Genomic DNA, 112,466 nt, shown 5'->3' on the forward strand with positions numbered 1-112,466 from the left:
GATCCGCGACCTGGATGCCGGTTTCCGCCGGATGGCCGCCGCCCTGTGAGCGGCGCGAGCAAGGAGAAAGCTGCCATGACCGACATCCCGTCGATCGATGCCGCCCCCTATGACGAGGTGCTGGCCGCCATCCGCTTCAACGACGACGGGCTGGTGCCCGCCATCGCCCAGGCCGACGGCACCGGCGAGATCCTGATGATGGCCTGGATGAACCGGGACTCGGTGATCGAGACCCTGACCACCGGCCGTGTCTGCTATTGGTCGCGCTCGCGCGGCGGGCTATGGCGCAAGGGGGAAACCTCCGGCCAGATGCAGCGGCTGAAGGATTTCCGCGTCGACTGCGACGGCGACACCCTGCTGCTGGTGGTGGAGCAGGACGGCGTCGCCTGCCACACCGGCCGGCGCAGCTGTTTCTACCGCGCCTGGCGCGACGGCCGGCTGGAGACGATCCAGGAGGTGCAGACCGATCCGGCCATCCTCTACGGCGGCCACGGCCATGGCCACAGCCACGGCTGAGGAGTTGGCTGAGAATGCCGCCTTGGGGGTAAAGCCGTGTGGATCGATTCGCGCCCGGCCTGCAACGGTTCGTTGATCCATGTCAAGGCGGCACCCCGGCCAAAGGGGATAAACACTCTCTTGTCTCTAACCCTCCCTGTATACGACTGCGCCGGGCGTTCCCATGAACGCCCGGTTATTTTTTGCCTCCTTGCGCAATGACCCGTTCGGACCTGCCCGATCGCGTCGACCTCTTTCGAGCGATCCGCTTCGACACAGCCCGGCCGCGGCGGCATAAGGCCCCATCCGGCCCGGCATGCCTTTCAGCCAGCTGGCTTATGTCTTTTCGCCAGCATCAACCTGTCCCGTCGGGAGAGGAAACGGAGCGCCGATCACAAGAAGATCCCACTTTTCATCACAAACAATTCGAAAACAGAAATATACAATTTCGTATCTTTGATAAAGATACGAACATCTGTGTCATTTCGTCAAAATCCCTTTGTATTGCTCCTTTATCGCTTTTCGATCTGAGCGGCCCCATGGTTAACATCTGATTAATCGTTAACAGTGCGTTAACGAAATTGATGGAGAGACGCCATGCGCCAGTTCTGGGGGACTTCCAACAACGACACCATGACCGGCAGCGCCTATGATGACCGGTTGGACGGTCTCGATGGTGAAGACCGCATCGATGGCGCCGGTGGCAACGACCTGCTCTATGGAGAGCGGGGAAACGACTCGCTGATCGGCGGTCTCGGCAACGACCAGCTGCACGGCGGCGATGGCAATGACTGGCTGGGCGACCCCTATGGCGGGAACGAGGCCGGCAACGACAAGATGTGGGGCGATGCCGGCAACGACCAGCTGTTCGGCGGCACCGGCAATGACTGGTTGAACGGGGGCACCGGCGACGACATCCTCAAGGGCATGCGCGGCGACGACACCATGATCGGCGGCACCGGCAACGACCTGCTGTATGACAGCTATCGCGACGGCGGCGCCGACCTGTTCCAGCCGGGCACCGGCAACGACACCATGGTCAGCTACACCGACGGGTTTGTCGACCGCTTCCTGATGGAACAGGCGCCCGGCGGCTTCGGCCTCGATACGATCAACTATTTCGAAAAGGGGATCGACCAGATCGAGTTCCACGGTTATGCCGCCTCGCAACTGTCCATGACCACCAACGGCTCGGCGACGATTTTCGCCTTCACCGACGGTTCGACCCTGACAGTCGACCAGATCGGCCTGAGCGCGGGTCACGACTACATCTTCAGCTGACCTCTCCGGAAGAGGTCCCGCGCGGGCGATGGGATCACCCCCTCGGCGCGTGGGACCTTTGGCCAGGCGCGCGCTGTTGCCATCGCGGACACAAGTGCGCCGTCAGCGAAAGGCAAAGAACCGATGGACCACCGCCGCCGCCCCACCCTGCGATTCCTCCTCCCCCTTCTGCCGGCGCTGGCGCTCGGTGCCTGTGCCGGCTCCGACATGGACGGCATGCCATCGGCGGAGGTGGCGACCCAGCCCCCCATCGAACTGGTCGGATTGACCGTGCAGACACCAGACGGCAGGCGAATCCTCGGCAACGTCACCGATCTGGTGCTGGGACCGTCGAACCGGGTGGAGCAGGCGATCGTCACCGTCGGCGCCCCGCGTTTTCCGACCGAGCACAAGGTGACGGTAGCCAGCGAGAAGCTGCGCTACGCCCACGACCGCCAGGCCGTCATCCTGACCGGCATGACAGCGGAGGAGTTCGCAGCCCTGCCGCCGACCGGCGGCAGCGACCGCATGATGTCGCTCGGCGCCGGCACGGCCCTGCCCGTCGTCGGCGCCCCGACCGACTGGTCCGGCGCCACCCGGTCACGCTGACAATCCCCGTCAGGGAAATGCGCCCATGAAAAAGGGGGGGCCGGTCGAGCCGGCCCCCCCTTTCCGCTTCGACGGCCCGACGCCGTCACTTGCCCTGAAGCTGCTTCATGATGTCGTCGCCCGGATTCGACTCCGGCTGCGCCGGACCGCCGAAGGGCGGTGCGACCTCCTGATTGTCGAAGGCCGGGATTTCGATCTTCACATCGTCCATGTTGATCGCGGGCCCCTTGTCGCGGCCGGCATCGACCAGCTGCGGGAAGCTGATGACGAGGGCGACCATGATCAGCTGGATGACCACGAAGGGCACCGCACCCCAATAGATCTGTCCGGTGGTGATCCTCGCGATCTTCTTCCCTGTGATCTTGTCGATATAGTCGGACTTCGGCGCCACCGACCGCAGGAAGAACAGTGCAAAGCCGAAGGGCGGGTGCATGAAGCTGGTCTGCATGTTCACGCCCAGCAGCACGCCGAACCAGATCAGATCGATCCCCAGCTTGTCCGCCACCGGCCCCAGCAGGGGAACGATGATGAAGGCCAGCTCGAAGAAATCGAGAAAGAAGGCCAGGACGAAGACCAGGATGTTGCAGACGATCAGGAAGCCCAGTTGGCCACCCGGCAGGCCGGTCATCAGATGTTCGACCCACAGATCGCCATTGACGGCGCGGAACACCAGGCCGAACACCGTCGACCCGATCAGGATGAACAGCACGAAGGACGACAGCTTGGCGGTGGAATCCATCGCCTGCCGCATCAGTCCCCAGCCGAGCTTGCCCTTGGCGAGCGCCAGCAGGATGGCGCCGGCCGCGCCCATGGCGCCGCCCTCCGTCGGGGTGGCGATGCCGAGGAAAATGGTTCCCAGCACCAGGAAGATCAGCACCAGCGGCGGCACCAGCGAGGTGATGACCCGCAGCAGCAGCTTGGCGCCGCGCAGCGTGCGGGCCTCCAACGGCAGGGCCGGCACCGCCGCCGGGCGGATGATGCTGACCAGAAGGATATAGCCGGTATAGAGGCCGGTCAGCACCAGGCCGGGGATCAGGGCGCCGGCATACATGTCGCCGACGGACCGGCCGAGCTGGTCGGCCAGCACGATCAGCACCAGCGACGGCGGGATGATCTGGGCCAGCGTGCCCGACGCGGCGATGACACCCGTGGCAATGCGGCGGTCATAGCCATAGCGCAGCATGATCGGCAGCGAGATCAGTCCCATCGAGATGACCGAGGCCGCCACGACGCCGGTGGTCGCCGCCAGCAGCGCGCCGACGAAGATCACCGCATAGGCCAGACCGCCACGGATCGGCCCGAACAGCTGCCCGATGGTGTCGAGCAGATCCTCGGCCATGCCGGATCGCTCCAGGATAAGGCCCATGAAGGTGAAGAAGGGAATGGCCAGCAGCGTGTCGTTGCGCATGATGCCGAACACGCGTTCGGGCAAGGCCTGCATCAGCGCCGGGGTCAGCAGCCCCAGTTCGATGCCGACCAGGCCGAACACCAGACCGTTGGCAGCCAGGGCGAAGGCGACCGGGAAACCCATCAACAGGAACAACACCAGGGCACCGAACATGACCGGTGCCAAATTGGCGGATACGAACTCGACCATCTGGGGGGTGCTCCCGGTCCTTAGGAATGGCTGTGCATCTTCTCGCCCGGCTCGTCGCGATGGCCGGTGAGAAATGCGATGCGCTTGATCAGTTCCGACACACCCTGCGCGGTGAGCAGGAAGAAGCCGACAGGGACCAGGAGTTTAGCCGGCCAGCGGATCAGGCCGCCGGCATCGCTCGACATCTCGTTGGTCAGGAAGCTGTCCATGAACATCGGCCAGGACAGCACCATGATCAGGATCGTCATCGGGAACATGAAGACCAGGATGCCGAAGATGTCGACCCAGGCCTGCACCCGCCGGGAAAAACGGCCGAGGACGATGTCGATGCGGATGTGCTCGTTGCGCAGGAACGTATAGCCGGCGCAAAGCAGGAACACGGCCGAGAACAAGTACCATTGCAGTTCCAGCCACGCATTGGAGCTGGTGTTGAGCCCATAACGGACAACCGCATTGGTGGCACTGACGGCGACGGCGACCAGAACGAGCCAGTAGGCCAGCTTGCCGATGCCTTCGTTCACGGCATCGATCAGCCCGCTAAGTCTGAGCAGACCTGTCAAAGGAGAAACCTCCCTGTTGCGGGGGCGCGGCCGCGGCCGTCCCCTTTTGCTTTTGTTGCAGCCGCATGGGCGCGGCAGGACGCGACCCTCTCTCGGATCGAGGGTATACCAAAAGATAGGATTGAACGGGACTATTCCTTTCCCGCCCTCCACCGGCAAGGGCTACGTTGGAGCTACGTAGAATCCCGTAGTTTCGGATAACGGAGCTCCAGCTCTCTCCACCGTTACGTATCGGGAGGATGCGCATTTTGCGAAGTGCGCCCCGCATATTGCAAGGATCGGCACCGATTTCCGGGCACTGCACCGCTCATCGCAGCCGTTCAAGCTCTTGATTTCGAAGAATGGGTAAATTGCCCGGCCATTCGGTGTCCTTTGGTACGCATCTTGCTTTTATGCCGCCAAACGATCGGCAATCGCTTCTCTCGCCCACACCGCCAACGGCTGCGTTCGACTTGGCGCCATCGACCGGAGAACCCGGCTCGGGAGAAGCTTGGATACGGAGCACCCGCCATGGCATGGATTTCGAATATAACCGTCAAGTCCCGGACGTTCGCCGCGATCCTGACCATTCTGGTCTGCACCGTCGGCCTCGGGCTTTTCTCATTGAGCAGACTCTCGGCGATCAACACCGAGGCGGAGGACGTCCGGGACAACTGGTTGCCGTCGATCGTCGCGATCTCCCGGCTCTACACCACCTTCGACTTCTACCGCACCGTGGAGGGCGGCCACCTGATCGCGTCGACCGATGAGGATATGGCCAAGGAGGAACAGGCGCTTTCGGAAATCGCCGCCCGAATCGAGACACGTCGCCTCGACTATGAAAAGCTGCTGACGCCGGGCTGGGAAACCGAAACCTATCAGAAATTCATCAAGAGCTACCAGAATTACATGAAGATCAGCCGTGAACAGCTTCTGCCGCTGTCACGGAGCAACGACAATGAAGCCGCGGGCACCCTGTTCCGCGGCGCATCGCGGGATGAATTCCGCATATCGAAGGATATTCTCCAATCCCTCGTCGACTTCAACGCCACCGAAGGCAAGCGGTCGGCCGACCATGGCGAGGAGGTCTACCAGTCGAGCAAGCTGTGGGTCGCCGCCATCCTGGGCCTTGCCGTCGCCGTCGGCATCGGCGCGGCCTGGATGATCGTCGCCACCGTCCTGCGCCCGATCGAGGCGATCACCGCGGTGATGGGACGGCTCGCCAACCGGGACATGGCGGCTTCCATCGACGGTCTTTCCCGCGGCGACGAACTCGGCGCCATGGCCCGGGCGGTGCAGGTGTTCAAGGACGGCCTGATCGAAGCCGACCGCCTCGCCAAGGCGGAAGCCGCCGAACAGCAGGCCAAGGCCCGCCGCACCGAGGTGATCGAGCGGCTGCTGGCCGGCTTCGAAACCTCTTCCGGCGCCGCATTGCGCACGGTGGCCGCTGCCGCGTCGGAGCTGGATGCGACCGCCCATTCCATGTCGGCGATGGCGCAGCAGACCAGCACCCAGGCCACCGTCGTCGCATCGGCCGCCGAGCAGACCAGCGCCAATGTCCAGACCGTCGCCACCGCCACCGAGGAGATGGCCAGTTCAATCCGCGAGATCGGGAGCCAGATTTCCCGCTCCGCCGACATCGCCGGCAAGGCGGTGAACGAGGCGGCGCAGACCAGCAACGCGGTGCGCAGCCTGGCCGATGCCGCGCAGAAGATCGGCGAGGTGGTCGGTCTGATCACCGACATCGCCAGCCAGACCAACCTGCTGGCCCTGAACGCCACCATCGAGGCCGCCCGCGCCGGTGAGGCCGGCAAGGGCTTCGCCGTCGTCGCCAGCGAGGTCAAGAGCCTGGCCGGCCAGACCGCCAAGGCGACGGAGGAGATCGCCTCGCAGATCGGCGCCATCCAGCAGACCACCAACGGGGTGGTGAGCGCCATCGCCGGAATCGGCAGCACGATCGCCGGCATCAACGACATCACCACCGCCATCGCCGCCGCCATCGAGGAGCAGAGCGCGGCGACCATCGAGATCTCCCGCAACGTCCAGCAGGCGGCAGCCGGCACGCAGGAGGTCACCGGCAGCATCCTTCAGGTCACCCAGGCGGCGGGAGAGGCCGGCAACGCGGCCGGACAGGTCCTGGATGCTGCCGGAGAACTGTCGCAGCAGGCCGAACGCATGCGCCACGACGTGGAAACCTTCCTCAGCAACATCAAGGCGGCGTAAGGGCGCTACCCGGCCCCTTCCCCCTGCCCTCCAGTACGGATCCGGGCAGGGGGAAGGCCCCGTCCGGGGAAGATCATACGCCCGGGGAAGCTGACGTTCCCGTCAGCCCTCAGCATCCTCTTCCGGCGCGATCGCCGCAGGACGCCAACCATCCTCGCCCAGGCACTCCAGCGGGTGGAACTTCGCCTTGTAGGCCATCTTGCGGCTGTGGGCGATCCAATAACCGAGATAGACATAGGGCATGCCGGCCAGCCGCGCCCGTTCGATCAGCCCGAGGACCATGAAGGTGCCAAGGCTGCGTCGGTCCTGGGCCGCGTCGTAGAAGCTGTAGACCGCCGAATAGCCGTCGGACAGCCGGTCGGTCAGCATGCATCCCACCAGCTGCCCACGCTCGTCGCGCGCCTCCAGCAGGCCGGTGTCCGCCCTCCCCTCGTCCACCATGGCGGCGAAATCGCCCATCGCCATGCGGGCCATGTCGGAATCGCCGTGCCGTGAGTTCTGGTACAGCGCGAACAGCCGATACTGCTCCGACGTGGCATAGGCCGGCCGTTCGGCCAGCGTCAGACCGGCATTCAGCTTCAGCACCCGGCGTTGCGAACGCGACGGCAGGAAATCGGCGACCGGAACGCGCACCGGAACGCAGGCCTGGCAATTCGGGCAGACCGGCCGATAGACGATGTCGTGGCTGCGGCGGAAGCCGGCACGCGACAGGGTGGAGTTCACCTCGGTCGCATAGGGACCGATGAGCCGGGTGAACAGCTTGCGTTCGACACGCCCGGGCAGATAGGGGCAGGGCATCGGCCCCGACCGGAAGAATTGCTGCAAGGGGCGTTGCGGTGGCTGGATGACCGACATTCTGACCGACAACCACCGCGACTGTGGAAAGGGCGCGGGAGGGACATCGACGTCCCTCCCCGATACCCGAGCTTACTGCGACTGGCTCTGTACCGCCAGAGGCGGTTGGAAGCCGAAGAAGGCTTGCGCGATCTCCGTGGTGATGATGCTCAGCTGCAGCTGGATCCAGTCGAGATACTCGTGCAGCCCGTCGCGCAGCACCGCGTCGATCGGACGGGACAGCAAGGCGGCCAGCAGTTCGTCCACCCGCTCCATCGCCGCCGAACCGCCGCGCAGGTCATAGCGCGACCGCATCCGCGTCAGCACCCCGTCGATCTGGCGCACGCACATCACAACCGAACGCGGAAATCCCTCGTTGAACAGCATGAAGCCGGCGACGGTGGCCGGCGACATGCCGCGGGGATAGACGCGCCGGAAGGCATGGTAGCCGGCGGTGCAGCGCAGCACCGTCGTCCACTGGCTGACGTCCAGCGTCGACCCGACCTCGACCGGCGACGGCAGCAGCGTGTGGTACTTGATGTCGAGCAGGCGCGTGGTCTGGTCCGCCCGCTCGATATATTTGCCCATCTGGTAGAAGTACCAGCCCTGGTCGCGGTAGAAGGTGCCCTCGGTGATACCGGTGTGGGTCTGGCATTCCTCCTTGATCCAGGTGCAGACCTTGGACAGGTTCTGGGTCGCGACGTCCTTGACCGACATCTCCAGAAGCTTGTTGTGGAACACGTTGATCTGCGTCCACATCTCGGTCGAGATCCAGGGGCGCAGCGTCCGCGCGTTCTCCCGCGCCATCCGCATCATGGACAGCAGCGAGTTCCGGTTCTGCGGGTCGAACATGTAGTAATGGATCACCGCCTCGGCCGTCGGGCGGTCGTGGCGGCTGAAAAAGTCCTTCTCGTCCGCGTTCAGCTGGACGATCGAGAACCAGTTGGTTGCTCCGCGGGTGTCGCGCGCGAAGGTCTCGTGCACGTCCATGATGCGGGCCAGATTCTCGGCCCGCTCCATGTAGCGGGCCATCCAGAAAATGCACTCGGCGTAACGGGACAGCAGGTTCATGCCGCACCACCTTCCAGAACCCAGGTGTCCTTCGAGCCGCCGCCCTGGGACGAATTGACGATCAGCGTGCCCTTCTTCAGCGCCACGCGCGACAGGCCGCCGGGCAGGACCCAGCTGCTCTTGCCGGTGATGGCGAAGGGACGCAGATCGACGTGGCGCGGCTCGATGGCGTCGTCGCACACCGTCGGGCAGACCGACAGGTCGACGACCGGCTGGCTGATGTAGTTGGACGGGTCGGCCAGCAGCTTGGTCCGGCAGTCGTCCAGTTCGGCCTTGCTGGCACGCGGACCGATGGTGATGCCGTAGCCGCCGGCCTCGCCCACCGGCTTCACCACCAGATCGGCCAGATTGTCGAGCGTGTATTGCAGGGCGTCGGGCTCGCGGCAGATGCGGGTGTCGACGTTGGGGATGATCGGGTCCTGGTCCAGGTAATATTTGATCATCCGCGGGACGTAGCAGTAGACCGCCTTGTCGTCGGCGACGCCGGTGCCGATGGCGTTGGCCAGCGCGACATTGCCCTTGCGGTAGGCTTCCAGGATGCCGGGCACGCCCAGCAGGCTGTCGGGGTTGAAGGCCTTGGGATCGAGGAAGGCGTCGTCGAGCCGGCGGTAGATCGAATGGACCGGGGCCAGACCGTTGGTCGTCTTCATGTAGACGCGGTCGTTGTCCACCACCAGATCCCGGCCCTCCACCAGCGGCACGCCCATCTCGCGCGCCAGGAAGATATGCTCGAAATAGGCGGAGTTGTAAGTACCTGGCGACAGCAGCACCACCTGCGGGTCGTCGACACCGGATGGTGCGATCTCCACCATCGCATCCAGCAGCTTGTGGCCATAATTGTCCACCGGCCGGATGCCGATGTCCTGCATCAGGTCGGGGAAGACCCGCTGCATCATATGACGGTTCTCCACGACATAGGACACGCCGGACGGCACGCGCCCGTTGTCCTCCAGCACGCGGAAGGTCCCGAAGCGGTCGCGCACCAGATCGGTGCCCATGATGTGGATGTAGGTGTCGAAAGGAACGTCCACCCCGATCATCTGCGGGCGGAAGTTATGGTTGCCCTCCACCAGGTCCCGCGGGATCACGCCGTCCTTCAGGATCTTCTGGTCGTGATAGATGTCGTGCAGGAACAGGTTCAGCGCGGCGACGCGCTGCTTGACGCCGGCCTCCAGATGCGACCATTCCGGCGCGGAGATCACGCGCGGGATGACGTCGAACGGCAGGATGCGGTCGACGGCGTCCTTGTCGGAATAGACGATGAAGGTGATGCCGAGATTGTAAAGCTCCCGCTCGGCGTCCTGCGCCCTGCGGCGCAATTCGTCGAAGTTGAGCGCGGCCAGCCGCCGTCGGATCAGCGCCGTATGTTCGGCCGGCAAATCCATGGATCCGAACAGTTCATCGAAGTACAGCCCGGGATCATAGGATGACAAAAGGTCGGACGGTTTGCCCTCGGGTACGCTCACAGACTCCCCCGCGCTTGTATCTGACCGATCATCGCGGGCCGGGCGGCATCGCCCCGGCCATGTCGCTTTGTGCAAGAAGTATGACCCATCGCCGCGCGCTTTGAACAGGGGCAAACGCGCGGCCTGTTGTGCGACGCAATGGCAAAGCAAGAATTCGGACGCCGGCACCTTATGAAATTAGCGCTAAAGTACCGGCGGCCGTGAAGCCCTATCGTGCTTTGGTCGTGGCGGGGGCTGTGACGGGCGCGCCGCCGCCGCCGGACTGGCCGCCCGTCGCCGGGGCGGCCTGGGTTTCGCGCAGCAGGACCATGGTGATCCGGCGGTTGCGCGGGCTGTTCGGCTGGTCGGCGACCAGCGGATCGCGGTCCGCCTTGCCGACGACGTCCTGGATCCGCAACGGGTCGACACCGCCGGACAGCAGGGCGCGGCGGGTGGCGTTGGCCCGCTCCGTCGACAAATCCCAATTGTCCCGGCCGGAGCCGGACGAAAAGGGCGTGGAGTCGGTATGGCCGCTGATCGACAGCTTGTTGGGCAGCTTGGACAGGGCCTTGGCGACCTGCTGCACCAGTTGGCGGGTCTGCGGATACATCTGGCCGGAGCCGCCGGGGAACATCGAGACGCGGTCCTGGTCGACGATCTGGATCCGCAAGCCCTCGGGCGTCTGGTCGATCATCAGGTTCTGGGCCAGCGGTTCCAGTTCCGGCACCGACTGGATGGCCTGGCGGATCTCGGTGGCGGCCTGCTGGAACTGGCGGGCCTCCTTGGCGGCGCCCTGCAGGCTCTCCATCGCCTCCTTCACCCGCTCGGCGAAGTCGGACAGCTTCTCGCCCGGCTTCTGGCCGGGGATGCCGAGCTGCTTGGCGAGTTCCTCCATCCGTTTCTGGAACTCGGCGCGGGTCTCGTTCTGCTTCTGGTCGGCAATATCCGCCGAGGCGTTGGTATTGGCGGCGGCGTCGGCGCTGCCGCCGGGCTGGCCCTGGCCGGCGGCGCCCTGGCCGGGGCCGTTGGCCGACTCCGTCGGGTCGTCGGCATCGTCGGTCTGCTGCGACGAATAGCCGGGCGGTCCCGACACCGGAACGTCGGCCGACATCGGCGAGCTGGGGGAGATCTGGGCGCCCGGCACCGTGATGGTCTTGCCGCCCAGCATGCCGCCGGAACCCGACTGCTCGCGGCTGACCGAGACGGGCGAGAAATAGTCGGCGATGCCCTTGCGCTGGTCGGAGGTGGTGACGTTCAGCAGCCACAGCAGCAGGAAGAAGGCCATCATCGCGGTCACGAAGTCGGCATAGGCCACCTTCCAGGCGCCACCATGGTGGCCGCCGTGCCCGCCCTTCTTCTTCTTGATGATGATCGGCCGCTCGTTGCCGCCGGTGTTCCCGCTCATGCCCTGGCCGTAGCGATTGGTCCGCGGCCCGAGGGCCGATTCCTGCGCGCCGCATCGCCCCGGAGGCGGAAGCCGTCTGCTGCCGCCGAACCCTGCCCGGGTTTCATTAACATCCGTTTAACGACGTTGTCAGGGTCGGAGATGCGGCTTGCACCGGGAGGCATGCTGGATTAATTCCCGGTATCTTCCACCTTGTGTGTCATCTTCACGGCCCTTGGGCCGATACGATACGCCCCCGCCCCTATCGTCTCCGGTCCGTACCCCACCCAGCCCATGCCACAGGACGTCATGACCACCGACCAGCCGATCGATCCCCTTGCGTTCCGCTCCGCCCTCGGCTGCTTCGCCACCGGGATCGCCGTCATCACGACCATCGCGCCCGACGGGCTGCCGCTGGGGGTCACGGTGAATTCCTTTTCTTCGGTGTCGCTCGACCCGCCGCTGGTGCAGTTCTGCCTGGGCCGTGCGGCGATGTCCTTCGACGCCTTCAACGCGGCGCCGCATTTCGCCGTCAACATCCTGGCGGCCGACCAGGAGGATCTGTCCAACCGCTTCTCCCGCCGCGACCAGCAGGAACGCTGGGCCGGGCTGGAAACCACCACCGGCCGCGGCGGCGTCCGCCTGCTGACCGGTTGCCTCGCCACGCTGGAATGCGACCGCGAGCATCTGCTGGACGGCGGCGACCATGTCATCGTGCTGGGCCGCGTGCGCAACCTGACCGCCCGCGAGGACGGCGAGCCGCTGCTGTATTTCCGCGGCCGCTACGCCCGGCTGGGATAAGGCGGCGCCCTGCCCCGCCCCCTTGCCCCCTGCCCTACCCCGCCGCCCGGTGCAGGTCGCGGCCGGTCAGATGGATGTTGGCGTCGGGGTCGAGGGCGCGGGCCATGATGCGCTGCTCGGCCGCGCGCTCGACCAGGGAGCGGTTCATGCAGACCTGCTGAACCGCCTCGTCCGGCTTGGGGGTGTGGCCGACGATGCCCTGCAGGGTGCGGCGGGTGACGAAGACCCGGCCCTGGTACTCCCCGACCTGCACCGCGAGCTCCACCGCGTCGGCCTCCTCGTTCCAGATGGGATCGTCGGGGAACAGGAAGATCGGCATCGCGTCCTCGGTCGGTGGAGATCAGGTCAAGACGGCATCACTTCAGGACATAGGTGATATCATAGCCGCTGCGTTTGAAGCGCGTCTTCAGCAGCGTGCCGTCCGCCGCGAACCACAGGTCACGCTCGACGTCGCCATCGATGCGGTGATGCGCGGCCTCAACCGGCTTGCCGCCGGCCTCCACCGTTTCGGTCCCGACCTTGTGCGCCGTGACCTTGTAGGGAGCGCCGTCGATCACCGACAGCAGCTGACCGTACTTCAGAACCTCGGGCGTCCACAGGGTCAACGGCAGCGTTGCCGCCGGCACCAGCTGCGTCTTGCCGTCGACGGTCAGGCGGTAGCCGCCGGCCTCGCGGGCCATGTCGATCTTGTGCGGGGTGCCGTCGTCGTCGGTGCTCGCGATCATCGACTCCAGCATCCCGCCCTTCCACAGCTCTTCGCGCTTGTGGTCGTAGCGGAAGTTGATGAACAGCACCTTCACCCGCGTGGTGGCGGTGACGGTCACCTTGCTGCGGTCTCCCTGCGGTTCGACCGTCACCTGTTCGGTGCCGATGGGATCCTCGCCCATCAGGATCCGGTAGGTCAGCGTCCGGGCACCGCCCTGCGCCGCGGCGGGGCCGCACGGGACCGTCAGCAGGACGGCGGGCATCAGGGCAGCAAACAGGGTGGCGCGTTTCGCGCGCGTCATGGTCATCGGCGTTTCCTCCCGGTTCGGTGTGCCGGCTTCGGGGTTGTCCGCGGCTCTTGCCGGCCGCTCAGTCGTCCAGCAGCTGGGCCAGCTTCATCGCCACGCCCATCGAGCCTTCGACCTTCAGCTTGCCCATGGTGAAGGCCAGCATCGGGTTCAGCTTGCCATTGATCAGCTTCGACAGGTTTTCCGGCGAGATGCGGATGGTGCAGTCGGCCTCCGCGTCCTCCCGGCTGATGTCGATCGGATTGGCGCGGGCATCGACCCGGATCACATCGCCCTCCTTGCCCAGCAGGAAGCGGACGGAGGCGTTGAGCCCCCGCAGGTCGGCGCTGCGGCTGCGCATTTCCTGGAGAATGTCGTCGACCATGAAAGCGGAACCTCGTGATTGTTCGTAGGACCGTCTTGACAGTAGGCGCGCATTACGTTTACGTCAACGTCATAACGAAAGCGTTTCAGACGCCGGCCGACAGGCGATCCGGAACGCGCCATCGCCGAGGGGAGCGAATCCATGCCCGAGCCGCTTGCGCAAAGCGCCCACCAGCAGAGCGCCAACCCGCACACCGCCGACACCCGACCGGCCGATACCGGTCCCGATCATCCCTGGCTGGCCCGTTACCCGGCCGGCATCGCCTGGGACCAGTCCTTCGCGCCGATGCCCCTGCACATGCTGTTCGAGGAGGCGGCGGGCCGCTATGCCGACCGCCCCTGCCTGGACTTCCTGGGCCGCCGCTACAGCTATGCCGAGGTGCTGGATCTGGTGAACCGCGCCGCCCGCGGCTTCCAGGATCTGGGGGTCGGGCCGGGGGTGCGGGTCGGCCTGTGCCTGCCCAACTGCCCGACCTACGTCATCTCCTATTTCGCGGTGCTGAAGGCCGGCGGCACCGTCGTCAACTACAACCCGCTCTATGTCGAGCGCGAGTTGGAGCACCAGATCACCGACTCGCAGACCGAGATCATGGTGACGCTGGACCTGAAGCAGATCTACCCGCGCGTCGCCGCGATGCTGGATCGCACGCCGCTGAAACGCATCGTCGTCTGCCGGATGCCGACCATCCTCCCGGCGGTGAAGGGCGCGCTGTTCCGCGTCCTCAAGCGCAGCGAGATCGCGGAGGTGCCACGCGACGGCCGACATGTCGACTTCGACGGCCTGCTGACCAACGGCGGCCTACGCCCGGTGCGCATCGACGGGCTGCGCGACGTGGCGGTGCTGCAATACACCGGCGGCACCACCGGCGTGCCCAAGGGCGCCATGCTGACCCACCACAACCTGCTGTCCAATGCCCGGCAGGTGCTGGCCTGGTTCCCCGACGTGGCGCTGGGACAGGAACGGGTCCTGGCGGTGCTGCCCTTCTTCCATGTCTTCGCCATGACGGTGGTGCTGAACATGGGGCTGGCCTGCGGCGCCGAACTGGTCATGCTGCCGCGCTTCGACACCGAGCAAGTGCTGAAGACCATCGCCAGGCGCAAGCCGACGCTCGTCCCCGGCGTGCCGACCATGTACAAGGCGCTGCTGGGCCATCCCCGGGCCGCGCGCTATCCGATGACCTCGATCCGCTATTGCATCAGCGGCGGCGCGCCGCTGCCGACCGAACTGAAACGCCAGTTCGAGACTGCCACCGGCTGCGTGCTGATCGAGGGGTACGGCCTGTCGGAAGCCTCGCCGGTCTGCGCCGCCAACCCGCTGAACGGGGTCAACAAGGAAGGCTCCATCGGCCTGCCGCTGCCCGGCATCGCCATCGAGATCCGCGACCTGGAGGATCCGTCGCGCAAGCTCGGCATCGGCGCCAAGGGGCAGGTCGCGGTCTCCGGGCCCAACGTCATGGCCGGCTATTGGGGCCGGGCGGAGGAAAGCGACCGCACGGTGGTCGACGGCTTCCTGCTGACCGGCGACGTCGGCACGATGGACGGGGACGGCTACGTCTTCCTGCTCGACCGGCTGAAGGATCTGATCATCTGCAGCGGCTACAACGTCTATCCCCGCGTGATCGAGGAGGCGATCTACCAGCATCCGGACGTGGTCGCGGTCTGCGTCATCGGCCTGCCCGACGATTACCGCGGCCAGACGCCGAAGGCCTTCGTGCAGACGAAACCGGACTCCTCCCTGACGGCGGAGGCGTTGCGCGACTTCCTGCGCGACAAGATCTCCCGCATCGAGATGCCGACGGCCATCGAGTTCCGCGAGGAGCTTCCCAAGACCGCCGTCGGCAAGCTGTCGAAGAAGGAGCTGGTCGCCGAGGCGCAGCGGGCGCTGGCGCAGGATGCCGCCTCGAAGGGAGGATGACCCGGCCTCGCGCCTTCCCGCCGGACCGGACCTATGGGGAAGCCTTATCACGCGACGGCAGCTGTGCTACCAAACGGCAGGCGCATTGTGCCGGACGCGAACAAAAGGTTCTCCCAGGGATGGAACAGCTCTACACGGTCAACCAGCTTGCGGAAGAGCTGGGCATCACCCCGCGGGCCCTGCGCTTCTACGAGGTCAAGGGGCTGCTGGCGCCCAACCGCGTCGGCAACAACCGGGTCTACACCAAGCGCGACCGTGCGCGGCTGAAGCTGATCCTGCGCGGCAAGCGTCTGGGCTTCTCGCTGGCGGAAATCCGCGAGTATCTCGACCTCTACACCGTGAATGGCGGAGTCGAGCAGCAGCGGAACCTGTTGAAGCGGGTGCAGAAGCGGCTGAAGGACCTCGCCCAGCAGCGCGAAGACCTGGAGGCCACCGTGCATGAACTGCGCGAGATCGAGGACCAGGTCACCAACACCCTGGCCGGGCTGAAGACGGCTATCGCCGACACCACCAAGGACAGCTGACCGGCCCGCCCCTTCGCGCTCCGGCCGGCCGCAATCGAGGATCGGAGCATGAGGGGAACAGGACATCGGCCGACGCACGCGGCTTCCGGTGCCATCCGGGCGGCTGGTGACGCGGCCGGCGGATCGGGAGAACGGGCATGACCCTGATCTTCCGCCTGCTGGCGGTGCTGGCCGCCGCCATCTTCGCTGCGCTGCGCGGCCGCCGCACCGGGCTTCTGGCGCCCTCGACCCTGCGCTTCCGGGTCTGGCCGACCGATCTCGACATCAATCTGCACATGACCAACGCGCGCTATTTCAGCGTGATGGATCTGGGCCGGACCGACCTGATGATCCGCGTCGGGCTGGGGCCGGCGATCCTGCGCAACCGCTGGCAGCCGGTGCTCGGCGGCGCCACCATCCGCTACCGCCGCCCGCTGCCGCCGTTCCGGCGCTTCACCCTGGTCAGCCGGGTGCTGTGCTGGGACGAGAAATACATCTTCATCGAACACCGCATGGAAACACGGAGCGGGCTGGCGGCGCTGGCCGTCGTCCAGGGCGCCTTCGTCGGCAGCACGGGGGTCGTCGCCCCGGCCGAGGTGCTGGCCGCGCTGGGCACCGCCACCGCCTCCCCGCCCATCCCCGAGACGGTCGCGGCCCTGCGCGGGCAAAGCCCGGCCACCGCCTGAACGGCCAGGAAAAAACACCATTCCAGAGGAGAAACGCCGCCATGAAGCTGCTGGTGCCCGTCAAGCGGGTCGTCGACTACAACGTGAAGATCCGCGTGAAGGCGGATGGCAGCGGCGTCGAGACCGCCAACGTGAAGATGAGCATGAACCCCTTCGACGAGATCGCCGTCGAAGAGGCGGTGCGGCTGAAGGAGGCCGGCACGGCGACCGAGATCGTCGTGGTGTCGGTCGGACCGGCCCAGGCCCAGGAAACCTTGCGCACCGCGCTCGCCATGGGGGCCGACCGCGCCATCCTGGTGCAGACCGACGGGGCGACCGAGCCGCTGGCGGTCGCCAAGGTCCTGAAGGCGCTGGTCGACAAGGAGGCGCCGGGGCTGGTCATCCTCGGCAAGCAGGCGATCGACGACGATTGCAACCAGACCGGCCAGATGCTGGCCGCCCTGCTCGGCTGGGGCCAGGGCACCTTCGCCTCCAAGGTCGTCGCCGGTGAGGGCACGGTCGCGGTGACGCGCGAGATCGACGGCGGGCTGGAGACGGTCGAGTTGAAGCTGCCGGCGGTGGTGACAGCCGATTTGCGGCTGAACGAGCCTCGTTACGCCTCGCTGCCCAACATCATGAAGGCGAAGAAGAAGCCGCTGGAGACGGTCACGCCCGACGCGCTCGGCGTCGACGTGACGCCGCGGCTGACGACCTTGAAGGTGGTCGAGCCGCCCAAGCGCAAGGCCGGCATCAAGGTCGCCGACGTCGCTGCCTTGGTCGATAAGCTCAGGACCGAAGCGCGGGTGATCTGAGGGGAGAGGTCGCCCCATTGCCCCCTCCCCATCCCTCCCCCGCTTCGCGGGAGAGGGGGTAGGACGCTTGCCGGCGTGAATTGTTCGCGCAGCGGCGGCAGTCCCCTCTCCCGTGAAACGGGGGAGGGTTAGGGAGGGGGCATCCGCAGCCGACACTCCTCCACACCATCCGCCAAGCTCCGCCACCAAAGGACCCGCCCCATGCCCATCCTGATCCTCGCCGACCACGACAACGCCAGCCTCAAGCCCGCCACCGCCCATGCGGTGACCGCCGCCGCCGAGATCGCCAAGGGGCTCGGTTCCGACATCCATGTCCTGGTCGCCGGCAGCAACGCCGCGTCCGCCGCGGACGCCGCCTTCAGGCTGGACGGCGTCGCCAAGGTGCTGCTGGCCGACGATGCCGCCTACGGGCATGCCCTGGCCGAACCGCTGGCGGCGCTGCTGGTGTCGCTCGCTCCCGGCTACGGCCATATCCTCGCCGCCGCCACCTCGACCGGCAAGAACGTGCTGCCGCGGGTCGCGGCGCTGCTCGACGTGGCGATGATCTCCGACATCACCGCGGTTGTGTCGGCCGACAGCTTCGAGCGGCCGATCTATGCCGGCAACGCCATCGCCACCGTGCGATCCGCCGATCCGGTGAAGATCCTCACCGTCCGCACCACCGCCTTCGAGGCCGCCGGCTCCACCGGCGCCGGCGCCCCGGTCGAGCCGGTCGCCGCGGTGGCCGACCCCGGCCTGTCGGGCTTCGTCTCGGCCGAGCTGTCGAAGTCGGAGCGGCCGGAACTGACCAGCGCGCGCATCGTCGTGTCGGGCGGGCGCGGCATGCAGTCGGGCGAGAATTTCCCGCTGCTGGAGGCGCTGGCCGACAAGCTGGGCGCTGCCGTCGGTGCGAGCCGTGCCGCCGTCGATGCCGGCTTCGTGCCGAACGACTATCAGGTCGGGCAGACCGGCAAGATCGTGGCACCCGACCTCTACATCGCCGTCGGCATCTCGGGCGCGATCCAGCATCTGGCCGGCATGAAGGACAGCAAGGTCATCGTCGCCATCAACAAGGACGAGGAGGCGCCGATCTTCCAGGTCGCCGATTACGGCCTCGTCGCCGACCTGTTCAAGGCCGTGCCGGAACTGCGGCAGGCACTGTGATCCAGGGGGCTGGACCCGATCCCATATGGATTTGGGCCCCACGGGTCCGGCCTGTTGGCCCTTGCCGCGGCCGGCCGGCTGTTCTATCGCTGGCGGCACAGCAACCCGACAGCGGCAGGACGCCATGAGCATCGACGGCATCACCGGACTGAACCATCTGGTCATTGCGACCCGCGACCTGGACGCGGCGCGCGATGCCTACGGCCGGCTCGGCTTCACGGTCACGCCGCGCGGTCACCACACCCAGCTGAAATCCGCCAACCACACCGTCCTCTTCCCGACCGGCACCTATCTGGAACTGCTGGGCATCGAGGAACAGAGGCTGGTCAACGCCCATTACAGCGCCTTCCTGCGCCAGCGCGAGGGCATCGCCGCCATCGCCCTGAAGACCCCCGATGCGCGCGCAGCCGCCGGCCCGCTGGCCGCAGCAGGCTTCCCAACCACCGAACCGGTCGATTTCGGCCGCCCGGTCACGCTTCCCGAAGGCACGCGCGACGCCAGCTTCACCATCGCCCAGATCGACCCTGCCGCCACCCCGGCCGGCCGCGTCTTCCTGTGCCAGCACCACACGCCGGAGCTGGTCTGGCGGGCGGATGCAATGGAGCACGCCAACGGCGCCGCCGGGCTGGAAGCGCTGGTGGTCGCCGCCGCCGACCCTGATGCGGTGGCCGCGGCCTTCGCCCGCCTGCTGGGCGGCACGGTGAGCGAGCGCGGCGCCGCCCGTGTGGTGGAACCGGCACAGCCGGGCAATGGTCAGGTTCCCGTGCTGGTCGCCACCCCCGACCGGCTGCACTGGGCCTGGACCGCCGACCCGGCCTTCGCCACCCCGCCGCCCTTCGTCGCCGGCTTCGTGCTGCGCGTCGCCGACCCGGTCCGCACGCAGCAGGCCCTGCAGAAGAGCAAGTTCCCGACCGTGGTCGGCAACGGCGTGCTGCGGGTGAATTCGTCCAGCGCCTGCGGCGCGATGATCGCCTTCGCCCAGGATTTCGACCTCGATGCGCTGATCCCCTGACCGCCATGCCGCCGGTGGCCGTCACGCAACCGTCTGGCGGTCACGCGCCACCGGCTCCAGCGCCTCGGCCACGGCGCGGCGCAGGTCGGCGGCGATGACCGGCTTGTGCATGACCCGGAAGTTGCCGGCTTCGGCCTCCAGCGCGCGGGCGGGGGCGGTGTCGCCGGTCACCAGGATGCCCGGCAGGATGCGGCCCAGCGCCAGCCGGACCTCCCGGATCGCCTCCGTCCCGGTCCGACTCTCGCGTAGGCGGTAGTCGGCGACGATCAGGTCCGGCGCCGGCCCGCGGTGGGCGAGGTCGAGCGCCTCGGCGCAGGATTCTGCGGCCAGCACCGTGTAACCCCATTCGACCAGCATGGCCCGCAGCCCCTCGCGGACGATCCCGTCATCCTCGATCACCAGAACCGTGGTGGCGAAGGCCGGGCGCGGGGCCGCGGCCGGCACCGCGGCCTTCACGGCCGGCGGCGGGGCCAGCGGCACCTCCACCGAAAAGACCGAGCCATGACCGGGGGTGGAGCGAACCGTCACCGGATGGCCGAGCATCACCGACAGCCGCCGCACCACCGCCAGCCCGAGCCCGAGCCCCTGGTCGCGGTTGCGGCTGGCGTTGCCGACCTGGACGAACTCCTGGAAGATATCCTCCTGCTGGTCGGCGGGGATGCCGATGCCGGTGTCCCACACCTCGATCCGCAGGGTACCGCCGCGGCGGCGGCAGCCGATCAGGATGCGCCCCCTGTCGGTGTAGCGCAGCGCGTTCTCCACCAGATTCTGCAGGATGCGGCCAAGCAGCATCGGGTCGCTGCGCACATGGGCATGGCAAGGCACGATGTGCAGCAGCAGCCCCTTCTGGATGGCGACCGGCCGGCTGTTGGCGGCGACGCGCTCCATCACCTCGGTCAGGGCGAAGACCTCCATCTCCGGCACAACGGCGCCGGCCTCCAGCCGGGACACGTCGAGCAGCCCGTCGAGCAGCATCTTCAAGGCCCCCAGCGCCCGGTCCATGGTGCCCAGGACGTTGCGTGTCATCCCGTCGGTGATCCGGCTGGACAGCACCTCCATCAGCAGCATCAGCGACTGCACCGGTTGGCGCAGGTCGTGGCTGGCGGCAGCGAGGAACTTCGACTTGGCGATGTTGGCGCGGTCGGCCTCCCGCCGGGCCTCGGTCAGGGCGGACTGGGCACGCTTGTGCTCGGAGATGTCGCGGACCGTGGCGATCAGGCTGACCAGCCGATTGTCGTGGTCGCGCACCGGCGAGGCGCTCAATTCCAGGCAGCGCCCCCCCTCCGGTCCGTCGCCGGCCCGGGACAGTTCCACCCGCGCGTCGCGGCCGACGACGATGGCGTCGCGCAACGGCTGCAAGGCCGCCCGGTCCCTGGTCGCCCGTTCCAGCGCGGTCAAGGCGCCGCTGCCCATCAGGGCGGAGGATGGCGTGCCGAGCAGGCGCTCCAGGGCCGGGTTCACATAGACGATCGGCATGCCCGCCTGCGTGGCGTCGGCGACCATGATGCCGTCGTTGCTCCATCCCAGCGCCCGGTTGCGGACGCGCAGGGCGCGGTCGGCATGCCGGCGCCATTGCAGTTCGACGATGAAGGCGATGACGAACAGCAGGATCACCACCGTGGTGGCGACCGCCCAGCCGATATAGAGCCGCGCATTGTCGCGCCAGGGGCCGAACACCGTCTCGACCGACAGGCCGACGATGGCGACCACAGGATAGTCCGGGGCCGAGCGGTAGGCCAGGATGCGCTCCACCCCGTCCACCGGGCTGCGCATGCGCATGTGGCCGATCGGGCTTTGCTTCAGCGCCTGCCACACCTCGGCATTGGCAAAGCCGCGCCCGGAGACCGCAAGTGTTCCGACATTGCGGGCGATGATCGTTCCGTCCGGCCGCAGCAAGGTCGCAACGCCGTCGGGCGGCATCCCCAGCACCCGGTAATAGCGCTGGAAGGCTTCGGCCGGGATATCCGCGACGGCGATTCCGGTGAAGGAGCCATCGTCGCCCTCCAGCCGCCGCGACACCGGGATCAGCAGATCCTGGGTTTCCGACGAGACATAGGGCACGCCGATCACCAGCCCGCGCGGCGCGGCGTCGCGGGCGATGCGGAACTCGTCCCGGTCGGTGACGGTGCCCTGGAAGGTGGCGCGCCCCGCCCCCATGGTCAGCAGCCCGCCGGAATCATAGACGCGCACGCCGACCACCAGCCCCTCTTCGAAAGCACGGCGGGAATCCAGGCGCATCGCGCGGTTGCGTTCGGTGTTGGCGATCAGGTCGAGCAGCAGGTCGTCGACCCTGCGGAAGGTCGAGATCGCATGCTCCTCAACCAGGCGTGCGAGCACGGCGGTCTTCTCATGGGCGCTCAGGTCGAGCAGCCGCTCTTCCCGGTCCAGGCGATCGAGCAGAATCCACCAGAGCGCGGCGATGGCGAGCGCCACCGCCAATGCCGGCAGGACGAGGCGGCCGCCGAACCCGGAAAAAAGCCAAAGCGCCCGCTTCACGTGTTCCCCGAACGCTGTGGATCGTCCGCCTGCCGCATCCGCCGGCAAGGAGTGGATGGAGGCGACAGGCGACGCAAGAATGCCGCAACGGGCGTGGCGACGCAACAACGTTACCGGCAAAGTGGCAACGCAACAATGTTGCTCCACCCTTGAGCACAACCTGCGCAAATGACGCAAGCCGGTGGCATCGCCTGTCGCGGGCAAGCCGAAAAGCCGCCTTTCCGCCGACCCCGGCGCCGGCTATACCGCGGTGATGAGCTTTGCCCGCGCCATCGCCACCGTCGGCGGCCTGACCCTGCTGAGCCGGCTGGCCGGATTCGCCCGCGACATCCTGACCGCGTCGGTGCTGGGTGCCGGTCCGGTCGCGGATGCCTTCTTCGTCGCGCTGAAGCTGCCGAACCTGTTCCGCCGCCTGTTCGCGGAGGGCGCGTTCGGCGTCGCCTTCGTCCCGCTCTTCGCCGCCGAACTCCAGACCCGCGGCAGGGCCGCCGCCATCCGCTTCGCGGAAGAGGCGCTGGCCATGCTGATGGCCGTGCTGCTGCCCTTCACCCTGGCCGCGGTCGCCGCCATGCCCTGGCTCATGCACGGCCTCGCCCCCGGCTTCGTCGACGAGCCGGCGAAGTTCGCCCTGGCGGTGGACATGGCCCGGCTGACCTTTCCCTATCTGGCGCTGATCTCCCTGGTGGCGCTGCTGGGCGGCGTGCTGAACGCGCTGGACCGCTTCGGTCCCTTCGCCGCCGCCCCGATCGCCTTCAACCTGACGCTGGTCGCGGCGTTGCTGACCGCCCCGCGTCTGGGGTTCGAGCCCGGCATCGCCATGGCCGCCGCGGTCACGCTGTCGGGTGCGGTGCAGGTCGGGTGGATGGCCTGGGCCTGCCGCGGCGCAGGCGTGGTCCTGCGCCTGCGCACACCGCGGATGACCGGCGGCGTGCGACGGCTGTTCCGGCTCGTCGGGCCGGGCGCGCTGGGGGCCGGCGTCATGCAGATCAACCTGTTCCTGAACATCGTGCTGGCATCGCTGCTGCCGTCGGGGGCGGTGTCCTTCCTCTATTACGCCGACCGGCTGAACCAGATGCCGCTGGGCGTCATCGGCATCGCCATCGGCACCGCGCTGCTGCCGGTGCTGGCCCGCCATGCCGCGGCCGGCGACGAGCGGATGGTCCGCCACTATCTGAGCCGCGCCCTGGAGTTCAGCCTGCTGCTCGGCCTGCCCGCCGCCGTCGCGCTGGGGATCGCCGGGCGGCCCATCGTCGCCGTGCTGTTCGAGCGCGGCGCCTTCGGACCGCAAGAGGCGCACGCCACGGCGATGGCGCTGGCCGCCTATGCGGTCGGCATTCCCGCCTATGTGATCGCGAAGTCGTTGAACGCCGCCTTCTTCGCCCGTCACGACACGGTGACGCCGGTGCGGGTCGCCATCATCGTCACGGTGGCGACCGCCGTGCTGGCGCTGGCGCTGATGCCCTGGCTGGGCCATGTCGGCATCGCGCTGTCCACCGGGCTGACCGCCTGGCTGGACGTGGCTTTGCTGGTGGCTGCGATGCGCAAGCGCGGGATGTTCGACCTGGACGGCCGGCTGAAGCGCCGCGCCCCGCGCATCGCCGTCGCGGCGGTGGGCATGGGGGCGGCGCTGCTGCTGGGCGACGCGCTGCTGGCCCCCTGGCTCGCCGCGCCCGCGACCGCGGTGCGCTTCGCCGCGCTGGCGCTGCTGGTGGCCGGCGGCACCGCCGCCTTCGGCGCGCTGGCGGTGGTTCTGGGCGGAGCCAGCCCGGACGATCTGAAGGCGATGCTGAGCCGCACCCCCTCTCCCGCCGGGGGAGAGAGCGTCCCGTGATGCATGGCTTCCCCCCCTTGACGACGGTCATAGCCGGTCGTACAAGCGGTTCTACGTGGTGATTTGGTCGACCGGCTTGCGGGCCACGTAAAACAACCCGCTAAAAAGGTCCGAGCCGCGTCCGCGCCTCGACCCGAACGGTCGGGGCGTTTTTTGTTTGCGGCCGGCCTCGCCCCACCGGCGTTCATCAGGGGAGAGTTGCGGAATGTCGCGCACCGATCATCGCAATCCGAACGTCGCGGGGCTGCGCCCGCGGTCCAAGCTGGTCCATGGCGGCATCCGCCGCTCGCAATTCGACGAGACCTGCGAGGCGCTGTACCAGACCTCCGGCTTCGTCTACGGCTCGGCGGAGGAGGCGGAGAACGCCTTCGCCAACGATGGCTCGCGCCACGTCTATTCGCGCTTCCGCAACCCAACCTCGGCGATGTTCGAGGACCGGCTGGCGGAATATGAGGGCGCCGAATGGGCCTATGCCACCTCCAGCGGCATGGCAGCGGTGCATGGCGCGCTGATGAGCGGCCTTCGCACCGGCGACCGGGTGGTGGCGCCTCGCTCCCTCTTCATCTCCTGCTACTGGATCGTCAAGGAGCTGTGCAGCCGCTTCGGCATCGAGTCGGTGTTCGTCGACGGCACCAACCTTGCGGAGTGGGAAGAGGCGCTGTCCAAGCCGACCAAGGCGGTCTTCCTGGAAACTCCGTCCAACCCCGGCCTGGAAGTGGTCGATCTGGAGGCGGTCTGCGCGCTCGCCCACAAGGCGGGCGCCGTGGTCATCGCCGACAACGCCTTCGCCACCCCGGTCCTCCAGCGCCCATTCGAGTTCGGCGCCGACGTCGTCATCTATTCGGCGACCAAGCACATCGACGGCCAGGGCCGCTGTCTGGGCGGTGTCATCCTCGCCAAGGACAGGAAGTACGGCGTGGACGTCATCCATCCCTTCCTGCGCCACACCGGCCCGACCATCTCCCCCTTCAACGCATGGCTGCTGCTGAAAGGCATGGAGACGCTGGAGCTGCGCGTCCACGCCCAGTCGGCCGCGGCGCTCCAGGTCGCCGAGTTCCTGGAGAGCCACCCCAAGGTGGCCCAGGTGCTCTACCCGCTGCTGCCCAGCCACCCGCAGTACGATCTGGTGCGCAAGCAGATGACCGGTGGCGGCAACATGCTGTCGGTCTTCCTGAAGGGCGGCAAGACCGAGGCGTTCAACGCGCTGAACGGCCTGCGGATGGTGATGATCTCCAACAATCTGGGCGATTCGAAGAGCCTGATCACCCACCCAGCCACCACCACCCATTCCAAGCTGACGGACGAGGAAAAGGCCGCCGCCCGGATCGAGCCCGGCCTGCTCCGCCTGTCCGTTGGTCTGGAGGATCCCCAGGACATCATCGAAGATCTCGACCGCGCGCTTGCCGAGGCGTAAAGATCGTACCGGAACCTTATGCTGCAGTGCAGCGTTGAGGCTGACACCACAGCGTCGGCGCCGTCCTCCACGGCACCGGCGCGGTCTTCCAGGTTCCGGCAACGAGACGAGAGCGAGGCTACGCCCATGGCATCTTCCAACGCCGGCAACGGCCACCCCACCGACCGGCTTCTTGCGGTGGCGGGCCAGTTCACCAAGACCGGCATGCGCAGCAGCGAGATGGGCGTCGCCGCCGCACAGACCATCGGCTATCGCACCGCGATGATGGCGGCGGCCATGTCCAACCCGATCGACTTCGCCAATCCGGAATTCATCCGCATGGGCTCCGAGAAGGTCGAGGCGGCGGTGGAGGCCTTCCACGCGGTCGCCACCGGGATCGGCGAGTTCGGGCAGGCCTGGTTCACCATGGTGACCAAGCAGGCCCAGGCGGCGGCCGTCACCATCGGCGGCCTCGCCGCCTGCAAGAACCCGGTGGAGATCGTCGACGTGCAGCAGCGGCTGCTGGCAGATGCGATGGACGCCGGCATCCATGCCAACCTGCGCCTGATCGAGGCGACGGCCGCCCTGACCGCCGCCAGCCTGAACCCCGCCTACCGCAAGGTCCGCGCCAACGCCCGCCGCCTCGCCCGCGAACAGGCCTGACGCCTTCTATCCGCTTTGGCAGGTCAGACCACGTCCGCCGGGGCAAGGCGGCAGCAACTGCCGTCATGCTCCACCTGAATGGTGGCGTGGCCGATGCCGAAGCGGTCCTTCAGTGCCGACGCTATCTCCAGCAGCAGCGCGTCGTCCTGGTTCATGCCCGGGCGGACGAGATGGGCGGTCAACGCGGTTTCGGTCGTGCTGATCGGCCAGATGTGCAGGTCATGCACCGCGGCGACGCCCGGCAGCCCGGCCAGATAGCGTTCCACCCCCGCCGGGTCGATGCCCTCCGGCACCGCGTGCATCGCCAGACGCACCGAATCGCGCAGCAGGCCCCAGGTGCCGGCGACGATCACCAGCGCGATGGCGATGCTGGTCGCCGGATCCAGCCACAGCCAGCCGGTGACGCCGATCGCCAGCGCCGCCACAACCACGCCCAGCGACACCGCCGCATCGGCCGCCATGTGCAGATAGGCGCCGCGCAGGTTGATGTCGTGCCTCTGCCCGCCCATGAACAGCCAGGCGGTCCATGTGTTGATGACGATGCCGACGACCGCGACCGCCATCACCGTCGATTCCGCCACCGGTTCCGGTGCGGCAAGCCGGTTCGCCGCCTCCATCAGGATGGCGCCGACCGCGATCAACAGGATCGTCGCGTTCAGAAGCGACGCCAGGATCGAGGCATAGCCGAATCCGTAGGTGTAGCGCCCCTTCGGCAGCCGGCGCCCCAGCCACACCGCCCCCCAGGCCAGCAGCAGTCCCATCACGTCGCTGAGATTGTGCCCCGCGTCGGCCAGCAGTGCCGTGGAGTTGGCGAGCACCCCATAGACCGCCTCCACCACCACGAACCCGATGTTCAGCAGCGCCCCCAGCGCGAAGGAGCGGTCGTAGGTGCCGGACGGGTTGGCCGGCCCGTGACGGTGCCCCTGATGCGGTCCGTGTTGATGGCCATGATGATGATCGCCGTGCGGCATGGTAGGCAGCCTCGTCTTCCGAGATCTCGCAGTGCAACGCCCCAAGTCTGGAAGCGCCGCCGCCGCCGGGCAAGCCCCGTGACATGGTTTGCCACGTCCCCACCGCCCTTGCGCCCCTCTTGCGCCGATCCGCCGCGGCGCCTAGCTTCGCGCGGTCATTCGCATCAACCGTGAACGAAGGAAATGGTCATGAAGGCGCGCGTCACCTGGGTGGACGGCAAGATGTTCGTCGGCGAATCCGGCAGCGGCCATGCCGTGGTGATGGACGGCGCGCCGGAGGCCGGAGGCCGCAACGCGGGCGTCCGCCCGATGGAGATGCTGCTGATCGGCATGGGCGGCTGCACCTGCTTCGACGTGGTGATGATCCTGGAAAAGGGCCGCCAGCAGATCACCGACTGCGTCGCCGCCATCGAGGCCGAACGGGCGGAAACCGACCCGAAGGTCTTCACCAAGATCCACGTCCATTTCACCGTCACCGGCCGCAAGCTGGACCCGGCCAAGGTGGAGCGCGCCATCGCCCTGTCGGCCGAGAAATACTGCTCCGCCTCGATCATGCTCGGCCAGACCGCGGCCATCACCCATGATTTCGAGGTCGTCGAGGCGCCGTGACCGGCGCTTCCTGAGGACGGGACCAGCGCCGGCCCTCGCAACGGATTCCTTTTTTGGTTGCATTCGCATGCAATGATCGCGAAGGATCGGTCTTAACTTCCGATTCTTCGCGATTGCCGCGTGCACAAGATCGCAGCCCTCGTCCTTCTTGCCGCCGCTCCGGCCCTCGCCGATGACACGCGGTTCAGCCTTTCCGACTGGGGCGGCGTCGGGCTGTTGCAGATGCCGACGGCACGGATGGCGCCCGACGGGTCGATGGGCGGCGGGCTGACCGCGCTCGGCGACCTGCACCGCCATCTCACGGTCTCGGCCCAGCCGCTGCCCTGGCTGGAGATCACCGCGCGCAACAGCGCCTATCCCGGCTATTACGGTCTGACCGAGCCGGGGCTCGACCTGAAGGTCCGCCTGCGCCGGGAGGGCGAGGATGGCCCGGCGCTGGTGGTCGGCGGGCGTGACGTCACCGGGTCGGGGCTGGATCTGCCGGGCAAGGGCCGCTTCGCCGGGGAATACATCGCCCTGTCGCGGCGCTGGTGGGATGTGGACCTGACCATCGGGATGGGATGGGGAACGTTGGGGGAAGCCAGGCACCTGCGCAACCCGCTGCGCTTCCTCGGCGGCCGGTTCCGCCGCGACCGCGATCCGTCGGCCTGGCCGACCCGGCGCGGGCCGGGGGTCTGGTTCGGGGGCGAGCGGGTGGCGCTGTTCGGCGGGGCGGAATGGCACGTTCCAGCCTTGGGACCGCTGGAGGGGCTGAGCCTGAAGCTGGAATCCTCCGGCGACCGCTTCCGCGCCCAGCGGCAGGACGAGCCGGGGTTCGATCCCGGCAGCCGCTACAGCCTCGGCCTGTCCTGGCGGCCGGTGTCCTGGGCCGATGTCGGAGCGGCCTATGAGCAGGGCCAGCGCCTCATGCTGCGGCTGTCGGTGCGCTTCGACCCGGCGGCATCCGATGGGTCCACGGGTGCCGGCCGGCCGCAACGCCCATCGCCGGCGATCGGGCCGCGGCCATCGGACGGAACGGCATTGCCGGCCGCCGCCATCGCGCTGGTGGCGCGCACCCGCGGCCTGCCCGTCCGCACCGTCCGCATCGACGGCGACATGGCGACTCTGTGGCTCGACCCGGCCGGGACCGGCCCGCTGCCGCTGGCGCGCGAGGTGGGCGATGCGGCGCGGCTGCTGGCCGACCTCGCTCCGCCGCAGGTGGAGCGGCTGCGCATCGTCACCGGCGCCGCCGGGCTGGACGCCGCCGCCGTCACCCTGCTGCGCCGCGACCTGGAGCGCGCCGCCGGCCGGCGCGGCAGCGCGGAGGAGATTTGGCGGACTGCGACGCTGGACCCGTCGGCCGGCCCGCCGCCGGACTGGCGCCCGCGGCTCGACGTCTCGACCCGTCTGGTCGCCGCCGTCGATCTGGCGGAACTGGGAACGGCGCTGGCCCAGCGCAGCTATGCCGACGTGATGCTGCGGGCCGAGCCGCTGCGCGGGCTGGTGCTGGGTGCCGGGCTGCGCGCCGGCACCGCCGACGATACGGGTCTCCTCGACACCAACGCCCTGCCGGCGGCGCAGCCGGTGCGCAGCGACCTGCCGCGCTATGCCGGGCGTCCGCTGTCGCTCGACCATGCCTATGCCGCCTGGCTCTCCGCGCCGGCCGACGGGCTGACCACCCGGCTGTCCGCCGGCCTTCAGGAGGAGATGTATGGCGGCGTCGGGGCGGAGGCGCTGTATCAGCCGCTGGCAGCGCGCTGGGCGCTGGGCCTCGACCTCAACCGGGTGTGGAAGCGGCGGCCGGAGGATGTCTTCGGCATCGGCGACGGCGACGGGCGCGGCACCGGCCTCAACACCGGCCATGCCAGCCTCTATTGGGAGGCGCCGGGGGCCGGCACGACGACTGCCCTGCGGCTGGGGCGCTATCTCGGCGGCGACTGGGGCGGGACGGTCGAGGTGATGCGGCGCTTCGACAGCGGGATCGGACTGAACGCCCACGCCACCTGGACCGAGGGACCGGACGGCGGCCAGAGCCGGTTCGGCGGGCGCATGGACTGGGGCCTGTCGCTGGTGGTCCCGATCGCCGCGTCGGGATGGCTGCCGGCCGGCGGCACGGTGGAAACCGCGGTCCGTACCCTGGGGCGGGATGCCGGGCAGCGTCTGGCGCAGCCCCTGCCCCTCTACGACCTGAGGGTACCGGGAGGCGTCGGCCGCCTCGCCGGCACATGGTCGCGTCTGTGGGGCAGCGACTGAGGGAGTGACGGTCAGCGGCCGGAGATCGGGCCGGGCGCCATGCCGGGCGTTGTGGTGGAGTCCCGCGGATCGAGGATCACGGTCGTCCAGCGGCCCTGACCATCCATCGCGCTGGCGACATAGCGGTCGCCGTCCTTGCGGAAGTCGCGGACCGTCACATAGCCCGCGGCGCTGAGCTGGTTCAGCAGCGTGGTCTGCTGCAATTCCACCGGCTTCTGCCCTGGACCGCGGCGCGCGGCGATGCCGGCATCCTGCCGGTGCCGCGTCTCCGACGAACCCGTCGCCGCCCCCGTCGCTGCCATCGGCGCACCGCCGGTGCTGCCGGAGTTGCTGCCGCCATAGGTCCGGCTTCCCTCGGCCATCGCGGCGGGCGCGGCCAGACCGGCCAGCGATGCGGCGAGCGCCGCCAGGCAAAGCATGCTCTTCATGTCCTCATCCTCCTTGCAGCCGCGAGTCCACCGCCGGGACCATCGCTGGCGCAGTGACATCGCGATGTCATCGGCCCCTCGAGAGATGGACAACGCGCCAACCGGCCGGTTGTTGCAGACATGCCGAACGAACACCGGGCGGACATGGTCGAATCCGGATTCGGGAACATCGCGCCCACGTCGCTGTTCTGATCTTCGAATGCCGCCGCACCGGCTGTGCTTGCCGCCACCTTGGCCCGACTTGCCGGGGCAGGAGGGTGGAGACGACAGGACGGCGGTCACTGCCACAACTGGTCTCATGCGCGACGCCCGGAATCCTGTTCGGATCTTCGGTCGAGCGAGGGGCCGAGCGAGGGAGGGTACGATGCTCTATTGGGCTCTGGTTTTCTTCGTCGTTGCGCTGATTGCCGGCGCGCTTGGGTTCGGCGGAATCGCGTCGGCCAGTTCCGGCATCGCGCAGATCCTGTTCTTCCTGTTCCTGGTGCTGTTCGCCATCAGCCTGATCATGGGTCTGGTCCGGCGACGGTAGCCCGGGCCGCGAGGCCGCGGCAGGACCGGGCAGGAACCATCGGCGGACTGCCCGGTTGATTGCAGCATCTCCTGACGTTGCGTTTCTCTTCCCCAAGCGATGGATCCGGCCCGACCGGTCCCGGACCTTGCCTGGATTGTCCCCGCCTCCGGCGGCGTCCGGACGGACGCCGCCGTTCTTTTTACCGGCGTTCCGTCCGGGGCTTGCGCTCTCTGCGCGCACAGCAAAACGGGGCGTCCGGCGACCGGACACCCCGCAATTCATAGTCAGGCGAAGGTCCGCCCGCGATCAGGAATCGGCGTCGTCGGCGGGATTCCTGCCCTCCATCAGCAGGCGCAACGCGCGGCGCCCGCGCGACAGGCGCGACTTCACGGTGCCGATAGAGATGCCGAGGATGTCGGCCGCCTCGTTGTAGGAAATCCCTTCCAGCCCGATCAGCAGCACCACCTCGCGCTGCTCGTTGGGCAGCAAGGCAAGTGCGCGGCGCAGGTCGCGCAGCTCCATCCGCACGAACTGCGATCCCGGAGCAGCCCCGATGGCGGCCTGCGCCTCGGCATCGATGTCGACCACGGGTTGGCGGCGGCGGACGCCGTTGATGTGCAAGTTGCGCAGGATGGTGAACAGCCAGGCCCGCAGATTGGTGCCGGGACGCCAGAGATGCAGGCGCGACAGCGCACGCTCCAGACATTCCTGCACCAGATCGTCCGCCAGCGTCGCGTCGCGCACCATGGCGCGGGCGAAACGGCGAAGACGCGGGATTTCCTCCTCGATCTGACGGATCACCGCCGGGTCGGGCGGTGCGTTGGGATCGGGACGGAATTCCTCCTCCGCAGGAGCAGCGCCCTCCACAGGGGCGGCGCAACCGTCTGCATCGGTGTCGGCATCGGCCGGAATGGCCTCCGCATGAGCGGTCAAATGGGTCTCCGTCTGGGCCTCGGCATCGTGCCCGCCATCGAGAACGGCGTGGCCGCTGCCGGCATCGGTGGTGTCGTGGTGGTCAGAGATGAACGCCGGCGCGCGGTCCGAACGGGTCCGGCCGACGGACACGGCGCCGAAGGCTGCCGGCTCGATCCGTGCCGGGCCGCCCATTCGGTGGCTCAAGGTGGTCGCGACGTGGTTCGCCATCGGTGAAACGATGCCTCCTTCAATGCCGTTCGCCGCGGAAACGCAGGCGACCTCGCGGTCGCACGGGCGTTGCCGGGGCCTCCGGCGCAACGGCCCCGAAAGAGGAATTTCGTCCGCCCATCGGGTCCGTCGAATTTGCAGCCGATTGTCTGGCCCGACCCTTACGTAATGAGCGGGCAAACCGGCTACCAGTTGGGAAAAAGGCTAGTGGGTCATAGAACGGCGACAGAGCACCCCCAGAGTACCCCGTGTATCCCGCCGCCGTCGCCGTTCGGGTGTTGGATAAAAATACGGTCTTTCGTTATCTCTCCAACACGATTGGAGGACGCATGACCAGAATGAAAACAAAAAGACCGAGCGACATCCGTCGATCGGTCTATGGATTTCTTATTGGTGGCGCCGGATCAAACAGTTACGGCAACGCATTACGGGGCGTTCGACTTTCCGTTTCGGTGTATGCCGACACCCTTCGCAGGCAATACCGGACACACAACGGCATCCCCCCGGCGAACTCCGATCAGCATTTGGCCTCTGACCTTTTTCCTAGGCATGACCTTTTGAAGGTCCCCGAACGCTTCAAGAAAATCATACAGGGGGGGGCACGTGGAAGGCCATACGACCCTTTGCGGTACAGCATCCGGGCCGGATATTCCGACAATCATAGGGCCCAGCCACCGGATCGTGCTCCGCCCTGCACGCTTGCTTGGGCTGGCTGCCGCGGTTCTGCTGCCTGGGCTGTTGGCGACCGCTCCCGCCCGGGCCGGCATCGCCGAGCAGACCGTCGCCGCGCTGGAGGCGTTGGCCGGCAAGGGCAGTTCCCGCGCCCAGTATGAATTGGCGCAACATTACGAGCGGGCGGATGGCGTGAAGGCGGATCCGCGGATGGCGCTGTCGCTCTACTGCCGGGCCGCCCGCCAGGATTATGCCGACGCCGCGCTGATGGCCGGACGCATGCACATGGCCGGTCAAGGCGGTGTCGCCAAGGATGCCGATCTCGGCCGGGCATGGCTGCGCAAGGCGGCGTCGCTGGGCAGCGAACCGGCGGAACGGCTGGTCGGCAGCGTCGCCGGTACGGTGAAGACGCCCGACCGCTGCGAGCCGCCCAATGTCCGCTGGGGCGTGATCCGCAAGCCCCCGGCGGAGATCCGCGCCATGGTGCAGAAGATGGCGCCGACCTACGGGCTCGACCCCGACCTGGTGCTGGCGGTGATCGCGGTGGAATCCGGGTACCGCGTCGACGTGGTGTCGAACAAGAACGCCATGGGTCTGATGCAGCTGATCCCGGAGACGGCGGAGCGCTTCGGCGTCACCAACGCCTTCGACGCCGAACAAAACCTGCGCGGCGGCATGAAGTACCTGCGCTGGCTGCTGGCCTATTTCGACGGCAACGTCACCCATGCGCTGGCCGGCTACAACGCCGGCGAAGGGGCGGTGCTGCAGTACAAGGGCGTCCCGCCCTACCGCGAGACCAAGGATTATGTGGTGAAGATCCACAGCGTCTACGCGCGCACCTACCATCCTTTCAACCGTGACATCGTTCAGTCGGCCGGCCTGGTCAGCACCGCGCGAGAGGAGGTTGCGGAGCTGTCGCTTTCGACCAGGACGCGCAGCGGCGGGAAACGGTAGGAACGCAAGATTGCGACTCGAAAAAAGCGACTCGGGCGACTCGGAGTGTCGCATGGTTAACACTTTGGTTATAAAATGACGATTACCCTCGGGACTCGACGGATTTCGCAAGTGCCGGTGCCCTCGGGGGCGCATGGCCGCGTCACCCGCCAGCGTCTCACCCGCAACGTTTCCCCGAACGTTTCCCGAGGACCCGCCCGATGCCCATGGCTGCCGACGTCGACACCATCGAACGCACCTCAATCGTCGCCTACACGCTGATGAACGAACTGCATGACATCCTGGCCCTGCCCAAGGCCCCGGACGATGTGACGTTGGGCATCCTGATGGGCATGGCCATGTTCCTCGACGACAAGGTCGGCCCGATGCGTGCCAAGCGCCTGATGGGCGAGGCGCCGACCATCGTGCTGAAGACCGACGCCCACGTCACCACCGACCAGACCCAGCGCATCATGCCGGTGCTGCGCGCCTTCGGCGACCATCTGAGGGAACTCCGCATGAAGGCCGAGCGTCCGGTGAACGGCACCGTCGGCTGAGCGTCCGCCCTCTGCCCAGCCAGGGGGCCGGGCCCCCTGGGCCTGCCGCTCCATCCGTGACATTATCCGATTGGAGCATCGGCCCGGTTGGGGCATTGCCCCGATTGCGCGACTGTTTGTCGGCTTGACCAATAAGTGAAATGGGCGGAAACTTTCCGTCCATGGACTGGTTCACCGGAATCGGCATCTTCGGCATTCTGGCCGGCGTAACCATCAGTCTGGTGGTGCTTGTGGCCGTCGGGTCGATCAGGCGCAGCCTGAACGAAGCCTCGGCGCGCCAGTCCCAGCAAATCCGCAAGCTGACGGAGACGGTGGTCACGCTGTCCGCGCAGCATCAGGCGGCACAGACCCGCATCCAGCAACTGACCGACGCCAACCGCCGGCTGTCCGACGAGCTGACCGCCATCGGCGAGAGGCTGAGCGATGCCGACGCGGTCCGGCGCGCGGCCGGCACGGCAAGGCTTCTCCATTGACCACCCTCCCGAATACCGACCCCGCCCATTTGGACGCCCATCCCGATGCAGGGCGCGAGCGCGACCGCTGGGCAGCCAGCGCCGATGCCTGGGACCGCTGGGCCGACCCGATGGCCGATCTGGCCGACAAGCTGAACCGCCCGCTGCTGGATGCCGCCGGCCTGACGGCGGGAGAGCGGCTGCTCGATCTCGCATCGGGTGCCGGCGAGCCGGCCCTGGGTGCCGCGCGGCGTGCCGGTGCCGGCGGGCTGGTGGTGGGCAGCGACCTCGTTCCCGGCATGATGGCCGGTGCCGTCCGCCGCGCCCGTGACATTGGCGAAAGGGAGGGAGGGCCGGCGCCCACCTTCATCGCCGCCGACATGACCGCCCTGCCCTTCGCCGACGCTGCCTTCGACCGCGTGACCTGCCGGTTCGGCATCATGTTCGTTCCGGCGGCGGAAAGCGCGCTGGGCGAGGTGCGGCGCGTCCTGCGCCCCGGCGGCAAGGCCGCCTTCATGGTGTGGGGGCCGCGTGCCGGCAACGGCCTGTTCGCCGGGATCGGCGACGTCGTGGCCGATCATCTTGGCGAGGATGGCAGCCTCGCACCGCTGTTCCGCTTCGCCGAACCCGGCCGGCTTTGCGCGGCGATGCACGCCGCCGGCTTCACCGAGACGGAGGAAGCCGATCTCACCCCGGTCCGCAAGGCCCCGGCCGGTCAGCCTTTCTGGCGGGCCGCCCTGGACATGAGCTTCGGCCACCGGCTGGGCGGACTGGCCGCCGACCGGCGCGCCGCGCTGGAGGCCGACATCGCCCGCCATTTCGAGGCGCAGGCGGTGGATGGGGTGGTGCCGGTGCCGTCGCATGCCCGGATCGTGGTGGGCTGGTAACGGCGGCGGCACTCCGCCGATACTCCTTCCCACCTCAGTAATCCTTCTCATAGGTCAGCCCGAACTGCGTGTCGGAGTTGGCCCCGACCGCCGCGCTTCCCTTCAGGTTCTTGGTGATGTCGATCTCGACCTTGGCCCGGCTCTGGTTGGCGCCGATGCCCTGTTCGACGCCCACATAGACGCGGTCGCTGACATAGCGTCCGGCCTGCACCGCGCCGCCCTTGCCGTTCTCACCCTGGGTGAAGTCCAGACGGTCGACGCCCAGGCCGCGGCGCACCTGATCCAGGATGCCGCCCCCGCCGCCGACGCCGGCCAGCGCCGCCGCCGACTGGGCGAGTTGCACCGCCTCCGTCGCGGTCAGGTCGCCCACCGACTTGCCGAACAGCACGCCGGCCAGCACCTCGTCCTGCGGCAATCCCTGGGGCGAGGTCAGCTGGATTTTCGGCTGGCGGGCGGTACCGCTGACCACCACCTGCGCGGTGATGCTGTTCGCCGTCGCCTCCGCCAGCAAATCGAGCCGCGGGTCGATCGGCTGGGTGCCGTCGAAATCGAAGATGCCGCGCTTGAACTCAAAATTCTTGGCCAGCAGGTTCAGGTTGCCCTTGAGGACGGTGAAGCGGCCGGTCACCTCCGGTGCCGCGGCGGTGCCGGCGACGCGCAGGTTGCCGCCCAACTCGGCTTCCAGCCCGCGGCCGCGCACGAAGATCTGGTTGGGCGCATTCACCGTCATGTCGAGCGCCAGCACGAAGGGCGTGGCCGCCGGCGGGGCCGCTTCGGGCTGCGGCACGCGGCGGGTGCCGCCGGCGGTCGAGACCTGGGTCGTGCCGCGGGGCCGGCGGCCCTTGCCGACCTCCGTCACCTTCAGGTCGACGACGCTGGCCGGCATGCGGTCGGGGATCTGGATTTCGGCGCGGCGGATGTCGACCGGCCCGGCCAGCCGGGCATTGGCGAAACCGCCGGTCAGCGTAAGGTCGGCGCCGATCTCCGCCGTCGCCAGATCGATTTCCACCAGCCGGGCATTGTCGGCCTTCAGCGCGATGTCCAATTGCCGGTCGGCCGGGGCGGCCGGCCGGATGACGCCGCTGGCGCTGATCGCACCGCCATTGCGGGTGCGGCCGCGGAAGCTCTGGATGGTGAAGACGTCGCCATCGCCGACCAGCCGCGCCTCGATGTTGCTGATGACGGCGCCCGATGCGCGATTTTCGTAGCGCCCGTTGGCGAGCAGGATCGAGCCGCCGAGCGACGGCTTTTCCACCGTGCCGCCGGCTCGCACGTCGAGGCGCAGGGTGCCCCGAGCCCGGTCACCGGATGCGGCGAGCAGGTCGTTCGCCAGCGACAGATCGAGATCGCCGTTCACCGCCACCTCGATCGCCCCTTTTGCCGGCATGGCGACGGCGTAGCTGTCGGGGTCCATCACCAACGGCAGCGCCGCATTGGCGGTCAGGGTGCCGGCATTCTTCGGCATGGCGACACGCCCGGACAGCGACAGCCGACGGTCGCGCCATTGGGCGTCGAGCGCGGCGTCGATGCCCGGCAGGCCGGCCTGGGTCGTCTGCTGCGCCTTCAGCCCGGTGACCCGCAGCGTGGCGTCGGCGCGCGGACTGCGCAGCGTACCGCCGAGCGATGCCCGCGCGTTGGCGACACCGTCCAGCCGCAACGCCGGGCTGGCGAGCTTCGCCAGCGCCAGCGGCAGCCGGTCGACGGTCAGTTCCCCGCTCAGCCGGTCCCCGTTAAGGCCGAGATCGGCGGCGAGCCGGGCATTGCCCGACGACAGCCGCAGGTCCTTCACCTCATATCGGCGTTCGGCCAGCAGAATGGTCGCCGGGGCGGTCGCCCGCAGCTCCTCGCCGGCATAGCGCGCCTGCAACCGCTCAAGGCGGATGCGTGTGGTGTCGCCCTCCCGCGCCAGCGCCCCTGCGAGGTCGAGGGAAACCGGCTGTGCGGCCCCTCCCGCTGCACTTGGCCCCATCCCGGCGGCGTTGGCCTGGAAGGTCGCCTTCGCCAGCGAACCGTCGACCGACGCGGTGACCGTCCGCAACTCGGTGCCGGAGGCGGACCCGCCGGTCATCTCGACCCTTGCCTTGCCACTGGGGGTGCCGAGCGCGTCGGCGACCTCGGCCCGCGCGGTCAGGCGGCGGGCGGTCAGCAGCGGTCCGCCGGCCTCCGCCCCCTGCCCCCCCACCCGCAAATTGTTGGCATCGGCGGTGAGCGTCGCCGCCTGCTTGCCGCCCTTGCCGTCGAGCGCCAGGGCGAAGGTCGCCCCGCCGCCGAGCGGCATGCCCGCCAACTCCGACAGGCCGTTCAGGTTTGGCAGCGCGCCCTCCAGCCGCCCGGTGGCCAGCAGCGTATCGAGCGCCACCTGCGCCTGACCGGTAATCCGGTTATTACCGTTGGCGACCGTCAGCCCATCCAGCCGCAGCAGTTGGTCGCGCAGGGCATAGCGCCCGTCGAGCGACAGCGGTGTCCTGTCGAGGTTGGTGCGCATCGACAGCGTGCCGTTCGGCGTTGCCGGCAGTCCGGCGGCGGTCGCCTGCAACTCCGTCGCACCCAGCCTGCGGCCCTGCAGCACGAGATCGCGGGCACTCAACTTCGCTTGCGCCTCGATGGCGTCGAACGGGCCGCGAGCGGTCGCCTCCAGGGTCGCCGCCCCTTCCATCTGCGTGCCGAGCGCGCCGCCCAGCGGCTCCAGCGTCGGCAGTGTCAGGGTGGTGCGGGCGTCCACCTGGTTGTTCGCCAAGGCGGCATTGCCGGTCAGCTTGCCATTGCGGCCGTCCACCGTCAGGTCGGTCAGGCGCATGGCGCCGTCGGGGTCCATCCGCGCGGCCAGCGCCAGCGCCGCCTTGTCGCCCAGCACCGCGTCGGCCGGCGTGCCGGTGGCGAGGCGGTCGAGCGATCCGCTCAACTCGGCGGTGAGCGTGCCGTCGGCGCCGCGCCGCACCGGCCCCGACAGCGCAACCGCCCCGGCGAGCGGCCGGCCGGCGAGGTCTGACAGCGGCGCCAGGTCGTCGGCGGCCGCCGACAGCGTCAGATCGGCGGTCTGCCCCCAGCCGCCGATGCTGCCCTTCGCCTCGGCGCGGGCGGCGGCGGCGGTCAGCGCCAGCGACTCCAGGCCGATCTGCCCGCTGCCGGTGTCGATCCGGGCACGGGCGGCCACCCTGGTTTCGGGGCCGGTCAGGCGGGACAGCGCCGGGTCGTCTGCGGCCAGATCGCGCAGCGTCGCGGTCACCGCGACGTTCAGCGCGTTCAACGCACCCTCGGCCGAGCCTTCCACCACGCCCTCGCGCCAGGACAGCGGCACCAGCGGATGCAGCGCCGAGTCCGGCCCTGCCTGCACCGTCCAACGCAGGTTCAGGCTGTTGTAGTCGGCGGCGACCTCACCGTTCAGCGTGGCGGTCGCCGCCGCGACGCTAAGCGCCAGCGGTCGCAGGGTGATGGCGCCATTCGGCGCCCGCAGCAGGCTGGCGTTCAGCGTAGGGCCGGGACCGATCAGCGGGACGATTGTGTCTCCCGCCAGCCCGGCAATCAGGGGGGCGAAATTGCCGCCGGCCGCCAGGGTCAGGGCATGGCCGTCCGGCTGCTTCCTGATGGTGGCGTCGGCGTCCAGGGTGCCGGTTGGGGCCGCGGCGTCGCCGGCCAGGGCGGTCAGCTTGCCGGACCAGTCGTCGAGCGTGCCATCGCCCTTCAGCGTCACCGCCACCGGCGGCAAGCCGGGGATCGACAGCGCGCGGGCCATGACGCCGCCCGCCGGCTCGGACGCATCGACCGACAGGGTCAAGGCGTTCTTGTCGGGGTCGAAGACGGCGGCGACCTCGGCCTGCCCCGGTTTGTCGTCGATGCGGGAAACCGAAAGAGTGGTGTTCAGCGCCCCGCCGCTGTGTGCCAGCGCCAGCGCTCCGGTGAGGCGCAGCACCGCCGGTTCGCCGAGCAGGGCGGGCGCCAGTTCGAGCCGCTCCACCACCAGCCTGCCCAGATCGATGTCGACCGGCAGGCTCGGCAGCAGCGGTGCGTCGGGGTCCGACGGCGTGGCCGGCTGGGTGCTGACCGGGGCGCGGGTGACGGTGATGGAGGCGGCCTCCAACGAATCGATCCTGGCGCTGCGCAGGAACAGGGCCGACGGCGACATCACGACACGGAGCCGGTCTATGGTCAGCCAGACGCCCTGGCTGTCGGCAAGCGTGACGGTGGCGATGGTGAAGTCGGTCGGGATGCTGCCTTCGATGGCGCCGAGCTTCAGGTGCATGTCCGGCGATTCGACGGCGCCCTCGATCTTCCCGGCCAGCCATTCCCGGGTGGAATCGCCCAACAACGAGAAGGCCCGCGCGGGCTGGGAGCCCGAAAGCAGGCCGGCGAGGACCATCAGGCCGACCATCAGGAAGCGAAACGCCGTCACACCATCCCCTTTCACCGGCCCCGTTCCCCGGAGCGCCAATCGTTCAACCGCAATAGACCGCCATCGTCCCGAAGGATTGGGACGAAAAAGAGTCCTCCGCATCCCCCTCCCGCCGGAGTGGGATCGCGAGCCTCAGAAGGCCTGCCCCAGGCTGAGATACAGCTGCCAGCGTGCGTCGCCGCTGGCGGGGTTGAGCGGAATGCCGACATCGACACGCAACGGGCCGAAATCGGTGTAATAGCGCAGACCGACGCCGGCACCGATGCGCAGCGGCTCGCTGAAATCCGGATATGCCTTGTCGTACACCGTGCCGGCATCGACGAACGGGACGACGCCGATGCTCTCGGTGACCTTGATGCGCAGCTCCGCCCCGATCTCCAGCAGCGACCGGCCGCCGACCGGATCGTCGTAGCGGTCGCGCGGCCCCGCCTTCTGGAAGCCGTAGCCGCGCACCGACCCGCCGCCGCCGGCATAGAAGCGGTGGTCGGGCGGGATGTCCGACAGCGAGGTGCCGAGGATGCTGCCCACCCCGATGCGCGCCGCGGCGACGTAGCGCCCCTCGTTGCCCAGGTCGTGATAGGTGGAGCCGTTGAGCAGCACCGAGGTGAAGGGCGACTTGGTGTCGCCACCCATCGGGAACCAGGGCGTGATCTGTAGGGACGCCCGCTGTCCGGAGGTCGGATTCAGCAAATTGTCGGTGCCGTTCCACGCCGCCCCCAGCGGCACGCCGATGAAGGCGGTCTGGTAGGTGGTGTCCTCCGTCTTCACCCGGCCGCGCTCGCCGCTGACGCCGTAGCTGACGGTGAGCTGGTCGGTCAGCGGGCGTTCCAGCTTGACCGTCAGTTCGGAGGCGACGCGGCTGTACGCGGGCGGCTGGTCGTTCACCACGGCGAAATTGACCAGCAGCGACTGCTTGACCGCCAGGAAGTCCGGCTTACGGAAATTCACGCTGAAGCGCAGGTCCGGCAGGTCGTTGCCGGTGCTGGAGCTGCCGCCGGACGATCCCGCGACGCGCCCGACATCCACGCCGACGCGCAGCTGCTCCGCCCCGCCGAACAGGTTGCGGTGGCCCCAATAGGCGTTGGTGCCGAGCCCATCCTCGGTCGAGAAGGTGACGCCGCCGCCGATGAAGCGGCGCTTGCGCTCGCCCACGGTGACGACGACAGGGGTCACGCCGTCCGGCCCCGGCTCGTCCGCCATGCGCACGCGGACGGTGTCGAACACCTGGAGGGCCGCGATGTCCTGCCGCGCCCTGTCGGTGGCGCCCGGGTCGTAGACCTGCCCCTCCTTCCAGGCCAGCCGGCCGCGCACCAGATCCTCGTCGACCTTTTCCAGCCCCTCGATCCGGGTGGCGCCATAGCGGGTCAGCGGGCCGGGGTCGACCGTGTAGGCCACATCCATCGTGCGGTCGGAATGGTCGACCACCACCTCCCGGTCCGCCGCCTTGGCGAAGGCGTAGCCGCGCCTGGCGAGACGCCCGATCAGTTCGGATTCGGCGTCCAGCACCTTCTGCGCCACGGCCGGCGCTCCGGCGGCGAGACCGAGATCGTCGGTCGCCACCTCGGCCGGCAGGCCGGAGCCGCCGGCCCCCCGGACATTCACCGTCTTGATGTGGTAGAGCGGCCCCGGCGTCACCGCCACCGTCACCTTGACCGGCGGCGCATCGTTCCCCGCGGGCTGAGCGCCGGTCGTCGACTGGTCGTCGATCCGGATGTCGAGCCGGGCATCGTAGTAGCCGGCGGAGCGCAGCGCGGTCTGCAACCTGTCGCGGTCGCTGTCGGCCCGCCGCTCCAGCCCGATCAGCGAGGGCGGCGCGTCGTCCTTCAACTCGACCAGCGTGGACGCGTCGTTCAGCGTGCCGCGCAGGCCGTCATCCTCGATGCCGGTGAACTCCACCGCGTAGCGGAGGCCGGCTGGCCGCGCCTCCTCGTCCTGCGGCACCTCGGAGGCGGCCGGGGGGGCGTCGGGGGGTGAATCCTGCGCGCGCCCGGCAGCGGCCGGCCCCAGCAACAGCAGGGCGGCGACCAGCGGAACGGCGATGGGAGCCTTGAGCGGCGCCGTGGCAAATCCGGTTACGGAACCGGCAGCGGCGGCCGCCTTGCGGCGGGAAGCGGAGGCGAAGCGGATCATCGCCCCCAATGTAAGATCCAATGACGCATGGCTCCATCCCGGAAATTCGCGCTAGGCCAAAGGGCACGGCGCTTGCGTTTTCGGCGAAGATCCATATATTGCGCCGCAACAGTTTCCCCGACAGCGCCCACCGAATTCTTCGGCGGGCCTTTTTGTTGTTTGCGGCAGAGTGCTGCGTGTCGGGGGTGCCATTGCGAGACCAAGGCTCCATGAATCTCCGTAACGTCGCCATCATCGCCCACGTCGACCACGGCAAGACCACGCTGGTCGACCAACTCCTCAAGCAGGCCGGCTCGTTCCGCGAGAACCAGCAGGTGGCCGAACGCGCCATGGACTCCAACGATCTGGAGCGCGAGCGCGGCATCACCATCCTGGCCAAGTGCACGTCGGTCCTGTGGAACGACCTGCGCATCAACATCGTCGACACCCCGGGCCACGCCGATTTCGGCGGCGAGGTCGAGCGCATCCTCTCCATGGTCGACGGCGTCGTCCTGCTCTGCGACGCGGCCGAAGGCCCGCTGCCGCAGACCAAGTTCGTGCTCGGCAAGGCGCTGAAGCTCGGCCTGCGCCCGATCGTCGTCATCAACAAGGTGGACCGTCCCGACGGCCGTCCGCACGAGGTGCATGACGAGGTGTTCGACCTGTTCGCCTCGCTCGACGCCTCGAACGAGCAGCTGGACTTCCCGACCCTGTTCGCCTCGGGCCGCAACGGCTGGGCGACCACGGACCTGGAGAACGGCGCCCGCGAGACGCTGACCCCGCTGTTCGAGTTGATCCGCGACCATGTCCCGGCCCCGAAGGTGGTGGAAGACCTGCCCTTCACCATGCTGGCGACCACGCTGGAGGCGAACCCCTATCTGGGCCGCATCCTGACCGGCCGCATCCAGACCGGTTCGGTCAAGGTCAACATGGCGGTCAAGTCGCTGAGCCGCGACGGCAAGCTGGTCGAGAACGCCCGCATCAGCAAGGTGCTGGCCTTCCGCGGCCTGGAGCGCGTTCCGGTGGACGAGGCGCATGCCGGCGACATCGTCGCGCTGGCGGGCCTGACCAACACCACGGTCGCCGACACCATCTGCGCGCCGGAAGTGGCCGAGCCGCTGGCCGCCCAGCCGATCGACCCGCCGACGCTGGCGATGACCTTCTCGGTCAACGACAGCCCGCTGGCCGGCCGCGAAGGCGACAAGGTCACCAGCCGCATGATCCGCGACCGCCTGTTCCGCGAAGCGGAAGGCAACGTGGCCCTGCGCATCTCCGACACCGAAGGCGGCGACGCCTTCGAGGTGGCCGGCCGCGGCGAACTGCAGCTGGGCATCCTGATCGAGACCATGCGCCGCGAGGGCTACGAGCTGGCGATCAGCCGTCCGCGCGTGCTGTTCAAGACCGATCCGCTGAACGGCCAGCGCCTGGAGCCGATCGAAGAGGTGGTCGTCGACGTAGACGAGGAGTTCTCGGGCACCGTCGTCCAGAAGATGGCGGAGCGCAAGGCCGACCTGATCGAGATGCGGCCCTCGGGCGGCAACAAGACCCGCATCGTCTTCCATGCGCCGTCGCGCGGCCTGATCGGCTACCAGGGCGAGTTCCTGACCGACACCCGCGGCACCGGCATCATGAACCGCCTGTTCCACGGCTACGCCCCGTTCAAGGGCGCCATCGCCGCCCGGCGCACCGGCGTGCTGATCTCCAACAGCGACGGCACTGCGGTGGCCTATGCGCTGTGGAATCTGGAAGACCGTGGCCCGATGCTGATCGATCCGGGCGTGCCGGTCTATCAGGGCATGATCATCGGCGAGCACACCCGTGGCAACGACCTCGAGGTCAATGTCATCAAGGGCAAGCAGCTGACGAACATCCGCACCACCAGCAAGGACGAGGCGGTCCGCCTGACCCCGCCGATCCAGATGACGCTGGAGAAGGCGCTGTCCTACATCTCCGATGACGAGCTGGTGGAGGTGACGCCGAAGTCCATCCGCCTGCGCAAGCGCTACCTCGACCCGAACGAGCGCAAGCGCCACTCGCGCGCCGCCGAAGCGAGCTGATCGGTTCGCGGCTTTTTAGAGTAGAGTACCAGTCTGGTCTTGCCCCCACCCCGGCCCTCCCCCGCTGGGCGGGGGAGGGGGTCTGTCGCATGGCGGCGGAGTTCCCTCCCCTGCGAAGCGGGGAAGGGTTAGGGTGGGGGCAAAGCCACGACACCTCCACCACCTCCACACACGACAGCGAGGACACCCCCCGCATGGCGACGGCGACCGACGCGAAGTCCCCCGGCTCCCCGTCCTTCTCCCCCCGTCGCCTGTGGTCGCGGATCGGCCCGACCGGCCTGTCCGCCCTGATCCTCGCACTGCTGATCGCCCTGCCGATCCTCGCCGTCTTCGTCCAGGCGGCCGGCGTCTCCACCGATTTGTGGGGACACATGGCACGGACGGTGCTTCCCGGCTATATAGCCAACACCCTGATCCTGCTGGGCATCGTCGGGGTGGTCACGCTGGTGACCGGCGTCGCCTGTGCCTGGACCGTGACCATGCACGAGTTCCGCGGCCGCGGCGTGCTGCAATGGCTGCTGCTGCTGCCGCTCGCCATGCCGGCCTACGTGCTGGCCTATACCTACACCGACTTCCTGCAATTCGCCGGGCCGCTGCAATCCGTTCTGCGCGCCAGCTTCGGCTGGCGGCGCGGCGACTACTGGTTTCCGGAGATCCACACCGCCTGGGGCGCCGGTCTGGTGCTGTCGTCGGTGCTGTATCCGTATGTCTATGTGCTGACCCGCGCCGCCTTCCTCGAACAGTCGGTCTGCGTGCTGGAGGCCAGCCGCACGCTCGGCTGCTCCGCCTTCGGCGCCTTCCGCCGCGTGGCCTTGCCGCTGGCCCGCCCGGCGCTGGTCGCCGGCGTCGGCTATGCCCTGATGGAGACGTTGGCCGATTTCGGCGCCGTGCGCTATTTCGGCATCGACACCTTCACCGTCGGCATCTACCGCACCTGGTTCGCGCTGGGCGATGCGGCGGCGGCGGCCCAGCTGGCCGCGGTGCTGCTGCTGGTGGTGCTGGCGCTGGTCGGGCTGGAGCGGCTGTCGCGCGGCCGGATGCGCTTCCACCAGACCACCGGCCGCTACCGCGCCCTGCCCGCCCCGCGCCTCTCGGCGCGCGGCACCGTGCTGGCCTGGATCGTCTGCCTGACGCCGATCCTGTTCGGCTTCCTGCTTCCGGGCGGCGTGCTGATCCACATGATCCTGCGCGGCGGCACCGAGCTGACGCTCGCCCGCTTCACCGACCTGACGGTCAACACCTTCATCCTAGGGGCGAGCGGCGCGCTGCTGGTCGTCGCGGTGGCGCTGATGGTGATCCACGGCGTGCGCCATGACCGCAGCGGCTTCGCCACCGGCGCGGCGCGGCTGGCCTCGCTCGGTTATGCCACGCCGGGAACGGTGATCGCCGTCGGCATCCTCATCACGGTCGGGCTGATGCGCGATTGGGGCGGCTGGCCGGTCGGCGCCCTGCTCGGCACCACCATCGTCGGCATCCTCTACGGCTACCTGATCCGTTTCTTCGTCGTCGCCTACGGTCCGCTCGAATCCGGCTTCGCCAAGATCGGCCCCAACCTGGAGGGGGCGGCCCGCTCGCTCGGCCACACGCCGTTGCAGGTGCTGCGCCGGGTCCATCTGCCGCTGCTGCGCCCCAGCCTGCTCAGCGCCGCCATGCTGGTGTTCGTCGACATCACCAAGGAGCTGCCGGCGACGATGATCCTGCGGCCCTTCAACTTCGACACCCTGGCGATCGAGGCCTTCCGGATGGCCTCGACCGAGCGGCTGGACGACGCCGCCCTGCCCGCCCTGGTCATCGTGCTGGTGGGTCTCGCCCCGGTCATCTATCTCAGCCGCACCATCGCCTCCTCGCGGCCCGGACACAAAGGCTGACCGCGGCGGAGCCGGGCTGCCGCAGTTTCTATATCCCGTTCCGGCTCTCCAGCGGCGGCCCCTCCACCTCGCCCGGCGGAGCTGCGGCCTCGGCCAGCGTCAGCTCCAGCCGCCGCTCGCGCTGCTGTTCCCTGCGCTTCCAGCGCCGGAAGGAGCGCTGCTGCCACACGCCATGCAGCCGCCTGCCGAAATCCGCGAGCCGCTGGTAGAGCGGCCGCCGCCGGCTGGTCACCCGGACGGGCTCCAGCGCCAGCCCGACCGAGGTGATGCCATGGTCGTCCATGTCGCGGACGATCAGCTCGACCCCGCCCATCCGCACCCGGTCGCCCAGCTCGCAGGAGCCGCCGAACTCGTTGCGCAGCAGGTCGCTGAGCGTCAGCCGGGCGTTGGGCAGCGACAGCGGCAGGCCGTACATCTCGGCGATCTGCTCCACCGTCGCATCCGGGCTGAGCACGAGGTCGCCGTAGAACTCGCGGTCGTTCTGGTCGAGCGCCCGGCTGCCGCCATAAAGCCTGTCGATCAGCGGCAGCCGGTGCTGCGGCGTAAACAGATAGACATGGTCGCCGGGCTGCAGGGGCTTCGCCCGGTGCAGCGGCACCACCGCACCGGAACGGATCACCAGCGACGGCCGGGCCCAGCGCGGCATGCGCTGTCCGCGCGCCGCCGGGCTCTTGGCATGGACGGTATAGGCGACCAGTTCCTGGTCGGCGTTGCCGGGAAGCTCCAGTTCCACCCGCTCCACCGGGCCACGGCGCGGCGGCACGATCAGGTCCAGCGCCCGCGCCATCGCGCCGATGGTCCAGCCCTGCACCAGCAACGAGACGACCACGACGATGAAGGCGGTGTTGAAGATCAGCTGGCCGTGCTCCAGCCCGCCCAGCACCGGAACCAGCGCCAGCAGCAGCGACACCGCCCCGCGCAACCCGACCCAGGCGATGAAGCTGGTTTCGCGCACCGAAAAGCGGAAGGGCAGCAGGCAGATCCACACCGCCAGCGGCCGGGCGACGGCGATCAGCAGGAAGGCCACTCCCAGCGCCGGCAGCAGCATGGGCATGAACTCCCGCGGCGTGGCGAGCAGCCCCAGCATGACGAACATGACGATCTGGCTGAGCCAGGTCAGGCCGGCATGGAAGCGCCGCAGCTCCAGCGCGCCGCGCAGCTTGACGTTCCCGGCATAGAGCCCGGCGGCATAGACCGCGAGATAGCCGCTGCCGCCCAGCACGTTGGTGGCGGCGAAGATGAACAGGGCGAAGGTCAGCGTGACCACCGGATTCAGTCCGGCTTCGAAATTGGCCTTGTTGATGAAGGCGACCAGCAGCCAGCCGCCGGCCAGCCCCATCACCCCGCCCAGCGAGAAGGCCAGCGCCAGCTCGCCGACGATGGCGGCGGGCGACGCCAGCCCATGGGTCGCCGCCTCCACCAGCAGGATCGTCACCATGATGGCGACCGGGTCGTTGCTGCCCGACTCGATCTCCAGGGTGGAGCGGACACGGTCGCGCAGCGTGATGCCGCCGACCCGCAGCAGGAAGAAGACCGCCGCCGCGTCGGTGGAGCTGCAGGCGGCGCCGACCAGCAGCGCCTCCCCCCAGCCCAGATCCATCAGGTAATGGGCGGCGACGCCGACCGTGCCGGTGGTGATGCCGACCCCCAGCGTCGCCAGAGTCATCGCCGGCCAGGCGGCGGCCTTGTAGCTGGCCAGCTTGGTGTCGAACCCGCTTTCGAACAGGATGACGGCCAGTGCCATCGACCCGATCAGGAAGGCCGAGCCGGCATCGTTGAAGGCGATGTGGCCGATGCCGTCCTCGCCCGCAAGCAGCCCGATGCCGAGGAAGATCAGCAGCAGCGGCGCGCCGACCCGCAAGGCCAGATAGCTGGTCAGCACGCTGACGATCAGCAGGCTCGACCCGATGAGAATGATGTAGCTGACCGCCTCCATAAGCCCCGCACGCCGTGTCCATCAAGCCGCCGACAGGCGGAACTCCTTGATTTTGACGGCAAACCGGCACATCCGCAAGGCGTAGGACCAGAAGGCGGTCATTCGGATAGGCTGTACGCTTACGAAACCAGCTTCCAGCTTCCATCGCCCTGGCGGCAGGCGGTGCCGCGCGCGACCTCGGTCTTGCCGTCGATCACCACGGTATGGTTGTAGTCGCGGCAGGTCTGCCCCGCGTCGCCCTGGTAGGTGCGGACTGGCTGGATGGTGCCGCTGTTGCCCGACTGCGGGTTGTTCCAGGTGATGGTCTGGTTGTTAGCGACCGCCCGCTCCTCGGCGTCCGACGCCCGGCTCTGGTCGGCGGGGCTGAATTGGCGGGCCAGCTGCTGGCCGGCATAGGCGCCCAGCAGCGTGCCGATGGCGGTGGTCGCCAGCTTGCCGGCCCCGCCACCGAAGCGCGAGCCGAGCAGGCCGCCGGCCACGGCGCCGCCCAGCGTCCCGACGGTCTCGCTGGTGTTCATGCCGCCGATGCCGCCGCTGTTGCCGGTCTGGCAGGCGGCCAGGGACAGTGCCGCGGTCGCGGCGATTGCGGTTGCGCGCAGGCGGATGGTGATGCCCCGCATGGTGGTTCTCCCGTTTCAACGTTGCGCGGTCAAAGTCAGGTCAACGCTTGAAGGATGAGGAGGTTCCCACCCAAAAGATCAGGGGGGCATGGAAGCAAAACGCGTTTTCGCGTGTTTAGACATCGAACAGTCAACACGAGGAGGGTTGCACAATGTCCCGTTTGCGTCTGATCGGTGCGGTGATCGCGCTTCTTTCCATCAGCGCCTGCTCGACTGGCGGCGTGGTCGGCGGTGCTGCCGGCGCGGCCGGCGGCTATGCGGTGGACGGCACCCGCGGCGCGGTGATCGGCGGCCTGGGCGGCGCCGCGATCGGCACCGCGATCGACCATTAACCGCAATCGCCGGCCGCAATCGGCCACCCTATTGGCGACCGTGCGGCGGCCGTCAGTCGCGCACCGGCTCGCGCGTCGATTCGCGCGGGCCGGTGGCGAAGACGGCGAGCGCGTCGTGCAGGTCGGGCAGGACGCGCTCCACCGCGGCCTCGCCCTCGCGGATGCAGTCGTCCGCCCGGTCGAACTCGGTCAGGCCGATATGGCCGAGCCGCGGCGCGATCTGGACATCCGGCGGTTCGCCGGCCAGACGAGAGCGGGTGATGCGGTCGGTGACGATGCCCAGCGACGACACCATCACGCCGAACAGGCTCGGCCCCTCGTAGTCGCGGCGGAAGATGCGGCGGGTCAGCGCCCCGATCCCGCCACCGATCGGGCCACGGTTGCCCGGCACCTCGTCCTCGACCATCCGCAGCAGGTCGAAGCCGGCGGCGGTCGGCACGCTGGCCCCCGGCTTGCGCGCCTTGCCCAGGATGTCGCCGGACAGGTTGACGGCAATCACCATCTGCGCGCCCAGCGCCCGGCAGGCCGAGACCGGCACCGGGTTGACCAGCGCGCCGTCGATCATCCAGCGCCCGTCGATCGACATCGGCGGGAACACGCCGGGCAGCGAGAAGGACGCCCGCATGGCGTCGACCAGTTCGCCCCGCTGCAGCCAGACCTCGTGGCCGGTCACCAGATCGGTGGTGATGGCGACATAGGGACAGGGCAGTTCCTCGATCCGCAGGTCGCCCAGATGCAGGCGCAGCTCCGCCATCAGCCGGTCGCCGCCGATCAGTCCGCCGCCCTGGCGCAGCCGCAAATCCAGATAGCCGACGATCTTCAGCCGGGTCAGGGCCCGTACCCATTCCTCCAGCGCGTCGAGCTTGCCCGCCAGATGCAGGCCACCGACCAGCGCGCCGACCGATGCGCCGCAGACGATGTCGGCCTCGATGCCATAGCGCTTCAGCGCCCGCAGCACCCCGATATGGGCCCAGCCGCGCGCCACCCCGCCGCCCAGCGCGATCCCGATGCGCGGGCGCCGCGTCGGGCCGTTGCTGGGACCGTTGGCGTGGCCATTGCCCTGGCCGTTTCCAAATGCCATGAGCGATCTCCTTCCCGATGCCGGAACGTTCGCCGCCCCCTTGGTCCCGAACATCGCACGAACGGGTAAAGGAAGCCTGTAGCCCGACGCATAGGCCCGGCCTCATATGCCCCGCCGGGCGGCGTCAGCTCCGACCGGTGGACAAGACCGAAGCCCATGGGCTAAGCCATCGGCAACGGACAAGAGATCGGATGCGACCGTGACGAACAAGAGCGGCAAGCCCCTGCGCCTCGATGCGGCGACCGAACGACTGGCGGGCCGGATGTGGCGCGAGTGGGTGCGGCCCTATCGCGGCAAGCTGATGCTGTCCTTCCTGCTGATGGCGGTGGTGGCGGCGACGACCGGCGCCTATCCGCTGCTGATCGACCAATCCTACGCCATGTTCTCCGCCCAGGACCGCGGCATGCTGCTGGCGATTCCGCTGGCCATCGTCGCGGTGACGGTGATCAAGGGGGCGTCGCTCTATTCGCAGACGGTGGTGACCAGCGACATCGTCCAGCGCATCATCGCCGACATCCGCCTGTCGATGTTCGCCCATCTGCAGAGCGCCGACATGGCGCAACTGCACGCCACCCCGACCGGGTCGCTGACCTCGCGCTTCATCAACGACGTCGACCTGATCCGCAACGCGCTGTCCCGCACGCTGACCGGGCTGGTGCGCGACATCCTGACGGTGATCGCGCTGGTCGGGTCGATGTTCTATCTCGACTGGCTGCTGTCGCTGATCGTCTTCATCATCTACCCGATCGCCGCGGTTCCCATCGTCCGCATCGGCAAGCGGCTGCGCCGCGTGTCGCGCGACACCCAGGCGCAGATGGGCGACATGACCTCGCTGCTGACCGAGAGCCTGTCGGGCGCGCGCATGGTCAAGACCTACAGCCTGGAGGACTATGAGCGCGCCCGCGCCGGCCGCGCCTTCCACGACAATTACCTGCTGACCATGAAGGCGGTGCGCGCCCGCTCGCGCATCGACCCGATGATGGAGGTGCTGGGCGGCGTCGCGGTGGCGGGGGTGATCGCCTTCGCCGGCTACCGGATGACGCTGGGCGAGGGGTCGGTCGGCGCCTTCTCCGGCTTCGTCGGCGCGCTGCTGATGGCGGCCCAGCCGGTGCGCGCCATCGGCACGCTGAACGCGGCCTTGCAGGAGGGGCTGGCCGCCGCCCAGCGCATCTTCGAACTGCTCGACCAGCAGCCGACCATCCTCGAAAGCCCGGACGCCAGGCCGCTGGCCGTCAGCACGGGCGCGGTCGCCCTCCGCGGGGTCCGCTTCGCCTACGAGACCGGGGCGGAGACGCTGAAGAGCATCGACCTCGACGTTCCGGCCGGCAGCACGGTGGCGTTGGTCGGGCGCAGCGGCGCCGGAAAATCGACCGTCTTCAACCTGATCCCGCGCCTTTACGACGTGACCGGCGGCGAGGTGCTGATCGACGGCCAGGACGTGCGCGGGGCCACCCTGCGCAGCCTGCGCGGCGCCGTGTCGATCGTCAGCCAGGACACCGTCCTGTTCAACGACACGGTGCGGGCGAACATCTGTTTCGGCCGGCTCGACGCCGGAATGGAGGATGTAATCTCCGCCGCCAAGGCCGCCGCCGCCCACGAGTTCGTCTCGAAGCTGCCGGAGGGCTACGACACGGTGATCGGCGACCGCGGCGTCAAGCTGTCGGGCGGCGAGCGCCAGCGCCTGGCGCTCGCCCGCGCCTTCCTGAAGGATGCGCCGATTCTGCTGCTGGACGAGGCGACCAGCGCGCTGGACAGCGAATCGGAACGGTTGGTGCAGGCGGCGCTGGAGCGGCTGACCGCGGGGCGGACCACCCTGGTGATCGCACATCGGCTGGCGACCGTGCGCAATGCCGACCGCATCGTCGTGATGGAAGGCGGGAGGATCATCGAGCAGGGCACGCACGAGGCGCTGCTGGCCGCCAACGGCGCCTATGCGCGGCTGTGCCGGCTGCAGTTCGGCGAGGACGAGGTGCAGGCGGGGGTGTGAGGTCCGGCCCCGAATGCCCCCACCCTAACCCTCCCCCGCTGGGCGGGGGAGGGAACAGGTGCTGAAGCGGGAGAGCGGCGGCAGTCCCTCCCCGCCCAGCGGGGGAGGTTAGGTGGGGGGCTAACCCTGTAACACTCCGCCCTCACTCCGCCGGGAACACCATCACCCGTTCCGCCGCCATCGCGGCGGACAGTTCCTGTCCGGCATGGACGTCGACATGCCCAGGCAGGCGGGCGTGGATCTCCGGCGCACCGCCCGGCAAATCCAGGCACACACGGGTGGCGGAGCCGAGGAAGCTGGAATGCCGCACGCGGACCGGCACGGCGTCCGGACGGGCGCCGAGCGGCACCAGCTCCAGATCCTCGACCCGGCAGGCGACCTCGACCCGGGTGCCGCCAGGCAGGTGCGGTGCCTGGATCAACCCGAGCGGGGTGACGATCCGGCCGTCGCGCACCGTCGATTGGAAGCGGTTGACCTCGCCGAACAGGCGGGCGACGAAGCTGTTGGCCGGACGTTTGTAGAGAGTGACCGGCGTGTCGGCCTGGATCACGCGGCCGGCCTCCATCACCACCACGCGGTTGCCCATCTCCATCGCCTCCTCCGGATCGTGGGTGACGACGATGGTGGCGACCCCGGTGGCGCGGATGATCCGCACCACTTCCTCCCGCACCGACCGGCGAAGCTGCTCGTCGAGCGCCGAGAAGGGCTCGTCCAGCAGCAGCACCTTGGGGTCGCGCGCCATGGCGCGGGCCAGCGCCACCCGCTGCTGCTGGCCGCCCGACAGGGTGTGCGGGTAGACATCGGCATAGCGGGTCAGCGCCATGGTCTCCAGCAGCTCGGCCACCCGGCGCTTGCGCTCGGCACGCGGCCGGTCGGTCTGGCCGAAGGCGATGTTGCCGGCGACCGTCAGGTGCGGGAACAGCGCGAAGTCCTGGAACATCATGCCGACCGGCCGCCTTTCCGGCGGCAGCGAGCGGTCGGCGGTGGCAAGCGGCGCCCCGTCCACGGTGATCGTGCCGGCCTGCACCGTCTCCAGCCCGCTGATCAGACGCAGCAGCGTCGACTTGCCGCAGCCGGACGGGCCGACGATGCACACCACCTCGCGCGGGGCGACCGACAGCGACACGTCGTCGACCGCGGTCAGCCGCCCGTAGCGATGGGTGATGCCCGACAGGATGACGGAGGGGGCCGGAGAGGAGAACGGGGCGTCGGTCATCTTACTTCCAGCCGGCACGGTCCATGATGCGCAGCGCCTGCGGGGTGTAGGCGGCGAAGGCGGCGGCGTTGACGTCGGCATGCTTGAAGTCGCCGAACTTCACCAGTTCCGGATGCGGCTGGATCGCCGGGTTCACCGGATATTCCATGTTGCCGTCGGCGAACTGGCGCTGCGCCTCCGGGCTCAGCAGGTATTCCAGCAGCTTGCGGGCGTTCTCCTGGTTCTTGGAGGTCTTCACCACGCCGGCGCCGCTGAGGTTGACGTGGGTGCCGCGGTTGTCCTGGTTGGGGAAGATCACGCCGACCTTGGCCGCGACCTCGCGGTCCTCCTGCTTGGCCGAGGTGATCAGCTTGCCGACATAATAGGTGTTGGCGATGGCGACGTCGCCTTCGCCCACCGCCACCGCCTTGATCTGGTCGGTGTCGCCGCCCTGCGGCGGACGGGCGAGGTTGGCTACCAGCCCCTTCACCCACGCTTCGGTCTTCTCTTCGCCGACGGCATCGATCATCGAGGCGGTGAGCGCCAGGCTGTAGGGATGGGTACCGCTGCGGGTCAGCACGCGCTGCTTCCACTCCGGCTTGGCCAAATCCTCGTAATTCCGGATCTGCTCCGGCTTCACCCGGTCGCGGGCATAGACGATGATGCGGGCGCGGGTGGACAGGCCCCACCAGGCACCGTTCGGATCGCGCAGGTTGGCGGGAACCTTGATCGCTTCCAGCACCGGCGAGTTGACCGGCGCCAGCAGCCCTTCCTTGGCCGCGGCAGCCAGACGGCTGGCATCGACGGTGATCAGCAGATCGGCTGGGCTGCTGGCGCCCTCCGACTTCATGCGCTGGATCAGTTCATCGTGGTTGCCCTCGATGATGTTGACCTTGATCCCAGTCGCCTTGGTGAAAGTCTCATAGATCGCGCGATCGGTGTTGTAATGGCGCGAGTTGTAGACGTTGACTTCCTGAGCCTGAACGGAAAAAGCGGTCAAGGCACCAACGGCGAAGGCGATCCCCGCGAACTTGTCGATGAACATCCATTACTCCCAGACTGCGAATGACTCTCAAATCCATGAGAATGGATATCAGTTGCAGGAGAACCTGTCGAGATGGGATTCTCCCCAAGGACCGGAACGACGGAAATGTCCGCAGCGGCGACACATCATTCCAAGGCCACCACCGTCTGCCTCCGCACCATGTCGGCCAGCGCCTCCGGCATCATCGGGCGGCCGAACAGATAGCCCTGCATCATGTCGCAGCCGACCGACACCAGGAAGTCGCGCTGCTCGACCGTCTCCACCCCTTCCGCGACGGTGACCAGCCCCAACCCGTGCGCCATGCCGACGGCGGCACGGACCAGCGCATTGCTCTTGGGGTTCTCCGGCACGTCGATGACGAAGGCGCGGTCGATCTTCAGCTTCGCCACCGGCAGCTGCTGCACGTAGCTGAGCGACGAATAGCCGGAGCCGAAATCGTCGATGGCCGCCTGGATGCCGAGATCGGCCAACTCGCCCAGCGTGCGCACCGCCACCTTCAGGTCGCGCACCGCCGCCTGCTCGGTGATCTCCAGCCCGAGATGGCTGCGCAGGGACGGGTGCCCGGCCAGCAGTTCCTCCAGCCGCAGGGTCAGGTTGCCGCGCAGGAACTGCTGGCCGGAGATGTTGAGGAACACCCGGTCCGGCAGCACGCCCTCGGCTTCCCACCGTGCCATCTGGGCGACGGCGGTCGTCAGGACCCAGTCGGTGATCGGCACGATCAGGCCGCTTTCCTCCGCGACCGGAATGAACTCGCCGGGCGAGACGGCGCCCAGCGCATGATGGTTCCAGCGCAGCAGCGCCTCGGCCGACCGCAGGCGGCCGTCCTTGTCGACGATCGGCTGGTAGACCAGATGCAGCTCGTTCCGCTCGATGGCGTGGGCCAGATGCATGGTCAGCATCATCCGCCGCGTCGCCGCCGCGGCCATCTCCGGCGTGTAGAAGCAGACGGCATTGCCGCCATTGTGCTGCACCGCCTGCAGGGCCAGCTTCGCCTTGGCGTTCAGATCCTCGAGCGTATGGACGGTCTCGTCCTCCACCGCCGCCCCGATCGACAGCCGCAGCCGCACCCAATGCCGGTCGGCGTAGATCGATGCGGTCAGCCGGTCGTGCAGGACATCGGCCAGCCTGTGCGCATGCTCGCCGTCGGCGACCCGCGAGAGCGCAGCGAACTCGTCCGCCGCGATGCGGCAGACGATGGTGTTGGGCGGCAGCACCTCCGTCACCCGGCTGACCATCGCCTTCAGCGCCGCGTCGCCGACATGGAAGCCGAACACCTCGTTGATGTCGCTGAACTGGTCGACGTCGAGCGTGAAGAGCGCGAACAGTGTCTCCGGCGCCGTTTCCCCAGCATTTTGGTCGGCATCCTGGCCGGCCTGCTGTCCGGCGCGCTGGCCGGCGAACAGCGCCTCGCATTCCTCCAGGAAGGCGGTGCGGGTAAGCACCCCGGTCAGCGGGTCGTGACGCGCCAGGTATGAGGCGCGCTGTTCCGCCGCCAGGCGTTCGGAGATGTCGCGGATGATGCCGACGAAGGTCACCTCCGCACCCATCCGCGCCTCGCCGACGCTGAGATGCATGGGGAAGACGGTGCCGTCCTTGCGCTGGCCCAGCGTGTCGCGGCCGATGCCGATGATCTTGGCCCGGCTGGTCTTCAGATAGCTGTCGATGTAGCGCCCATGGTCGCGCGAGAAGGGCGGCGGCATCAGCATGGCCATGTTCCGCCCCAGCAATTCGCCCTCCTCATAGCCGAACAGGCGGGAGCAGGCGCGATTGACGGAGCGGATGATGCCGTCGCGGCCGGAGATGATGATCCCGTCCACCGCCGCATCCAGCAGCGTCGCCACGAAGCTGTCGCGGCAGGTCACGAACTCGGCGATACGGTCGGGATCGCCCGTCTCGTGGAAGGCTCCGAGATAGCCGAGCGCCGCCCCCGCCCCGTCGCGGTGGACCAGCACGCTGCCGCTCAGGAAGGAAAGCCGGCCGTCGCAGCCGAGCGTCCGGCAATCGACCGGGGCCGTCGACGGTGCGGGCGCATCGCCCACCGCCGCGATGGCCGCCGCGATGGCCGCCGCCACCGGATGGTCGAGAGCCCCCAGCGCATGGCCGGCCAGATCCGCCGGGTTGCGGTCGAGGGCGGCGGCGAAACGCCGGTCCGCGTGGCGGCATATCCCGGCGCGGTCGACATACACCAGCGCCATGTCGCCATGGTCGAGAAGGCTGGAAGCGAGCGACGCCAGGAATGCCGGATCCCGTGGCAGGCCGCCGCTACCGGCCCCCCAGGTTTCCGCTCCATCCGATCCTTTTCCGCCGGATCCCTTTCCGCCGGAACCGCTGCTGTCGGAACCGTTCATCTGATCCGCCGGTTGTAGGTTCACGAGACAATCCGTTTTCTCTGTCCGGCCCGACGGGCCGACCCTTCGCAGCCACTGCCGGTTGCCCGGCAGCAATTATTTCATTCCAGTCGGAAGCATTATGTCTTCCTTCCACATCTTTTCCAATGTCCGCCGGTGTTGCGGGACGGCTGTATTTTCCTGATGGAACCATGATGTGTTGGGCACTCTAACGGTTCATGCCGGATGTGCGATTGACATGGTTCAATGCGCCGCACCGGACCTGGGAATAATCGGCCGCCACCGACCGGCACCCCTACAGCTTTTGCGCGTGCCGGCCACGGCAATTCGGTAGCATGCACGCATCGGAACTGGACCGGCGGCGGCGTCCCCCGCAGGATATTCGCGAAACCGTCGCTCTCCGGGAATCCGCCGCCCCGCACCGGCCAGACCCAACGAAAACCAACTCTGCCGCATTCGATGGAGGAATAAACCGGACGCTTCCGGCGTTCATCCGGTAACGGCCGCAACAACAACCGCGGCTGGCGCGCATCGACGCCACGCATCCGGGTCCGCCTGCAGTCCGCGGTTGAAGAAGAAGAGGGAGCATCCTGACATGACCACCGCATTCAGCCAGATCCGCCATGCCGACGGCGGTGCGTACTACCAGGGGGATCCACTGTCCCTGGCCGATGCCCAGATCATGCTCAACGACGACATCCTGCGACGACGGGTGCGCGTCGGTGCCTATCTGCGGCTCGACGGCGGACGGCTGGTGCTGGTGAACGGCCCGGCGCTCCGGCAGTGGGTCGGCCGGCCGGTGCCGCCGCCCTTCAACTGCCCCGGGGCCCTGCCAGGATAAGCGCCGCCCCGGCGAGGCAGACCAGCGCACCGGCCGTATCCCAGCGGTCCGGCCGCGCGCCTTCGACCAGCCACAGCCACAGCAGCGACGCGGCGATGTAGACCCCGCCATAGGCCGCATAGGCCCGCCCGGCGAAATCGGCGTCGGCGCGGGTCAGCAGCCAGGCGAACAGGCAGAGGCTGGCGACGCCCGGCATCGTCCACCACAGGCTCCGCCCCAGCCGCGCCCACGCCCAGAAGGCGAAACAGCCGGCGATCTCCGCCAGCGCCGCCGCACCGTACAAGACCAGCGTCGGCCACACCGCCCGCTCCATGCCGCCCCCTTCGCCATTCCTCGCCCCGGTTTCGAGGGATGCTGCGGCCCGTGCCGCCGGCAGTCAACGGCCGACCGTGAACGGATCGCCCGCCGAAAGCCGCCACAGCTCGTTTCAATTTGCCGCCGTGCTATTACAGTCCGTTCATGGACTTAGGCTGTGGCGCGGCATAGATTTCGCGTCAACGGGAGGTTCATGGCGATGTTGTTGGACGCGGCCAACCCAATGCAGGATGCCTTTGAGACGATCCGGGCCACAGACGTGATCTCGGACGACAAGAAGCATGTCCTCTACCGGGAATTGGAGGCTTGGCGGCGGCAGCATTGCCAGGCTGACAGCCAATGCGAGGAGTGCCGGACCCGCCGCCGCTGCCTGACGGCGGTTTTCGACCTGCTCGGCTCCTGACCGCCGACGCCGGCCCTTCTGCCGGTCCCTCTGCCGGAGCATCCCCATGAGAGTTCTCCTGGACGACGAGGCGACATTGTGCTCCGTCGAAATCCTGGCGGAAGCTGTCGAGATGGCCTTCGTCCCCGGCATCCTCGAATTGCGGACGCTGCGCGACGCCCTGCACGAAGCCCTGAAAAACCGCTCCCCGGCAGCTGTGCGGCTGGCCTACAGCGCCTACAGCCGGATCGACCGCGAGTTCCGCGACCGGATCAGCCACCATGCCTTGACACTCGCCACCCAGCGCCGGCTAAGGGGCGTGCCAAAATGACTGCGCTGCTTGATGCGATGGAACCTCAGTGCCAGCAAGTCAATCAGAAGCATCACATCGTATGGTTATTCTGGCATGAGTCCTTGCTTCGATGTGACCGCCGGGAGGTGACGCCACCCCACCTCATATTCCGTACCCGCTGTCAGGGCGGGATCGGCGAGCCGGCTGCGCTATTTGCCCAATCGTCCGGCGGTCACTGTCTGAGCCGTGCCCCATTACGGATCTCTTGGGTCAAGCCCTCAACTCGCCCTTGCGGGAAAGTGCGGCGGCTGGGTCTTCCGCCCTCAACAGACCCATCGACGATACCACGGCAACCCGCCCGCGCCACCCCGGTCGCGGGCTTTTTCATGGCCGAAAGGGGGCATCCTTACATGAGTACCGAACCCACCCCTTTCCTGTTCGAGAGCGAGCATCCGGTCCGCGTGGCGCGGACCGGCGAGCAAGGGCGATGCAGTTGTTATGATTGGTGAAACTCAAGAATTTTCAGAAATATCCCACGGCCACCTCATATGCTGATAGGTTTTAGAACCTATTCTCTTATTGGGAGGCAGACATGAAGTTCTCCATGCTTATCGCCGGCCTGCTGTGTGGGATCCTGAGCTTCGGCGCAGGGCATGCTGGAGCCGAAGAGGTGCGGATTGGAAAAAATGGCTATGAGACCAATCTCACCACGAGCCAGACCGCAACGATTGTTAGCGCAAATCAGAATACAGGAGGTATAAATATCAAGTCTCTACAGTTTTGGGCCAGCGGAGGCCTGAGCCTTTCATTGGTCGCCACCTATCCAAACTCCAGCAAAGTTACCCCATTTTACGTGACTTCGTTTCCTTCCAATCCAGTGAATGCCGCAATGCCTTATCCGATCAATCTACCGGCAGGGGTATCGTTGTCTGTTGTCTCCAGCACTGATTCCGGTGCTGGCGGTGTGCGGATGGGCTACGACCTTGTGAATTGAGGCTGGCTCGGCTGACAGCTCGCCACAGAAAAAGGCATTAAAACCTAATTGGTGGGCGCCACATGCACGGCGCCCACAGTTTGGTTTACTCAGCCGCCCGGCATCCAGCCCGGCGGCTTTTCCTTTTTGCCCGCGCCACCTTGGTCGCGGGCTTTTTTTCATGCCAGAAAGGAGTCCGCCATGCTCGTCATGGACTGGCAGGACAAGGCCACCGCGGCGAAGTCGGCGGCCGATGCGCGGGCGCTGAAGGCGCTCGCCCCACGCTCCAAGCCCAACCTAAAGACTGTCGAGGAGAGGACCCGATCGCTCTCTTGCTGCTGGCCGGCTGCGCGTCCAGCCCGCCCGTCGTCAAAGTGCCGTCCGCCCCGCGCCGGGCGGAACGCGGTATCGACGGACCGCGGCAGGCGTGACGCCTGCAGACCGCCGGTCCGCTCCATGGACGATCTTTAATGAAACCTTTCGCTGCCCGCAGCGTTGTCAGAGCATACTCAACGTCACGGAGGTTGCCATCATGGACAAGGACCGGATCGAAGGCGCTGCCCGCTCCCTCAAGGGTTCCGTCAAGGAGACTGTCGGCAAGGTGACCGGCGACACCAAGACCGAGGCCGAGGGCCGCGCCGAGAAGGCCGCCGGCAAGGTCCAGAACACCGTCGGCGGCGCCAAGGATGCCGCACGCGACGCGCTGAAGTAACAGCATGGATTCCTGGGAACGCCCCGGTGCCGCGTTCGCCGCGGACCGGGGCGTTCCCATTTCCGCGACCGGCCGCAGGGTCCGCGCACCAACCGCATCCGCCACTTGCAGGCAGCGTGTGGAAAAGGGCTGTTGCCGCCCCACCGTCCCCTATCTATGATGCGCCGCCCTGGCCGGATGGCCGAACGACGCGCTCAGTTTAGGGTCCCATGCTCCAGTTCATCCGCAATTTCGCCGGCTCCTGGGTCGTCAAGATCCTGTTCGTGCTGTTGATCCTCAGCTTCGGCGTATGGGGTATCGGCGACGTGTTCCGCTCCTCCACTCCGACCACCGTAGCCGAAGTCGGCAAGGTGGAGATCGGGCAGCAGGCGCTGGACCAGGAATTCCGCCGCCAGATGGAACGGCTGCGCCCGATGCTGGGCGGCAACCTGACCGCCGAACAGGCCAAGCGCTTCGGCCTGCTGGAACAGTCGCTGCAATCGCTGATCCAGCGCACCCTGTTCGACCTCGCGGCATCCGACATGGGCATCTCCGTCGGGCAGGAGGTGATCAAGCTGCGCATCGCCGACGAACCGTCCTTCCGCAACCAGCAGGGCCAGTTCGACCCGAACATCTTCCGCTCGGTACTGCGCAACAGCCAGCTGACCGAAGACGGCTACGTCGCGATGATCCAGCGCGAGACGGCGCGCCAGCTGGTGGCCGGTGCCGTCGCCGCGGCGGTGACGCCGCCGGCGCCGCTGGTTCAGGATCTCTACCGCTACCGCGGCGAAAAGCGTGTGGCGGAGGTGGTGACCCTGCCCAACGCCTCCATCGGCGATGTCGGCGTGCCGGACGATGCGGCGATCAAGCAGGCCTACGACGACCATCAGGTCCGCTTCACCGCGCCGGAATACCGCGCCCTGACGGTGGCCCGGCTGTCGCCCGACGCGCTGGCCAAGGACATCAAGATCGACGAGGCACAGCTGCGCAAGGCCTATGAGGAACGCGCGAGCGAGTTCGGCGCTCCCGAGAAGCGCACCGTGCAGATGGTGGTCATCGACGACGAAGCCAAAGCGAAGCAAATCGCCGAGGCCGCCAAGACCAAGGGGCTGGACGAGGCCGCCAAGGAGGCGGGCGTGGAGCCGGTGACGCTCGACAACATCGCCCGCACCGACCTGCCGGAGATCGGCGACGCCGCCTTCGCGCTGGAAACGGGCAAGACCTCCGACGCGGTGAAGAGCGCGCTCGGCTGGCACGTCATGGCCGTCACCGGCATGACCCCGGCTACGACCAGGAGCTTCGAGGATGTGCGCGACCAGTTGGCCGAAGAGCTGAAGAAGGAGCAGGCGCTCGATTCCGTCTTCTCCATCGCCAACCGGGTCGAGGACCAGCTCGCCAGCGGCGCGTCTCTTGACGAGGTGGCGCAGGCGCAGGGCCTGGCCCTGACCAAGGTCGCCGCCATCGACAGCACCGGCAAGGCGCCGGACGGCAAGGATGCCGCCCCCGACCTGCCGGGCCTGAAGGCGCAGCTCGCCAACGCGTTCCAACTGCGGACGGGCGCGGCCTCCAACCTGACCGAAGGCGAGGGCAGCAACTTCATCGCCGTCCGCGTCGACAGCGTGATCCCCGCCGCCGTCCGTCCACTGGCCGACGTGCGCGATCAGGTCGTCGCCGACTGGCAGCAGGAACAGCGCGCCGACCGCGCCGCCAAGAAGGCGCAGGAGATCGCCGACCGCCTGAGGCAGGGGGCGGAGGCGGCGGCGCAGGACGTCGCCACCGCGGCCGGCGCCAGCTTCGCCATGACCACCCCCTTCACCCGCGACGCTCAGTCGGTCGAAGGACTGCCGGCCGAGATGGTCGTCAAGCTGTTCGCCGCCAAGCCGAACGAGGTGGTCGACGGCTCCACCGCCGACGCCCAGGTCGTCGCCCGCCTGAAGGAGATCGTCCCGGCCGATCCCAAGGCCGCCGACGCCGATCTGGCGCCGGTCCGTGCCTCGGTCGAACAGGGCATGGAGAACGATCTGGTGGCCGAGTTCACCAACGCCCTGCGCGACAAGTACCCGGTGCAGATCCACCGCCAGCGCATCGACCAGTTCTTCGCCAGCAACTGAGGCTCCGGCGCATCGACGCCGAGGCCAGGGGAAACAAGAGGTCCCGTGCCGTGAAGGTCCAGCCCGATACCACCGCCTTCGATGCCGCTTACGCCGCCGGTCGGCCGCAGGTGGTATGGACCACGCTGGTCAGCGACCTGGAGACCCCGGTCTCCGCCTACATGAAGCTGGCCGACGGCCGCCCCTTCGGCTTCCTGCTCGAATCGGCGGAGCGCGGGGCGGGGTCGCGGCGCGACCGCTATTCGGTGATCGGCTTCAAGCCGGACGTGGTCTGGCGCTCGCGCGGCAACAAGGCCGAGATCAACCGCGACGCCCTGCACGACCGTGACGCCTACCGTCCGCTCGACGCCGCGCCGCTCGACGCCCTGCGCACGCTGATCAACGAAAGCCGCATCGAGTTGCCGGCAGAGCTGCCGCCGATGGCCGCCGGCCTGTTCGGCTACATGACCTACGACATGGTGCGGCTGATGGAGCGGCTGCCGGACGACAATCCAGACGAGCTGAACATCCCGGACGCCATCCTGACACGGCCCAGCATCGTCGCCATCTTCGACAGCCATACCGATTCGATCACGCTGGTGACGCCGGTCTGGCCGAAGGCCGGCAAGGATTCCACCAGCGCCTACGCCGATGCCCGCGAACGGCTGACCGACGCGCTGGCCGACCTGGAACGCCCCCTGCCCTACCGGCGCGAGCCGCGCACCGAGGACGGTCTGCCGCTGGCCTGGACCTCCAACACGACGCGCGAGGAGTATCATGCGATCGTGGAGAAGGCGAAGGAGTACATCCGCGCCGGCGACATCTTCCAGGTCGTGCCGTCCCAGCGCATCCGCTTCCCCTTCAAGCCCTCGCCGCTGGCGCTGTACCGCACGCTGCGCCGCCTGAACCCGTCGCCCTTCCTGTTCCACTGCGACTTCGGCGAGCTGACCGTCGTCGGCTCCAGCCCCGAGATCCTGGTGCGGGTGCGCGACGGCAAGGTCACAGTCCGCCCGATCGCCGGCACCCGCAAGCGCGGCGCCACCACGGCGGAGGACGAGGCGCTGGCCGCCGACCTGCTGAGCGATCCGAAGGAACTGGCCGAGCACCTGATGCTGCTCGATCTCGGCCGCAACGACGTCGGCCGGGTGGCGAGGATCGGCACCGTCAAGGTGACCGCCAAGATGATCGTGGAACTCTACAGCCACGTCATGCACATCGTCTCCAATGTCGAGGGCGAGCTGGATCCGAAGTTCGACGCGCTCGACGCCCTGGTTGCCGGCTTCCCCGCCGGCACGGTGTCCGGCGCGCCGAAGGTGCGGGCCATGGAGATCATCGACGAACTGGAAAAGGCCCGCCGCGGCGTTTATGCCGGCTGCATCGGCTATTTCGGCGCGTCGGGCGCCATGGACACCTGCATCGCGCTGCGCACCGCGGTGCTGAAGGATGGCATGATGTATGTCCAGGCCGGCGGCGGCGTGGTCGCCGACAGCGACCCCGAGGCCGAGTATCAGGAGACGGTCAACAAATCGATGGCCCTGATCCGCGCCGCGGAAGAGACGCTGCGGACCACCGCAAGGGGATAAGCTGCCCTCAACGTCCCTTATAAAGAAGGCCGCCCCATGGGGCGGCCTTCTTGTTGTCCACGGCTCCACTTTCTTCGCGGTTTCCTCAACAGGATACCCAGCGGCATCCCGCTAGAGGCTTCCGCACGCCCCTCGCGAGCGGTGGTTCAGAGATACCGCTGTTCCAGATGGCGCCTGAACACCGTCGCATCGAGCGGCCGGCCGGTCGCCGCAGTCAGCAATTCGTCGCCCGACGCATGGAAGCAGCCGGTTTCATGCACATTCACCCGCAGCCACGCCACCAGGGGCGCAAACTCGCCGCGCGACAGGGCGGGAACGATCTCCGGATCGGCGGTGCGCGCCGCCTCGAACAGCTGCGCGGCGGTCATCGCACCGAGGGTATAGCTGGGGAAATAGCCCCAGCCGCCGCCGGGCCAGTGGATGTCCTGCAGGCAGCCCAACCGGTCGTTGGGCGGGACCACCCCCACCAGTTCGGCCATGCCGTCGTTCCAGGCCCCCGGCAGGTCGGCCAGCGCCAGATCACCGCCGATCAGCGCCTTTTCCAACCGGTAGCGCAGGATGATATGGGCCGGATAGGTCACTTCATCGGCGTTGACGCGGATGAATCCACGCTCCACCCGGCTGTAGAGCCGGCGCAGGTTGCCCGCCTCCCAGGCAGGTCCCTCCCCGCCGAAAACCTCGCGCACCGCCGGGGCGAGCCAGGTGATGAACTCGGGCGAACGGCAGGCCTGCATTTCCATCAGCAGCGACTGGCTCTCATGCACCGCCATGCCGCGCGACTGGCCGACCGGCTGGCTCAGCCACGCGCGCGGACGGTTCTGCTCGTACAGCGCATGGCCGGTTTCGTGCAGCACGCCCATCAGCGCATCGGTGAAGTTCGCCTCGTCATAGCGCGTGGTGATGCGGACATCGCCGGTCGCCCCGCCGCAGAAGGGGTGCAGCGACACGTCCAGCCGGCCGCGGCGGAAATCGAAGCCGAGCCGCTCCATCATCCGCACGCCCAACTCGCGCTGCTTCTCGACGGAGAACGGCCCGTCCGGCAGCAGCGGCGCCGGTGATGCCGCCTGCCTGTCGAGCACCCGGCCGATCAGGTCCGGCAGGAAGCCCGACAGATCGGCGAACAGCGCATCGATGCGCTCGGTGCGCGCACCGGGATCATGGCTGTCGAGCAGCGCGTCATAGGGGCTGATCCCCATCACCGCGCCCATCGCCTCCGCCCCCTCGCGGACGCGGGCCAACACCTCGCTCAGCGAGGGCAGCAGCATGGCGAAGTCGCCTTCGGCACGCGCGGCGCGCCAGGTCATCTCGCAGACGGACACCGCCTTGCTGGTCGCCTCCACCAGTTCGCCGGGGATGGCCGTGGCGTGGACATGGTGGCGGCGCATCTCGCGCAGGTTGGCGCGCTGCCAGGAGTCGAGGCTCCCGTCACCCTCTGCCTCGGCCAGCAGGTCGGCCATGCGCGGGTCGGTCGCCAATTCATGCACGATCACCGACAGGGTCGCGGTCTGCTCGGCACGGCCGTCATTGGCGCCCTCCGGCATGATCGTCTGGGTGTCCCAGCCGAGAATGCCCAGCGCATCGCCGATGGCGGCGATGCGGGCATGGCGGCGCTCAAGATCCTGATATGCGGTCATCGGGGTGTCCGTCGGTTCCTATGTCGGCGCCTTTGCGCTGCGACAGCACGTAGATCCCGGCGAGCGTCGCCGCAAGCCCGTACCAGGTCAAGGCATACTGGAGATGGTTGTTCGGCAGTTCCACGCGCGGCCGGATGCCGTCCGGGGCGGCCGGGCGGCCGGCGGTCTGGCCCGGCAGCATCTCCACCACCACCGGCGCCACGTCCGCCAGCGACAAGGCCGCCGCCATCGACGGCGGATCGGGCCGCATCCAGACCGATCCGCCGGCTGATCCAGCCTCCGCCCCCGGGGCGGGGGTGCCGTTGCCGGGCTGGAACAGGCCGGCCGGCTGCGGCAGCCGGACGATTCCGCGCAGGTTCGTTTCCTCCTCCACCCGGCCGGCGGCGCGGGTCGCCGGATCGCGGCGGTCCATCGGCACGAATCCGCGATTGACCAGTACGATCCCGCCGCCGTCGGCCCGCTGGAAGGGGGTCAGAACCTCATAGCCGACCTGCCCCTGCTGCGGTCGGGCGATCAGCAGCATTTCCTTGTCGTTCAGGAAACGGCCGGCCAGGGTCACCGGCCGGAATTCCCAGGCATCCGGGTCGTCGATGCGCGCCGGCAACGGCTGCGGCGGCGAAGCCATCTGCCGGTCGATCCGGGCGATCAACTCGGTCTTCCAGCGCAGCCGCTCGATCTGCCAGGTCCCCAACCCGATGGTCAGCCCCAGCCCCAGCAGCGTCACCAGCGTCGCCCCCAGCGACGGGCGGAAGCGGCGGCGCTCCCCCGCTGCCATCGGCGCGGCACTCATCCCTTTTCGACCTCGCTGCGGCGGTAACGATACTGCAAGGCGACGACATAGGCCTTGGCCGGCCGCAGCATGCCCAGCGTCAGGCCGAGCACGACGATGCTCCAGACGATGGCATGCAGCCACAGCGGCCAGTCGACGTTCATCGACACCCACAGCGCGACCGGCACCACCAGGAACCCCAGGATGAAGATCAGGAACACCGCCGGCCCGTCGCCACTGTCGACCTGGGAGAAGTCCAGGCCGCATGACCCGCAACGCTCCGCCACCGTCAGATAGCCGGTATACAGCGTCCCCCGGCCGCAGCGCGGGCAAACGCAACGCAAGCCAGCGGACATCGGCGAAACAGTGGGATGATACTCGTTCACGCGCTCTGCACCTTCGGTTCGGGCCGTTCCGGGATGGATATGGGCCGCCGGAACGGCTCGACCAGCGGTGGCGTCAATGGGCGGCGATCACGCCGCCATGGCCGCCCCACCAGTAGACCGACACGAACAGGAACAGCCACACCACGTCGACAAAGTGCCAGTACCACGCCGCCGCCTCGAAGCCGAAATGGCTGCCGGGGGTGAAGTGCCCCTTAACCGTGCGGACCCAGCAGACCGCCAGGAAGATGGTGCCGACCAGCACATGGAAGCCGTGGAAGCCGGTCGCCATGTAGAAGGTCGACGGGAAGATACCGTCGGTGAACTTGAAGGCGGCGTGGACATACTCGTAGACCTGGAAGAAGGAGAACAGCACACCCAGCAGGACGGTCAGCCCCAGCGCCTTGGCGGCCTCGCGATTGCGCCCCTCGATGATCGCATGATGCGCCCAGGTGACGGTGACGCCGGACAGCAGCAGGGTCAGCGTCATCATCAGGGGCATGTCGAACGGGTCGATGACATGGACGTTCGGCGGCGGCCAGATTGCATCCGGATTGATCGGCGAAACCTTGGGCTCCAGCGCCGCATGGAAGAAGGCCCAGAAGAAGGCGGCGAAGAACATGACCTCGGAGGCGATGAACAGCGCCATGCCATAGCGCAGGCCGATCTTCACCACCGGGGTGTGGGCATGCTCCACCACCGATTCCCGGATCACCGACCGCCACCAGCCGAACATCGTGACCAGGATGGCAAGCACGCCCAGGATCATCAGCAGCTTGCCGCCGCCATGCATGAAGACGACCAGGCCGGTCGCCAGAAGCCCGCCGGAAAAGGCACCGATCAGCGGCCACGGGCTGGGCTTCAGCAGATGGTAGGGATGCGGGATGCCGGCGCCCGGTCCGTGGGCTGACGGTTCGGCGTGCGGCATTTGCCCGTGGGTGATGTCGGCCATCGTCTCACTACCCCATATGGTTAGTTTGTGGCGGTCGCCCCCGGCTCCGCCTTTTGTTTGTTGGCCCCCGGTGCCACGGGCGGAACGGCGGCCTGCTGGGCAAGCCGGGCCTCGCCGTCCTTGGCGCGGAAGAAGGTGTAGGACAGCGTGATGGTGGTCACGTCGTCCATGTTGGGATCGTCGGCCATCGACGGGTCGACGAAGAAGACCACCGGCATGTCCACGACCTGGCCGGGCTCCAGGATCTGCTCGGTGAAGCAGAAACACTGCATCTTGTTGAAATAGGCCCCGGCTTTGTCGGGCGTGACGTTGTAGACGGCGGTGCCGACCGTGGGCCTGGCGCCGCGATTTTCCGCCCGGTAGGCGGCGAACCCCGTCTCGCCCAGCTTCAGCACAAGTTCCCTCTGCTCCGGCTTGAACGACCAGGGCAACGCCGAGTTCGTGTCGGCGTTGAAGCGGATGGCGATCTTGCGGTCGACGACACGCGCCGCCGCCGCCTCTGCCCGCTGGGTGGTGCCGCCGAATCCGGTGACGGCGCAGAACAGGCTGTAGAGCGGGACCGACGCATAGGTCAGCCCGATCATGCCCAGCACCAGCCCGAACAGGGAGCCGAGGACCCGGCGGTTGCGGCGGCGCAGCCTGTCGTCGCCCCCCGCCATCAGTGCGCCCCGCCCATCCGGACAAGGGTGATGGCGTAGAACAGCACAACCAACGCCAGCAGGGCGGCCAGGACGGCGAGGTTGCGGCTGCGCAGCTTCTTCGCCCGCAACTCCGCCTCCCGCCGCTTTGCCGGATCCCGTTTCGCCGAATCCGGCCGGGCGCCGGTGAGGTCGTCGCGTTCCATCACGGTCATGCCCATCCTCCGAAGATCAGCCGCTCGGCCATCATCACGGCGAACAGCAGGAACAGATACAGGATCGAGAAACCGAACATCTTCTTGGCCGGCCCGTCGCCGGCCGCGCGCAGCACGCGCACCGCGCAGGCGACGAACATCAGGCCCAGCACCAGAGACACCGCAAGATAGACCGGACCGGCGATGCCGACGAAGAACGGCGCCGCAGCCACCGGCAGCAGGACCAGCGTGTAGGCCAGCATCTGGCGCTTGGTCGCCGCCGCTCCCGCCACCACCGGCATCATCGGCACGCCGGCGCGGGTGTAGTCGCCGTTGCGGAACAGCGCCAGCGCCCAGAAATGCGGCGGCGTCCACAGGAAGATCAGCAGGAACAGCAGGATCGAGGGCAGATCGACGCCGCCGGTCACCGCGGCCCAGCCGATCATCGGCGGGAAGGCGCCGGCGGCGCCGCCAATGACGATGTTCTGCGGGGTCCTGCGCTTCAGCCACATGGTGTAGACCAGGACGTAGAAGCCGATGGTCAGCGCCAGCAGCGCCGCCGCCGTCCAGTTCACCGCCAGCCCCATCACCACGACCGACAGGACCGACAGGGTGATGCCGAAGCCGAGCGCCTCGGCCGGCTCGACCCGGCCGGACGGGATGGGCCGCTTCGCCGTACGGGTCATCACCGCGTCGATGTCGCGGTCGTACCACATGTTGATGGCGCCCGACGCCCCGGCGCCGACGGCGATGCACAGCACCGCGACCGCCGCCAGGAACGGATGGATATGGCCCGGCGCCAGCACGATGCCGGCAAGACCGGTGAAGACCACCAGCGACATGACCCGCGGTTTCAGCAGTTCGATGAAGTCGCCGGCCGACGCCCCTCCCCTGTGGTCGAGCGTCAGGTCATTGGTCATGTCGGTCATGGCTTGGTCCTTGTCGTCTAACCCGGGTTCCGTCGCCCGGACCGCCCTGTAGCGGCGTCCCTTTTGGCGGCGTCCCTTGTGGCGGGCATTGTCTCCGTGCGATGCCCGCCCGTTAGCATGCCTACTTCACCTGGGGCAACGTCTCGAAAGCGTGGAAGGGCGGCGGCGAGCTGACCGTCCATTCCAGCGTGCCGGCCTCCGGGCCCCAATAGGCGCCCGGCACCCGTTCGCCGCTGCGCAGGGTCTTCCAGGCGATCCAGACGAACAGCAGCGTCGAGGCGAAGGAGAGGTAGGCGCCCAGCGACGAGACCATGTTCCAGCCCCAGAAGGCATCCGGATAGTCCGGGATGCGGCGTGGCATGCCCGACAGGCCGAGGAAATGTTGCGGGAAGAACACCAGGTTGACACCGATGAAGGTCGTGTAGAAATGGACCTTGCCCCAGAACTCCGGATACTGGCGCCCCGACATCTTGCCGATCCAGTAGTACCAGCCGGCGAAGATCGAGAACACCGCACCCAGCGACAGCACATAGTGGAAGTGCGCAACCACGTAGTAGGTGTCGTGCATGTAGTTGTCGAGACCGCCGTTCGCCAGCACCACGCCGGTGACACCGCCGACCGTGAACAGGAAGATGAAGCCCAGCGCCCACAGCATCGGCACCCGGAATTCGATCGACCCGCCCCACATGGTGGCGATCCAGGAGAAGATCTTCACGCCGGTCGGCACCGCGATGATCATGGTGGCCGCGGTGAAATAGGCCTTGGTGTTCACGTCCAGCCCGACCGTGTACATGTGGTGCGCCCACACGACGAAGCCGACCACGCCGATGGCGACCATGGCGTAGGCCATGCCGAGATAGCCGAACACCGGCTTCTTGGAGAAGGTCGAGACGATGTGGCTGATGATGCCGAAGGCCGGCAGGATCATGATGTAGACTTCGGGGTGGCCGAAGAACCAGAACAGGTGCTGGAACAGGATCGGGTCGCCGCCGCCTTCGGGATTGAAGAAGGTGGTGCCGAAATTGCGGTCGGTCAGCAGCATGGTGATGGCGCCGCCCAGCACCGGCACCGCCAGCAGCAGCAGGAAGGCCGTCACCAGCATCGCCCAGACGAACAGCGGCATCTTGTGCAGCGTCATGCCCGGCGCGCGCATGTTGAAGATGGTGGTGATGAAGTTCACCGCGCCCAGGATCGAGCTGGCACCGGCCAGATGCAGCGCGAAGATCGCCATGTCCACCGACGGCCCGCTGTGCCCCAGCGTCGAGGACAGCGGCGGATAGATCGTCCAGCCGGTGCCCGCGCCGTTGCCGACGAAGGCCGAACCCAGCAACAGCAGGAAGGCCGGCACGATCAGCCAGAAGCTGATGTTGTTCATGCGCGGGAACGCCATGTCGGGCGCGCCGATCATGAGCGGGACGAACCAGTTGCCGAAACCGCCGATCAGCGCCGGCATGACCACGAAGAACACCATGATCAGGCCGTGGGCGGTGATCAGCATGTTCCAGACCTGCCCGTCGGCGACGAACTGCAGGCCCGGCGACTGAAGTTCCGCCCGCATGATCACCGAGAACAGCCCGCCGATCAGCCCGGCGATGACCGAGAAGATCAGGTAGAGCGTTCCGATGTCCTTGTGGTTGGTCGAATAGAACCAGCGCTGCACGAAGCCGGGGACGTGGTGGTCGTCATGCCCGTGCTCATGCCCATGCTCACCAAGCCCATGTTCCGGTGTGGCGTTTGCCATGTCTCAACCCTTTGTCGCTGTCCCTGGCCGCCTGCGCCGGTCCCTGGGATGGGCGGCGGCTGGGTAGGTTCTTCTTGTCGCGTCGTGCCTCCGCCCGGCCCGCTACCGGGGGGCGATGTGCCGTCACTCGACCAGCGTTCCCGTCGGACGCTGCGCCACGTCGCGGCTTGCGGGCGCGGCATCGGGCGCGTAAGCGGTCTTGGCCTTGGCGACCCAGGCGTCGAACGCCTCTTTCGACACCGCCTCCACCGCGATCGGCATGTAGCCGTGGTTGGTGCCGCAGATTTCCGAGCACTGGCCGTAATAGACGCCTTCGCGTTCGGCCTTGAACCAGGTCTCGTTGATGCGGCCGGGCACGCCGTCCTTCTTCACGCCGAAGGACGGGATCGCCCAGGAATGGATGACGTCGCCGGCGGTGACCAGCACCCGCACGGTGGCGTTGACCGGAACGACGACGCGGTTGTCGACCTCGAGCAGGCGGCGCTGGCCCGGCTTCAGGTCGGCTTCCGGAATCATGTAGCTGGAGAAGGTGAAGCCGCCATGGTCGGGATACTCATAATCCCAGTACCATTGATGCCCGGTCACCTTGACGGTCATGTCGGCCTGCGGAATGCGCTCCGCGGCGTAGAGCAGCTTGAAGGACGGCACGGCGATCACGATCAGGATGATCACCGGCACCACGGTCCAGGCAACCTCCAGCACCGTGTGGTGCGAGGTTCTGGACGGGACCGGGTTCGCCTTCGCATTGAAGCGGACGACGCAATAGGCGATCAGCCCGGCGACGAAGATGACGATCAGCGTGATGACGACGGTCAGCAGGTCGTTGAAAGACCCCATCAGGTGCTTCACCGGCGAGGCGGAGGGCTGCATGCCCATCTCCCACGGCCGCGGCTCGTTCGCCAGCGCGCCGTTCCAGGCGCCAACCATCGACAGGACCGCCGCCAGGCCGGCGGCGCACAGGCTTTGCCTTTTCATCCCCAACCCCTTCTTAGCCGCGACGCTCGTCATGGCCCGCGGTCGTCTCTTCCCGCCGGCGCTCCATCCACCCTGTTCATTCGTACCGCGATCTGTTTGCGCGGTCCATGGTTGGGTTTGTCAGCGAACGCCGGTTTATGCAGGGATCACGCCATCTTAGCGCGACATATACCCGCAGCCGGAGCTTATCCCCCCGTCACGCTGGGTTACAAGCCTTTCCTCTCTCCCACTCTCCGCATAGACTTTTCCTCAGGCTTGGCACGGATCACGGCAATAGAGGTTGAGCCTGGATCGGGGTTAAACCATGCGGCATTCCGCCGCAGTCCGTTGGAACAGCGGATGTTTCTTCGAATGGTGGAAGGAAACAAAGCGCCACCAATGGAGGAAATGGCGCAATATCATGTTGGCGTCGGCCGCGACTCCGGAACCGGCCCGCCGCCTGAGCATGGAGGCGCGCGCGCTTTGCGACCAGACATGCGAAGGTGGTAGGCACAGTCCCCTCCCCGCTTCCCTCGAATCCCGGCGCCCGAGCATGAATTGCATCGGACGCATCGTATTCCACAGGTGCGCGAAGCTTCCCGCCGGCATACGATTGAGTGTTGAAAGCTCCGCCGAATCGGTTGTAGAACCATGGCGCATGACACAACCGCGCCGCCCATTGACCGAAGCCGAAAGGCTCGACTGGCTCCGCCTGATCCGGACGGAGAATGTCGGGCCGATCACCTTTCATCGCCTGCTGGAGCAGTATGGCAGCGCCGGCAAGGCGCTGGACGCCCTGCCGGATCTCGCCCGGCGCGGCGGGCGGGCCAAGCCGTTGCGCGTCGCATCCAAGGCGGAAGCGGACCGCGAGATGGAGGCTAACCGGCGCCTCGGCACGCGGCTGCTGTGCGCCTGCGAGCCGGACTATCCGGAACCGCTGGCCGCGGTGGACGATGCACCCCCGGTGATCTCGGTCGCCGGCCATGCCTATCTTCTGAAGCGGCGCGCGATCGCCATCGTCGGCGCCCGCAACGCCTCGCTGAACGCCAAGAAGTTCGCCGAATCGCTGGCGCGCGACCTGGGGACGGCCGGGCTGCTCGTGGTGTCCGGGCTGGCCCGAGGCATCGACACGGCGGCCCACGCCGGCTCGCTGGGCAGTGGAACCGCCGCCGTGCTGGCCGGCGGCATCGATGTCGTCTATCCGCCGGAGAACGAGCAGCTATACCGCGACATCTTGGCGCAGGGGGTGGCGGTGGCGGAATGCGCTGTCGGCACCCAGCCGCAGGCCCGTCATTTTCCACGCCGCAACCGCCTGATCTCCGGCCTGTCGCTCGGCGTGCTGGTGGTCGAGGCGGCGTTGCGCTCCGGCTCCCTCATCACCGCGCGGATGGCGCTGGAACAGGGGCGCGAGGTGATGGCGGTGCCGGGCTCGCCGCTCGATCCGCGCTGCCACGGCACCAACGACCTGCTGCGCCAGGGAGCGACGCTGGTCGAGCGGGCGGACGACGTGCTGCGCGCCATCGAAGGGCTTCGACCGCCTGCGATGTCGGAACGCGAGCGCGACCTGTTCCGGCCCGCCGGCCCGGTGGAACCCGATGAATCGGAGCTGTCCAGGGCCCGCGCCATCGTGCTGGAAAACCTGGGGCCCTCGCCCGTCACCATTGACGAACTCGTCCGCGGGTGCCAATTGTCCGCTCCGGTGGTGCTGACCGTGGTTCTGGAACTTGAGCTTGCCGGCCGAGTCCAGCGTCTTCCCGGTCATCAGGTCTCTCTTACCTGATCCGCACCGCCGTGGTTTGAGTGGGCACACGCGAAGGGCTGGTTTCTTGCCGGGCAGCAACGTCGTCATCGTCGAATCGCCGGCCAAGGCGAAGACCATCAACAAATATCTGGGCGACGACTACACCGTCATCGCCAGCTTCGGCCATGTCCGCGACCTTCCGGCGCGGGACGGGTCGGTGCGTCCGGATGAAGACTTCGCGATGGAATGGGAGCTGGGCGACCGCTCCAAGCGCCACATCGACGAGATCGCCAAGGCGGTGAAGTCGGCCAGCCGCATCTATCTCGCAACCGACCCGGATCGCGAGGGAGAGGCCATCGCCTGGCACCTGTCCGAACTGCTGCGCGAAAAGAAGCTGACCGAGAACCGCGAGGTCCAGCGCATCACCTTCAACGAGATCACCAAGAGCGCGGTGCAGGCAGCCATCGCCAACCCGCGCGACGTCTCCCGCGAACTGGTCGACGCCTATCTGGCGCGCCGGGCGCTGGATTACCTGGTCGGCTTCACCCTGTCGCCGGTGCTGTGGCGCAAGCTGCCGGGGTCCAAGTCGGCCGGCCGCGTCCAATCGGTGGCTCTGCGCCTGATCTGCGAACGCGAGTCGGAGATCGAGGTCTTCAAGCCGCAGGAATACTGGTCGATCGCGGTGGGCTTCACCACACCGGCCGGTGCCTCCTTCACCGCATCGCTGACCCAGCTGGACGGCAAGCGGCTGGACAAGTTCGGCCTGCCCAACCGCGAGGCCGCCGAGGCCGCGGTGGCAAAGATCCGCCCGCAGGACTTCGCCGTCTCGTCGGTCGAGCGCAAGCAGAGCCGCCGCAACCCGTCGCCACCCTTCACCACTTCCACCCTGCAGCAGGAGGCCTCGCGCAAGCTGGGCTTCGGCGCCACCCGCACCATGCGCACGGCGCAGAAACTCTATGAGGGCGTCGACATCGGCGGCGAGACGGTCGGCCTGATCACCTACATGCGAACCGACGGCGTCAGCCTGTCGCAGGAAGCGATCGACAGCGCCCGCGGCCTGATCGGCACGCAGTATGGCGAGCGCTACGTTCCCGCCCAGCCGCGCGTCTACAAGACCGCCGCCAAGAACGCCCAGGAAGCCCACGAGGCCATCCGGCCGACCGACCTGCACCGCCGCCCCGAGTCGGTGGCCTCCTATCTGGAGCAGGACGAGTTGCGGCTGTATGAGCTGGTCTGGAAGCGCACGCTGGCCAGCCAGATGGAGAGCGCCATCCTGGATCAGGTGGCCGTCGACATCGCCGGCCCGGCCAAGGACGTGGTGCTGCGCGCCACCGGCTCCATCGTCATGTTCGACGGCTTCCTGAAGGTCTATCAGGAGGACCGCGACGACGCGGCCGAGGACGACCAGCAGGAACGCCGCCTGCCGGCGATGGACCAGGGCGACGCCCTGAACCGCGGCGACATCGACCCGCAGCAGCATTTCACCCAGCCTCCGCCGCGCTATTCCGAAGCCAGCCTGGTCAAGAAGCTGGAGGAGCTGGGGATCGGCCGGCCGTCGACCTACGCCTCGATCCTGCAGGTGCTGCAGGACCGCAACTATGTCCGGCTCGACAAGCGGCGCTTCATTCCGGAAGACCGCGGCCGGCTGGTGACCGCCTTCCTGGAAAACTTCTTCCACCGCTATGTGGAGTACAACTTCACGGCGGAACTGGAAAACCAGCTGGACGAGATCTCCGACGGCAAGATCGACTGGAAGACCGTGCTGCGCGACTTCTGGACCGCTTTCGACGTCGCGGTGAACGGCACCAAGGAACTGACGATCACCCAGGTGCTGACCACGCTGGACAACGAGCTGGGGGCGCATTTCTTCCCCGCAGTGACGGCGGACGGCCATGACCCGCGCGTCTGCCCGGTCTGCCGCGAAGGCCGGCTGGGGCTGAAGCTGGGCAAGATGGGCGCCTTCATCGGCTGCTCGCGCTACCCGGAATGCCGCTACACCCGGCCGCTGGCCGTCGCCAATGACGAGAACGGCGAGGTGCAGGAAGGTCCGCGCGAGCTGGGCAACGATCCAGAAACCGGGTTGCCGGTCACGGTCCGCCGCGGCCCGTTCGGCGCCTACATCCAGCTCGGCCCGGCACCGGCTGCCGCCGCTCCGCCGGAGGCACCGCCTGTCGAGGAGCCGGCGGCAGACGGCAAGAAGCCGAAGGCCAAGAAAAAGAAGAAGGACGAGGCGCCGAAGCCCAAGCGGGTGTCGCTGCCCAAAGGCATGGGCGCAGCCGACGTCGATCTCGACACCGCGTTGAAGCTGCTGGCCCTGCCCCGCGTCATCGGCAACCATCCGGAAACGGCCGAGGAGATCAGCGCCGGCATCGGCCGCTTCGGTCCCTATCTGAAACATGGCAGCGTCTACAAGTCGCTGACGCCCGACGACGACGTGCTGACCGTCGGCATCAACCGCGCCGTCGATCTGCTTGCCGGCGCAGCCAAGAAGGCGTCCGCTCCTGCCAAGGCCCTGGGCGACCACCCGAAGACCGGCAAGCCGATCACCATGGGGGCCGGCCGCTTCGGTCCCTATGTGAAGCATGCCAGCGTCTATGCCTCCATCCCCAAGGGGACCGAGCCGGACAGCGTTACGCTGGAACAGGCGTTGGAACTGATCGACGCCAAGGTCGCCAAGGACGCAGCCAAGAAGGGCAAGGCCCCAAAGGAGGCCGACGCGGAAAAGGCCGAGGCCGCCGAGACGGAGAAGCCCGTCAAGGCAAAGGCTCCGGCGAAGAAGCCGGCCGCCAAGAAGGCGACCAAGGCCAAGCCTGCCAAGGATGCGCCGGCCGAAGCGGCCGCACCGAAGAAGAAGACCGCGAAGGCGTCGTAACCGCCTGACCCTTTTTGCAACCCTCCTCCCCCACTGGGGGAGGAGGGAACAGGCTTTGAAAATCGCATTTTCCTATCAAAATAATAGATAAATAGTGTCGTCTCACAGGTTTTTCTGTTGAATTCATCCGCCTCCTGTCGTCTCATAGCTCCCATCCTGCAGGTTGCCGTATTCGCCCGCAGGTCCGGCGCGTTAAGCTGCCGTCGGTAAACAACCGAAAGAAAACGGGAGGATGACGACCATGAGCGCCGCGGCTTCGACACACGATCCCCATTCCCCGCTGGTCCTGCGCGAGGATCGCGACGGGATCGCCACGCTGACGCTGAACCGGCCGAAGGCGCGCAACGCGCTGTCGGTCGGGCTGATGGCGGCATTGCAGGACGCGCTCGACGCCATCCACGATGACCGGACGGTGCGCGCCGTGGTGCTGGCAGGGGCCGGAGGCGCCTTCTGCGCCGGGCATGACCTGAAGGAGATGCGCGCCGCGCCGTCGCGCGCGATGTACGAGGCGCTGTTCACCCAATGCTCGCGCCTGATGCTGACGATCAACCGCATCCGCCAGCCGGTGATCGCCAAGGTGCGCGGCGTGGCGACCGCGGCCGGCTGCCAGCTGGTGGCGACCTGCGACCTCGCCTATTGCGAGGAGGGGGCGCGGTTCGCGACTCCGGGCGTGAACATCGGGCTGTTCTGCTCGACGCCGATGGTGGCGCTGACCCGTGCGGTCGGGCGCAAGGCGGCGATGGAGATGCTGCTGCTCGGCGACCTGATCGACGCGGAGGAGGCCGAGCGCATCGGCCTCGTCAACCGCACGGTGCCGGCCGACCAGCTGGACGAGGTGGTTGACTCCGTCGCCGCCAAGATAGCGTCGAAGTCGCCGCTGACGCTGGCGACCGGCAAGGAGGCCTTCTACCGCCAGATCGAGCTGGATGCCGAGGGCGCCTATGCCTACGCCGCTCAGGTGATGACCGAGAACATGATGGCGCAGGACGCGGCCGAGGGCATCGACGCCTTCCTCGGCAAGCGCACGCCGGTATGGTGCGGGCGATGAGCGATCCGGCAATGCCCCCCGATGGAGCGATCACCGATCCGGCCCGCTACACCGACTCCTTCCTGCGCGGGGTGCTGGACGGCGTCCACAGCATCGCCGTGGTGGGTGCCAGCGCCGACCCGGTGAAGGCCAGCTTCTTCGTGATGAAGTATCTGCGCGACAAGGGCTATCGCGTCGTCCCAATCAACCCGAAGCTGGCCGGACAGACCATCCTGGGGCTGCCGGTGCATGCCAGCCTGAAGGACCTGCCGGAGCCGCCGGACATGGTCGACGTCTTCCGCAACTCCGCCGCCGCCGGCGGGGTGACGGACGAAGCCATCGCCGCCGGGGCCAAGGTGGTGTGGATGCAGCTCGGCGTCCGCAACGACGAGGCGGCGGCGCGGGCCCAGGCCGCCGGCCTGACCGTGGTGATGGACCGCTGTCCGAAGATGGAAATCCAGCGGCTGTACGGCGAGATCGGCCGGATCGGCGTCAATTCCAACATCCTGGTCACGCACCGCCGGGCACCGACCAAATCTTTCAAGAAACTGATCTGAAAAAGGGGGAACCACGCAGATGACTGAACCGAAGAGCTTCGGCTTCGAGACCCGCGCCATCCATGCCGGCGCCGCACCCGACCCGGCCACGGGCGCCCGGCAGACGCCGATCTACCAGACCACCAGCTTCGTCTTCGAGAATGTCGACGACGCCGCCTCGCTGTTCAACCTGCAGAAGGTCGGCTTCATCTATTCCCGCCTGACCAACCCGACGGTCGCGGTGCTGGAGGAACGGCTGGCCAACCTGGAAGGAGGCGCCGGTGCCACCGCAACCTCGTCGGGTCATGCGGCGCAGCTGCTGGCCCTGTTCCCGCTGATGGCGCCCGGCGACCACATCGTCGCGTCGAAGAAACTCTATGGCGGCTCGCTGAACCAGCTCGGCATCAGCTTCCCGCGCGCCTTCGGCTGGCAACCGAGCTTCGTCGACACCGACACGCCCGACACCGTCAAGGCGGCGCTGACCGAGAAGACCAAGGCGATCTTCGTCGAAAGCCTCGCCAACCCCGGCGGCGTGGTGACGGACATCGAGGCCATCGCGAAGATCGCCGACGAGGCCGGCATCCCGCTGATCGTCGACAACACGCTGGCCACCCCCTACCTGATCAACCCGATCCAGTGGGGCGCCACGCTGGTCGTCCATTCCACCACCAAGTTCCTGTCCGGCAACGGCACCTCGGTCGGCGGCGTGGTGGTGGACAGCGGCAAGTTCGACTGGAGCAAATCGGGCAAGTTCCCGGCGCTGAGCGAGCCGGACCCGGGATATCACGGCCTGCGCTTCCACGAAACCTTCGGCCATCTGGCCTTCACCATCCACGGCCATGCCGTCGGCCTGCGCGACCTGGGGCCGAGCCAGGCGCCGATGAACGCCTTCCTGACGCTGAACGGGATCGAGACGCTGCCGCTGCGTATGCAGCGCCACGCTGAAAGCGCACTGAAGGTGGCAAAGTTCCTGGAAAGCCATCCGGCGGTCGGTTGGGTCAGCTATGCCGGGCTCGAATCGTCGAAGTACCATGCCCTGGCGCAGAAATACCTGCCGCGCGGTGCCGGTGCGGTGCTGACCTTCGGCGTCAAGGGCGGTTTCGAGGCCGGGGTCAAGGTGGTGGAGAGCGTCGAGCTGTTCAGCCATCTCGCCAACATCGGCGATGCGCGCTCGCTGATCATCCACCCGTCCTCGACCACCCACCGCCAGCTGTCGGCGGAGGCCCAGGCCTCGGCCGGCGCCGGCCCCGACGTGCTCCGCCTGTCGATCGGGCTGGAGACGGCCGAGGACATCATCGCCGACCTGGACCGGGCGCTGAACGGGACGTTGGATTGAGGAGTTGTCGTTGCGGGACGTGCCGGGATTCCGGCTCGTCCCGCAACGGGCTTGCGGCTTTGCCGACGGCAGCCGGTCATATCCTCGGCTTGTAGGCGATCGCGTTGATGCTGAACCGCATTCCGTCAATGGTCCGACAGATCGAGCCGTCGGGCCGACGCGGATCGACCTTCCCCATGCTCGCATCGGTGAAGAGATTGAACTGATCGACGCGCGAAACGTCGCAAAAGCCGATCTCCTCGAGATAAAGCTGCAGAATGTCGAAGCTGAAGCCGATCTTATGGAAATCATATTCGTTCCGCTGCCCGCCGAACGCCAGCCGTGACAGCTTGTAACGATCACCCGTCGTCAGATCCTCCGAACAGAAGGCCCGGGCTATCTCGTAGAAATCCGGAACGGATATCCGCACTCGCCCACCTGGCTTCAGTATGCGCAGGAACTCATGCAAGGCCTGCGCCAGTTCCGCGTTATGGCTGAGATGCTCAAGCACATGACTGGCGTAAATCTCTTCGACGGACGCCGTCTCGAACTGGCTCATATCCGCACAGGTTCCGACAAAATCCACAATATCGCTGGGAGCGATGTCGAAGATATGCCAATCCTGGCGCTTCTCATGGCCGCCAATATGCAATTTCATAATCAGACCCGTTGGCAGCTGGTCGATCACGACCGGGATGCTCACGACCGGGATGCCCGGCACAAGCCGCAGCTGTCCGTTACCGCCCGATGGATCGCTCCTCTATAGCGGAACGGAACCGAAGAGAGAACAAACCAATGCTGCAGGGTTCAACACCGCCGCCAACGCTCCCCACTGCCCTCACTCCGCCGCCGGCAGCGGCTCGGCCACCGGTTCGGCCTTCTTCCTGCGGTCGTCGGGCAGCAGCAGGGCGGCGGCGAAGGCCATGGCGGCCAGCACCGACAGGGTCAGGTAGAGCATGGTGAACTCGCCGGTGTGCTCATAGACCCAGGCGACCAGCAGCACCGCCAGCGGACCGGCACCGAAGGACAGGATGTACTTGGCGCCGAAGGCAAGCCCGCGATGCTTGTCCGGCGTGTAGCGGGCCAGCAGCATGTTCTCCGCCGGGATCTGCGTCTGCGAGGCGATGACCACGAAGGCGGCGGCGGCCACCAGCGGCAGGTCGGACAGCACGGCGACCGCGGCCATCATCGGAATCTGCACCAGCAGGCAAAGAATATAAACGCGCTTCAGCGAATGGCGGTCGGCCAGCACGCCGCCGACCATCTGCGGCAGCGCCGCGACCAGATAGACCGCCGTCACCAACCCGCCGACGCCCAGCGTACCGCTGCCGAGCAGGCCGCCCAGCCGCGCCTCGAACAGCTTGGGCAGCACGACCTGCATGGCGTTGAAGATCAGCCCGGCGCAGACCATGGTCAGCGACAGCACGAAGAAGGCCCGCACCACGTCGCCACGCGACGGCTTGGGCTGCGGCTTCACGTCGGCATGGCGGTCCTGGACGATGCCGGTTGCGATCAGCAGGGCCAGCACCGCGCCCAGCACGACGCAGAGGACGCCCGGAATGATGAAGGCCATGCGCCAGTCCAGCCACTGCGTCAGGCTGCCGGCGACCACCGCGGCGGTGGCGACGCCGAAGGTGCCGAACAGGCCGAGCCAGCCCATCGCCTTGCCGCGGTTCTCGGCGTTCGCCATCATCCAGGCCATGCCGACCGGGTGGTAGATCGACGCCCCCAGCCCGAGCAGGGCCAGCGACCACATCAGCATCTCCGGCCCGTCCGACAGGCCGGCCAGCACCGCGCCGCCGCCGGTCATCAGGTAGAACACCGCAATCATCCCGGCCGAGCTCCAGCGGTCGCCCAGCCAGCCGGCCAGCGGCGCACCCAGCCCGATCATCAGCGAGCCGAAGGTCCATAGCCGGATCAGCTCGTCGTAGGAGAGCTTCCATTCCGTCTCCAACGCCAGCACGATGGTCAGGAACAGCGCCGAGACGATGTGCATCAGCGAATGCCCGACCCAGGCGAATCCGACCGACAGCCGGGCGGAGGTCGGCGACGGCAGGGCTGCGCCGGCGGATGGATGACTCATGGAACGTCTCCGGCCCCGGATTTGTCGTCACAGGGAAATGTTTCACGGGCAAGCGAAGTGGGAAGGCTGGCACGGGACGGTTGAACCGTCCAATGCGCCCCCCTCATGGCGGGCATGCCGGGCGGTGCCGGACGGTTCGGAAGACCCGCTCAGTCTCCCGTCGGACCGCGCCGGCCCTGCTTGACCTCCGACCGCTTGGCCTTTCCTTCCAGCCGGCGCTGCTGGGAGCCATAGGTCGGCTTGGTCTTGCGGCGCACCTTGGGCGGAACCGAGGCATCGCGGATCAGGTCGATCAGCCGTTCCCGCACATCCTCGCGGTTCCGCATCTGGCTTCGGTAGCTGTCGCCGGACAGGATCAGGACACCGGCGGCCGTCATCCTGGAACCGGCCAGACGGGCGAGCCGAGCCTTCACGTCATCCGGGATGTTCGGCGACGCCGCCACGTCGAAGCGCAGCTGGACCGCCGTTTCCGTCTTGTTGACATGCTGGCCGCCCGGCCCGCTGGCGCGCACGAACTCCTCCTGGAGTTCGCTTTCGTCCAGGCTGATGCGGGGCGTGACCCGGATCATCATGGCCTCTCCGGGGGCGGCCCCAGCGGAGTCCGGGCGCGGAAGGCGCGGGCCAGCGCCGCAAAGCCGGCGACGTCGATCTCCTCCGCCCGCGCGGTCGGGGCGATGCCGGTCTCCTCCAGCAGCGCTTCGGCGCTGCCCAGCGACTTCAGGCTCTGGCGCAGCATCTTGCGGCGCTGGCCGAAGGCGGCGGCGGTGACCTGTTCCAGCGCGCGCCAGTCCGCGAGCTCCGGATTCGCCCGCGGGGTCAGGTGGACCACCGTCGATTCGACCTTGGGCGGCGGGGTGAAGGCGCGCGGCGGCAGGTTGAACAGCACGCGGGCGTCGGAGCGCCATTGGGTGATGACAGACAGCCGGCCATAGGCCTTGCTGCCCGGCTTCGCCACCAGCCGGTCGGCGACCTCCTTCTGGAACATCAGCGTCAGGCTGACATAGGATTCGATCCGCGCCAGCCAGCCCAGCAGCAACGGGGTCGCCACATTGTAGGGCAGGTTCGCCACGATGGCGCGCGGGGCCGGGGCCAGCTCCTCCGGATCGACGGTCAGCGCGTCGGCCTCGACGATGGTCAGGCGGCCATGGGCAGCCTCGACGACGTCCTGCAGCGCCTCGATGAAGCGGCGGTCGCGTTCGATGGCGACGACCTTGACCGCATCGGTCGCCAGCAGCGCACGGGTCAGACCGCCGGGGCCGGGGCCGACCTCGATGGCGGTGGTACCGGCAGGCAGGCAGGCCGAGCGTGCGATCCGTCCGGTCAGATTGAGGTCGAGCAGGAAGTTCTGCCCCAGCGACTTGCGCGCCTCCAGGCCGAAACGCGCGATCACGTCGCGCAGCGGCGGCAGGGCTTGCGGGTCGAAGGCAGCCGGGGCGGATGCGGGCGCGGGCGGGATGGGGGACAGGTCGGTCATACCCGACTTATAGGCATCCTCCGCCCTCTTCACCAGACGGCAGTTTGCCCGGAATCGCTACAGCAGGTGCCGCAACAGCACGACCGCCGCCACGCCCGCCGCCACCGCGACCACCATCGGCACCCGCCGCGCGATCAGGCAGACGAAGGCAGCGGCCAGCGCGTCCGATGGGCGCGACAGGGCGGCCGGCGCCACCAGCGCCACCAGCACCGCGCCGGGCGTCGCCTCCAGCGCCGCACTCGCCGACGGGCCGAGCCGGACCCGTGCGATCAGCCATGGGCCGCCGACCCGCGTCAGCCAGGTGACCAGCGCCCCGCCAAGGACAATCGCGAAGATGCTCCAGTCCAGATGCAGCGCCTCAAGCATCGCCCGCACTCCCCTTCACCTGGCCTTTCGATTGTCCCCTTCCCCGCCACGCCGCCACCGCACCGCCGGCCAGCGCGCCGGCCAGGATGTGCCACGGCCCGCCGGGCGACAGCGCATGGGCGCCGAGCGCCGCGGCGGCACTCGCCAGCCAGGGCGGCAGCGATCCCACCCCGCGCCAGAAACCGGCCAGCAGGCAGAGGAAGACGGCGATGAAGGTGAAGTCCAACCCCCAGGCGGCGGGATCGGCGATCAGCGCGCCGGCCAACGTCCCCGCCACGGTGCTGGCGAGCCACGCCAGATAGAGCGTCACCCCGACGCCGTACCAATAGGCCAGCGTCAGCCCCTCGCCGCGGCGCAGCGCCAGCGCCCATTGCTCGTCGGTCATGAAGAACAGCGCCAGCCCGGCCCGCGCCGGAGCGACGCCACGGAAGCGCGGCTCCAGCGTCGCCCCCAACAGCAGATGACGAAGATTGACCAGCAGGATGGCGCCGACCACCGCCAGCCCGGCGGTGCCCTTGTCCAACAGCTCGACCGCGACGAACTGCGAGCTGCCGGCGAAAACCAGCGCGCTCATCAGCCCCATGTCGAGCGGCGACAGTCCGGCCTTGGCGGCGAGACTGCCCAGCAGGAAGCCGAAGGGGACCGCGCCCGCCATCACCGGCAGGCAATGAATGGCGCCCAACGCGAACTCCTGCCGCGGGGACGCCGGTATGGTGAGGGTATCGGTGCTCATGGCGGGGACACTAGGCGGCGGCGGCCCCGGTGTCTTGGACTGGATTGCTGCCCCGGCGGTATTGGCCGGGGGCGACGCCGACCCGCCCCTTGAACACCCGGTTGAAATGGGCCTGATCGCAGAAGCCGCAGGCCAGCGCCACCTCGGCCAGGGTCAGCGGCCCGGCGAGCAACCGCTTGGCATGGGCAACCCGGCGGTCGGTCAGGTAGCCGTGCGGCGTCGTCCCCACCGCGGCGCGGAACACCCGCAGCAGGTGGAAGCGGCTGAGCCCGGTCGCCCCGGCCAGATCGGCCAGTTCGACCGGGCTGTCGAGATGGGCGTCCAGATACTCCCGCGCACGGCGCACCGCCGCCGGCTCCCGCCCGGCCGCCGGCAGCCGCCCGGTCAGGTCGCCGTGGCGCAGCGCCAACAGGGTGAAGGCGCGCAGCGCATCGGTGTCGGCGCGCAGCGGGTCGGCCCCCCGTCCCTCCAGCCCGCGATGCAAGGAGCCGATCGCCGCGAATAGAGCCGGATCGTCGAAGACCGTCACACCGAAGTGCGGCGCCACCCGCCGGCCGGTCGCCTCCTCCAGCGCCCCTTCGAACAGGCCGGCCGACGGATAGAACATGCGATAGGCGAAGCCGTCGTCCGCCGGCCGGCCGTCATGCAGGATCCCGGGATTGAGGGCGACGACCTGCCCGGCATGGGCCGCCAGATCGACCCCGGCGCACCGGAACAGCTCCGTCCCGGCGGTGATGACGCCGACGACGTAGGTGTCATGCATGTGCGGGGCGTAGCTGTGGCGTTGGAAGCGTGCGTTCAGGCACTCCATGCCGTCGAACCGCGCTTCGCGCCACAGCCGTGCGAAATCGCCGCCGCCGGCCGGTATCTCGGTAAGTGCGGATTGCTGGTCCATGCCACAGTCTAACAGGCGGGTGGAGCGTCCGTCTTGGACAGGATTGCGGGTAACATCCTCATCGGCATTCCGTTCGCACGCAAACGGTTACAAACAGATACAAACTGCCGTGTTGCCGGTTATCGGGCAGTTACAGTCGGGTGCGATCCTTCCGGAAAAAACGAGACATCGAACCGGAAAGACACCTGCCATGAGCGTCATCGACACCCCTCCCCCCACCGCCGGCAAGACCGGATTCTCCTTTTCCAGACTGATGACCCGCGACGTGGTCACGCCCGTCACCATCGTGACCTTCGTCGTGTCCACCGTCACCGGCATCATGCTGCTGCTGCACTGGAATGCCGGACTGGTGCGCTTCTCGCACGAATGGCTGAGCGTCGTGTTCTCCGCCATCGCGATCTGGCATCTGGTGAAGAACTGGCGTGCCTTCACGGGCTATCTGAAGCGCCACGCCGCGCAGGCCGCCTTCGCCACCAGCCTGATCGTTTCCATCGTCTTCACCGGCATGACCGGCACCACCGGCGGCAGTGGCGCCAATCCGGGTGCCGTGTTCGGTGCGCTGTCCGCCGCCAGCCTGGAGGCCGCCGCCCCGGCCCTGGGACTGACGCCCGACAAGGCCGTCGAGGTGCTGAAGGTTGCCGGCATCGAGGCGGCGCCGGGCGAGACCCTGACCGCGATCGGCAGCCGCGCCGGCAGGAACGGCGCGGCGGTCGCCAGCCTGCTGGCGAGCAAGCGACCCCGCTGACAGGCCGATCCGAGCCAGCCGGCCCGGTCCCGGCCTACTCCTCCTCGTCGTCGCCCAGCAGATAGTCGATGTCGCCGCCGTCGAGCGCGCTGACCAGCCCCTTGCCCTCGATGGTGGCGTCCGACAGGCTGCCCTTGCGACGTTGCAGGTCGAGGATGCGCTCCTCCACCGTGTTCGCCGCGATCAGCTTGTAGACGAAGACCGGCTTGTCCTGGCCGATGCGATAGGCGCGGTCGGTCGCCTGGTCCTCCGCCGCCGGGTTCCACCACGGGTCGTAATGGATCACCGTGTCGGCGGCGGTCAGGTTCAGGCCGCGCCCGCCGGCCTTCAGGCTGATCAGGAAGACCGGAACCTCGCGGTTCTGGAAGCGGTTCACCGGTTCGGCGCGGTCCAGCGTGCGGCCGGTCAGCTCGACATAGGGAACCGCGGCCTTCTCCAGCTCCAGCTTGATCAGGTCGAGCATGGTGGTGAACTGCGAGAAGATCAGGATGCGCCGGCCTTCCGGCACCATCTCCTTCACCATCTCGGTCAGGGCGTCCAGCTTGGCGCTCGACCGCGCCTTGCCGCCCAGCGCGGCGATGGACTTCAGCAGGCGCGGGTCGCAGCAGACCTGACGCAGCTTCAGCAGCGCGTCGATCACCGCGATGGCGTTCTGGCCCAGCCCCTTGCCGCTGGCGGCCAGCGCCGCCCGCACCGTCTCGTTCACCGACAGGCGGATCGTCTCGTAGAGATCGCGCTGGTCGCGGTCGAGGTCGATGCGCACCACCACCTCGGTCTTGGGCGGCAGTTCCTTGGCCACCGCCTCCTTGGTGCGGCGGAGCAGGAAGGGGCGGATGCGGCGCATCAGCAGGTTGGCGCGGGTGTTGTCGCCACGCTTCTCGATCGGCACGCGGTAGCGCTTGCCGAAATCCTTGCGGTCGCCCAGCAGGCCCGGCATCAGGAAGGCGAACTGGCTCCACAGCTCGCCCAGATTGTTCTCGACCGGCGTGCCTGACAGGCAGAGCCGGTGCCGCGCCGGCAGCGCCGCGACGGCGCGGGTCGCCTTGCCATCGGGATTCTTGATCGCCTGCGCCTCGTCCAGCACGATCATGTGCCAGTTCAGCCGCTTCAGCAGGTCGATGTCGCGCGCCACCACGCCATAGGTCGTCACCACGATGTGGGCGCGGTCGATCTCGGACAGCCTGCCGTGGCGGTCGATGCCGTGCAGCACCACCACCCGCAGATGGGGGGTGAAGCGCCCCGCCTCGGCGACCCAGTTGGGCACGAGGCTGGTCGGCACCACCACCATGCAGGGGTCGGTCAGCCGGCCCTCATGTTCCTCCATCGCGATGTGGGCCAGCGTCTGGGCGGTCTTGCCCAGCCCCATGTCGTCGGCGAGAATGCCGGCGACACTGTTGGCACGCAGGCTCTGCATCCAGGCCAGACCGGCGCGCTGGTAGTCGCGCAACTCGCCCCTGAAGCCTGGCGGCGGGGTCATGTCGCCCGGCATCTCGTCGGCGCGCAGGCGCTGGAGATAGCCGTCGATCTGTGCCGTCTCGTCGCCGCGCCGGGCGATCAGGTCGTCGATATCCAGCAGCGAATCGGCCTCGGCCAGCGGCACCTTCAGCCGGTCGCCGCTGCTGCGGCCACTGTCCAGCATCGCCTCCAGCACGCTGAGCAGCCGCTCGATCCGTGCGGCCGGCAGGGCAAGGACATTGCCGTCGTCCAGCACGATATGGGCACGACCGTCGATGACGCGGGTGGAGGACAGGCCGCCCTTCTCCACCAGACGGGCCAGGATCGGAAGCAGCGGCTGGCGCTCGCCATCGATCTCGACGCCGACATCCAGGTCGAACCAGCCGTCGCCGGCATCGCGGACGGCGACCTCCACCTCGGCCCCCGGTTCGATCACCCGGGTGCCGAAATCGGCGCCGACCTCGACAGTCCAGCCGGCCTTGGTCAGGGACGGCACCTCGTTGGCGAGGAAATGCTGCCAGCGCTCCTCGACGTCCCGGCCGGTCAGCCAATGGACGCGCGTGCCGCGGGCGTTCAGCACGCCCCTGGGCGGCTCGATCCGCGCCTGGGCGAAGCCGAGACCGGACAGGCGGTCGAGCGCCGCCTGCTCGTCGGCCTTGTCGCGGCGGACGAAGGTGACGTCGCCGAACTCGTCCTCGGCGCGGGCGAACTGGCGCTGGTCGTCGGGTTCGATCTCCATCGGGCGGCCGGGCTCGCCATAGTCGAAGGACAGGCGCAGCACGTCGACCAGCCCGTCGGCCGGCGTCACCACCCGGCCCAGACGGGCGACGATGCGCGGCGACCGCTCGACGATGGCCGCCGCATCGCCAGCCCCGCCGCGCACGCCGGGAATGGCGTTGTCGCGGAAGCTGGAGGGCGGCGGCGGAGCGGTGCGCGCAATCGCTGCCGCGGCCGCGCCACGCGACGGGCCGAACAGGCGCGACGGCGTCGCTTTCGATGGCACCGGAGGCACCGGGGCGGGAGGGGGAACCGGCTTCGCCTTCGGCACCTCGACCACCTGGAGGTCGACCGGGAAGACGGTGCCGGTCGCGCTGTCGACGCACCAATAGGACTGGCCCTTCAGCAGCACGCTGCGCTCGGGCAGGCCAGTGGGGCGCAGCTTGCGGGTTGCCGGGTCGCGGAAGGTGCGCACGGTGCGGCCCGGCCCTTCGGCCAGCGGGGTACCGTCGCGCCAGCGCAGCCGCCCGGTGCCGAGCAGGCGGCGCAGCAGCCGGTCCACCGCTTCCCCCCGGCTCTTGGCGATGGGCGTCCGTTCGGTCCCGCCGCCACCCAGCAGCCGGGCGATGGCACGGTCGGCGTCGCCGTCCACGCTGCGCGGCGCCTTGGCAAGCACGTCGCGCGGACTGGCCGGGCTGGCGTCGGCCGACCCCTCGGTCACGAAATCGACCAGAATGTAGCAGGCGATGTCGCCCTGCCCCGGCTCCAGCGTCCAGCGCAGGCTGCGCACCGGACCGGCTTTCGGCGGAGGAGGAGGAGGAGGAGCAGGCGGGCGGACCAGCGACAGCGGCGGCGATTTGGCCACCGGAGCCGCAGGCGGGACGGCAGCGGGCGAATCGGCAGGCGGTGGAGCAAGGGGGGCCTTTACGTCCGCGACGTCGAACAGCGAGGCGCGGCGCCATTCCGGACGGCTTTCCAGCGCGAGCATCGCCGCGGCGGCCATGTGGGCGCAGGCGTTGCGGCCACAGCCGCAGCTGCGCTCCAGCACGACGCTGCGTTTGCCCTGCACAGGCATCACGGTCACCGCCAGGCGGCGGCCCAGATCGCTGACCTCGGCCTCGATGCGGTCGCCGCCGGGAGGACCCAGCGTCACCGCGCCGGTCATCATCAGCGTGCGGCCGCGCTGCAGCGTCTTGGCATCGAAGACGCGCGTCAGGTCCTCCTGACCGAAGGGGACGGCGGCGCCCCCCGAAGGGCCACGCGGCAGGGCATCGAAAAGCGACATGCGGTGTGGACGGACCAGGACAGAACGAAACGAAAACGGGGCGTCGGTATAGGCTCTTGCGCCAAGCGATGCAAGCATCGGCTCAAACGCGGCCATGACCGGCGGGCGGAGCGCGGCCGTCCGTCATAGCACAGGATGCCGACGGCTTCACCCCGGATGCTCGCTTATCCGGACCGGCCCGAAAAAACCTGACCGGCGAGTTCGCACAGCCCGGCCCCGCTGCCGAGATGAAAGGCCACCCGGCGGATCGTAGCCTCTACGAAGGACGGATCCCCGGCATGGACCAGCAGGCCCAGCCCCAGCGCCATCGCCGCCAACACCCACGGCGAGGTGCGCAACCGCGGCGCCCCGTCCTTCCGACTGCTCCACAGGAACAGCAGGACCGACAGCCCGCCGACCAGCAACCCGGCCGCCACCTCGGCTCCCGAATGGGCGGAGACGGCGACGCGCGAGGCGCCGATGGCGAGCACCAGCGCCGCCGCCGCCGCCGGCAGCCCGACCTGCAGCCAGCGGGAGGAGGCGTTGCGCGCGGCCAGCGCCGCCACCGATCCGTAGAAGACGGCCGAGAAGGCGGCATGGCCGCTCGGGCTCAGGAAGCGGTCGCCGGCGAACAGCGACGGAAACAGGGGAAACTCCGGCAGTCCGCAGCCATGGCCGACCAGCTTCAGCACCACCATGACGCCCAGGCAAAGCGCCAGCGCCAGAAGCCAGCGCAGGGCCAGCGGTGCGGAATGATGCCGCCACAGGGCGGTGGCGTAGAGAGCGGAGAGCGGGACGAGAAGGCTGCTGCTGCCGAGATGGGTGATGGCGCCGCTGGCGGTGGCGAACATCTGGCCCCCATGGATGCCGGTGGAATGGAAGGAACGGCTTTGGCAGATGGTGCGGCGCAACAAGAAGACAAGGGCTCGACGCTTCCGCCCTGCGCATCCACCCGCCTGCCCGTCAGCCCTCCAGATGGTCGGCGCGGGCGTCGGCCATGACGCAGTTGCGGCCCGACCGCTTGGCTTCGTACAGCGCCTCGTCGGCGCGGCGGATCAGCCCTTCGGCGGTATCGCCCAGCCGGCCGCCGACCGAGATGCCGATGGAGACGGTGACGTTGATCTCGCCGCCGCCGGACGACACCGCGAAGGGGGTGTCGGCGATGCGGGACCGCAACCGCTCCGCGACGATCAGCGCCGCCTCGCCGTCGGTATCGGGCAGGATGACGATGAACTCCTCGCCGCCCAGCCGCGCGACGAGGTCGAAGGTGCGCAGGTTGCGGCTGGACCGGGCCGACACCTCGCGCAGCACCTCGTCGCCGATGGCGTGGCCGTAGGTGTCGTTGACCACCTTGAAGTGGTCGATGTCGAACATCAGCACCGACACCGGCTTGTGGCTGTCGAAGGCGCGCTCCAGCAGGCGGGGCAGATGGGCGTTGACGTAGCGGCGGTTGAAGACGCCGGTCAGGCTGTCGGTCAGCGCCATCGACAGGCTCTGCTCGTAGTTCGAGCGCAGCCGTTCCTGATAGCGCTTGCGCCGGATCTGGGTGCGGGCGCGGGCCAGCAGCTCGTTGCGGTCGACCGGCTTGACGACATAGTCGTTGGCGCCGAGTTCCAGCCCCTTGGCGACCTGCCCGAGGTCCCCCTCGTCCACCATCAGCAGGATCGGCACCTGCCGCGTGCGCTCGTGCGAGCGCAGCTGCGAACACAGCCGCAGCCCGTCCTCGTTCAGCAGGGTCAGGCTGACCACGACCAGATCCAGTTCGCTGCCCAGCGCCCGTTCCAGCGCCTTGGCGCAGGTGTCGGCGGCCATGACCGCGTTATGGTCGCGCTGCAGCGTCTCCGTCACCTTCTCCAGGTCGAGCGCGGAATCCTCAAGGACCAGCACGTTGGCGCGCTCGAAGGATTCGCTCAGCATGGTGCCGCTACGCTCGATGACGCCGAACTGGCCCGAGGTGCTTTCACGCAGGCGCCATTCGTCCATCATCATCTTCAGCCGCACCAGCGAGCGGACGCGCGCGAACAGCGCGATGTCGTTCACCGGCTTGGTCAGGAAATCGTCGGCCCCGGCCTCCAGCCCGCGGACGCGGTCGGCCACGTCGGACAGGGCGGTGACCATCACGACCGGGATGTGCATGGTCGCGGGATCGGAGCGGATCTTCTCGCACACCTCGAACCCGTCCATGCCCGGCATCATGACGTCCAGCAGGACGATGTCGGGCGATTCCCTGCGCACCATCTCCAAGGCGTCGGGTCCGTTGAACGCCGTCAGCACGTTGAAGTACTCGCGCGTCAGCTTTGCCGCGAGCAGCTTCACATTGGGCAGGACGTCATCGACGACAAGGACACGCGCAGACATAGGGGGGCAGAATCCTGAAGAATTTCTACAAAGCGAACCGGCTCAGTTGAGGAACTTCTTTACCGTCTCAAGAAACTTCACGACCGATATGGGCTTCGCAACATAGTCTTCACAGCCGCCCCGGCGAATTTTTTCCTCGTCGCCCTTCATGGCGAAAGCTGTCACCGCCACCACCGGGATGCTCCGCAACTCCGGATCGTCCTTGATCCAACGTGTGACCTCCAGACCCGACACTTCGGGAAGCTGAATGTCCATCAGGATCAGGTCGGGGCGGTGCTGGCGGGCCAACTTGATCGCCTCCATGCCGTCGCGGGTCTGCAACGTGTCATAACCATGCGCTTCGAGCAGGTCATGGAAGAGCTTCATGTTCAGCTCGTTGTCCTCGACGATGAGGACGGTCTTCATCGGCCTCGCACCGGTCACCATCGGACCGTCCGGCTCCGCTGACATGCATCCCCCTCTGGGCCTGGTCCCCACGTTCACAGCGCCCATTCCGTCCGATGCGACCGCCTCGACAGCCCAACCGCGGCAACGCGCGCGCAACCGAGACTCCGGTATACCCCCTTTCTGAATAGGTCGCGACGGTTAAATAGTCGTTACCCCCGGCTCCGAACCGCCTTTATCCGGTTCCTGTGCACACGCGAAAACCGCCCACGACCAGCGCGGGCGGCTCTGATACTTGCACAATTATCCACTCGGGCAATCGCCGGAATAGCGCGGCCTGAACGATGCCCGGAAAGGCGACTCAGGGTACCCGCTTCGTCCTGCGCTTGGCATCGCGCCGGCGGGCGCCCTTGGCGCCATACATCATGGCGTCGGCACGGCGCATCACCTCGTCCTCGCCGTCGTCGGCGCCATAGGGCTGCGTCCCGACCGAGAAGCGGACCGGCAAGGCATGCCCGGCCCATTCCACGTGGGAGGCATCGGCGATGGCGGCCAGCTGGCGGGCGCGGACCAGACCGTTCGCGGTATCGGTGTTGGTCAGCAGCACCGCGAACTCGTCGCCGCCGAGGCGGGCGACCACATCCTCCTGCCGGACATTGGCCACGATCATGCGGGCCACCTGCCGCAGATAGGCGTCGCCGGCGATGTGGCCATGGGTGTCGTTGATGGCCTTGAAGCCGTCCAGGTCGATCATGACCAGCAGGCCGCCCGCCGTGCCGTGGCGGCGAGCCGAGGCCAGTTCGCGCCGGAAATGGCTGTAGAAACCGCGCCGGTTCAGCAGGCCGGTCAACTCGTCCGTCATCGTCAGGCTTTCGAGGTAGGCGATGCGCTCCTGCAACTCGGCGATCGTATCCTTGGCCTCGGCGAGCAGCGAGATCGTCTCGTCCAGCGCCTGGCGCTCGGTTCCCCGCAAAAGCCCGACACGCGAGGCCAGCGCAACCGGCGACCAGTTGCCCGGCGCGTCGAAACGGTCGGAAGCGTGGTGCTTCAGGTCCAGTGCGGCGACGATGGCATTCATGGGGTCGGCTCCTCTGATGAAGGTCGGAACACTTCGCCGTTACCCAAGCAACCTGCGTGCCAAACCCCCCGACCCGCAGATATAAAGCATTTTATCGATTGCGTTGCCGGATCATCGGACGGGAGGGGCTCCTCTTGCCCATCCCGTCCGGCATCTTCTGCCCACCCTATCGAACGGGGCAGGAAAAGCCTGCCGATAGGCCGGGTTGGAAGACCTGCGGCCTACACCACCCGGTCGGGTGCGGGCCGCCCGGCCATCACCGCATCGATGTTGTCCAGGGCCTTGAACCCCATGGCGTTGCGCGTCTCCACCGTGGCGCTGCCCAGATGCGGCAACAGGAAAGCATTGGGCAGGTCGCGGTAGCCGGGATGCAGGTCCGGCTCGTTCTCGAACACGTCGAGCCCGGCGGCGGCAAGCCGGCCGCGCGTCAGCGCGTCGATCACCGCCGCGTCGTCCACCACGCTGCCGCGCGCGGTGTTGACCAGGATGGCGCCCGGCGGCAAGCGGCCGATCCGTTCGGCGTTCAGCCAATGCCGGGTTTCCGCCGTGGCCGGGAAATGAAGCGACAGGACATCGCACACCGGCAGCATCGCCTCCGGGTCTGGATGGTAGGTGGCGCCCTGCTCCAGCTCCGGCGCCAGGCGGCGGCGGTTGCTGTAATGGATCGCCATGCCGAAGGCCCGCGCACGGGAGGCGACCGCCTGCCCGATGCGCCCCATGCCGACGATGCCCAGCCGCTTGCCCCCGACATGGGTTCCCATCAACTGGGTCGGCGTCCAGCCGGTCCAGGCACCGGCGCGGATCATCCGCTCCCCTTCCGAGGCGCGGCGTGCCGCCCCCAGCAGAAGCAGCAGCGCGATGTCGGCGGTGGCGTCGGTCAGCACGTCCGGCGTGTTGGTGACGATCAGGCCACGGGCACGCGCCGCCTCCAGGTCGATGTGGTCGGTTCCGACCGAGAAGGTCGCCAGTACCCGCACCCGGTCGGGCAATGCCGCGATGGCGGCGGCGTCCAGCCGGTCGCCGGCACAGCACAGAACGGCGTCGGCACCCGTTTCCGCAGCGCGGGCAGCGATCTCCAGCCCGCTGAGCGCCCGGTCCTCCGGGTTGGGCACCATCCGGTGGTCGCGTGACGCCCGCGCCTCCACCGCATCGGGAAGACGGCGGGTCAGCAGCACGACCTTATGGCCGGCGGGAGGAAGCTCGGCAGGGCTTGTCATTCCGGCAGTTCCCTTCCATTGATAGGACTTTCTGGCGGCGGCTCTTTCGAACCGCGGCAAAAACACCCATACTTCACCCAGTGCCGTCAATCACCTGTGGATCCCGTCTTGCTCGACCGTCCCTCTGCCCTGCCGGCGACCGTCGGCGCGGCCCTCGTCGCAGCCATCTCCGCCGGTGCGCTCCTCGTGGCCTCCCCCGCCCTGGCCCAGCCGGCCGCCACGTCGATGGCAGCGGTCGGCGCCAAGATCCAGCCGCACCGGGCGATCTACACCATGTCGCTGGGATCGGCGCGCAACGGCTCGAAGGTCAGCGACGTCCGCGGACGCATGATGTTCGAATGGGCCGACGCCTGCGACGGCTGGACGACGGAGCAGCGCTTCCAGCTGCGCTTCGTCTACAGCGAAGGCGACGACATGGCGATGAACACCAACTACACGACCTGGGAGGCGAAGGACGGGCTGCGCTACCGCTTCAACGTCCGCAAGCTGGTGAACGGCGAGCTGGATGAGGAGGTGCGCGGCGAGGCAAACCTGAAGCCGGATGGCGCCGGCACCGCCCAATTCACCAAGCCGGAACCGCAGGAGATGGATCTGCCGGCCGGCACCATGTTCCCGACCGCCCACACGCTGGCGATCATCGACCATGCCCAGCGCAGCGACCCCTTCTTCACCCGCACCATCTTCGACGGATCGGATGCGGAAGGCCCGACCGAGGTTTCGACCGTCGTCGGCAAGCCGGGCGCACCCAGGGAATCGGCCAAGGATCCGCTGTTGAAGGTGGCCAAGTCCTGGCCGGTCCGGATGGCCTTCTTCCCGCTGCAGAGCGAAGCCGCCCAACCGGAATACGAGATGAGCCTGCGCCTGCTGGAAAACGGCATCGCCGAGTCCATGCAGATCGACTATGGCGACTTCACCGTCAAGGCCGTGCTGGACAAGATCGAAGCGCTGCCCAAGTCGGGCTGCTGAGGCCGGAATCGGGGGCCGCAACCCCTCCGTGACAGGCCCATCATGGCTCCCAAGCGGATGAGCGGCGGTTTCCCTGTTGATCGCGAGTCGTTGCTGCGCTTAACTGCGGGTTGAGGTTTTGTGCAACAGGCCGGCTTCCCCCTGGGGATGCCCGCCGGTCCGAGGGTGTCCGTCATGAGCAAGAAGCATGTCCAGATCGGGCAGGTTTTCCAACCGGTCGGCGGCGGAGCCGCCCGTGGTTGGCGGGTGACGGCGACGGTCAACCTGCTGGGCATTCCGCATGCCCGCGTCGTCAGCACCGAGGATGAGGGGGTTTCCAAGACGCTGAGCTGTTCGGTCCTGGCCGACACCAGCCATTACCGCCTGATCGCCTCCGATCCGGCCGGCGGGATCGCGGCGTGAGGCTTGCGGATTCGCCACTCCCCCGCGCGCGCGGAGCGGGCCGGTAAAGGCCCTTCCGCCTATTCCTCCCCGCGCCGTTCGCGCAGCTTCGTCCAGTAATCCAGGCGCTTGCGCAGGTCGCGCTCGAATCCCCGCTCCACCGGCTTGTAGAACTCGCGCCGCGCCATCCCGTCCGGAAAATAATTCTGGCCGGAAAAGCCGTCCTCGGTGTCGTGGTCGTACTCGTAGCCCTTGCCGTAGCCGATGCTCTTCATCAACTTGGTCGGCGCGTTCAGGATATGCTTGGGCGGCATCAGCGACCCGGTTTCCTTCGCCGCTCGCACGGCCGACTTGTAGGCGGTGTAGCCGGCATTCGACTTGGGCGCGGTCCCCAGATAGATGACCAGCTGCGCCAGGGCCAATTCGCCCTCCGGGCTGCCGAGCCGCTCATAGGCCTCCCACGCGGCGATGGCCTGGGTCAGGGCGTTGGGGTCGGCAAGCCCGATGTCCTCAACCGCGAAGCGGGTCAGGCGGCGCGCGATGTAGCGCGGATCCTCGCCGCCGTCCAGCATGCGGCTGTACCAGTAGAGCGCGGCATCGGTGTCCGACCCGCGCAGCGACTTGTGCAGCGCGCTGATCAGGTTGTAGTGCCCCTCCTGCGCCTTGTCGTACAGCGGCGCGCGGCGCTGGATGGTCGCGGCGAGCGCGTTGGTGTCCAGCACGGTGTCGGCGGGCAGCGCGAACAGTTCCTCGCACAAATTCAGGCAGAAGCGGCCGTCGCCGTCCGCCATCGCCTTCACCGCCGCCCGTGCGTCGGCATCGAGCGGCAGCGGCCGCCCCACCTCCGCCTCGGCCCGCGCCAGCAGCCTTTCGAGCGCCGCGTCGTCCAGACGGTTCAGCACGAACACCTGAGCCCGCGACAGCAAGGCGGCGTTCAGTTCGAAGGACGGATTCTCGGTGGTGGCGCCCACCAGCGTGACGGTGCCGTCCTCGACGTAGGGCAGGAAACCGTCCTGCTGGGAGCGGTTGAAGCGATGGATCTCGTCGATGAACAGCAGGGTGCCCTGCCCCGCCACCCGGCGGGCGCGGGCGGCATCGAAGATTTTCCGCAGGTCTGCGACCCCGGAGAACACTGCCGACAACGGCTCGAAATGCAGGTCGGTGCTGTGGGCCAGCAGGCGGGCGATGGTGGTCTTGCCACAGCCCGGCGGCCCCCACAGCACCATGGAGGCAAGCCGCCGCGCCGCCACCATGCGGCCCAGCGGCCCGTCGGGCTTCAACAGATGATCCTGCCCGACCACCTCGTCCAACGTACGCGGGCGCAGCCGGTCGGCGAGCGGACGGGGGGCCGCTGCCGAGAACAGCCCGGCATCCCCGCCCGACTCGCCGCGTTTCGCCATGACGGTTCCTCAGCGCACCGAGGTGCAGCGCTGGTAGCACTGCCGCAGCTGATAGCTGCAATTGTCGGTCGGGCTGAAGGGGGTCGAGTCGGTGCGGTCGATGCCGCCCTGGTTGCGCGCCGCAACCGAATCCATGCAGGAATTGTGGCTGCGCTCGCACTGGGCCTGGCAGGACCCGCCTGGACCGACGTCGCCATCCAGCCGCAGAGACTGGTCGTCGGCGCCGGCACGTGGGGTCGACGGCCCCGGAACCACGGTTACGGTGGGCGCCGGGCCCGATGCGGCGGGACGCCCGGCAGGATGGTCGGCGCAGGCCGACAGGCCGAGCAGAGCCACGGCCAGAAGCGGGGCGATGAGACGGACCGGACGGAACTTAGCCACGACGGCTCCTATTCTTCTTGTTGTGGAGACGGGCATGGGCATGGCGGAATGCCACACCCCACTGGACCATCCCCCGTTCGGCCCCCACTATGCCGATATCAGCAGTAAGAAGGGAATGACTGAAATGACACCGAAATCGGGCGGCGGCCACCCGCGCCGCAGGTCCTGGCCGCTGTTGCTCGGGCTGCTCGTCCTGGGATTGGTGATGCTGGCCTCGCGTGCGCTTGCGCTACCCAACATCGGCATGCCCGAGATGATCCTGCCGCTGATCGGCGGGCTGCTGGTGGCGGTCGCCATCGTCGTCATCGTGCGCCGCGACCGTGCCGACCGCAGCGCCCTGCCCCCGTCCAGGCGCGACAGCCAGGACCAGGGCATGCCGGACTGAGCCCCGGGCCTGGACGCCGGTCCTAGACGAACTTGAAGCTGAGCAGGCCGCCGACCACCACCACCAGCAGGACGGTGGCCACCAGCATCAGGCGCTTCTCGATGATGTGCTGCACCTGCGGCCCATAGAAATGCAGCAGGATGGCGATCATGTAGAATCGCGAGAAGCGTGCGACGATCGAACAGAGGATGAAGACCGTCAGGTCGAGATGCGCGAATCCGGCGGTGATGGTCAACAGCTTGTAGGGGATCGGCGTGACCCCTTTCAGGATCAGGAACCAGGGGCCGAATTCCGAGAACATCTCCTGGAAATGCTGGAACGACTCCTGCGCATTGTAGAAGTCGATGATCATCCGCCCGACGCTCTCGAACAGATAGAATCCCAGCGCATATCCAAGCAGCCCGCCCAGCAGCGACGCGAAGGCGCAGATGTTGGTGTAGAACCACAACCGCTTGGGCTTCGCCAGGCACATCGGCACCAGCATCACGTCCGGTGGCAATGGAAAGAAGGAGCTTTCGGCAAAGGAGATCGCCGACATCCACCAAACGGCATCGTCGCGGGCGGACAGGCGCTGGAGGCGCGTGTAAAGAGAACGCAACATTCGGTCGGCCACATAAGAGAAAACCCTTCCTCCGGGGGATGGCCCCGAAGGAAGGGTCTAACATATCACCGATATCGGCGGTTCCGTCCTGCCCGGCAAGGGATCCTGAGACCCGATGCCGCACGGTCGGGAAGACCGGCGCGATTGCCGGTCATGTCACTCGGCGGTCTCGGCATCGGCATCGGCAACGTCCTGCGACGGGCCCGAATCCTGCCCCTTGGCTGCGACGTCGCGGTCGACCAGCTCGAACACCGCCATGTCGGCGGCGTCGCCATAGCGGAAGCCGGCCTTCAGGACGCGGCTGTAGCCACCCTGGCGGTCCTTGTAGCGGTCGGCCAGAACGGTGAACAGCTTGGTCACCGTGTCGTTGTCGCGCAGCTGGGCGAACGCCAGACGACGGTTGGCCAGGCCACCCTTCTTGCCGAGCGTGATCAGCTTCTCGACGATCGGACGCAGGTCCTTCGCCTTCGGCAGGGTGGTGGTGATCTGCTCGTGCTTGATCACCGCGTTCGCCATGTTCGAGAACATGGCCTTGCGGTGGCTGCTGGTCTTGCTGAACTTACGTCCCGAAACGCCGTGACGCATGGCGGTCCTCCTTCATGGCTTGGCCCCCCTCGGGGAGCCGATCGTGAACCCCGCCGCCCAGTCGAAACGCTGGTACGGCTGCGGGTCGGGCCGGTTCGGCCCTGGGAACAGCGCCCTTTCCGCAGGGAAGCGGAAAGGGCGCAAAAGGCGAGATGCTTAGTACGGCTCTTCCAGACGCTTGGCCAGTTCCTCGATGTTCTCGGGCGGCCAGTTCGGGATTTCCATACCGAGGTGCAGCCCCATCTGGGACAGCACTTCCTTGATCTCGTTCAGCGACTTGCGGCCGAAGTTCGGGGTGCGGAGCATTTCCGCCTCCGTCTTCTGCACCAGATCGCCGATATAGACGATGTTGTCGTTCTTGAGGCAGTTGGCCGAACGGACCGACAGTTCCAGCTCGTCCACCTTGCGGAGCAGGTTCTTGTTGAACGGAACCTCCTCGTGCTTCTCCTCGGAGACGGCGTGCGTCGGCTCCTCGAAGTTGATGAACAGCTGCAGCTGGTCCTGCAGGATGCGGGCGGCGAGCGCCACCGCGTCATCCGGCTTGACCGAGCCGTTGGTCTCCACCGTCATCGACAGGCGATCATAGTCGGTGACCTGCCCGACGCGGGCATTGTCGACCTTGTAGGACACCTTGCGCACCGGCGAGAACAGGGCGTCGATCGGAATCAGGCCGATCGGCGCGTCTTCCGGACGGTTCTGGCTGGCCGGGACATAGCCCTTGCCGGTCTCGACCGTCAGTTCCATGTTCAGGCGCGCGCCGTTGTCCAGCGTGCAGATGACCAGTTCCGGATCCATGACCTGGATGTCGGGGCCGGTTTCGATCATGCCGGCCTTGACCTCGCCCGGGCCTTCGGCACGCAGGCGCATGCGCTTCGGGCCGTCGCCGCCCATGCGCAGACCCATCGTCTTGATGTTCAGGACGATGTCGGTCACGTCCTCGCGGACGCCGGGGATCGACGAGAACTCGTGCAGCACGCCGTCGACGTGGATCGCCGTGACCGCGGCGCCCTGCAGCGAGGAGAGCAGGATGCGGCGCAGGGCGTTGCCGAGGGTCAGACCGAAGCCGCGTTCCAGCGGCTCGGCGACCACCGTCGCGAAGCGGTCGGCATCGTCGCCGGGCTGGATGTCCAGCTTGCTCGGCTTAATCAGTTCCTGCCAGTTCTTCTGAAGCACGGATCGACCTCAAGATGCCATCGGGTGAACACGAACCCGCGGGGCCCGAGTCGTTCCCATACTGAGGGGACCGCGATGGCTGCGGCCCCCTGCCCCGGAACGGTCGGTCCCCGCGGGTGCGGAAACGATACTGGATCAGACGCGACGCTTCTTCGGCGGGCGAACGCCGTTGTGCGGGATCGGCGTGACGTCGCGGATCGAGGTGATCTGGAAGCCGATCGACTGCAGGGCGCGCAGGGCGGACTCACGCCCCGAACCCGGACCCTTCACTTCGACTTCCAGAGTCTTCATGCCGTGCTCCTGGGCCTTGCGGCCAGCGTCCTCGGCAGCCACCTGGGCGGCGTAGGGGGTCGACTTGCGCGAACCCTTGAAGCCCATGGTGCCCGACGACGACCAGGCAATCGTGTTGCCCTGAGCGTCGGTGATGGTGATCATCGTGTTGTTGAACGAGGCGTTCACATGAGCGACGCCAGCGGTGATGTTCTTGCGCTCGCGACGACGCAGGCGCTGAGAAGCGGCGGAGGGCTTTGCCATGATGCGTTCGTCCTCTTACTTCTTCTTGCCGGCGATCGGCTTGGCCGGACCCTTGCGGGTGCGGGCGTTCGTGTGGGTGCGCTGGCCGCGGACCGGCAGGCCCTTGCGGTGACGCAGGCCGCGGTAGCAGCCCAGATCCATCAGACGCTTGATGTTCATCGCGACTTCGCGACGAAGATCGCCCTCGACGCGGTAATCGGCGTCGATGGTTTCGCGGATCTTCAGGACTTCGTCGTCCGTCAGCTCGTTCACGCGACGCTCGGCCGGGATCGCCAGCTTCGCGCAGATTTCCTTGGCCTTGAAGGGGCCGATGCCATGAATGTAGGTCAACCCGATCTCCACGCGCTTCTGCGCGGGGATGTTGACGCCAGCGATACGCGCCACGCTGCTCTCCTCGATCTCGATATCTCAACGGCAGCCCGTCGGGCCGCCTACACACCGAGCAAATCCCGTCCGGCACCACGCCGGAATCAGGGACGCACAATGCTTCCCGCCGCCTATGTGGGGCGGCGAGAGGGTGCGACTATAGGAAAACCCTGGAGCTTGTCAAGGCCGAATGCCGGCCCGGCCGGGTTCCCCGTCACGGACAAGAGCGGCAAGCCACCCTGTGGCGCAACGCAGGCGCGACCCACCATTGGATACGGCAAAGCAGAGGCTTGATCGACGCGGCGTGATGGGCAACAACCGCCGCACGACGATTGCCCGGCTGAACGGGCGACGCCGGCGCACCAGTCTCCGGCCCACCGGCACCCCCTCCGACGGAAAAGGTTCGTGTTCATGACCATGACTGGCAATGCCGGCCCAACCGGCGGCATCCGAATCCGGCGGTCCCGCCTGACCAAGATCGTCGCCACGCTCGGCCCCTCCTCCGCCTCGCCCGAGGTGATCGCCCGGCTGTTCGAGACCGGAGTCGACGTCTTCCGCCTGAACTTCAGCCACGGCAGCCATGCCGACCACGGCGCCCGGCTGGCGGTGCTGCGCGATCTGGAGGCCCGCACCGGCCGTCCCATCGCGGTGATGGCCGACCTCCAGGGGCCGAAGCTGCGGATCGCCACCTTCGCCGCCGGCCCGGTCGCCCTGGCGCCCGGACAGCGGTTCCGCCTCGACCTGTCGATGGAGCCGGGGGACGCGACCCGCGTTGGCCTGCCCCATCCGGAGATCTTCGCAGCATTGACGCCGGAAACCGACCTGCTGCTCGACGACGGCCGGGTGCGGTTGCGGGTGGCCGCCTGCGGTGCCGATTTCGCCGAGACGGTCGTCGTCTCCGGCACCAGGCTGTCGGACCGCAAGGGCGTCAACGTTCCCGGAGTCGTGCTGCCGCTTTCCCCCCTCACGCCGAAGGACCGCGAGGATCTGGCCTTCGCGCTCGACCAGGGCGTCGACTGGGTGGCGCTGAGCTTCGTCCAGCGGCCGGAGGACGTGGCCGAGGCGCGCCGGCTGATCGGCGGCCGCGCCGCCCTGCTGTCGAAGCTGGAGAAGCCGCAGGCCATAGCCCATCTGGCCGAGATCATCGAGATGTCGGATGCCATCATGGTGGCGCGCGGCGACCTTGGCGTCGAGTTGCCGGCGGAGGATGTGCCGACCCTGCAGAAGCGCATCGTCCGCGAGTCGCGGCGGGCCGGCAAGCCGGTCATTGTCGCCACCCAGATGCTGGAGTCGATGGTCTCCGCCCCGGCCCCGACCCGGGCCGAGGCGTCCGATGTCGCCACCGCGGTCTATGACGGCGCCGATGCGGTGATGCTGTCGGCGGAAACGGCGGCCGGCGCCTATCCGGTGGAGGCGGTGTCGATCATGGACCGCATCGCCCGGCGGGTTGAGCACGACCCGCTCTACCGCACCATCATGGACGCCCAGCATCCCGACCCGCAGAAGACCTCGGCAGACGCAATCACCGCCGCGGCCCGTCAGGTCGCGCACACCATCCAGGCGGCTGCCATCGTCACCTACACCACCAGCGGCTCGACCACGCTGAGGGCGGCGCGCGAGCGGCCGGAGGTGCCGATCCTCTGCCTGACCTCGGCGCTGGACACGGCGCGGAGGCTGCAACTCGTGTTCGGCGTCCATGCCGTCCACACCGAAGACGTCGCCAATTTTTCCGAGATGGTGCAGACGGCCACCCGCGCCGCGCATGCGGACGGCATCGCCACCGAAGGCCAGCGGCTGGTCATCACCGCCGGCGTGCCCTTCGGCACCCCCGGCAACACCAACATCCTGCGGATCGCCTGGGTCGGGGCGGAGTAACGGCGGACAGAGTGGCGGCGGCCTAAAGGGCGATGCCGGCCGGCTGGCGCCGGATCGCCTCGGCCTGGGCGCGGACATGGTCGAGATGCGGATTGATCGCCAGCGCCGCGTCGAAGGCCCGGAGCGCGGGTTTCTCGTCGCCGAGCGCCAGATAGACCAGTCCAAGCTCGACCAGCGCCCCGAAATGCCGAGGCTCCAGCAGCAGGGCGTGGCGCAGGTCGATCATCGCCGCGGTGTAGTCGCCGAGCATGTAGTGGGTCGCGGCCCGCTTGTTCCACCCTTCGGCATAGGACGGATCGCGGGCAATCGCCGAATCGAAGGCACGCAACGCCGACCGATAATCGTCGCCATTCAGGCTGAGCACACCGGCCCGCATGTCGCGAACCATTGCCGGATCGGGATGTTCGAGCCAGAAGTCCCAGATATGTTCCTCCACCGATTCGGCATAAGCCGCGTCGGTGGCACTGCGCAGGGCTTGGAAAAGGCCGTCCAGACGCAGATTCCCCTGACCTGCACCGGCCGGCACGCCGACGGTCATCAGCAAAAGCACAGTCAAGGAAAAGAAGCGGCGAATCAGCATGCACCAAATTTGGGCACGCAATCGACCCGCTGCCAACTGTTTTTTGGTTGCAAATCGTTACAAAGTTCGACAGAGGCCGCGTCGGCAAGCCTTAACGCCGCCGGCCTATGACCGTTATGCCGTCGGTTCAGACTCCATCCTTTCGACGGGACAGGCTTGAAGGCGCCTCATGCCGCTCCAAAAGACCGAAGGCCGGCGGATCGCTCCGCCGGCCTTCGATTTTACCGGATGGGTCCTGAGTGCGAGCCCCGATCGATCGGGTCGGGCGGGGCAAGCAGATCAGGCGGCCTTGTTACGGCCGGCCACGATTTCGTCGGTGACGTTGCGCGGCACCGGCTCGTAGTGGCTGAACTCCATCGTGTAGGACGCACGGCCCGAGGTCATGCCGCGCAGCTGGCCGATGTAGCCGAACATTTCGTTCAGCGGGACATTGGCCTCGACGGCGATGTTCGATCCACGCTCCAACTGGCCCAGTACCGTGCCGCGGCGGCGGTTCACGTCGCCGATCACGTCGCCGAGATAATCGTCGGGAGTGACGACCTCGACCTTCATCACCGGCTCCAGCAGGATCGGGCCGGCCTTGGGCAGGGCCTCGCGGAAGCAGGCCTTGGCGGCGATTTCGAAGGTCAGGGCGTTCGAGTCGACGTCGTGGTACTTGCCGTCCACCAAGCGGGCGCTGAAGTCGACGGTCGGATAGCCGGCGAGCACGCCGTCTTCCTTCTGCATCTCCAGGCCCTTCTTGACCGACGGGACGTATTCGCGCGGAACCGTGCCGCCGACCGTCTCATCGAGGAACTCGAAGCCTTCGCCCCGCTCGCGCGGCGCGAAGATGATCTTCACCTCGGCGAACTGGCCCGAACCACCGGTCTGCTTCTTGTGGGTGTAGGTGTATTCGACCGGCTTGGTGATCGTCTCGCGGTAGGCGACCTGGGGCTTGCCCATGTTGCCTTCCACGCCGAACTCCGTGCGCATGCGGTCGAGCGTCACTTCCAGGTGCAGCTCGCCCATGCCGCGCAGGATGGTCTGGCCGGTTTCACGGTCGGTCTCCAGACGGAGCGACGGATCGGCGCGGACCATCTTGCCAAGCGCGATCGAGAACTTCTCCTGCTCGCCCTTGGTCTTCGGCTCGACCGAGACGCTGATGACGGGGTCGGGGAAGCGCATGCGCTCCAGGATCACCGGCGCGGAGGCGTCGCACAGCGTGTCGCCGGTCTCGGTCTCCTGCAGGGAGACGAGCGCGATGATGTCGCCGGCGCGGGCTTCCTCGATCGGGTTGGCGTCCTTCGCGTACATCTCGACCATGCGGCCGATCTTCTCGCGCTTGCCGCGGGTCGAGTTCAGGATCGACATGCCCTTGGTCAGCACGCCCGAATAGACGCGGACGAAGGTCATCGAGCCATAGGTGTCGTTCAGCACCTTGAAGGCCAGCGCCGAGAAGGGCGCGTCGTCGGAGCTGAGGCGCTCGCCGTTCGGGTTGCCGTCCTCGTCCACCGTCTTGATGGCTTCGACGTCGGTCGGGGCGGGCAGCAGGTCGACGACCGCGTCCAGAACCTGGCAGACGCCCTTGTTCTTGTAGGACGAGCCGCAGAGGACGGGCGTGAAGGCGCTGGTGATGGTGCCCTTGCGCAGGCAGGCGCGCAGCACGTCGGCCGACGGATCCTCACCCGACTCCAGATAGGCTTCCATGGCCGCGTCGTCCTGCTCGAGCGCGGTGTCGACCAGCTCGGCGCGCAACGCCGGGATGCTGGCGATGTTGTCAAGGTCTTCCTTGACGGTCAGGTTGAGCTTGGCCGCGAGATCGTCGGTGATCTCCCAGATTTCCCACTTGGCGTCCTTGTCGTCCGAGAACCAGACATACGCCTTCATCTCGACGAGGTCGACCATGCCGCGGAAGTTGTCTTCCGAGCCGAGCGGAACCTGGATGCAGACCGGACGCGCGTTCAGGCGGGCCTTGATCATGCTGACGCAACGCTGGAAGTTCGCGCCCGAACGGTCCATCTTGTTGACGTAGCAGATGCGCGGCACGTTGTAGTTGTCGGCCAGACGCCAGTTGGTCTCCGACTGCGGCTCCACGCCGGCGACGCCGTCGAACACCACGACCGCGCCGTCGAGCACGCGGAGCGAACGGTTCACCTCGATGGTGAAGTCCACGTGGCCCGGGGTGTCGATGACGTTGATCTTCTTCTCGCGCCAGAAGGTCGAAACGGCGGCCGACTGGATGGTGATGCCGCGCTTCTGCTCCTGCTCCATGTAGTCGGTCGTCGTCGACGTCTTGAGATCCTTCGTCTCGTGCACGTCGATGATCGTGTGCTTGCGACCGGTGTAATACAGGATGCGCTCGGTGGTCGTCGTCTTGCCCGCGTCGACGTGGGCGATGATGCCGATGTTCCGAATATCAGACAGTGGCGTTTGGCGCGGCATGTTGCGGTTCCATTGCAGTAACGCGGCAACCGAAGCGCGACCGTCATGGTCGTCCGCTTCGGCGGCAGAGGTTGGTCGGGGTTTTACGGGCGATCTGTTAAGGCGTCATTAACATTCCGTAAACCGACAAGCGATTTGTCGGGTTATTGAAGCGCGCGGCCCTCACAGCGTTCGGGCCACGCCGGCACACCCCAACCGAGGCTGCCGGGTCGCCCCGTTTCCACCGCCTTATTTGGCGGCTGTGACCTGAATTTCAACGAGATACTGGGGCGCGGCCAGCTTGGCTTCGACGGTGGCGCGGGCCGGCGGATTGGCCGGGTCGACCCAGGCCTCCCACGCCTTGTTCATCGCGCCGAAGCCGGCCATGTCCACCAGATAGATGGTGGCCGACAGGAGCTTGCTCTTGTCGCTGCCCGCTTCCGCCAGCAAGGCGTCGATCTGGGCCAGGATTTGGGCGGTCTGACGTTCGACGTCGGGCGTCGGCTCGTCGGCGACCTGACCGGCGAGATAGACCGTGTCCTTATGGACGACCATCTGGCTCATGCGCGGTCCGGTGTGGAAGCGCTGGATCGACATTGCGGAAAGACTCCGGGTTCCGGGGCTGAAAAAAGACGCGCGTACCTCTATGCCATTCGGGGCCGCGCGCGAAGCGAAAAATGCGCGTCCCCCGTTCAAGGCTGCCCCACGGCGTTTTCCCTCGCCAGAATTGCGCCAAAGCGCGCGGCCGGCACCGCAAAATTGCGTACGGCAGGCACGGTCCCGGCGGCGACCCCGACTCCGGCGACCGCCCACCCCACCCCGCTCCGCACCAGCAACGGTCCGCCGCTGGTTCCGCGCGTCGCGTCGCAGTCATGCACCAGCAGGCCGGATGCCGTTCCCAGCACATGACAGTCACGGTCGGCCATCAGGATCTGCGCCCGGTCCTGGCTGTAGCCGCCGAGCATCACCGCCGTCCCGGCCGGCAGGGGAGCCGCCGCCACCGGCAGGGCCGTCGCGGAGTCCGGCGCCGGCCGGTCCAGGGTCAGCACCGCCCAATCGGCCGAGGCGTCCGGACGAACGGCGGCGGGATCGTAGGCGGGATCGGTCGCGACGCGCGCCACCGTCACATGGCGGCTGAACGCGCCGCGGTCATAGCCGAACAGCACATGCAGCGACGAGGCCGCCAGGAAGCGCCGGGTGCGCGGGTTGAACAGGCAATGGCCGGCTGTCACCACGGTGCGCGGCCCCACCAGCGCGCCGGTGCAGCGTCCGGCCAGATTGGTCTGCACCCGCACCACGCCGTTCCAGGGCGCCGTCGCAGCGTCCACCGGCACGCGCCGGTCGCCCGGCCCGACGCCCGGCAGCAGTGGCCGCTCCGACCCGGCAGCGGCGGCGGCGGTCACCGCCGGGAACGCCGACAGCAGCACCAGCGCGAGCGCCGCCCTGCGGCCACGCCAAAGCCGGTATCCGGGCCGCGCATGTTCTTGCTCCGTTTCCCTCAATCCCGTATCCTCCCGGGCATGGCGACGCTGATCATCACCGAAAAATCCAGCCAGGCGAAAGACCTGCGCTCCGCGTTGGGCGACCGTTACGGCCGCATCCTGCCGGCCGAGGGGCATCTGCTGCGGCTTGCCGAACCGGACGAGGTCGATCCGGCCTGGAAGCGCTGGTCGCCAACCCTGTTGAAACCGGACGGGCTCTATCCGACCCGGCCGGACCAGGGCGGCAACAAGGCGGCAAAGCTGCAGGCGATCACGGCGGCGCTGCGTGCCTGCGACGAGGTGATCCTCGCCACCGACTGCGACCGCGAAGGGCAGCTGATCGGCCAGGAGATCCTGGAGCATGCCGGCTTTCGCGGCAAGGTGCGCCGCGCGCTTTTCACGGCCCAGGACCCCAAGACCCTGCGCGACGCCTTCGCCGCGCTGAAGCCCAACGACCAGATGCGGCCGCTGTACGAGGCGGCGGTGGCGCGCCAGCAAGCCGACCAGATCTACAACCTCTCGCTGACCCGCACCGCGACCAAGACGCTGCTGGCGCCCGGTACGCGCGGCGTGATCGGCATCGGGCGGGTGAAGACCCCGACGCTCGCCATCGTCTGCCTGCGCGAGTTGGAAATCCGCAACTTCAAGCCGGAGGATTATTTCGAGGTGGTGGCGACCGCCACCGTCGCCGGCGGCAGTTTCCGGATGCGCCACGCCCCGGCGCCCAAGGACCGCATCAAGGACCGCGCCGCGGCCGAGGCCATCGCCCGCGCCGCCGATCGCCACCGCGGCCCGCTGACCGTGACGGTGGAGGAGAAGCGGCAGGCGCCACCCAAGCTCTACGACCTGCCGTCGCTGCAGAAGACCTGCGGCCAGCGCTGGGGCTGGACCGCCGACCGCACCCTGTCGGTGGCGCAGGAGCTGTATGACGGCGACGGCAAGAAGCTGATCACCTATCCGCGCGCCGAGGCCCGTCATCTGTCGGAGAACCAGATCGCCGATGCCCCGGCCATCGTCGGGGCGCTGACCCGGCTGCGCGGCTTCGCCCATCTGCACGACCACATGGATGTCCGGCGGCCGGTGATCCGCAAGGGCAAGTCCGGCCATTTCTGCGACAAGGCGCTGGAGGGGGTATCGCACCATGCGGTGATTCCCAACGTCAACGTGCTGGACGATCTTGAACCCCGTCTGGCCCGGCTGACCGACGACGAGAAGCGGCTGTTCGCACTGCTCTGCCGCTCCTACCTCGCCGCGGTGATGCCGGATTACGAATATCGGCAGACGGGCGTCACCATGGCGGTGCCGGTGCCGGAAGGGGCAAAGCCGGCTGCCTTCCGCGCCGTCGGCCGCATCCCGCTGAAGCTGGGCTGGAAGGCCGCCTTCGGTTCGGCGGAGAACGACGACCGGGCCGGCGGCAAACCGGAGGAGGAGGCAGAACAGACCCTGCCCCCCCTGACCGACGGCGAACCGGCGACCTTGACCGACCCGAAGGTGGAGGCCAAGCGCACCCAGGCCCCGCCGCGCTACAACGAGGGCACGCTGGTCGATGCCATGCAGAATGCCTGGCGGTTCATCGAGGATCCGGTTCTGCGCGACCGGCTGAAGGAGGCGAAGGGAATCGGCACCCCCGCCACCCGCGCTGAGGTCATCAAGGGCCTGCGCAAGCAGAGCCTGCTGGATGCCGATGGCAAATGGCTGATGCCGACTCCCGCCGGGCTGCATCTGTTCGAAACCCTGCGCGCGGCCGCCCCGACCCTGGTCGATCCCGGCACCACGGCGCTGTGGGAGATGAAGCTGGACGAGGTGGTGACCGGCCGAGCCGATTTCCGCGCGGTGATCGATGCCATTGCGACCGAGGCCGGCCGGTTGATCGGCGCACTGGTCGGTCAGCGCGGCGCCGCCCTCGATTTGGGCCTGCCCGCGCCGAAGGCGCGCTTCGCCCGGCGTGGCGCGACTGCCCGCTCCGCTACCGCCGCAAGCCCGGCGGCAAAGCCGGCCCCGCGCCGGCGCACGCGCAAGGCGGCTGCTCCGGCTGACGCGATGGCGGCGGAAACTGCACCGAAGCCCCGTCGTGCCCGCAAGACGAAGGCACCGCCCGTCGCCGAACCACCTGTCGTGCTCCCTGTCATGCCAATGCATGACATGCCGTCGGCGCAGGATGCGCGCCGGCGCCGCGAGCCGACCGAGCGGATGCTGTCCTTCGCCCGCAGTCTGGCGGAGCGCAAAGGCGTTACCCTGCCCGCCTCTTGCCTGAGCGATTTCGACGAATGCCGCGGCTTCCTTGACCGGCATGCCCGCTGACGCGGTCTGCCGGCTCTTTCCCTGCCGGGAAGCCGCTCGCTGGACATGAAAGCGCCGCCGAAAACTCCAGGCCAAATTCGGGCCATGGTGGGCTTGCAGTTCGGTGACCGGCCGCTACCGCATCGCCTTCCTCTCTCGGCTGCTCCAGACGGCGGCCTCCCACGCGCGGCCGAGTTCGAAGAGGCCGGAACATCCCAGCTTCTCCATGATGCGGGCACGATGGCATTCCACGGTCTTGAAGCTGATGCCGAGATCGAGGCCGATGACCTTTGAACTCTTGCCGGCGACCAGACGCACCAGCACGTCAACCTCGCGCGCCGTCAGCTGCGTGAGGCGCGCGACCATGTCCTGTCCGCGGGAATGGGACGAACAAACCTCTGCCTTCAGCGCCGTACCGACCGAGCTGGCAGACGGCGAGGTCGGCTCGATGCAGGACATCAGCATCGCCTCACCGCCATGGACGTCAGGGACCGGACGGCGGCGCCGTGATCGGCGTCGTGCAGGATGTCGGCCTGAATGCCTGTGATAGGCGACGCCGGATGGCCGGGCTGCTCGCCGACCATCCGCCCGCGCGCCGCGCGCACCAACTGCTCGATGGCGTTTTCGATGGTCAGGCCATCCAGGGTCAGCCCGTCCAGGCCGGCGGCAATGGAGTCGCCGCAGCGTTGTTCGAGCAGGGTCGCTCGCGTCTCGCACCGCTCGGCGTCCTCCAACAGCATGGAGATCCGGCCTGCGGAGGCGCGGTCGATCATTTCCAGCGCGTCGCTACGATCATCGGCCGCCCGCTGCCGAAGCTGATCGACGGACAAATGATCGATATACGGCAATTGTGCGTCGGGCATGCGCTTGCCCTTGCTCCCGCCGACTGCGGCAGTATGCTCATGGTTGATCATCTTCGCTTCCTACGGCTCGGTGATCAGTTCGGTTCTCCGGACGGAGCGCCCGCCTGTTGGCGCAGGCGGGCGCTTACCGGTCAAGCGGCCAAGGTCAGCGGGTCTTCCGATCCTTCACCGGGCTCCTGAGGCCGACGCCAGCATGCGGCTCCTGCCATTTCGCTAACCGCACGGTAGTCGGCCGGCATGTCATAGGGAACCAGTGAGCGGGTTATCGCATAGGCTGCTTCATAGTTCGTCGTGCCGTAGACGTCCGGCTGATGGTCGATGATGTCCCCGAAGGCGGCCATGCAGTCGTCGTAATACTTGCGCGGTCGGGACATGTGAGCGTGCCACGCCTTGTCGATCAGCTTGGACGGAACCAGAGTAACGTCCGGGTGAGCGGCGATCGTCTCCAGAAACTGACGATACATCCTGGTCGCACGGACAGCCTCGCTCTGCTCCAAACCATCGCGGACCAGGTCCGAGACGATAACGTCGAGGTTGAGCGCCGTTACTGCTTCCGTATCGATGTTCATACGTAACTTCTCCTTCTCAAACGCCGCGCGACCGGGCGGCTCCGGTGATCGCCCACAAGACAGCAGCCCATCGCGAAATACCGGTCTGGTTGCTTGTAGCGATTTCCCCTGAAACCTTGCGAATAATGGACTTGATATGACCTCTGCCAGTATCTAGAGATCGTCCCGTTTCTCTCGTTATTTCTTCATTTGTCATACCGTTGCCAATCATGGCGGCCATTTCGGATTCTGCTTGCGTCAAACCATAGTCACGACGCAACACACTGGAAACGGAAGCCACGTCAACACGCGCGGGGGCCAATATGACTACAGCCGTGTTGGAATCTTGGGCGCCCGACGACACCGAAAGAGAATGAACGTGGCCAGGGACACTCCCTCGAATACTGAGTGTCATGGTTGCGTGCGGGAGCTTACCCACGCAGCCGAGAACGATGAGGCGCGCCAATTCAGCGGCGCCTTGGTGTGCGGTGGTCACAAAACGGCCGAGATCGTCAAGCGTAATGCCGTCCTGTCTTCTAAGCTGGTCAGTCATGGCCGCGTTGCTGTGACGAACCTTTCGGTCCACCCCCACAATCGCAACCCCAAAAGATAGGCAGTCGAGCGCAGCCGCCTTTTGCGCCGCGTCTTCCCCTCTTCTGATTGTTTCCATCAGGCTGAATGACGACGACGGATTTACAAAGTAATTATCCAGACCTACAGTCGATGGATCAATACGAAGCTGCGCATTTTCACCGTTTGGAAGCCGTATATGCGAACAAATTAATTTTGCAGGATACTCTCTCAAAAATTCTAATCGGCTATTAAGCCGCTGCATATTAACATATGCAATAATATCATCGTGATTCCCTGGTCTTCCAGCACGAGCCTTCTCACTATGCTCCAAGGAGCTTCGGATCATAGTCTCGAATGTTTGTGGGGCCGAGAAATCAAAGAAAGTATAGAGGTTACGCACCGCCTTATTTGCATAGACCAGCCTGTCTTCTTCATCATAGACCGTCATGATCGCATTATAGCGAGAGGCGATCACGGCCATCTCGACGAAGGGTTCAGGCATATCCCAACACAGGGGCGGAGCGTGCATGACGTAACTAAATTTCGCAGGTTGTGGCGTATATAGGATCATAGCAAGCAGCCTGAGAGATTGGCACAACCCACATGGGTTGGATGCGCCGGCCAACGTGGCACGGCAAGGGCCGTCATCAGCCGGCCAGAAAGAGTAAGCTCTTGTAAATCAACGAAAAAGAGATAATAGAGCCGTTTCGCATCCCGGAGGATGAGGTTCTTCCATATTTTTCCACCTTGCGTCCATGCGGTGACGGCGCCATACAACGATATGCAGAGAATTACTCAATTTCTTTGGAAATGGTAACTACGCAACAATCTATCCGATACACCTCCCGACTCGGATGCGACTCGGGCCCCTGTCCGTCATCGAAGTGACATAGGCCGCCGCCGCGATGATGACGACCGCACCAACCGCCGCGTTGAGGCCCGGCACCTCGCCGAACAACAGATAGCCGGCCGCCAGCGCCACCGGCACATCGATCAGGGTAACTGGCATCAACACGGCCGGGCTGGCGTGCTTGTAGCCGCGG

104 protein-coding genes and 1 riboswitch (2 of these 105 running past the window's edge) are annotated in these 112,466 nt (G+C 67.7%); of the genes, 44 read left to right on the forward strand and 60 right to left on the reverse strand.

What is annotated here, in order from left to right:
- From metC to ABMY26_RS22140, 4 genes are all read left to right on the forward strand, one after another.
- On the forward strand, positions 1 to 49 hold the end of the coding sequence (gene metC, locus ABMY26_RS22125; RefSeq protein WP_372396795.1) for a cystathionine beta-lyase. The gene continues 1,130 nt to the left of window position 1, outside the view; the window shows 49 of its 1,179 coding nt (coding positions 1,131-1,179); the start codon falls outside the window, past its left edge; it ends in the stop codon at positions 47 to 49.
- A 26-nt stretch (positions 50 to 75) separates the two neighbouring features.
- Positions 76 to 516 (forward strand): phosphoribosyl-AMP cyclohydrolase, encoded by a 441-nt coding sequence (hisI, locus tag ABMY26_RS22130; protein ID WP_372396796.1) that lies wholly within the window; start codon positions 76 to 78, stop codon positions 514 to 516.
- Between the two features lie 576 nt (positions 517 to 1,092).
- Positions 1,093 to 1,776, forward strand: a complete 684-nt coding sequence (locus tag ABMY26_RS22135) for a calcium-binding protein (protein ID WP_372396797.1) — start codon at positions 1,093 to 1,095, stop codon at positions 1,774 to 1,776.
- Between the two features lie 123 nt (positions 1,777 to 1,899).
- A complete protein-coding gene (locus ABMY26_RS22140) occupies positions 1,900 to 2,364 on the forward strand; it encodes a PRC-barrel domain containing protein (protein WP_372396798.1) in 465 nt (154 codons plus the stop codon).
- A gap of 85 nt (positions 2,365 to 2,449) precedes the next feature.
- Here ABMY26_RS22140 and ABMY26_RS22145 read toward each other — a convergent pair whose 3' ends face one another.
- Together ABMY26_RS22145 and ABMY26_RS22150 are read right to left on the reverse strand one after the other, a co-directional pair.
- Positions 2,450 to 3,961 (reverse strand): TRAP transporter large permease subunit, encoded by a 1,512-nt coding sequence (locus ABMY26_RS22145; RefSeq protein WP_372396799.1) that lies wholly within the window; start codon positions 3,959 to 3,961, stop codon positions 2,450 to 2,452.
- 20 nt (positions 3,962 to 3,981) lie between these two features.
- Positions 3,982 to 4,521, reverse strand: coding sequence for a TRAP transporter small permease subunit (locus ABMY26_RS22150; RefSeq protein ID WP_372396800.1), 540 nt, complete (start codon positions 4,519 to 4,521; stop codon positions 3,982 to 3,984).
- A 510-nt stretch (positions 4,522 to 5,031) separates the two neighbouring features.
- Between ABMY26_RS22150 and ABMY26_RS22155 the strand changes: the two genes are divergently transcribed.
- Positions 5,032 to 6,723: a methyl-accepting chemotaxis protein gene (locus tag ABMY26_RS22155; RefSeq protein ID WP_372396801.1), complete on the forward strand. Its 1,692-nt coding sequence runs from the start codon at positions 5,032 to 5,034 to the stop codon at positions 6,721 to 6,723.
- A gap of 102 nt (positions 6,724 to 6,825) precedes the next feature.
- On the opposite strand, the gene ABMY26_RS22160 is transcribed toward ABMY26_RS22155, so the two are convergent.
- The 4 genes from ABMY26_RS22160 to ABMY26_RS22175 all read right to left on the reverse strand — a co-directional run bounded on the left by ABMY26_RS22160 (position 6,826) and on the right by ABMY26_RS22175 (position 11,478).
- Positions 6,826 to 7,578, reverse strand: coding sequence for an arginyltransferase (locus ABMY26_RS22160; RefSeq protein WP_372396802.1), 753 nt, complete (start codon positions 7,576 to 7,578; stop codon positions 6,826 to 6,828).
- Positions 7,579 to 7,650: 72 nt separating this feature from the next.
- On the reverse strand, positions 7,651 to 8,628 hold the full coding sequence (locus ABMY26_RS22165; RefSeq protein WP_372396803.1) for an alpha-E domain-containing protein: 978 nt from the start codon (positions 8,626 to 8,628) through the stop codon (positions 7,651 to 7,653).
- Positions 8,625 to 10,013 (reverse strand): circularly permuted type 2 ATP-grasp protein, encoded by a 1,389-nt coding sequence (locus ABMY26_RS22170; RefSeq protein ID WP_372396804.1) that lies wholly within the window; start codon positions 10,011 to 10,013, stop codon positions 8,625 to 8,627. Before ABMY26_RS22170 ends, ABMY26_RS22165 begins: the two co-directional genes overlap by 4 nt.
- A gap of 289 nt (positions 10,014 to 10,302) precedes the next feature.
- Positions 10,303 to 11,478: a flagellar motor protein MotB gene (locus ABMY26_RS22175; RefSeq protein ID WP_372396805.1), complete on the reverse strand. Its 1,176-nt coding sequence runs from the start codon at positions 11,476 to 11,478 to the stop codon at positions 10,303 to 10,305.
- A 288-nt stretch (positions 11,479 to 11,766) separates the two neighbouring features.
- Between ABMY26_RS22175 and ABMY26_RS22180 the strand changes: the two genes are divergently transcribed.
- Positions 11,767 to 12,258, forward strand: coding sequence for a flavin reductase family protein (locus ABMY26_RS22180; RefSeq protein WP_372396806.1), 492 nt, complete (start codon positions 11,767 to 11,769; stop codon positions 12,256 to 12,258).
- A gap of 34 nt (positions 12,259 to 12,292) precedes the next feature.
- Here the strand turns inward: ABMY26_RS22180 and ABMY26_RS22185 are convergent, their stop codons facing one another.
- The 3 genes from ABMY26_RS22185 to ABMY26_RS22195 all read right to left on the reverse strand — a co-directional run bounded on the left by ABMY26_RS22185 (position 12,293) and on the right by ABMY26_RS22195 (position 13,635).
- A complete protein-coding gene (locus ABMY26_RS22185) occupies positions 12,293 to 12,577 on the reverse strand; it encodes a DUF1488 domain-containing protein (RefSeq protein ID WP_045582140.1) in 285 nt (94 codons plus the stop codon).
- 37 nt (positions 12,578 to 12,614) lie between these two features.
- Positions 12,615 to 13,271 (reverse strand): DUF6134 family protein, encoded by a 657-nt coding sequence (locus ABMY26_RS22190; RefSeq protein WP_372396807.1) that lies wholly within the window; start codon positions 13,269 to 13,271, stop codon positions 12,615 to 12,617.
- Between the two features lie 61 nt (positions 13,272 to 13,332).
- The gene (locus ABMY26_RS22195; RefSeq protein WP_372396808.1) at positions 13,333 to 13,635 is read right to left on the reverse strand and encodes an SCP2 sterol-binding domain-containing protein; all 303 of its coding nucleotides are present in this window, start codon (positions 13,633 to 13,635) and stop codon (positions 13,333 to 13,335) included.
- 141 nt (positions 13,636 to 13,776) lie between these two features.
- Here ABMY26_RS22195 and ABMY26_RS22200 point away from each other — a divergent pair, with 141 nt between their 5' ends.
- The 6 genes from ABMY26_RS22200 (at position 13,777) to ABMY26_RS22225 (ending at position 19,684) form a co-directional block, all read left to right on the forward strand.
- The gene (locus ABMY26_RS22200) at positions 13,777 to 15,549 is read left to right on the forward strand and encodes a long-chain fatty acid--CoA ligase (RefSeq protein WP_372396809.1); all 1,773 of its coding nucleotides are present in this window, start codon (positions 13,777 to 13,779) and stop codon (positions 15,547 to 15,549) included.
- 119 nt (positions 15,550 to 15,668) lie between these two features.
- Positions 15,669 to 16,073, forward strand: a complete 405-nt coding sequence (locus ABMY26_RS22205) for a MerR family DNA-binding transcriptional regulator (protein ID WP_372396810.1) — start codon at positions 15,669 to 15,671, stop codon at positions 16,071 to 16,073.
- Between the two features lie 137 nt (positions 16,074 to 16,210).
- The gene (locus tag ABMY26_RS22210) at positions 16,211 to 16,738 is read left to right on the forward strand and encodes a thioesterase family protein (RefSeq protein WP_372396811.1); all 528 of its coding nucleotides are present in this window, start codon (positions 16,211 to 16,213) and stop codon (positions 16,736 to 16,738) included.
- 41 nt (positions 16,739 to 16,779) lie between these two features.
- Positions 16,780 to 17,529, forward strand: a complete 750-nt coding sequence (locus ABMY26_RS22215) for an electron transfer flavoprotein subunit beta/FixA family protein (RefSeq protein ID WP_372396812.1) — start codon at positions 16,780 to 16,782, stop codon at positions 17,527 to 17,529.
- Between the two features lie 201 nt (positions 17,530 to 17,730).
- Positions 17,731 to 18,672, forward strand: coding sequence for an electron transfer flavoprotein subunit alpha/FixB family protein (locus ABMY26_RS22220; RefSeq protein ID WP_372396813.1), 942 nt, complete (start codon positions 17,731 to 17,733; stop codon positions 18,670 to 18,672).
- A gap of 124 nt (positions 18,673 to 18,796) precedes the next feature.
- Positions 18,797 to 19,684, forward strand: a complete 888-nt coding sequence (locus ABMY26_RS22225) for a VOC family protein (RefSeq protein ID WP_372396814.1) — start codon at positions 18,797 to 18,799, stop codon at positions 19,682 to 19,684.
- A gap of 21 nt (positions 19,685 to 19,705) precedes the next feature.
- On the opposite strand, the gene ABMY26_RS22230 is transcribed toward ABMY26_RS22225, so the two are convergent.
- Positions 19,706 to 22,180, reverse strand: coding sequence for an ATP-binding protein (locus tag ABMY26_RS22230; RefSeq protein ID WP_372396815.1), 2,475 nt, complete (start codon positions 22,178 to 22,180; stop codon positions 19,706 to 19,708).
- Between the two features lie 253 nt (positions 22,181 to 22,433).
- Between ABMY26_RS22230 and murJ the strand changes: the two genes are divergently transcribed.
- The 3 genes from murJ to ABMY26_RS22245 all read left to right on the forward strand — a co-directional run bounded on the left by murJ (position 22,434) and on the right by ABMY26_RS22245 (position 26,067).
- Positions 22,434 to 24,011 (forward strand): murein biosynthesis integral membrane protein MurJ, encoded by a 1,578-nt coding sequence (murJ, locus tag ABMY26_RS22235; RefSeq protein WP_372399051.1) that lies wholly within the window; start codon positions 22,434 to 22,436, stop codon positions 24,009 to 24,011.
- Between the two features lie 45 nt (positions 24,012 to 24,056).
- Positions 24,057 to 24,136, forward strand: a riboswitch (SAM riboswitch).
- An 80-nt stretch (positions 24,137 to 24,216) separates the two neighbouring features.
- On the forward strand, positions 24,217 to 25,425 hold the full coding sequence (metZ, locus tag ABMY26_RS22240; protein WP_372396816.1) for an O-succinylhomoserine sulfhydrylase: 1,209 nt from the start codon (positions 24,217 to 24,219) through the stop codon (positions 25,423 to 25,425).
- Positions 25,426 to 25,551: 126 nt separating this feature from the next.
- Positions 25,552 to 26,067, forward strand: a complete 516-nt coding sequence (locus tag ABMY26_RS22245; protein ID WP_372396817.1) for a phasin family protein — start codon at positions 25,552 to 25,554, stop codon at positions 26,065 to 26,067.
- A gap of 23 nt (positions 26,068 to 26,090) precedes the next feature.
- Here the strand turns inward: ABMY26_RS22245 and ABMY26_RS22250 are convergent, their stop codons facing one another.
- Positions 26,091 to 27,038 carry a cation diffusion facilitator family transporter gene (locus ABMY26_RS22250; RefSeq protein ID WP_372396818.1) on the reverse strand — a complete coding sequence of 316 codons (948 nt, stop codon included), beginning with the start codon at positions 27,036 to 27,038 and terminating at the stop codon, positions 26,091 to 26,093.
- A gap of 189 nt (positions 27,039 to 27,227) precedes the next feature.
- Between ABMY26_RS22250 and ABMY26_RS22255 the strand changes: the two genes are divergently transcribed.
- Both ABMY26_RS22255 and ABMY26_RS22260 read left to right on the forward strand, forming a co-directional pair.
- Positions 27,228 to 27,647, forward strand: a complete 420-nt coding sequence (locus ABMY26_RS22255) for an OsmC family protein (RefSeq protein ID WP_372396819.1) — start codon at positions 27,228 to 27,230, stop codon at positions 27,645 to 27,647.
- Between the two features lie 120 nt (positions 27,648 to 27,767).
- Positions 27,768 to 29,879 carry a YjbH domain-containing protein gene (locus ABMY26_RS22260; protein ID WP_372396820.1) on the forward strand — a complete coding sequence of 704 codons (2,112 nt, stop codon included), beginning with the start codon at positions 27,768 to 27,770 and terminating at the stop codon, positions 29,877 to 29,879.
- A gap of 11 nt (positions 29,880 to 29,890) precedes the next feature.
- Here ABMY26_RS22260 and ABMY26_RS22265 read toward each other — a convergent pair whose 3' ends face one another.
- Positions 29,891 to 30,307 (reverse strand): hypothetical protein, encoded by a 417-nt coding sequence (locus ABMY26_RS22265; RefSeq protein ID WP_372396821.1) that lies wholly within the window; start codon positions 30,305 to 30,307, stop codon positions 29,891 to 29,893.
- A gap of 364 nt (positions 30,308 to 30,671) precedes the next feature.
- Between ABMY26_RS22265 and ABMY26_RS22270 the strand changes: the two genes are divergently transcribed.
- Positions 30,672 to 30,836: a DUF1328 domain-containing protein gene (locus ABMY26_RS22270; protein ID WP_045582124.1), complete on the forward strand. Its 165-nt coding sequence runs from the start codon at positions 30,672 to 30,674 to the stop codon at positions 30,834 to 30,836.
- A 288-nt stretch (positions 30,837 to 31,124) separates the two neighbouring features.
- Here the strand turns inward: ABMY26_RS22270 and ABMY26_RS22275 are convergent, their stop codons facing one another.
- Entirely contained in the window at positions 31,125 to 31,961 is an 837-nt protein-coding gene (locus ABMY26_RS22275) for an RNA polymerase sigma factor (protein WP_372396822.1), read from the reverse strand.
- A gap of 681 nt (positions 31,962 to 32,642) precedes the next feature.
- Between ABMY26_RS22275 and ABMY26_RS22280 the strand changes: the two genes are divergently transcribed.
- The 4 genes from ABMY26_RS22280 (at position 32,643) to ABMY26_RS22295 (ending at position 35,462) form a co-directional block, all read left to right on the forward strand.
- Positions 32,643 to 33,587, forward strand: coding sequence for a lytic transglycosylase domain-containing protein (locus ABMY26_RS22280; RefSeq protein WP_372396823.1), 945 nt, complete (start codon positions 32,643 to 32,645; stop codon positions 33,585 to 33,587).
- Positions 33,588 to 33,787: 200 nt separating this feature from the next.
- Positions 33,788 to 34,123 carry a hypothetical protein gene (locus tag ABMY26_RS22285; RefSeq protein WP_372396824.1) on the forward strand — a complete coding sequence of 112 codons (336 nt, stop codon included), beginning with the start codon at positions 33,788 to 33,790 and terminating at the stop codon, positions 34,121 to 34,123.
- 161 nt (positions 34,124 to 34,284) lie between these two features.
- Positions 34,285 to 34,596, forward strand: coding sequence for a hypothetical protein (locus tag ABMY26_RS22290; protein ID WP_082108939.1), 312 nt, complete (start codon positions 34,285 to 34,287; stop codon positions 34,594 to 34,596).
- Positions 34,593 to 35,462, forward strand: a complete 870-nt coding sequence (locus ABMY26_RS22295; protein WP_372396825.1) for a class I SAM-dependent methyltransferase — start codon at positions 34,593 to 34,595, stop codon at positions 35,460 to 35,462. Before ABMY26_RS22290 ends, ABMY26_RS22295 begins: the two co-directional genes overlap by 4 nt.
- A 34-nt stretch (positions 35,463 to 35,496) precedes the next feature.
- Here the strand turns inward: ABMY26_RS22295 and ABMY26_RS22300 are convergent, their stop codons facing one another.
- Complete coding sequence (locus tag ABMY26_RS22300) at positions 35,497 to 39,852, reverse strand: translocation/assembly module TamB domain-containing protein (protein WP_372396826.1); 4,356 nt, start codon at positions 39,850 to 39,852, stop codon at positions 35,497 to 35,499.
- Positions 39,853 to 39,984: 132 nt separating this feature from the next.
- A complete protein-coding gene (locus ABMY26_RS22305; protein ID WP_372396827.1) occupies positions 39,985 to 42,003 on the reverse strand; it encodes an autotransporter assembly complex family protein in 2,019 nt (672 codons plus the stop codon).
- Between the two features lie 188 nt (positions 42,004 to 42,191).
- Between ABMY26_RS22305 and typA the strand changes: the two genes are divergently transcribed.
- Together typA and ABMY26_RS22315 are read left to right on the forward strand one after the other, a co-directional pair.
- On the forward strand, positions 42,192 to 44,018 hold the full coding sequence (gene typA, locus ABMY26_RS22310) for a translational GTPase TypA (RefSeq protein WP_372396828.1): 1,827 nt from the start codon (positions 42,192 to 42,194) through the stop codon (positions 44,016 to 44,018).
- A gap of 194 nt (positions 44,019 to 44,212) precedes the next feature.
- Positions 44,213 to 45,886, forward strand: coding sequence for an ABC transporter permease (locus tag ABMY26_RS22315; RefSeq protein ID WP_372396829.1), 1,674 nt, complete (start codon positions 44,213 to 44,215; stop codon positions 45,884 to 45,886).
- Positions 45,887 to 45,914: 28 nt separating this feature from the next.
- On the opposite strand, the gene ABMY26_RS22320 is transcribed toward ABMY26_RS22315, so the two are convergent.
- Complete coding sequence (locus tag ABMY26_RS22320; RefSeq protein WP_372396830.1) at positions 45,915 to 47,822, reverse strand: potassium/proton antiporter; 1,908 nt, start codon at positions 47,820 to 47,822, stop codon at positions 45,915 to 45,917.
- A gap of 119 nt (positions 47,823 to 47,941) precedes the next feature.
- Entirely contained in the window at positions 47,942 to 48,442 is a 501-nt protein-coding gene (locus ABMY26_RS22325) for an RT0821/Lpp0805 family surface protein (protein ID WP_372396831.1), read from the reverse strand.
- Positions 48,443 to 48,594: 152 nt separating this feature from the next.
- Here ABMY26_RS22325 and ABMY26_RS22330 point away from each other — a divergent pair, with 152 nt between their 5' ends.
- A complete protein-coding gene (locus ABMY26_RS22330) occupies positions 48,595 to 48,774 on the forward strand; it encodes a hypothetical protein (protein ID WP_372396832.1) in 180 nt (59 codons plus the stop codon).
- A 52-nt stretch (positions 48,775 to 48,826) separates the two neighbouring features.
- On the opposite strand, the gene ABMY26_RS22335 is transcribed toward ABMY26_RS22330, so the two are convergent.
- Positions 48,827 to 49,855, reverse strand: coding sequence for a patatin-like phospholipase family protein (locus ABMY26_RS22335; RefSeq protein WP_372396833.1), 1,029 nt, complete (start codon positions 49,853 to 49,855; stop codon positions 48,827 to 48,829).
- 199 nt (positions 49,856 to 50,054) lie between these two features.
- Here ABMY26_RS22335 and ABMY26_RS22340 point away from each other — a divergent pair, with 199 nt between their 5' ends.
- Positions 50,055 to 51,842 carry an ABC transporter ATP-binding protein gene (locus ABMY26_RS22340; protein WP_372396834.1) on the forward strand — a complete coding sequence of 596 codons (1,788 nt, stop codon included), beginning with the start codon at positions 50,055 to 50,057 and terminating at the stop codon, positions 51,840 to 51,842.
- A gap of 142 nt (positions 51,843 to 51,984) precedes the next feature.
- On the opposite strand, the gene ABMY26_RS22345 is transcribed toward ABMY26_RS22340, so the two are convergent.
- The 3 genes from ABMY26_RS22345 to ABMY26_RS22355 all read right to left on the reverse strand — a co-directional run bounded on the left by ABMY26_RS22345 (position 51,985) and on the right by ABMY26_RS22355 (position 56,430).
- Positions 51,985 to 53,058 (reverse strand): ABC transporter ATP-binding protein, encoded by a 1,074-nt coding sequence (locus tag ABMY26_RS22345; protein WP_372396835.1) that lies wholly within the window; start codon positions 53,056 to 53,058, stop codon positions 51,985 to 51,987.
- A 1-nt stretch (position 53,059) separates the two neighbouring features.
- Positions 53,060 to 54,082, reverse strand: coding sequence for a Fe(3+) ABC transporter substrate-binding protein (locus ABMY26_RS22350; protein WP_372396836.1), 1,023 nt, complete (start codon positions 54,080 to 54,082; stop codon positions 53,060 to 53,062).
- Between the two features lie 125 nt (positions 54,083 to 54,207).
- Positions 54,208 to 56,430 (reverse strand): putative bifunctional diguanylate cyclase/phosphodiesterase, encoded by a 2,223-nt coding sequence (locus tag ABMY26_RS22355; protein WP_372396837.1) that lies wholly within the window; start codon positions 56,428 to 56,430, stop codon positions 54,208 to 54,210.
- Between the two features lie 595 nt (positions 56,431 to 57,025).
- On the opposite strand from ABMY26_RS22355, the gene ABMY26_RS22360 reads away from it, so the two are divergent.
- Complete coding sequence (locus tag ABMY26_RS22360) at positions 57,026 to 57,271, forward strand: hypothetical protein (RefSeq protein WP_372396838.1); 246 nt, start codon at positions 57,026 to 57,028, stop codon at positions 57,269 to 57,271.
- Here the strand turns inward: ABMY26_RS22360 and ABMY26_RS22365 are convergent.
- Positions 57,243 to 57,584, reverse strand: coding sequence for a YnfA family protein (locus ABMY26_RS22365; protein WP_372396839.1), 342 nt, complete (start codon positions 57,582 to 57,584; stop codon positions 57,243 to 57,245). The two genes, ABMY26_RS22360 and ABMY26_RS22365, sit on opposite strands and share 29 nt — an antisense overlap.
- Before the next feature lie 195 nt (positions 57,585 to 57,779).
- Here ABMY26_RS22365 and ABMY26_RS22370 point away from each other — a divergent pair, with 195 nt between their 5' ends.
- From ABMY26_RS22370 to trpE, 6 genes are all read left to right on the forward strand, one after another.
- A complete protein-coding gene (locus ABMY26_RS22370) occupies positions 57,780 to 57,989 on the forward strand; it encodes a hypothetical protein (protein ID WP_372396840.1) in 210 nt (69 codons plus the stop codon).
- Positions 57,990 to 58,035: 46 nt separating this feature from the next.
- Positions 58,036 to 58,299, forward strand: coding sequence for a hypothetical protein (locus ABMY26_RS22375; protein WP_372396841.1), 264 nt, complete (start codon positions 58,036 to 58,038; stop codon positions 58,297 to 58,299).
- A 553-nt stretch (positions 58,300 to 58,852) separates the two neighbouring features.
- Positions 58,853 to 59,254, forward strand: coding sequence for a hypothetical protein (locus ABMY26_RS22380; RefSeq protein ID WP_372396842.1), 402 nt, complete (start codon positions 58,853 to 58,855; stop codon positions 59,252 to 59,254).
- 511 nt (positions 59,255 to 59,765) lie between these two features.
- Complete coding sequence (locus ABMY26_RS22385; protein ID WP_372396843.1) at positions 59,766 to 59,945, forward strand: CsbD family protein; 180 nt, start codon at positions 59,766 to 59,768, stop codon at positions 59,943 to 59,945.
- A gap of 209 nt (positions 59,946 to 60,154) precedes the next feature.
- Positions 60,155 to 62,035, forward strand: coding sequence for a SurA N-terminal domain-containing protein (locus ABMY26_RS22390; RefSeq protein WP_372396844.1), 1,881 nt, complete (start codon positions 60,155 to 60,157; stop codon positions 62,033 to 62,035).
- 50 nt (positions 62,036 to 62,085) lie between these two features.
- Positions 62,086 to 63,597: an anthranilate synthase component I gene (trpE, locus tag ABMY26_RS22395; protein WP_372396845.1), complete on the forward strand. Its 1,512-nt coding sequence runs from the start codon at positions 62,086 to 62,088 to the stop codon at positions 63,595 to 63,597.
- Between the two features lie 146 nt (positions 63,598 to 63,743).
- Here trpE and ABMY26_RS22400 read toward each other — a convergent pair whose 3' ends face one another.
- From ABMY26_RS22400 to coxB, 9 genes are all read right to left on the reverse strand, one after another.
- On the reverse strand, positions 63,744 to 65,231 hold the full coding sequence (locus ABMY26_RS22400) for a carboxypeptidase M32 (RefSeq protein WP_372396846.1): 1,488 nt from the start codon (positions 65,229 to 65,231) through the stop codon (positions 63,744 to 63,746).
- Positions 65,209 to 66,021, reverse strand: coding sequence for an SURF1 family protein (locus ABMY26_RS22405; RefSeq protein WP_372396847.1), 813 nt, complete (start codon positions 66,019 to 66,021; stop codon positions 65,209 to 65,211). The genes ABMY26_RS22400 and ABMY26_RS22405 overlap by 23 nt, the downstream gene beginning before the upstream one ends.
- The gene (locus tag ABMY26_RS22410; RefSeq protein WP_372396848.1) at positions 66,018 to 66,344 is read right to left on the reverse strand and encodes a DUF983 domain-containing protein; all 327 of its coding nucleotides are present in this window, start codon (positions 66,342 to 66,344) and stop codon (positions 66,018 to 66,020) included. Before ABMY26_RS22410 ends, ABMY26_RS22405 begins: the two co-directional genes overlap by 4 nt.
- 115 nt (positions 66,345 to 66,459) lie before the next feature.
- A complete protein-coding gene (locus tag ABMY26_RS22415; RefSeq protein WP_372396850.1) occupies positions 66,460 to 67,335 on the reverse strand; it encodes a cytochrome c oxidase subunit 3 in 876 nt (291 codons plus the stop codon).
- A 20-nt stretch (positions 67,336 to 67,355) separates the two neighbouring features.
- The gene (locus ABMY26_RS22420; protein ID WP_372396851.1) at positions 67,356 to 67,994 is read right to left on the reverse strand and encodes a cytochrome c oxidase assembly protein; all 639 of its coding nucleotides are present in this window, start codon (positions 67,992 to 67,994) and stop codon (positions 67,356 to 67,358) included.
- Entirely contained in the window at positions 67,994 to 68,188 is a 195-nt protein-coding gene (locus tag ABMY26_RS22425; protein WP_372396852.1) for a hypothetical protein, read from the reverse strand. The genes ABMY26_RS22420 and ABMY26_RS22425 overlap by 1 nt, the downstream gene beginning before the upstream one ends.
- Complete coding sequence (cyoE, locus tag ABMY26_RS22430; protein WP_372396853.1) at positions 68,185 to 69,096, reverse strand: heme o synthase; 912 nt, start codon at positions 69,094 to 69,096, stop codon at positions 68,185 to 68,187. Before cyoE ends, ABMY26_RS22425 begins: the two co-directional genes overlap by 4 nt.
- 121 nt (positions 69,097 to 69,217) lie before the next feature.
- On the reverse strand, positions 69,218 to 70,837 hold the full coding sequence (ctaD, locus tag ABMY26_RS22435; RefSeq protein ID WP_045582099.1) for a cytochrome c oxidase subunit I: 1,620 nt from the start codon (positions 70,835 to 70,837) through the stop codon (positions 69,218 to 69,220).
- 123 nt (positions 70,838 to 70,960) lie between these two features.
- A complete protein-coding gene (gene coxB, locus ABMY26_RS22440) occupies positions 70,961 to 71,812 on the reverse strand; it encodes a cytochrome c oxidase subunit II (RefSeq protein ID WP_372396854.1) in 852 nt (283 codons plus the stop codon).
- Between the two features lie 637 nt (positions 71,813 to 72,449).
- On the opposite strand from coxB, the gene dprA reads away from it, so the two are divergent.
- The 5 genes from dprA to ABMY26_RS22465 all read left to right on the forward strand — a co-directional run bounded on the left by dprA (position 72,450) and on the right by ABMY26_RS22465 (position 79,303).
- Complete coding sequence (gene dprA / locus ABMY26_RS22445) at positions 72,450 to 73,571, forward strand: DNA-processing protein DprA (protein WP_372396855.1); 1,122 nt, start codon at positions 72,450 to 72,452, stop codon at positions 73,569 to 73,571.
- A 46-nt stretch (positions 73,572 to 73,617) separates the two neighbouring features.
- Positions 73,618 to 76,404, forward strand: coding sequence for a type I DNA topoisomerase (gene topA, locus ABMY26_RS22450; protein ID WP_372396856.1), 2,787 nt, complete (start codon positions 73,618 to 73,620; stop codon positions 76,402 to 76,404).
- Positions 76,405 to 76,645: 241 nt separating this feature from the next.
- The gene (locus ABMY26_RS22455; protein ID WP_372396857.1) at positions 76,646 to 77,452 is read left to right on the forward strand and encodes an enoyl-CoA hydratase; all 807 of its coding nucleotides are present in this window, start codon (positions 76,646 to 76,648) and stop codon (positions 77,450 to 77,452) included.
- Positions 77,449 to 77,988, forward strand: coding sequence for a CoA-binding protein (locus ABMY26_RS22460; protein WP_372396858.1), 540 nt, complete (start codon positions 77,449 to 77,451; stop codon positions 77,986 to 77,988). Before ABMY26_RS22455 ends, ABMY26_RS22460 begins: the two co-directional genes overlap by 4 nt.
- Positions 77,989 to 78,007: 19 nt before the next feature.
- Entirely contained in the window at positions 78,008 to 79,303 is a 1,296-nt protein-coding gene (locus ABMY26_RS22465; protein WP_372396859.1) for an O-acetylhomoserine aminocarboxypropyltransferase, read from the forward strand.
- A gap of 76 nt (positions 79,304 to 79,379) precedes the next feature.
- Here ABMY26_RS22465 and ABMY26_RS22470 read toward each other — a convergent pair whose 3' ends face one another.
- The 7 genes from ABMY26_RS22470 to ABMY26_RS22500 all read right to left on the reverse strand — a co-directional run bounded on the left by ABMY26_RS22470 (position 79,380) and on the right by ABMY26_RS22500 (position 84,833).
- The gene (locus ABMY26_RS22470; protein WP_372396860.1) at positions 79,380 to 79,970 is read right to left on the reverse strand and encodes a methyltransferase domain-containing protein; all 591 of its coding nucleotides are present in this window, start codon (positions 79,968 to 79,970) and stop codon (positions 79,380 to 79,382) included.
- Positions 79,971 to 80,120: 150 nt separating this feature from the next.
- Entirely contained in the window at positions 80,121 to 81,365 is a 1,245-nt protein-coding gene (locus tag ABMY26_RS22475) for an MFS transporter (RefSeq protein ID WP_372396861.1), read from the reverse strand.
- A 149-nt stretch (positions 81,366 to 81,514) separates the two neighbouring features.
- A complete protein-coding gene (gene arfB, locus ABMY26_RS22480) occupies positions 81,515 to 81,934 on the reverse strand; it encodes an alternative ribosome rescue aminoacyl-tRNA hydrolase ArfB (RefSeq protein WP_372399052.1) in 420 nt (139 codons plus the stop codon).
- On the reverse strand, positions 81,934 to 82,839 hold the full coding sequence (gene rsmA, locus ABMY26_RS22485; protein ID WP_372396862.1) for a 16S rRNA (adenine(1518)-N(6)/adenine(1519)-N(6))-dimethyltransferase RsmA: 906 nt from the start codon (positions 82,837 to 82,839) through the stop codon (positions 81,934 to 81,936). Before rsmA ends, arfB begins: the two co-directional genes overlap by 1 nt.
- 57 nt (positions 82,840 to 82,896) lie before the next feature.
- The gene (locus ABMY26_RS22490) at positions 82,897 to 83,205 is read right to left on the reverse strand and encodes an AzlD family protein (protein ID WP_372396863.1); all 309 of its coding nucleotides are present in this window, start codon (positions 83,203 to 83,205) and stop codon (positions 82,897 to 82,899) included.
- Complete coding sequence (locus ABMY26_RS22495) at positions 83,198 to 83,938, reverse strand: AzlC family ABC transporter permease (protein WP_372396864.1); 741 nt, start codon at positions 83,936 to 83,938, stop codon at positions 83,198 to 83,200. Before ABMY26_RS22495 ends, ABMY26_RS22490 begins: the two co-directional genes overlap by 8 nt.
- A gap of 10 nt (positions 83,939 to 83,948) precedes the next feature.
- Positions 83,949 to 84,833, reverse strand: a complete 885-nt coding sequence (locus ABMY26_RS22500) for an AraC family ligand binding domain-containing protein (RefSeq protein ID WP_372396865.1) — start codon at positions 84,831 to 84,833, stop codon at positions 83,949 to 83,951.
- A 190-nt stretch (positions 84,834 to 85,023) separates the two neighbouring features.
- On the opposite strand from ABMY26_RS22500, the gene ABMY26_RS22505 reads away from it, so the two are divergent.
- Positions 85,024 to 85,578 carry a DUF4405 domain-containing protein gene (locus ABMY26_RS22505; protein WP_372396866.1) on the forward strand — a complete coding sequence of 185 codons (555 nt, stop codon included), beginning with the start codon at positions 85,024 to 85,026 and terminating at the stop codon, positions 85,576 to 85,578.
- Between the two features lie 34 nt (positions 85,579 to 85,612).
- Here ABMY26_RS22505 and ABMY26_RS22510 read toward each other — a convergent pair whose 3' ends face one another.
- The 6 genes from ABMY26_RS22510 to ABMY26_RS22535 all read right to left on the reverse strand — a co-directional run bounded on the left by ABMY26_RS22510 (position 85,613) and on the right by ABMY26_RS22535 (position 94,051).
- Complete coding sequence (locus ABMY26_RS22510; protein ID WP_372396867.1) at positions 85,613 to 89,035, reverse strand: DEAD/DEAH box helicase; 3,423 nt, start codon at positions 89,033 to 89,035, stop codon at positions 85,613 to 85,615.
- A gap of 164 nt (positions 89,036 to 89,199) precedes the next feature.
- A complete protein-coding gene (locus tag ABMY26_RS22515; protein WP_372396868.1) occupies positions 89,200 to 89,865 on the reverse strand; it encodes a phosphatase PAP2 family protein in 666 nt (221 codons plus the stop codon).
- A 112-nt stretch (positions 89,866 to 89,977) separates the two neighbouring features.
- Entirely contained in the window at positions 89,978 to 91,372 is a 1,395-nt protein-coding gene (locus tag ABMY26_RS22520) for a PleD family two-component system response regulator (RefSeq protein WP_372396869.1), read from the reverse strand.
- Between the two features lie 42 nt (positions 91,373 to 91,414).
- Positions 91,415 to 91,822: a response regulator gene (locus ABMY26_RS22525; RefSeq protein ID WP_372396870.1), complete on the reverse strand. Its 408-nt coding sequence runs from the start codon at positions 91,820 to 91,822 to the stop codon at positions 91,415 to 91,417.
- 295 nt (positions 91,823 to 92,117) lie between these two features.
- Complete coding sequence (locus ABMY26_RS22530) at positions 92,118 to 92,834, reverse strand: GGDEF domain-containing protein (protein WP_372396871.1); 717 nt, start codon at positions 92,832 to 92,834, stop codon at positions 92,118 to 92,120.
- 221 nt (positions 92,835 to 93,055) lie between these two features.
- Positions 93,056 to 94,051 (reverse strand): 2-hydroxyacid dehydrogenase, encoded by a 996-nt coding sequence (locus ABMY26_RS22535; protein ID WP_372396872.1) that lies wholly within the window; start codon positions 94,049 to 94,051, stop codon positions 93,056 to 93,058.
- A gap of 108 nt (positions 94,052 to 94,159) precedes the next feature.
- Here ABMY26_RS22535 and ABMY26_RS22540 point away from each other — a divergent pair, with 108 nt between their 5' ends.
- The gene (locus tag ABMY26_RS22540) at positions 94,160 to 95,017 is read left to right on the forward strand and encodes a cell envelope integrity EipB family protein (RefSeq protein ID WP_372396873.1); all 858 of its coding nucleotides are present in this window, start codon (positions 94,160 to 94,162) and stop codon (positions 95,015 to 95,017) included.
- A 174-nt stretch (positions 95,018 to 95,191) separates the two neighbouring features.
- Entirely contained in the window at positions 95,192 to 95,419 is a 228-nt protein-coding gene (locus tag ABMY26_RS22545; RefSeq protein WP_045582082.1) for a hypothetical protein, read from the forward strand.
- A 59-nt stretch (positions 95,420 to 95,478) separates the two neighbouring features.
- On the opposite strand, the gene ABMY26_RS22550 is transcribed toward ABMY26_RS22545, so the two are convergent.
- Together ABMY26_RS22550 and ABMY26_RS22555 are read right to left on the reverse strand one after the other, a co-directional pair.
- Positions 95,479 to 96,798: a replication-associated recombination protein A gene (locus ABMY26_RS22550; RefSeq protein WP_372396874.1), complete on the reverse strand. Its 1,320-nt coding sequence runs from the start codon at positions 96,796 to 96,798 to the stop codon at positions 95,479 to 95,481.
- Between the two features lie 9 nt (positions 96,799 to 96,807).
- On the reverse strand, positions 96,808 to 97,179 hold the full coding sequence (locus tag ABMY26_RS22555; protein ID WP_045582080.1) for a hypothetical protein: 372 nt from the start codon (positions 97,177 to 97,179) through the stop codon (positions 96,808 to 96,810).
- 124 nt (positions 97,180 to 97,303) lie between these two features.
- On the opposite strand from ABMY26_RS22555, the gene ABMY26_RS22560 reads away from it, so the two are divergent.
- Positions 97,304 to 97,564, forward strand: coding sequence for a hypothetical protein (locus ABMY26_RS22560; protein WP_372396875.1), 261 nt, complete (start codon positions 97,304 to 97,306; stop codon positions 97,562 to 97,564).
- A gap of 22 nt (positions 97,565 to 97,586) precedes the next feature.
- Here ABMY26_RS22560 and ABMY26_RS22565 read toward each other — a convergent pair whose 3' ends face one another.
- The 5 genes from ABMY26_RS22565 to rpsM form a co-directional block, all read right to left on the reverse strand.
- Positions 97,587 to 98,165, reverse strand: coding sequence for a YqaA family protein (locus tag ABMY26_RS22565; protein ID WP_372396876.1), 579 nt, complete (start codon positions 98,163 to 98,165; stop codon positions 97,587 to 97,589).
- A 156-nt stretch (positions 98,166 to 98,321) separates the two neighbouring features.
- Positions 98,322 to 98,750 carry a 50S ribosomal protein L17 gene (gene rplQ / locus ABMY26_RS22570; RefSeq protein WP_372396877.1) on the reverse strand — a complete coding sequence of 143 codons (429 nt, stop codon included), beginning with the start codon at positions 98,748 to 98,750 and terminating at the stop codon, positions 98,322 to 98,324.
- A 156-nt stretch (positions 98,751 to 98,906) separates the two neighbouring features.
- Positions 98,907 to 99,923, reverse strand: a complete 1,017-nt coding sequence (locus tag ABMY26_RS22575) for a DNA-directed RNA polymerase subunit alpha (RefSeq protein ID WP_045582076.1) — start codon at positions 99,921 to 99,923, stop codon at positions 98,907 to 98,909.
- A gap of 135 nt (positions 99,924 to 100,058) precedes the next feature.
- Positions 100,059 to 100,457 (reverse strand): 30S ribosomal protein S11, encoded by a 399-nt coding sequence (rpsK, locus tag ABMY26_RS22580; protein WP_012974490.1) that lies wholly within the window; start codon positions 100,455 to 100,457, stop codon positions 100,059 to 100,061.
- Positions 100,458 to 100,472: 15 nt separating this feature from the next.
- Positions 100,473 to 100,841, reverse strand: a complete 369-nt coding sequence (gene rpsM / locus ABMY26_RS22585; protein WP_149221948.1) for a 30S ribosomal protein S13 — start codon at positions 100,839 to 100,841, stop codon at positions 100,473 to 100,475.
- A 393-nt stretch (positions 100,842 to 101,234) separates the two neighbouring features.
- Between rpsM and pyk the strand changes: the two genes are divergently transcribed.
- Positions 101,235 to 102,698 (forward strand): pyruvate kinase, encoded by a 1,464-nt coding sequence (pyk, locus tag ABMY26_RS22590; RefSeq protein ID WP_372396878.1) that lies wholly within the window; start codon positions 101,235 to 101,237, stop codon positions 102,696 to 102,698.
- Between the two features lie 22 nt (positions 102,699 to 102,720).
- Here the strand turns inward: pyk and ABMY26_RS22595 are convergent, their stop codons facing one another.
- From ABMY26_RS22595 to ABMY26_RS22610, 4 genes are all read right to left on the reverse strand, one after another.
- Positions 102,721 to 103,236: a tetratricopeptide repeat protein gene (locus ABMY26_RS22595; RefSeq protein ID WP_372396879.1), complete on the reverse strand. Its 516-nt coding sequence runs from the start codon at positions 103,234 to 103,236 to the stop codon at positions 102,721 to 102,723.
- 321 nt (positions 103,237 to 103,557) lie between these two features.
- Positions 103,558 to 105,699, reverse strand: a complete 2,142-nt coding sequence (gene fusA / locus ABMY26_RS22600) for an elongation factor G (RefSeq protein WP_372396880.1) — start codon at positions 105,697 to 105,699, stop codon at positions 103,558 to 103,560.
- A gap of 228 nt (positions 105,700 to 105,927) precedes the next feature.
- Positions 105,928 to 106,275, reverse strand: a complete 348-nt coding sequence (locus ABMY26_RS22605; protein WP_045582072.1) for a RidA family protein — start codon at positions 106,273 to 106,275, stop codon at positions 105,928 to 105,930.
- Positions 106,276 to 106,370: 95 nt separating this feature from the next.
- Positions 106,371 to 107,180, reverse strand: a complete 810-nt coding sequence (locus ABMY26_RS22610) for a serine protease (protein ID WP_372396881.1) — start codon at positions 107,178 to 107,180, stop codon at positions 106,371 to 106,373.
- Between the two features lie 18 nt (positions 107,181 to 107,198).
- Here ABMY26_RS22610 and ABMY26_RS22615 point away from each other — a divergent pair, with 18 nt between their 5' ends.
- Positions 107,199 to 109,460 carry a type IA DNA topoisomerase gene (locus ABMY26_RS22615; RefSeq protein ID WP_372396882.1) on the forward strand — a complete coding sequence of 754 codons (2,262 nt, stop codon included), beginning with the start codon at positions 107,199 to 107,201 and terminating at the stop codon, positions 109,458 to 109,460.
- A gap of 114 nt (positions 109,461 to 109,574) precedes the next feature.
- Here ABMY26_RS22615 and ABMY26_RS22620 read toward each other — a convergent pair whose 3' ends face one another.
- The 5 genes from ABMY26_RS22620 to ABMY26_RS22640 form a co-directional block, all read right to left on the reverse strand.
- A complete protein-coding gene (locus ABMY26_RS22620) occupies positions 109,575 to 109,904 on the reverse strand; it encodes a LuxR C-terminal-related transcriptional regulator (protein WP_372396883.1) in 330 nt (109 codons plus the stop codon).
- A complete protein-coding gene (locus ABMY26_RS22625; RefSeq protein ID WP_372396884.1) occupies positions 109,898 to 110,353 on the reverse strand; it encodes a hypothetical protein in 456 nt (151 codons plus the stop codon). The genes ABMY26_RS22620 and ABMY26_RS22625 overlap by 7 nt, the downstream gene beginning before the upstream one ends.
- 80 nt (positions 110,354 to 110,433) lie before the next feature.
- Entirely contained in the window at positions 110,434 to 110,871 is a 438-nt protein-coding gene (locus ABMY26_RS22630) for a hypothetical protein (RefSeq protein WP_372396885.1), read from the reverse strand.
- Positions 110,872 to 110,887: 16 nt separating this feature from the next.
- Entirely contained in the window at positions 110,888 to 111,904 is a 1,017-nt protein-coding gene (locus tag ABMY26_RS22635) for a helix-turn-helix transcriptional regulator (RefSeq protein WP_372396886.1), read from the reverse strand.
- Between the two features lie 348 nt (positions 111,905 to 112,252).
- On the reverse strand, positions 112,253 to 112,466 hold the 3' portion of the coding sequence (locus ABMY26_RS22640) for a DMT family transporter (RefSeq protein WP_372396887.1). 686 nt of this gene lie beyond the right edge of the window; only the last 214 of its 900 coding nucleotides appear in the window; its start codon lies beyond the right edge, outside the window; its stop codon occupies positions 112,253 to 112,255.

Source organism: Azospirillum sp. HJ39 (genome assembly GCF_041507355.1).
In the GTDB taxonomy this organism is placed as follows: Bacteria; Pseudomonadota; Alphaproteobacteria; order Azospirillales; family Azospirillaceae; genus Azospirillum; species Azospirillum thiophilum.

What these genes read in the sequence shown, in the direction of transcription:
- hisI (WP_372396796.1), top strand. Translation starts at nt 76, where the DNA reads ATGACCGACATCCCGTCGATCGATGCCGCCCCCTATGACGAGGTGCTG.
- ABMY26_RS22135 (WP_372396797.1), top strand. Translation starts at nt 1,093, where the DNA reads ATGCGCCAGTTCTGGGGGACTTCCAACAACGACACCATGACCGGCAGC.
- ABMY26_RS22140 (WP_372396798.1), top strand. Translation starts at nt 1,900, where the DNA reads ATGGACCACCGCCGCCGCCCCACCCTGCGATTCCTCCTCCCCCTTCTG.
- ABMY26_RS22145 (WP_372396799.1), bottom strand. Translation starts at nt 3,961, where the DNA reads ATGGTCGAGTTCGTATCCGCCAATTTGGCACCGGTCATGTTCGGTGCC.
- ABMY26_RS22155 (WP_372396801.1), top strand. Translation starts at nt 5,032, where the DNA reads ATGGCATGGATTTCGAATATAACCGTCAAGTCCCGGACGTTCGCCGCG.
- ABMY26_RS22160 (WP_372396802.1), bottom strand. Translation starts at nt 7,578, where the DNA reads ATGTCGGTCATCCAGCCACCGCAACGCCCCTTGCAGCAATTCTTCCGG.
- ABMY26_RS22165 (WP_372396803.1), bottom strand. Translation starts at nt 8,628, where the DNA reads ATGAACCTGCTGTCCCGTTACGCCGAGTGCATTTTCTGGATGGCCCGC.
- ABMY26_RS22170 (WP_372396804.1), bottom strand. Translation starts at nt 10,013, where the DNA reads ATGGATTTGCCGGCCGAACATACGGCGCTGATCCGACGGCGGCTGGCC.
- ABMY26_RS22175 (WP_372396805.1), bottom strand. Translation starts at nt 11,478, where the DNA reads ATGAGCGGGAACACCGGCGGCAACGAGCGGCCGATCATCATCAAGAAG.
- ABMY26_RS22180 (WP_372396806.1), top strand. Translation starts at nt 11,767, where the DNA reads ATGACCACCGACCAGCCGATCGATCCCCTTGCGTTCCGCTCCGCCCTC.
- ABMY26_RS22185 (WP_045582140.1), bottom strand. Translation starts at nt 12,577, where the DNA reads ATGCCGATCTTCCTGTTCCCCGACGATCCCATCTGGAACGAGGAGGCC.
- ABMY26_RS22190 (WP_372396807.1), bottom strand. Translation starts at nt 13,271, where the DNA reads ATGACCATGACGCGCGCGAAACGCGCCACCCTGTTTGCTGCCCTGATG.
- ABMY26_RS22195 (WP_372396808.1), bottom strand. Translation starts at nt 13,635, where the DNA reads ATGGTCGACGACATTCTCCAGGAAATGCGCAGCCGCAGCGCCGACCTG.
- ABMY26_RS22200 (WP_372396809.1), top strand. Translation starts at nt 13,777, where the DNA reads ATGCCCGAGCCGCTTGCGCAAAGCGCCCACCAGCAGAGCGCCAACCCG.
- ABMY26_RS22205 (WP_372396810.1), top strand. Translation starts at nt 15,669, where the DNA reads ATGGAACAGCTCTACACGGTCAACCAGCTTGCGGAAGAGCTGGGCATC.
- ABMY26_RS22210 (WP_372396811.1), top strand. Translation starts at nt 16,211, where the DNA reads ATGACCCTGATCTTCCGCCTGCTGGCGGTGCTGGCCGCCGCCATCTTC.
- ABMY26_RS22215 (WP_372396812.1), top strand. Translation starts at nt 16,780, where the DNA reads ATGAAGCTGCTGGTGCCCGTCAAGCGGGTCGTCGACTACAACGTGAAG.
- ABMY26_RS22220 (WP_372396813.1), top strand. Translation starts at nt 17,731, where the DNA reads ATGCCCATCCTGATCCTCGCCGACCACGACAACGCCAGCCTCAAGCCC.
- ABMY26_RS22225 (WP_372396814.1), top strand. Translation starts at nt 18,797, where the DNA reads ATGAGCATCGACGGCATCACCGGACTGAACCATCTGGTCATTGCGACC.
- murJ (WP_372399051.1), top strand. Translation starts at nt 22,434, where the DNA reads ATGAGCTTTGCCCGCGCCATCGCCACCGTCGGCGGCCTGACCCTGCTG.
- metZ (WP_372396816.1), top strand. Translation starts at nt 24,217, where the DNA reads ATGTCGCGCACCGATCATCGCAATCCGAACGTCGCGGGGCTGCGCCCG.
- ABMY26_RS22245 (WP_372396817.1), top strand. Translation starts at nt 25,552, where the DNA reads ATGGCATCTTCCAACGCCGGCAACGGCCACCCCACCGACCGGCTTCTT.
- ABMY26_RS22250 (WP_372396818.1), bottom strand. Translation starts at nt 27,038, where the DNA reads ATGCCGCACGGCGATCATCATCATGGCCATCAACACGGACCGCATCAG.
- ABMY26_RS22255 (WP_372396819.1), top strand. Translation starts at nt 27,228, where the DNA reads ATGAAGGCGCGCGTCACCTGGGTGGACGGCAAGATGTTCGTCGGCGAA.
- ABMY26_RS22265 (WP_372396821.1), bottom strand. Translation starts at nt 30,307, where the DNA reads ATGAAGAGCATGCTTTGCCTGGCGGCGCTCGCCGCATCGCTGGCCGGT.
- ABMY26_RS22270 (WP_045582124.1), top strand. Translation starts at nt 30,672, where the DNA reads ATGCTCTATTGGGCTCTGGTTTTCTTCGTCGTTGCGCTGATTGCCGGC.
- ABMY26_RS22275 (WP_372396822.1), bottom strand. Translation starts at nt 31,961, where the DNA reads ATGGCGAACCACGTCGCGACCACCTTGAGCCACCGAATGGGCGGCCCG.
- ABMY26_RS22285 (WP_372396824.1), top strand. Translation starts at nt 33,788, where the DNA reads ATGCCCATGGCTGCCGACGTCGACACCATCGAACGCACCTCAATCGTC.
- ABMY26_RS22290 (WP_082108939.1), top strand. Translation starts at nt 34,285, where the DNA reads ATGGACTGGTTCACCGGAATCGGCATCTTCGGCATTCTGGCCGGCGTA.
- typA (WP_372396828.1), top strand. Translation starts at nt 42,192, where the DNA reads ATGAATCTCCGTAACGTCGCCATCATCGCCCACGTCGACCACGGCAAG.
- ABMY26_RS22315 (WP_372396829.1), top strand. Translation starts at nt 44,213, where the DNA reads ATGGCGACGGCGACCGACGCGAAGTCCCCCGGCTCCCCGTCCTTCTCC.
- ABMY26_RS22320 (WP_372396830.1), bottom strand. Translation starts at nt 47,822, where the DNA reads ATGGAGGCGGTCAGCTACATCATTCTCATCGGGTCGAGCCTGCTGATC.
- ABMY26_RS22325 (WP_372396831.1), bottom strand. Translation starts at nt 48,442, where the DNA reads ATGCGGGGCATCACCATCCGCCTGCGCGCAACCGCAATCGCCGCGACC.
- ABMY26_RS22330 (WP_372396832.1), top strand. Translation starts at nt 48,595, where the DNA reads ATGTCCCGTTTGCGTCTGATCGGTGCGGTGATCGCGCTTCTTTCCATC.
- ABMY26_RS22335 (WP_372396833.1), bottom strand. Translation starts at nt 49,855, where the DNA reads ATGGCATTTGGAAACGGCCAGGGCAATGGCCACGCCAACGGTCCCAGC.
- ABMY26_RS22345 (WP_372396835.1), bottom strand. Translation starts at nt 53,058, where the DNA reads ATGACCGACGCCCCGTTCTCCTCTCCGGCCCCCTCCGTCATCCTGTCG.
- ABMY26_RS22350 (WP_372396836.1), bottom strand. Translation starts at nt 54,082, where the DNA reads ATGTTCATCGACAAGTTCGCGGGGATCGCCTTCGCCGTTGGTGCCTTG.
- ABMY26_RS22355 (WP_372396837.1), bottom strand. Translation starts at nt 56,430, where the DNA reads ATGAACGGTTCCGACAGCAGCGGTTCCGGCGGAAAGGGATCCGGCGGA.
- ABMY26_RS22360 (WP_372396838.1), top strand. Translation starts at nt 57,026, where the DNA reads ATGACCACCGCATTCAGCCAGATCCGCCATGCCGACGGCGGTGCGTAC.
- ABMY26_RS22365 (WP_372396839.1), bottom strand. Translation starts at nt 57,584, where the DNA reads ATGGAGCGGGCGGTGTGGCCGACGCTGGTCTTGTACGGTGCGGCGGCG.
- ABMY26_RS22370 (WP_372396840.1), top strand. Translation starts at nt 57,780, where the DNA reads ATGGCGATGTTGTTGGACGCGGCCAACCCAATGCAGGATGCCTTTGAG.
- ABMY26_RS22375 (WP_372396841.1), top strand. Translation starts at nt 58,036, where the DNA reads ATGAGAGTTCTCCTGGACGACGAGGCGACATTGTGCTCCGTCGAAATC.
- ABMY26_RS22380 (WP_372396842.1), top strand. Translation starts at nt 58,853, where the DNA reads ATGAAGTTCTCCATGCTTATCGCCGGCCTGCTGTGTGGGATCCTGAGC.
- ABMY26_RS22385 (WP_372396843.1), top strand. Translation starts at nt 59,766, where the DNA reads ATGGACAAGGACCGGATCGAAGGCGCTGCCCGCTCCCTCAAGGGTTCC.
- ABMY26_RS22390 (WP_372396844.1), top strand. Translation starts at nt 60,155, where the DNA reads ATGCTCCAGTTCATCCGCAATTTCGCCGGCTCCTGGGTCGTCAAGATC.
- ABMY26_RS22400 (WP_372396846.1), bottom strand. Translation starts at nt 65,231, where the DNA reads ATGACCGCATATCAGGATCTTGAGCGCCGCCATGCCCGCATCGCCGCC.
- ABMY26_RS22405 (WP_372396847.1), bottom strand. Translation starts at nt 66,021, where the DNA reads ATGAGTGCCGCGCCGATGGCAGCGGGGGAGCGCCGCCGCTTCCGCCCG.
- ABMY26_RS22415 (WP_372396850.1), bottom strand. Translation starts at nt 67,335, where the DNA reads ATGGCCGACATCACCCACGGGCAAATGCCGCACGCCGAACCGTCAGCC.
- ABMY26_RS22420 (WP_372396851.1), bottom strand. Translation starts at nt 67,994, where the DNA reads ATGGCGGGGGGCGACGACAGGCTGCGCCGCCGCAACCGCCGGGTCCTC.
- ABMY26_RS22425 (WP_372396852.1), bottom strand. Translation starts at nt 68,188, where the DNA reads ATGACCGTGATGGAACGCGACGACCTCACCGGCGCCCGGCCGGATTCG.
- cyoE (WP_372396853.1), bottom strand. Translation starts at nt 69,096, where the DNA reads ATGACCGACATGACCAATGACCTGACGCTCGACCACAGGGGAGGGGCG.
- ctaD (WP_045582099.1), bottom strand. Translation starts at nt 70,837, where the DNA reads ATGGCAAACGCCACACCGGAACATGGGCTTGGTGAGCATGGGCATGAG.
- coxB (WP_372396854.1), bottom strand. Translation starts at nt 71,812, where the DNA reads ATGAAAAGGCAAAGCCTGTGCGCCGCCGGCCTGGCGGCGGTCCTGTCG.
- dprA (WP_372396855.1), top strand. Translation starts at nt 72,450, where the DNA reads ATGACACAACCGCGCCGCCCATTGACCGAAGCCGAAAGGCTCGACTGG.
- ABMY26_RS22455 (WP_372396857.1), top strand. Translation starts at nt 76,646, where the DNA reads ATGAGCGCCGCGGCTTCGACACACGATCCCCATTCCCCGCTGGTCCTG.
- ABMY26_RS22460 (WP_372396858.1), top strand. Translation starts at nt 77,449, where the DNA reads ATGAGCGATCCGGCAATGCCCCCCGATGGAGCGATCACCGATCCGGCC.
- ABMY26_RS22465 (WP_372396859.1), top strand. Translation starts at nt 78,008, where the DNA reads ATGACTGAACCGAAGAGCTTCGGCTTCGAGACCCGCGCCATCCATGCC.
- ABMY26_RS22475 (WP_372396861.1), bottom strand. Translation starts at nt 81,365, where the DNA reads ATGAGTCATCCATCCGCCGGCGCAGCCCTGCCGTCGCCGACCTCCGCC.
- arfB (WP_372399052.1), bottom strand. Translation starts at nt 81,934, where the DNA reads ATGATCCGGGTCACGCCCCGCATCAGCCTGGACGAAAGCGAACTCCAG.
- rsmA (WP_372396862.1), bottom strand. Translation starts at nt 82,839, where the DNA reads ATGACCGACCTGTCCCCCATCCCGCCCGCGCCCGCATCCGCCCCGGCT.
- ABMY26_RS22490 (WP_372396863.1), bottom strand. Translation starts at nt 83,205, where the DNA reads ATGCTTGAGGCGCTGCATCTGGACTGGAGCATCTTCGCGATTGTCCTT.
- ABMY26_RS22495 (WP_372396864.1), bottom strand. Translation starts at nt 83,938, where the DNA reads ATGAGCACCGATACCCTCACCATACCGGCGTCCCCGCGGCAGGAGTTC.
- ABMY26_RS22500 (WP_372396865.1), bottom strand. Translation starts at nt 84,833, where the DNA reads ATGGACCAGCAATCCGCACTTACCGAGATACCGGCCGGCGGCGGCGAT.
- ABMY26_RS22505 (WP_372396866.1), top strand. Translation starts at nt 85,024, where the DNA reads ATGAGCGTCATCGACACCCCTCCCCCCACCGCCGGCAAGACCGGATTC.
- ABMY26_RS22510 (WP_372396867.1), bottom strand. Translation starts at nt 89,035, where the DNA reads ATGTCGCTTTTCGATGCCCTGCCGCGTGGCCCTTCGGGGGGCGCCGCC.
- ABMY26_RS22515 (WP_372396868.1), bottom strand. Translation starts at nt 89,865, where the DNA reads ATGTTCGCCACCGCCAGCGGCGCCATCACCCATCTCGGCAGCAGCAGC.
- ABMY26_RS22520 (WP_372396869.1), bottom strand. Translation starts at nt 91,372, where the DNA reads ATGTCTGCGCGTGTCCTTGTCGTCGATGACGTCCTGCCCAATGTGAAG.
- ABMY26_RS22525 (WP_372396870.1), bottom strand. Translation starts at nt 91,822, where the DNA reads ATGTCAGCGGAGCCGGACGGTCCGATGGTGACCGGTGCGAGGCCGATG.
- ABMY26_RS22530 (WP_372396871.1), bottom strand. Translation starts at nt 92,834, where the DNA reads ATGAATGCCATCGTCGCCGCACTGGACCTGAAGCACCACGCTTCCGAC.
- ABMY26_RS22535 (WP_372396872.1), bottom strand. Translation starts at nt 94,051, where the DNA reads ATGACAAGCCCTGCCGAGCTTCCTCCCGCCGGCCATAAGGTCGTGCTG.
- ABMY26_RS22545 (WP_045582082.1), top strand. Translation starts at nt 95,192, where the DNA reads ATGAGCAAGAAGCATGTCCAGATCGGGCAGGTTTTCCAACCGGTCGGC.
- ABMY26_RS22550 (WP_372396874.1), bottom strand. Translation starts at nt 96,798, where the DNA reads ATGGCGAAACGCGGCGAGTCGGGCGGGGATGCCGGGCTGTTCTCGGCA.
- ABMY26_RS22560 (WP_372396875.1), top strand. Translation starts at nt 97,304, where the DNA reads ATGACACCGAAATCGGGCGGCGGCCACCCGCGCCGCAGGTCCTGGCCG.
- ABMY26_RS22565 (WP_372396876.1), bottom strand. Translation starts at nt 98,165, where the DNA reads ATGTTGCGTTCTCTTTACACGCGCCTCCAGCGCCTGTCCGCCCGCGAC.
- rplQ (WP_372396877.1), bottom strand. Translation starts at nt 98,750, where the DNA reads ATGCGTCACGGCGTTTCGGGACGTAAGTTCAGCAAGACCAGCAGCCAC.
- rpsK (WP_012974490.1), bottom strand. Translation starts at nt 100,457, where the DNA reads ATGGCAAAGCCCTCCGCCGCTTCTCAGCGCCTGCGTCGTCGCGAGCGC.
- pyk (WP_372396878.1), top strand. Translation starts at nt 101,235, where the DNA reads ATGACCATGACTGGCAATGCCGGCCCAACCGGCGGCATCCGAATCCGG.
- ABMY26_RS22595 (WP_372396879.1), bottom strand. Translation starts at nt 103,236, where the DNA reads ATGACCGTCGGCGTGCCGGCCGGTGCAGGTCAGGGGAATCTGCGTCTG.
- fusA (WP_372396880.1), bottom strand. Translation starts at nt 105,699, where the DNA reads ATGCCGCGCCAAACGCCACTGTCTGATATTCGGAACATCGGCATCATC.
- ABMY26_RS22605 (WP_045582072.1), bottom strand. Translation starts at nt 106,275, where the DNA reads ATGTCGATCCAGCGCTTCCACACCGGACCGCGCATGAGCCAGATGGTC.
- ABMY26_RS22615 (WP_372396882.1), top strand. Translation starts at nt 107,199, where the DNA reads ATGGCGACGCTGATCATCACCGAAAAATCCAGCCAGGCGAAAGACCTG.
- ABMY26_RS22620 (WP_372396883.1), bottom strand. Translation starts at nt 109,904, where the DNA reads ATGCTGATGTCCTGCATCGAGCCGACCTCGCCGTCTGCCAGCTCGGTC.
- ABMY26_RS22625 (WP_372396884.1), bottom strand. Translation starts at nt 110,353, where the DNA reads ATGATCAACCATGAGCATACTGCCGCAGTCGGCGGGAGCAAGGGCAAG.
- ABMY26_RS22630 (WP_372396885.1), bottom strand. Translation starts at nt 110,871, where the DNA reads ATGAACATCGATACGGAAGCAGTAACGGCGCTCAACCTCGACGTTATC.
- ABMY26_RS22635 (WP_372396886.1), bottom strand. Translation starts at nt 111,904, where the DNA reads ATGGCCGTGATCGCCTCTCGCTATAATGCGATCATGACGGTCTATGAT.